This is a genomic window from Paraburkholderia phymatum (assembly GCF_040965635.1).
GTDB classification, from domain to species: Bacteria; Pseudomonadota; Gammaproteobacteria; order Burkholderiales; family Burkholderiaceae; genus Paraburkholderia; species Paraburkholderia phymatum_B.
The window spans coordinates 114,976-216,498 of the sequence record NZ_JBFRCH010000009.1 but is presented as its reverse complement, the minus strand read 5'-3'; the positions used below and the strand labels follow the sequence as shown (position 1 = coordinate 216,498).

The window sequence follows — 101,523 nt, the reverse complement described above, 5'->3', positions numbered from 1 at the left end:
TTGCGGGTGCGCTTCGTCGACAGATCCAGACCAAGACCAAGCTGTGTCATCTCGCCGCTCCTTGAAGTATCCCCATCCCAGGATAGTTCACGCTCACGTCAGTGCCAGGACTTTTGCAGAGATTCCCAGGCAAAGAAACTGTCCACGAAACACGGAAGCGCCGATATATGCCGCCGAGTGCACGCGCCTTTGCTGGCGTGACGTGAACTTCGATGTTGCAACCGCGATACGACGTATAGGAACGGGTGGACATGGTTTTCCTCCCTGCAAAACTCGGCGAGAAGAGGCGAGCCGTGTACGTCGGCTTTACACGTAGCCAACAGATGCCCGCCGCATGAAGGCAGCAAGCGATGTGCCGAATTTCCCTCCCCATTTGCCAGAAGAATCGAATGATGCATCGGCTGGTGAGGCACTCATCAGGTGCGGCCGAGGACGGTGATCGTTTGTGGGAAGTGCCCGGCGCACTAATCGATGTGCCGTCTCCTCTGTGGGCTGTTGAACGGCCAGAAGCGGGACATAAGCGCGCCAGAAGCGTGCCGGAAGCGGGATAAGCGACATAGCCCATTGCGCGTCGGTGCGGCTTTTTCACAACCTTTCCCGCGCGCGCTGCCTTTACAATCCTGCGACAAAACGCGAGAAGAAGATGCGGCGCCGTGATATGCCCCCGTATAGGCAAAGCGCGCCTTCTCGCTGCGGTACAGGCGGACCTCAAAAACAGGCAGATGGCGCACGCGTCGGAGAGTTAGGACATGACACCGGCATGGTTTCAGGTAGTACAGCAGCTCGACTGGCAGAGCACGCTCAGGATCGTCGTCCCGTCGAGTGTCATCGGCTCGGTCGTGGCGATCGGCTGGAACGCGTACAGAGACAGCCGCGACCATCGTCGCGAGCGGCGGGATGCTGCACTGGAGGTCGCGCTCTCGCTGGAGAAATACGCGCGCACCTGTCGCGCGATGATGCACAAGGCGGATTGGGCATCGGACGAAGCGATCCGCACGAATAACAGCCAGCCGGTGAATGGCGTTCATGTGCCCGATTTCACGTATCCCACGATCGAATGGAAGTGGCTGGATCACAGGAACACGTCCCTTCTGCGCGACTTCCCGGCGACAGTCCACTACGCACGTGAGTATGTCGGCTCGACGTGGGAATACGCGCTTGCCTCTGATGTCTGTGACCGTGTGGAATTCGAGTGCGCGAAACTGGCGAAACGGGCGCTCGTGCTGGCGAGCCTGACGCGAAAGAAGCATGGCGCCGCACGGTGGAATCCTGGCGCCGCGGACGCCGATCTTGAACGGGAGCTTGACGAGCTCATCGCCGCAAGAGAAGACCGCCGGAAAACGATTCTTGAGCAGGCGAAGCCGTCGAACACTCCGGCGAGCGCCAACCCGCTGCCGACCGGCCAGGCGTCACCAGGGAGCGTGTGATCGGGAACACTTGCTGGCGTCAGACGGCTGGCAGTCAAACCATCGAGGCAAACGCGCGGCGGACGGCTTTGGAACGACGGAGCCAACGGCCATGAGCGTGGCGGCTTTCGCGGGAAACGCAGTGCCGCTGCGATCTATCGCGCTCGACCGAAAAGCGGTGGAGCGAGACGAGGTCGCGATAGTAGGCCACGCTCGATCCGAACTCCAATCCGCGCAGCGCGCCCCTGAATATTCCCCGTGATCTTCAGGAGGCGTGCCTCGTTCATTCATCTGCGGGTTCGGCTACGTCGTCCAGCCGTTTCATGTTGTCGAGCAGCTTCAGAAGATAGTGCAGCGTATGCGTGACGTCATCGACGGAAAAATCCTCTAGAACCTGCTCGTAGTATTCGTGGATCTTCGGCGTCGCCTGCTGGACCCACAGCCTGCGGCCCGACTCGGTCATCGTGATCAGCCGCGAACGGCGATCGCGCCCGTCCGCGGCACCCGACACGTGCCCATCGCGCTCCATCCGGCTGATCAGCCCGGACAGGTTCTGACGGCTGACCATCAGGTAACGGGCGAGATCGCCCACGCTCATCCCCCCTTCCGCCTCTTCACGCGATAGCGCGCCGAGCACGGCCCACTGTTGTGTCGTCAACCCCTCGGCCGCCACGGCTCTCGTCCCGGTTTTATGCAACATATTTGCGCATTGATAGAGGCGAAAGAATAGTCTGTTGGCCAGTTCGATCTTGACAGACGGTCGGTTTTTTGGGGAATTCGCCAAGGGATTCTCCTAGTATGGCGGTTCTTGTTTTTGATGTTGCACGAAACTAGTATACGTCAATATGCTGACGTATTGCGATGCGACGCAAGGCGCTCGCGGCGTCGCAATAGTATCCCTCGCAACGTGCTGTGCACGATCTGCGACTTCACGATCGCTTCGGAGAAAGCCGTGTTCGCTCAGGCGGGCCCCAAGGTCGGCTCGGTCGATCCGGGGTACGGGACCGCGTTTCTTGCGCGGTTCGTCTTCCATCGGCAAGCCGATCGTGCCGCGACCGTCGCACTGGCCTTCGTGCGCCGACTGGTCGCCGCCCGTGCAGAATGCCTTGTCGCCTGCGCCCGCCAACACGATCACACCGATTTCGCGCGAATAACCTGCCTTGTTGATCGCGTGAATCAGTTCGTCGCAGGCCTGCCGGCGCTTTGCGGCTGAAGGCGCGCGGGTCGCCGTGCTGGACGTCACGGACCCGGCTTTGCCTTCGTCATGTTGTCTGCCCGCAGCATGCCGGGCAAGGCCTCAACGAAGAAATCCGCCTGCAATGCCGCGCCAGCCTGGACGTCGTATTGCGAAAAGTCCCGGACACCAGCCGCCAATAGCACTTCATCATCGAGAAAGAAATTTCCCGAGCACTCCCTGGATGGGCGAGTCAGTATGTAGTGGGCGGCGTCGGCGACTATCTCTGGCTTTCGACACGCGGCAATCATCTCTGCGCCACCAATTTCGTTTCGCACGGCGGCTGTCGCAATCGCGGTTCGCGGCCACAGCGAATTTACAGCGACGCCACGGTCCTTGAACTCGCCCGCTAGCGCGAGTGTGAACAGGCTCATCGTGTACTTGGCGATGGTGTAGGCCGGGAAATCCTTGAACCACTTCGGGTCTGTGACTAGCGGCGGCGACAGTGTAAGGATGTGTGGATTCGGCGAATTGACGAGGTGAGGCAGGCACGCCTGGGCACAGACAAACGTGCCTCTGCCGTTCACGCCATGCATGAGGTCGTATCGCTTGACGGGCGTATCCAGCGTTCCCGTCAGGCGGATGGCACTCGCATTGTTCACCAGTATGTCGATGCCGCCGAACACCTCAACGGCCCGCGCAACTGCGCCCTTTACGCGCTCCTCGTCGCGAATGTCGACGACCAGCGCAAGCGCCTTTCCGCCCGCCGCTTCCACGGCCGCCGCCGCTGTATGTACCGTGCCCTCGAGGCGCGGGTCCGGGTTGGCTGTCTTCGCTGCAATCACAATGTTCGCGCCGTCACGTGCCGCCCGGAGCGCGATGGCAAGTCCGATACCGCGACTGCCGCCTGATATGAATAGTGTCTTGCCGGCGAGGTTCATGTTCGTCTCCTCAATACTCGTACTGACATGATGTTAGGTGCGAAACGCGGCGTTACTACGCGTCAAAACAGCAGGACTGGGATCGTAGTCAACGTGCTCCCAAAGGTCTTGAATCGAGCGGATGCAAATACGAGCGCAACCTTTGGCGTGTTTTCCATAGACGAAGTCACCATGACGAGAGCGGGTGGCGCTTGAACCTGAAGTGAATTTGATCGAGCGTTATCATGAGCGATTCCGCGAGCATCAGAAGCTGGCACGTTAGTGGCAAGTTGGTGGCGTAACCACACTGTCGATATCCCGGCGCAATTCGAAGCGAATAGAACGTGCTTGCACGGCGACGCGGGCCATGCTGGAAAGGAGACGGCATGATGCCCGTAAGCTAGATCTCTACCCGTGCACCAACTTCGAATACACGGTTGGCAGGCAGCCTGAAGAACGCGGCAACATTGCCGACGTTATGCAGCATCACTGCAAATAGGCGTTCGCGCCATAGCGCCATTCCACTGCCCGGCCTCGGCACGACCGTCGCGCGACTCAGGAACCACGAGGTTGCCGACAGCTCGAACGCAGGTCCCTCCGTCGTGCACTCCGTGAGCGCCTTCGGCAGATCGACTTCGTCTTTGAATCCGTAAGTGACTGTCGCCTGATAAAAGCCCGGGCCTAGCGGCTGCAATTTCAAGCGTTCGCTGTCGGGCACCCATGGTATCTCCTTCGTGGTCACCGTCAGGAATACCACGCATTCATGCAGCACCTGATTGTGCTTCAGGTTATTGACGAGCGCATGCGGCACGGCATCCGGGTTGGGCGTCAGGAAAATCGCCGTGCCACCGACACGCAACGGGGCCCGCGCAAGCAGCGATGTCAGATACGGTTTGAGGGGAGTCGCGCCGGCGCGCACGCGCGCTTCAGCCAGCATCATTTCCCAGCCGCGGCCCCAGGTCGCCATGATCGTGAACGCCACCGCGCCGATCACGAGCGGAAACCAGCCGCCCGCAACGATCTTCAACAGGTTTGCGGAGAAGAACATCGCATCGATCACGATGAAGAACACGGTCGCGAACACGCACAGCAGCCAGTTGTAATGCCACGCGTAGCGGACGACGAAGAACGTCAGCAAGGTCGTGATCAGCATGGTGCCCGTGACCGCGATGCCATATGCGGCGCCGAGAGCGGTCGATGAGCCGAAGCCGATCACGGCCGCCACCACTGCGCCGAGCAGTGCCCAGTTGATGCCGGGCACGTAAATCTGGCCGATTTCCTGCTCGGATGTGTGGACCACGTTCATGCGAGGCAGAAGGGACAACTGCATCGCCTGCTTCGTCATCGAGTAGGTGCCGGATATCACTGCCTGCGAGGCGATGACCGTTGCTATCGTCGCGAGGACGATCATCGGGAAGATCGCCCACTGCGGAAACAGGTGATAGAAAGGGCTCTCCAGCGCGCCGGAATGGGCGAGCAAAAGCGCTCCTTGGCCAAGATAGTTGAGCGCGAGCGCTGGAAACACGATGCCGAACCATGTGACGCGAATCGGGCGCTTGCCGAAATGGCCCATGTCCGCGTAGAGCGCTTCGGCGCCGGTCAGGGACAGCACGACGGCGCCGAGCGCGACGAACGCAAGCCAGCGATGATGCAGGCAAAAGCCGAGTCCTTGCAGCGGATTGAGCGCAATCAGAATGACGGGCGCCGCGAATATATTGGCGAGCCCCGCGATGCCGATCACGACAAACCACAACACCATCACCGGACCGAACACGGCGCCGATGCCGCTCGTGCCGTGCTTTTGCATGATGAAGAGTGCAATGAGCGCCGCCAGCGTCACGGGAATCACGAACGTCTTCAGCGTCGGTGCCGCAACCTCGAGACCTTCGACGGCGCTCAATACGGAGATTGCCGGCGTAATCACGCTGTCTCCGAAGAAGAGCGCGGCCCCCATGACGCCTACGATGAGCAGCGCGCGGCGAAGCCGTGGCCGCGTCGAAACGGAAGAAGCCGCCAGCGCGAGCAGCGCCATGATGCCGCCTTCACCGTGGTTGTCTGCGCGCAGGACCAGCACCACGTACTTTAGCGACACGATCACCATCAACGACCAGAAGATCAGCGAGACGATGCCGACGATGTTGAATGCGTTAAGCGGCAGCCCGTTGTTTGAATCAAAGACAGTTGACAGCGTGTAGAGCGGACTCGTGCCGATGTCGCCATAGACGACGCCGAGAGCGGCAAGCGCGAGCGACGGGAGGGCTTTGCGAGTCTCACCGTGCGCGCCGACCTGGTGGACTTCGGGCGCCGTGGGGGCGGAGTGTCCCATGTCTTCCTCCTGATTCTGTTCTGTCGCGTGGCAGTGATACGGCCTGCACAGGGGGCGCGATGCCGCCAGGCACGGTCGTACGTTTCATGATCGTGGGACGATTCGAAATTCGCCAAGGCTTGCTGTTCTGTGGTGCCTTTACGCGCTATGGTTTCAAAAGTATAGGAACTGCGCACAAAAAGCGCGGTGTGGCTGCGGCGATGCTCTTGCTATCGGCGGACGATACGGGTGGATCGCTTGACGGCGCCGGACGTGCACGATCGCCTTGCACGCAGTCGTCGCCCGGTGGAGCCGCTTGGGCTCACGTCAGGCGCAACGTCGTCGTAAGGCGGTGGTTGCCATTTATCGGGCAAACCCGGTCGAACCGGGTGGCCGCATGTCAGCAGCTTTTCCGAAGGGATGGGCAAGGAGACGCATGTGACTGTCGCTAATCCAGCCTTGAGGATTCTCGTCCTCTGTATTGCATGCGCTTGTCTGAGCGCGGTCCGGGCACAGGGCGTCGACGCCGTTCCCGGCTATCACCGCACCGGCGACCGAAGCGGACAATATGTCGTGCCCGGCCTGACTTGGCAAAGCGCGTCGCACCTCCATCGCGACTCCCGCTTCGACGGCAGGGTCGACGGCCATATTTATGCCCAGCCTCTGTACTGGCGTCCGCCCGATTCGGCGGCCGGGCTGGTGATCGCCGCTACGCAGGCGAACGCCGTCTATGCACTCGATGCGGCAACGGGCCATGTCGTCTGGCGTACTGTGCTCGGGCCTCCCGTGCCGCGTTCGGCATTGCCGTGCGGCAACGTCGATCCCGTTGGCATTACGGGCACGCCGGTGATCGATCCTGCCACGGGCACGCTCTACCTCGACGCGCTGGTGGGCCGCCAGGGTGGGCCGGCGCATCTCGTGTATGGCCTGTCCTTGCGCAATGGCTCTGTGCTGCCCGGTTGGCCCGTGGACATCGCGGCCGGCCTGCGCGCACGAGGAATGTCGTTTGATTCGCGCGTGCAGAGCGAACGAGGTGCGCTGGTCATCCTCGACGGCCAGCTCTTCGTACCGTACGGCGGCAATTTCGGTGACTGCGGCGGCTATCACGGCTGGGTGGTCGGCTTGCGACTCGACAGTGCCGGCGTGTCCGGCGTCTGGATGACCCGCGGCGTCAAAGGTGGAATTTGGGCGCCAGGAGGCATCGTCGTGGCCGACAGGTCGCTGTTCGTCGCGACGGGCAATACCGGGGGCGTCGAGAGCTGGGCCGACGGCGAAGCTATCGTCCGGCTTGCCACCGATCTGAAGCGGCCCGCGAGCGGACGCGACACGTTTGCGCCTGCCAACTGGCGTGAGCTGGATGAGAGCGACCTCGATGTGGGCGGCACCAATCCGATGCCGATCGATCTTGGCGGACGTCGGCTGATCGTCGGGCTGGGAAAGGATGGCAAAGCCTATGTGCTGGATCGGGACAATCTGGGCGGCATTGGTGGCGCGCTTGTCGTGCAGCAGGTGTCGAGCCCGGAAATCCGCACGGGACCGGCATCCTACCCGGCGCAGAACGGCGTGTACATCGCATTCCATGGCAGCGGCGTCGCTTGCCCAGCAGGGCAGGACGGAGCGGGCCTGGTCGTGTTGCGGATCGTCGCTGCGTCACGCGGCGGCATCGGCACCGCCTGGTGTGCTCGGGTGGACGGTGCGGGGAGCCCAGTCACCACGACTAGCGACGGCGCCGCGGATCGCATCGTATGGATCGCGGGCGCGGAGGGCGACAACAAGCTGCACGGCTTCCGGGGAGACAACGGCCAGCCTGTGTTTGCCGGCGGTCGGGACGAAGACCGTATTCAAGGCCTGCGGCACTTTGCGACCATCATGGCGGCCGGCAGACGACTCTACATCGCTGGCGACGACAGGATCTACGCGTTCAGCTTCGAACCCTGAGTCTCGATTCGGCCTGTATCAGTTGCGGCGCAAGAAGTGTTCGGCTGAAGCTGCAATGCCGTTCAGTCAACCGACTGAACGGCATTCTTTATGAACGTTCGACAGCGCACCAACGAGTGAGCATTCGTATCAGGAAGTCATATACTGGCTCCGTGCGCTTGGGATATGCGTCGGCATAAGCGTCCGGGCGCGTTCGATGAGCCCAGCGACCAGAAAACAAACGACGCCGTAACCGTATCGCTCAGCCGTTTGCCCGCGCATGTCCTTTCGTCGGATGTGACGACCACGAGGCCTCGTGGTCCGGGTCTTACGGCACCTGCCAGACAGGACGAAGCCATGCTGACCATCGACGACATCCGGGCAGTTCCGCTCTTCTCGACGCTTCCCGACAACGAACTGGAGAGTCTTGCGCACACGTCCGCCGACCTGCATTTGTGCGCGGGCGAATTCGCCGTCCATGAAGGCGGCGAACGCGCGCTCTATGCGGTGCTCTCAGGCAAGATGGAAGTCATCAAGACGTTCGACGGCATCGAGCGCACTTTGGGCTGGCGTCTGCCGGGCACCATCTTCGGCGAAGTGCCGCTTGCGCTGAGTTCGCCGTTTCCGGGCGCGTATCGAGCCGCGGAGCCTTCGCGCGTCATGCGCATGGATGCACAGCGCTATTACGCGCTCGCTGCCGCGTCGCCGGAGGTTGCGTTCAAGATGGGGGCCCTTGCGCGCGAGCGTATCGGCGGCCTTCAGAACCTCTCCGCCGAACCGCCGAAGGCACGCGTGACCATCGTCGGGAATCGCTGGGACGACGCCTGTACCGCGCTGCGCCAGTTCCTCGCACGCAATCAGATCAGCCATGACTGGATGACGCCCGACGCGCCCGAACTGCCGGCGCGCTGGCCCGGCACCGTTCCGTCCGACACGGAGTGCCCCGCGCTGCGGCTCGTCGACGGAACGGTGTTGAGCCGGCCCGCGACGCGCGAGCTTGCACGCTTGCTGGGTTTGCAGACCCAGCCTCGCTTCGCCGAATACGACACGGCGATCATCGGCGGCGGGCCGGCCGGCCTGGCCGCCGCAGTGTACGGCGCATCAGAAGGCCTGCGCACGCTGGTGCTGGAGCGCGAGGCGCCGGGCGGGCAGGCCGGCACATCGTCGCGCATCGAAAACTATCTGGGCTTCCCGAACGGCGTTTCCGGCGACGAGCTCGCAAGCCGCGCGCTACAGCAGGCGAGGCGGCTCGGCGCCGAGATTCTGGTCACGCGGTCCGTCGCGCGAATCGATGCTGAACGACGCGAGATTCACCTCGACGGCGGCGATGTCGTTCGCTCGCAGACGATTATTCTCGCGACGGGGGTGACATGGCGGCGCCTCGCCATCGATGGCTTCGACCGCTTCATTGGCAAGGGAATCTACTACGGCGCGTCGCGCAGCGAAGCGAGCGCAACGCATGGACTAGATGTTCATCTGATCGGCGGTGGCAATTCGGCTGGACAGGCCGCACTCTATTTCGCCAATCACGCGCGCAGGGTGACGCTCGTCGTGCGAGGCGATTCGCTCGAGAAAGGCATGTCGCGCTATCTGATCGAGCAGATTGCCGGCAAGGATAATGTCGCGGTGCAGTTGCGATCGGAGGTCGTCGGGGCACACGGCGATACGTGTCTGAGCGCGATCGACGTGCGCGATGGAACGAGCGCGGAGGCGCGCCGCTGCGACTGTGGCGGCTTGTTCGTTTTCATCGGCGCTGATGCGGAAACGGATTGGTTGCCGGCGGAAATCGCGCGCGACGCACGCGGCTATGTTCTGACAGGTGACGATGTCGTCAAGGCGGGACGCTGGTCCCATAGGCGCGACCCGTACCTGCTCGAATCGAGCGTGCCCGGCGTGTTCGCCTGCGGGGATGTGCGGTTGAGCCCCGTCAAACGCGTCGCTTCGGCGGTCGGCGAGGGGAGTATGGCAATCGCCTTCGCGCACAAGTATCTGCAGTTCGATGCGCGGTAGCGTCGGGGGCGGTGTGGCCGCATCCACACGCTGGCGCGGCGCGTTCACAGGCAGCGCAACCCCGTTCGACATGAAGGGCGGCCGCAAGTGTGCGACGCCCGCTCGTGAACGCGCCGTCGACGGAAGGGTTAGGCCTCGGGCTCGTGGCAAACCACTTCGATGTTGTGCCCGTCCGGACCGGTGACGAAAGCTGCGTAATAGTTCGCGTGGTAGTGCGGGCGCAGACCAGGCGCACCATTGTCTTTGCCGCCCGCCTCCAGAGCCGCGCGATAGAAAGCATCGACCTGCTGGCGATTTCCGGCCGTGAACGCCAGGTGAAGATGCGCCGGCTTCTCGTCGGTCTGGTACAGGCACAATGAAGCCTTGCCTTTTGGGCTAAGCTCGACACCGTACGTCGGCGGCCCCTCCGAGACAACCGCTACGCCGAGTGGCTCGAGTGCCTTGAGGAAGAACGCCTTGCTCGCTGCATAGTCGCTGACTCCGAATTTGACGTGGTCAAACATGACTTCCCCTGAAGTGTGTGAGCCCCGCGCGAGGCCTGACGTAAAGTATCCCGCAGAACCTGCGGGACAAGTTGGACTGCGATATGCAATGGGGCAGAAGTAGCCCAAAGTCGCAGCACATGGTCTGGCTGTTTCCATCGCCCACTTTCCGGCTGCATCTAAAGGAAAACATGAGACGACTGTTCTTCGCTGTGCTCGCAGCCACCTGTTTCGTGACTTGCGCTCGTGCGCAAAGCAAATCGCCCGGCCCGCTCGTCACTCCCTCGGGCGAATTGCAATTCGTGCGCGTCGACCGCGATTTTGTCGGGATGCTCGACAAGGAAATTTTCGATCGCTTCGACGCCAACACGCTCACGCATTTTGATGACATCGGCAACGCAGATCACACCGTCACGCGCATGCTTGTGCAGACCGATTCCGGCCCCGTGCTGTACGACTTTCGCCACCATCCGCCGCTCGTGCAGCGCGCGGGTAAGCGCATGACGGTCAAGCGCGTGTTCTGGCAAGGCGATGAAGTGGTGATGCAAAGCTCGCAGGGCTGGTTCCGGCTCAAAAGCGGCGTGTTGACGAAGCTGCAGTCGTCTACGACGACTTTCCATTGAATGCGCGCGCACCCCGAACATACGCGCGCCAGCGATGACATGCACCGGCTCGCTGCGCAGCACAGTCGAAAAAGGTCGGCGTTGTCGGCGATCTTGCCAAGGTGCTGCGCGGTTGTAGCCGTAGTCGCGATTACGTTTGCAATGCCGGCCCAGGCCAACGCGGACACCGGGCGTACAGCTTCCCGACTGACCGACGATGCCATCGTCAGCGCCTGGCGTACGTTGCGCGCCGTCGATTGCGCCCGCTGCCACGGCAAGGACTATGACGGGCTGGCGGCGCCCTCGATTGTCGAGTATGCGCGCACACAGAACCGCGAGAGGTTTGTCCGGATGGTTCTTGACGGTGAGCCGTCCCGCGGAATGCCCGCATATCGCGGCAACCCCTCGATCGCCGCGCACATTGACGATATTTACCGGTACTTTCTCGGCCGTGCCGACGGCACGATTCCCGCCGACCCGCGGCCTCCGCAGCGTTAGCCAGAGGATCGGCTATTGACGATCGCATCCGGCAGAACCGCGTTACGACCGCCAGGACTTCCTGCTCGCGGGCCGCGCTACGGCGCCGCCTTCGGAAATCTACTACTCCGATATCCCCTGCAAAGCGTTGAAGCGCCACTCGACGAATAGCGGCGAAAGGGCCGGGTTTGTGTCTCAACGTATCTGCGCCGTCGCTTGATACACAGAGATGCAATGGCGGCTGTCGTGGACACATGCCAGATACCTCGGCGATGTCCAATACCTCCATGCCGGCCGCACTGGCTGCGCAACCCGAAAACGCAAACGGGCGTTTGCGTGAGCAGACATTCTATCGAGGTGGACATCATGAAAATCATTCGATCGCTCATCGCTGTTGCTGGCGCCGCTGTGTTTGCTGTTCCGGCGCTGTCGTTCGCACAGTCGAACCAGCCGCTCACTCGCGCCGAAGTTCGCGCGCAGCTCGTTGAACTGCAAAAGGCAGGCTATCACCCCGCCGGCGATGAATCGCAGTACCCCGCAAACATCGAAGCAGCCGAAGCGCGCCTCGATGCGGCGTCATCGTATGGTCCGTCGGCGGCCGGCAGCTCGGCATCGGGCTCTCGTGTGGCGGCTGTCGACGTGGTCGGACTCGACGCGACCTACACGAAGCCGTAACGGCCAGCGCAGGATCGATTCAAAGCACTCGTAGACAAGGAAAACAATCATGTCGGACGAGATCGACACCCGGCGCCGGCGTCTCCTCGGGACCACGCTCGCGGGCATCAGCCTGATGGAACTGGGCCTGAGCGGGATTGCGCATGCGCAGTCGAACAGTACGACGTCGGTGTCGCGCGCCGCTTCGTTCGACACCATCAAGCAGATCGACGCGGGCACGCTGAACATCGGCTATGCGGAGGTTGGGCCGCGAAACGGACCGCCCGTGGTCCTGGTGCACGGCTGGCCGTATGACATCCACAGCTATGCCGAGGTGGCTCCGCTGCTCGCGGCAGCAGGTTATCGCGTGATCGTGCCGTATGTTCGAGGCTACGGCAGCACACGCTTCCTGTCGGCGGATACGCCGCGCAACGGCCAGCAATCGGTGCTCGCCGCCGACATTGTCGCGTTGATGGATGCGTTGAAGATCGACAGGGCGATTCTCGGCGGCTTCGACTGGGGCGCGCGCACCGTGAACATCATTGCCGCGCTGTGGCCGCAACGGGTCAAGGCGATGGTATCGGTGAGCGGCTATCTGATCGGCAGCCAGCAGGCGAATCGCGCGCCGTTGCCGCCGAAGGCCGAACTGGCGTGGTGGTATCAGTTCTATTTCGCCACCGAGCGCGGTTATGCGGGCTACGACGCCAACCGCCGCGACTTCAACAAGCTGATCTGGCGCACGGCGTCGCCGAAATGGAATTTCGACGATGCGACCTACGAGCGCTCGGCTCAATCGTTCGACAATCCGGATCACGTTGCCGTGGTGATCGACAACTACCGTTGGCGTCTCGCGCTGTCGCGTGGCGAGCCGCAATACGACGAACTGGAAAAGCGCCTTGCGGCGGCGCCGACCATTTCGGTGCCGACGATCACGATGGAATGCGACGCGAACGGCGCGCCGCATCCGGAACCCGCAGCCTACGCGAAAAAGTTCACCGGCAAATACGCGCACCGGAATATCGGCGGCGGCATTGGGCACAACCTGCCGCAAGAGGCGCCGAAGGCATTTGCCGACGCCGTCATCGACGTCGCGCGGTTCTGAGCGTGCGGGAGAAGAGGAGCTATCGGATGCGGCGATGGTCGCCAACGATAAAGTCAAAAAAATAAAAAGGTCGAGGAATTACGTGCCCTCAAAAAGGAGGCCGGTCTTGCGACCGGCCGTAAAGCGCTCACATCGGAGACATACACACAGCCGTTCCCATCGTTACGGCAAACTGAATCAGGCTGCAGCTTTCAGACTGCCGTGCGGGTCGATGACGAATTTCTTTGGAACACCCGAATCGAACTCCGCGTAGCCGCTGGGTGCCTGGTCGAGTTCGATGACGGTCACGTTGACGACCTCAGCGATGTTCAATCTGTCCCAAAGAATCGCCTGCATCAGATTCTTGTTGTACTTCATCACCGGGGTCTGGCCGGTGAAGAAAGAGTGCGACTTCGCCCAGCCAAGGCCGAAACGCACCGAGAGGCTACCGTGCTTCGCGGCGGAATCGGCGGCGCCGGGGTCGTCGGTCACATAGAGGCCCGGGATGCCAATCCTGCCCGCAGCGCGTGTGATTTCCATCAGCGAGTTCAGGACAGTGGCAGGTGCCTCGACCTGCGATCCGGAGTGACCATGCCCACGTGCCTCGAATCCAACGCAGTCGATCGCGCAGTCTACTTCTGCTTCGCCAAGCAGACTGGCAATCTGTTCGGCGAGCGAGGCATCTTCCGAAAGGTCGACGGTTTCGAACCCGACTCGTCGAGCGTGTTCGAGCCGTACGGGATTGACGTCGCCGATAATGGTGACGGCCGCGCCAAGGAGTCGCGCGGACGCTGCAGCAGCCAAACCAACAGGGCCTGCGCCAGCCACGTAGACAGTCGAGCCAGGTCCTACTCCAGCAGTCACGGCACCGTGATAGCCGGTCGGCAGAATGTCGGACAGGCACGTGAGGTCGCGAATCTTGGCCATGGCGCGGTCGCGGTCCGGGAACTTGAGCAGATTGAAGTCGGCGTACGGCACCATGACGTATTCCGCCTGACCGCCAATCCAGCCGCCCATGTCGACGTAGCCGTACGCGCCTCCGGCGCGCGCCGGATTGACGTTGAGGCAGACGCCGGTGTTCTGCGACTTGCACATCGGGCAGCGGCCGCATGCCACGTTGAACGGGACCGAGACCAAATCACCCTTCTTCAATGTCGTGACGTCGGTGCCGACTTCAATCACTTCGCCCGTTATCTCGTGACCGAGGACAAGCCCTGCCGGGGCCGTTGTCCTTCCACGAACCATATGTTGGTCCGAGCCGCAGATGTTCGTTGCGACAACACGAAGGATGACGCCATGGTTGGCTTTCCTGCCGGCCGGGTCAACGAGTTCCGGAAAGGCGATGCTCTGCACCTCGACCTTCCCGGGGCCAATATAAACGACGCCACGATTGCCTGACATGCTGTCTCCTGATGTCATGTGTAGATGGAATGCGACTGCGGTCCTACTCGAGGAACGTCACAGCCAGTCGGTCTCGAAGCTGCAATCGGTAAGAGAGACGCAACCGTTCTCCGTGAGCACCACCTGCTGCTCGAGCTTCACGCCCTGAGTACCGCCTTCCGCGCCGATGTAGCTTTCGACGCATACGGTCATGCCCACCTCGAACAGGCCGTCGTAACCCGCGCTCTCCCAATCGACCTGATGCGCAATCGAGGGATATTCGTCGACCATCCCGATGCCGTGGGCAAGACAGCAATATCTGTTTTTGATGAACTGGTCCGGAATCTTCCATGCCTTTTCCGAGAACTCACGGAAGGTCATGCCCGGTCGCAGAACGTCCATATTGAAGTGGACCTGCGTGTAGGCAAGCTCGTACAGCTTGCGCTGCTCGTCCGTTGGGCGACCGTCACCTATCAGCCAGGTGCGCGAAATATCCGAGCAGTAACCGTTCGGCCCAACCATATCCGTATCGAACGCCAGGAGTTCGCCGGCTTGCAACACCCGGCTGGAGCATTCGTGCATCCAGGGATTGGTTCGGTCCCCTGAGGCGAGCAGTCTCGTTTCAATCCACTCGCCGCCGTTTCGGATGTTTTCGTAGTGGAGGTTTGCCCAGATTTCGTTCTCGGTGATTCCCGGACGAAGCTCGCGTCGCATGCGCTCTATTCCCTTTTCGGCCGTGCGCAAAGATTCGCCCATTAGAACCAGCTCGCCGGGTGACTTGATCAAGCGAGCGGTCTCCATCAGGGCCTGCCCGTCCAGCAGCGTAATTCCGTGCTTTTCCAGATACGCCGTGCCGAACGGGTCGAGCCGGTCCACTGCCAACAGACTGTCGCCTGGGGCGTGTTTCCGGAATACGTCGACTATCTCGGCGCCCCACGTTTCGGCGCGGCGCTCGGCTTCATGGCCTGCGTTGAAGAACGTCCAGCTAAGGGCGCCGCGCAACTCGACGTTCAGGTCCAGTCCGTCCCATACGTGCTCGCTGCTGTGAAATTCCCATGCGATGACGCGACCGTCGGCGAAGACCATCACGTATCGTGCGGGATTGCGGCCCGCCCAGACTTGCATGTTCGATGTGTCGGTGGCGTATCGAATGTTCACCGGGTCGTAGAGCAGAATTGCGGGACATTTGTGCTTGCGTAACTGCTCCTGCACACGAGCTAGCCGATATGCTCGAACATCGCGGAGTACGCTTTCCTTTCCGCCGGATTCAACGGCGGTCCCTGCATCGAAGAGCTGGTCATCCGTCATTCTTTGCTGCTCCTGACATTATTGTGAGTGTGAGGTTGCACGAAGTAACGAGCGGCCCAGCCGGTCTGCGCCTGGTGCGCCGCGCAGCACCCGGTGCCGCTTTCAATTGCCAAAAGAGATGCTGGTGACAGTCAAAGCTCCAGCACCAGATCAGATGTCGGATGGCTACAGCAAAGGAGCCGGAAGCCCTTTTGAACCTCTCTGTCGCGAATCCCGCCTTTGTGATTCATGTCGACTGTGCCTTCGAGCACTTTGGTCTTGCATGTGCCGCATATCCCCTGGCTGCAAGACGACGGGATTGCAACGCCGGCCTTTCGTGCGGCGGAGAGTACCGTCTCCGAGGCGCTCATCGTGAATGTCTTTGAAGAGCGCGAAAGCTTCACGGTGAAGGATGCTTGAGCGGCTTCATTCTCCGGTGAAGAGGCTTCCGGCACGACAGCAGCGGCGAAATCGAAGCTTTCCTGGTGGTAGCGCGCCGGGTCGTGCCCACCTTGGTGGAGCAACGCCCGTACTGCGGTCATATAGCCGGCCGGGCCGCAGGTGAACACTTCGCGCTCGGCATAGTCGGGCACCCATTCGGAAAGAAGTTGCAGGCTGAGTCGGCCTGTAGGTCCCGACCAACCCTCTTCATCGCCGATACCTTCACACAGAAAGAATGTTCGAAGCCGGGGAGACAGCTCGGCGAGCCTTTGCAGTTCCTTGCGGAAAACGATATCTGCGGGTGTTCTCGCGCTATGGACGAACACGATGTCCCGGTCGAGCCCAAGGTCGATGCTCGCGCGCGTCATCGACATCAGCGGCGTAACCCCCGAGCCGGCGGACAGATATAACGACTTCGCGGCGGGAGCGGATGTCGGGGTGAAGCTGCCCGATGGACCGTACGCGCGCAACTCGCTTCCGGGCTTCATGTTGTCGTGAAGCCAGTTCGACATGATGCCGCCCGGCACCCGCTTCACAGTGATGGACAACAGAAAGGGGCGCGTAGGCGGAGAAGAAATCGTGTAGCAGCGCTCGACCGATTGGCCTTGCACGTTCGCCGATACCGTCATGAATTGACCCGGTTCGAAACGCACGGGTGATCCATCGCCCACTCGGAATTCAAAGCTTTTGACGTCGTGAGTTTCGTCAACCACACGACAACATGTCAGAGTCTGCTGCTCGCTGCTCGCCCAAAGCTTTCCGCCACTTTCCCATGTGTTGGCATTGGACAATCTATCTTCGGCTTCCGGTGCAGGGGCGAACATTCTCTCTACCGAGTTCATAGCATCAAATCTGTTGGGACACCTTGCGCGCTCACCGGCTGCCTACCAGCGCATGAACTGCTCAACGTGCGTTGTCGAAAATTGCGAAGGGGAGGTGCCATTCAGCACTGCCAGGCTCGAACCTTCTGATATTGCCTCTCTTCGTTTGGACTGCCTTCGCTGTGCCTTGAGTATTGGTGTGCGGTAGGTGAGCGTCAATGCGCTTTATTTTCGCGGCGCTATTACATTAAGTTATGCGTCGCCCACGGGCTCCGCCGGTGCGAACAAGAACGGGTCGACAGCATCTGTACCTGGCGGATTCAATTTACCGAGGTCCTTTGCCTTCGAGAAGTACTCAACCGTTCAGGGGCCGCTTTCTCTGCATTCTTTTTTGGAGACCTTCCAACTGCGCGCTTGAAGTTTCTTCGAGACTTTAGTGGCGAGCCACATGCTGAATCCGGCAAACGACGATTCCGAACCAGACAGCAGCCGCTTGCACTATTGGCTCCTTTTCAGCCCGACAACGAGGAAAAGATATTTCATGTAACGCAGAAATAAGAGGACAAGGCTACCGCCCCACGCGCAGTCACGTAGCGCTGGTGGCAGCAAGTTATCGCTGACTCCGAGGATTTCTTCTCAGTGTCTTCCCTTATTAGACGCATTGTCGTCTTGACCAATACAATTTGTAGACACAAGATAAATGCAACAGGAGTGCACATGAAAGCGAACGTCGTTGAAATCGACCGTGAGGATGGACAGGCCTCTTCCCTGGACCGCAAGGCAGCTTTGGGACAGGCTCTCCGGCACCGCATCCTCAGCATGGAGATGGCACCGGGCGCGTCCTTGGACGAGGTGGCCCTCGCCGAGGAGTTCGGCCTTTCGCGCCCACCCGTGCGCGAGCTGATGCGGCAGATGGCAGCCGAGGGCTATATCGAACTCGAAGCGAATCGCGCAGCACGCGTTGCGTCAATGAACTATGACTCGCTGCGAAACTATTTTCTGGCGGCACCGCTGATTTACGTTGCGACGACCAAGCTGGCAGCAGTGCACGCGACGCAGGCCGAAATCGACGGCCTGAAGCGAATCCAGGAGCGGTTCCGCGCGGCGGTCGAAGGCGGCGGCGTGGATGAGCGAGTTCTGCAGAACGACGAGTTCCACCTTGCAATCGGCAAGATGGCTCACAACCCGTATCTGTTGCCAAGTTTGTGCCGCCTGCTGATTGACCATGCACGGCTCGGCAAGACTTTCTACCAGCCGCGCGATGAGCGAATGGATGCGGAACTCGCGGAAGCGATACAGCAGCACGAGGCAATCATCGATGCCATTCAGCGTCGCGATGCAGACGCGGCCGGCGAAATCGTGCGCGCCCATGTGTACCTGGCGCGGCGAAACATGGCGTCGTACGTGGCACCGGACGGTGTTGATGTGCCGATGAATTTCTAGCATCCGCGAACCGAGTGGTTTGTTCGGTTCCTCATGAAAACCCGTATCAAGAGACTGATATGACTGATTTGCTGTCCAGGAGCGAATATCAACAAATCGCCCGTGAGCTGAAGCTGCCGAGCCAGGTCATCATCGACGGCAAGGCTTGCGGTGCGGCGTCGGGCGAGACGTTCTCGACCTTCAATCCGGCCACGGGCGAGCGTCTCGCTGACGTGCCGGCGTGTTCGAAGGAAGACGTGGACGCGGCCGTGGCTAGTGCCCGTGCAGCATTCGTCGACGGACGCTGGTCCAGGCTGCATCCCGCTTCTCGCAAGCAGGCGATTCTCCGGCTGGCCGACCTCATCGAGAAGAACGCTCTTGAACTCTCGGTCATGGAAAGTCTCGATGCCGGCAAGACCATCTTAGATTGTCAGACGGTCGATGTGCCGGAAACGGTCAACGTGCTGCGCTGGCATGCCGAGGCAATCGACAAGATCTACGACCAGGTTTCTCCGGCATCGGATAGCCACATCTCGATGATCGTGCGCGAGCCAGTCGGCGTCGTCGGCCTGGTATTGCCGTGGAATTTCCCGCTGCTGATGCTCGCATGGAAAATCGGGCCGTCTCTTGCCGCAGGCTGCTCGCTCGTGGTGAAGCCCGCTGAAGAAACGTCGCTCACGACCATGCGGGTCGCTGAGCTCGCGCTCGAGGCAGGCATTCCCCCTGGCGTCTTCAACGTCGTGACAGGTACCGGTCCAGCCGTCGGCGAACCCATCGGCCGTCATCGCGACATCGATATGGTGTCCTTCACCGGTTCGACCGATACCGGACGGCGATTCCTTTCCTATTCGGCCGAAAGCAATCTCAAAGAGATTGTGCTCGAAATGGGTGGAAAAAATCCCTGCATCGTAATGGCCGACACGACCGACCTCGATGCAGTGGCGGGCCACATTGTCAATGGCGCCCTCTGGAACATGGGCGAGAACTGCTCGGCTATTTCGAGGCTCATCGTTCATCGCGACATCAAGGCGCCGCTGCTCGACAAAATCATGAAGCTCGCCGATGAATGGCGCGTCGGTGATCCGCTTGATCCAGCAAACCGGATTGGGCCGCTGGTTTCCCCGCAGCATTACGAGAAGGTGCAGTCATATCTGTCGGAGGATATCAACGTGCTCTATGGCGGCCAGACGAGCGACGGCCGCTACGTTCATCCGACCATTGTCGACGTCGAGAGCAACGACGTGAAGCACGCGCGCGAAGAAATCTTTGGTCCGATTCTGTCGGTCATCACGGTAGACAGCTTGCAGGAAGCGATCGACATCGCGAACGATACCGACTACGGCCTTGCGGCTTCGGTGTTCGCTGGCAATGGAAAGCGAGCACTGCGCGCCGCACGCGCGATTCGGGCGGGCACCGTAACGGTGAATTCGTTTGGCGAAGGTGACATTACCACTCCGTTCGGTGGCTTCAAGCAGTCGGGTTTCGGCGGTCGCGATAACTCCCTGCACGCGCACGACCAGTACACGCAGCTCAAGACCATCTGGCTTGATCTGAATGAAAACGAAATGGGCGAAGAGTAACGACATGAAAGATTTTTTATTTACTGGCATCAACCTGGCCATTAGTACTCCTTTCAACGTGAACGGAAAGCCAGACCACGGTCAACTGGAACAGCTGATCGAGCGGTACCTCGCTGCAGGCATTCGCGGCTTCGTGCTGAGCTCGGGAACGGGCATGCACGTCTACCTTTCGCAGGAGGAGTCGAAGGCGCTCGTGGCGTTTGGCGCGAAGGTCATCAACGGGCGAGCACGCATCATCGCCCAGACGTCCGCACTGCTCGTCGAGGACGTCGTGGAGCGCACCCGTCATGCGGCTGACTGCGGCGCGGACGGTGTCATGGTACTTCCGCCTTTCTTCGAAGGACCGACGGACGACGATGGTGTCTTCGAGTTCTATGCTGCTGTCGCGCGCGCCCGTCTGCCCATCATCGGCTACAACGTGCCGCAAGCTGTCGGCGTCGAAATCACGCCATCGCTTTTGCTTCGCCTATGTGAGATTCCCGAGTTCCTCGCCGTGAAGGACAGCAGCGGTGATCTGGCCAAGCAGGCCGCGCTTGTCCGCACGGGGCTTCCGATGATGAACGGTGCAGACCCGCTCATGCCTTATGCGCTGTATGCGGGCGTGCGTGGTCTCATCTGGGGCGGAGCAAACTTCGCACCGAAGACATGCGTTGAGTTCGTTACGGCGGCACAGGAGCATCGGTGGGACGACGCCAGAGAAATCTGGCGACTGCTCGAGCCCGCCATGTCGCTGATCTGGGAGGGTGACTATGTCCAGTCCGTCTATGCCGCTGCGGAGATGACCGGTTATGGCGCGGGAAATCCGCGTCGACCTCTTTCCCGTCTTTCGGCAAATAAGGCCGACGCGTTGCGCGGCGCGCTCGGTGGCCTGGTTGAGCGCGAAAAGCTCGCCGTTTAAGGACTTGGGCTAACTATCATGTTCGTAGCGAGCAAACTTCCGCAACACCTCGGCCAATCAGGCTGGGTATCCATGCTTCCTCCGAGGACGCCGCGCTCATCGCTCAATGGCACGGTGAATGCCGATATCGCGGTAATCGGTGGCGGCTTCGCGGGGCTGTCAGCGGCAAGGCGTCTTTCACAACTCGACCCTGGCCTGACGGTCGTCATCCTGGAGGCGGGAGAAATTGCGGAAGGCGCTACGGGGCGCAACTCGGGCTTCATTATTGACCTGCCGCACGAGGTTTCCTCAGAAGACTACGGGGGGGCTGAGAGCAATGAGCGGCAACACGATATCAAGGTTCATCGCATCGCGATTGCCCTCGCGCAGGAGTTGGCCAATGAAAAGGGCTGGGGCAAGGATGTCTTCGACCCTTGCGGCAAGTACAACGTCGCGCTGGGGCCGCAGGGCGACAAGCATGTCGTGTCCTACGCGAAGCAGCTGGACAAGGTGAACGAACCGTACACGCTTCTCGATGCGAACGGGATTGCCGCTGTGACGGGAACCAGCTCATTCACTTCGGCGATCTTCACGCCGGGCACCGTCATTATCCAGCCCGCAGCCTATATCAGGGGCCTGGCCGATTCTTTCCGGCACCCTGTGAAGCTTTACGAGAACACGCCTGCCTTGTCGTTCGAGCGACAGGGCACCGCGTGGCAAGTCAAGACGCCGAAAGGTGTCGTGAACGCAGGAAAAATCATCCTCGCGAATAACGGACAGGCGCAAAGCTTCGGTCTCTTCCGTGGGCAGCTTCTGCACGTCTATACCTACGCCTCGATGACGGAGGCGTTCGATCCGAAGCGGCTCGGCGGGCAACGCTCATGGGCGGCGACACCTGCGTTCCCGATGGGCACCACGGTCCGTCGGGTTCAAGGCGACAAGGGAGACCGAATCCTGATTCGCTCACGGTACACCTATAACCCTCGCATGCAGGTGAGCAAAGGCGCGATTGCCCGGGCTGGCCGGGTTCATGACCGTAAGTTCGAGGCACGGTTCCCCATGTTGAAAGGGATGCCGATGGAGTACCGATGGGCGGGTGCCATGGCACTCACATGGAACGGCGTTCCAGCGTTCGGGGAGATAGAGCCCGGCGTCTTCGCGGCAATCGCCTGCAATGGAGTCGGCGCCACGAAGGCGACCGCATCGGGGATAGCCGCCGCCGAAGCCGCATTGGGGCAGGACTCGTGGCTGGTTCAGGTGTTCAGAGGCTTCGAGGCACCGAAGCGACTGCCGCCCCAGCCTTTTCTGACGATAGGCGCAACGGCAAATCTCAGCATGAAGGAATGGTCCGCCGGCCTGGAGTAATCACACTTTACGTCGCAAGACATGAAGCGCTGGTGAGCGACTGAATGATGGAGGAAAAGATGGACTGGATAAACAGATTCCCACATATGCAGGACGAAGCGCTTCTGCACATGAAGCGTTCAATCGATGACGGCTTTCGCGCATTTACGGCGGCATACGGCGACCCCATCGACAACTTCTTCCACCCGCTACAGGAATTCCTGATGGCGGCCGAGCGTTTCATGACCCAGACTCCGTGGCCCGTCATCATGCTGCTCGTGCTGGTCATCGCGTGGGGCGCCAGCAGGAACTGGAAGGTGGTCCTCGGTTGCTTCGTGACGCTTGCCCTCATTGGCTACCTCGACATGTGGCAAGACACGATGCGCACTGTGTCCATGATTTTCGTGTGCACGTTCCTGTCGATTGTCATTGGCTTGCCAATCGGGATTCTGATGGCGAAGTCAGACCGGGTCCGCAAGTGGGTGGACCCCATCCTCGATGTGATGCAAACCATGCCGAGTTTCGTCTATCTGATTCCTGTCGTGATGCTGCTCGGTATCGGACGTGTGCCTGGCCTTATCGCTGTAGTCATCTACGCGATTCCGCCGATGATTCGATTGACCAATCTCGGCATCCGGCTGGTCGACCGCGACATCCTCGAGGCCGCCGATGCATTCGGCTCTTCCGGTTGGCAGCGACTCATCAAGGTCCAGTTGCCACTGGCGCTTCCGACCATCATGGCAGGGGTCAATCAAACCATCATGATGGCTCTGGCGATGGTGGTCGTCGCTGCGATGATTGGCGTTCAGGGTCTCGGACAACCTGTCCTGAAAGCTATCGCGAACCAGTACTTCACGCTCGGCATCTTCAACGGTCTTGCTATCGTGGGTATCGCGGTTATCTTCGACCGCGTCAGTCAGGCATATGGCAAGCGGCTCCAAAAGCATCAGGAGGTGGTCCATGGCTGACATCAAATCCGGCGGCATCCGAATCCAGCATCTGTACAAGATTTTCGGACCCAAGGCCGCATCCCACGTTGAAGCTGTCAAGAACGGTCTGTCCAAGGCTGATTTGCTGAAAGAGACGGGTCACGTACTGGGCCTTAGAGACATCAATCTGGATATCCCGGCTGGTTCCATTCAGGTCATCATGGGCCTCTCAGGTTCGGGCAAGTCGACGCTCATCCGGCACATCAATCGGCTTATCGACCCGACCGCCGGAGAAGTCCTGATTGGTGGAGTGGATGTTTGCAAAATGGGGTTTCGCGACTTGCGCGAATTCCGTCGGCGCCAAACAGCGATGGTGTTTCAGAAGTTTGCGCTGCTTCCCCATCGGAATGTCCTCGACAACGTCGTCTACGGCCTCGAAATCTGCGGCGTGAAGCGCGGCGCATCGGTTGAGACGGCAATGCGCTGGATTGACCGTGTCGGTCTCAAGGGCTTCGAGCAGCGCTTTCCAAACCAGCTGTCGGGCGGCATGCAGCAACGTGTCGGTCTCGCGCGAGCACTTGCCATGGATGCGCCCGTTCTCCTTATGGATGAAGCTTACTCGGCGCTCGACCCGCTCATCCGCATGGACATGCAGACCGTGCTGCTGGACCTCCAGAAGGAAATCAAGAAGACGATAGTGTTCATCACGCACGACCTGGACGAGGCTCTCCGCCTTGGCGACCAGATTGCCATTCTGCGAGACGGCTGCATCGTTCAGCAAGGCACGAAACAGGACATCGTCCTGCGCCCGGCCGACGAGTACGTGACGAATTTCGTGAAGCAGGTGAATCGCGGGCGGGTTGTCTGTGTCGAGTCTGTCATGTCAGCGTTGCGCGGGGGAGTTGCATCGGTTGGAAACCACGTTACGGCGGGCACAACGATCGAGGAAGCGATTTCGATGCTCACGCGCAACCCTGCAATCGAGCAACTGACTGTTGTTGGTGCGGAAAATCATCCGCTCGGCACCGTGAATCTTCATCAGTTGGCCTGTGCCCTGATTACTTCGGAAGATGGTTGCGACGCGGTTCGAATGCCTGCCGAAGACCGCGTTCGCACGGATGCCACGGTTGCTGTTTCCCGCGCGTGAATTCCATCCCCCAATCAATGAGCCGATATGTTTAACCGAGCCGAACACACTCTTGAAGCTGTCGACGCTGAATTGCTCAAGGCGATCAACCAGGAAAACCGTCGCCAGGAAGGTCACATCGAACTGATAGCGTCGGAAAACTACACCTCGCCGGCTGTCATGGCGGCGCAGGGTTCGCAGTTGACCAACAAATATGCCGAAGGCTACCCGGGCAAGCGCTACTACGGTGGCTGCGAGTACGTCGATATCGTCGAGCAGCTCGCCATCGACCGCGTGAAGCAGTTATTCGGCGCCGAAGCCGCGAACGTACAGCCGAACTCTGGTTCGCAGGCCAACCAGGGCGTGTTTTTCGCAATGCTCAAACCGGGTGACACCATCATGGGCATGAGCCTCGCTGAAGGTGGCCACCTGACGCACGGCTCGCCCGTCAACATGTCCGGTAAGTGGTTCAACGTCGTGAGCTACGGACTGAACGAGGCCGAAGACATCGACTATGAAAAGACCGAGGCGCTCGCCAGGGAGCACAAGCCGAAACTCATCATCGCCGGTGCGTCGGCGTTCGCGCTGCGCATCGACTTCGAGCGCCTGTCGAAGATTGCGAAGAGCGTGGGCGCGTATCTCATGGTCGACATGGCGCACTACGCCGGTCTCATCGCCGCAGGCCTATATCCGAATCCCGTGCCGTACGCGGACTTCGTGACAACGACCACGCACAAGAGCCTGCGCGGCCCGCGTGGTGGCGTCATCCTGATGAAGGCCGAGTACGAGAAGCAGATCAATTCCGCGATCTTTCCCGGCATTCAGGGTGGTCCGCTGATGCACGTCATCGCGGCGAAGGCAGTTGCGTTCAAGGAAGCACTATCGCCTGAGTTCAAGACATATCAGCAGGCTGTCGTCGACAACGCGCGCGTACTGGCCGAGACGCTCGTCAAGCGCGGCTTGCGCATCGTTTCCGGTCGCACTGAAAGCCACGTGATGCTTGTGGACTTGCGCGCGAAGAAGATTACGGGAAAGGCGGCGGAAGCGGCACTCGGCGCTGCGCACATCACGGTCAACAAGAACGCGATTCCGAATGACCCGGAGAAGCCATTCGTCACGAGCGGTGTGCGTCTCGGCTCGCCAGCGATGACGACGCGTGGCTTCGGCACGAAGGAGGCTGAACTGGTTGGAAATCTGATCGCCGACGTTCTCGAGAGTCCGGAGGACGTTGGCACGATTGAACGCGTGCGCGCTCAGGTTGCAGACCTGACGAAGCGTTTTCCTGTGTATCTCTAGTGCCGCGTAGCCATATGGGGTAGTCGAAAAGTAAACGCATGGCGGATGCCGCTGAGGATAGCCGGATTTATGGCCGCCGATGCGGTCACTGATGTTGGAAGGTCGCTTCCGATGAGCGACTCGCGGTTGTTGTGAGGCAGGTGATCGAAGAAATCGTAGGTGACTATCGTAATGTGTTAGTTAGTTTTCCGATTCAAACGGAAATCCGAATAGCGCATGGACCAACGTATACCGGGGAAGCTCCGGCAACTTTTTGGGAACCGCAATGAAACTGAAATTTCTAGGGGTGCTTGTCGCGGTTGGGATTATCTGCTCCAGCTCGCAAGCCAACGCCGCTGGTTGTGGGAACGTGACGATCGCGAGCATGAACTGGCAGAGCGCCGAACTCGAAGCCGCCGTCGACAAGGTCATTCTTCAGGACGGCTATGGCTGCTCGGTGAATAGCGTTGTCGGAGACACGGTTCCGACGATTACGTCCATGGTGGACAAGGGGAAGCCTGATATCGTGCCTGAAGGTGCAATCGATCTGTTGCCCGCCGTCGCCAAGCAGGGCATCGATTCGAAGAAGATCATCCTGGCGGGCCACGTCATCCAGGAAGGCGCGGTCTATGGCTGGTACATTCCGAAATACGTCGCCGATGCTCATCCCGAGATCAAAACGATTCCTGATGCCCTGAAGCACCCGGAACTTTTCCCGGACCCGGAAGATCCCGGCAAAGGCGCGATTTATAACGGTCCTCAGGGGTGGGGCGTGACCGTCAACACCGCGCAGCTGTACAAGGCGTTCGGTGCTGAGCAGAAAGGATTCCGGCTCGTCGATACGGGTTCTGCGGCAGGCCTGGACGGTTCTCTGGTAAAAGCGTATGAGCGCAAACAGGGCTGGCTCGGCGTTTACTGGGCTCCGACTTCACTGCTTGGCAAGTACAAGATGGTCAAGCTGAGTGAGGGGGTTCCTATCGACCAGGCAGAGTGGAAACGGTGCACGACGGTCGCCAGCTGCCCCGACCCGAAGCCGACAGGATGGCCGGGTAGCCGACTGTTCACGCTGGTCTCAAAGCCGTTCGCCGACAAGGCAAGCCCGGACGTTTTGAAGTATCTGAACACACGTACGTTCACCACGGCTGACGTTCAGCAGGTGATGGCCTGGATGACCGACAACCAGGCAACAGGTGAAGACGCTGCAAAGCACTTCCTTAAGGAAAAGCCTGAAATCTGGACGAAGTGGGTGACGCCGGCCGCAGCCGAAAAAATCAAGGCGTCGCTGTAAAGTCAAAGCAAGACGGTTTGCTCGCTGGATTAGTTTGGGAAGCGAGCCTCCGGTGGGCGGCGATTGCCGTCCCACCGAAGCCATATCAAGAAGAACTATTCCCTTGATAAGCTCACGATGAAAGCAGTCATGGACAGCGCAAAGGGTTATCGACGACTCATTCCATCGCTAACGGCGCTGGTCGAGTTCGAGGCGGTAGCGAGACTGCGAAGCTTCACGCTCGCTGCTGCCGAGCTTGGCGTTACCCAGGCAGCGGTTAGCCGGCAAGTGAGGCTCCTGGAGGAAATGCTTGGCGTCCGCCTGCTCGACCGGTTGCATCGCACCACCACACTTACAAGCGAAGGCGAGGCCCTGTATGCGGTCGTTGCCGAGGCGATGGGAAAAATCGCGGGTGTTTTTGATCGCCTGTCGACCGGTATCGAAGACGAGGAACTTGTACTTGCAACGACCGCAGCGTTCTCGCATTTCCGCTTGATGTCCAGCCTCGCGAGGCTCAAGCGTCTTCAGCCGACCCTGCGCATTCGCCTTACCACGACCATGTTCACGGCGGACCTTCGCCACAACGAAGTCGATGCGGCGGTCCGTTGGGGCAACGGGCGGTGGAGCGATGGCACATCACACCTTCTTTTCGGCGAGCAGGTGTTTCCGGTATGCTCGCCAGCCTGGAAAGACGAGTTCGGTGCCCCCGCGTCCCTGGAAGAACTCGCGAACATGACGCTCATCGCATATGACCCGACGTCCGAAGGATGGCTGACCTGGGAGGAATGGTTCCGGGCCGTGGGCGCGTGTCCAACGAAACTCAAATACGGTGTGCGTACCTGTCTTTATACGGATGCAGTTCAGGCGGCCCGGCTTGGACAGGGGGTTGCGCTTGGCTTTGGTAGTCTGCTGCACGAACACCTCGCGTCAGGCGAACTCGTGCGTCTGACGAGCGCTTCCATTACGCTGAACGACGCCTACTATCTGGTCGTGCCACACGGCAAGGCCATGTCCCCGACGATTCAAGCGCTGATCGAAACGTTGAGAAACGCAGTCGGGATCTCCTGAGAAGCTATTTTCCGGACGGTCGGTGCACCGCGCTTGAACGTCTCGGCGGAGGCGCTGCGCGACAAGCTTTGCGCCGCGTTCGGACGCTCCCATTCCTAGTACGGCTTGATATCCCCTCGCCGCGTTCGAACGCGCCCTTGGCCCCGGCCGGCCGGCGTTTGCTGGACATGCCCGACCTATAATTTAAAGTAATACTTCCGCGAAAATAAAGCGCATTGACGCCGTTTTTAGGTAATCCAATACTCAGGGGTAACGCGGGAACATCCGAAGTCCCGATATCCCTAAACGTTGGAGAAAGACGATGTCTGAGTTCGTGTTGAAGCCCCTTGGTGAACTCGTTCGAAGCCGCGAGCCTGGGTGCGGATTGCCCGGAGAGGTTTTTAGCCGACAGGATGTATTTGAAACCGACGTCGACATTTTTTTCCACAAGCACTGGATTATGGTCGGTGTGACGGCGGACGTTCCGGAGCCAGGTGATGTTTCCGTGGTCGATATCGGCAAGGCGTCCGTCATCATCGTGCGCGATGACGACGAGAACGTTCGCGCATATCGCAATGTGTGCCGCCATCGTGGCGCGCGCCTGAAAGAAGCCGGAAAGTCGACGGTCGGCGTGCTCGTATGCCCGTATCACCAGTGGACGTACGACCTTGACGGCAGCTTGCGGCACACCAAGCACATGGGGAAGGACTTCGATGCCACCTGTCGCAGTCTGCGGCCAGTGCATCTCAAGGTTGTCGGTACGCATGTGTTCGTGTGTTTCGCAGAAGAGCCGCCGGCCGACATTGCGAAGCTCGAAGAAACGATGACTCCGCGCTTTGCCCCTTACGAATTGCAGAATACGAAGATTGCGTTCGAGTCGGAGATTATCGAAGACGGCAACTGGAAGCTCGTGATGGAGAACAACCGTGAGTGCTACCACTGCGAAGCGGGGCACCCGGAGCTGAAAATGTCGTTTATTCCCGAGTCCACCAGTTCGAGTTCGGACGGGATGGATGAGGTGTCGCTGAAAGCCTTCGACGAATATAACAAGCTCACTGCTGACAGCCAGAAAGATTGGGAAAGCGAGGGATTGCTTTGCACAGCGGTCGAAGAACTCAGCGGAGACGTCGCCACGCATTTCCGCACCCAGCGACTGGTCATTGCGGGCCATGGGGAGTCGCAGACGATAGACACCAAGGTCGCGTCGCGGAAACTGCTGGGTGATCTCAGTCGCCGTGACCTTGGTGACACACATATGTGGACGCACAACTCGTGGACGCATGTGATGAGTGACCACGCGATGATTTCCTACATCATCCCGCTCACTCCGGAAAAGACACTTGTTCGAACGAAGTGGCTGGTCCACGCCGACGCGGTGGAAGGCGTGGACTATGACCTCACGAAACTGACCGAGGTATGGGTCGCCACGAACGCCCAGGATGCAAGTCTCGTCGCCATCAATCACCGTGGTGCGAAGGACCCGGGATACATTCCCGGCCCGTACTCGCCGTCTACCGAAAACTATGTCGACCAGTTTGTAGATTGGTATGCCGGGCGTCTGAAAGCACACGGAATCTAACTCGCCAGACGCGCTTGAACAAGCGGACACTTCCTGTGTCCGCTTGTCGTACGATCCCTCAGCGCACAGGTACTTGCCCACGTGCGAAAGCATGTGCTTCACGAAGGACGGGCTTGCTCCGTCCTTTGTTGTCTCTTTACGACTAGAAGAGCCATGAGACTTTCAACGGTTGCTTTCGTTCTCCTGGGCCTCCTCGGGGGCATGAATCTCGTTTACATGAAATGGGCCACGGAACTCATCAGCCCGATTCAGGTGGCCTTCTTGCGCGTCCTTTTCGGCTTCCTCCCGTTGGCGCTTGCAGCCTGGCATCAACGCGCAATCACGCGCGACCAACTGCGCCTGCTGCCTCATTTTCTGATTATGGCGGCTGGCGCAACGGCCTTTTACTTTGTCGCTATCATCAAAGGGACCGCAATGGTTCCGTTGGGCATTGCAGGCGTTCTTGGCGGCTCGATTGCACTTTTTACTGCGATCTTTTCCCTACTCCTTTTGCGGACCGAAAAGCTAACCTTGATTATGGCTGCGGCTGTCATGCTTGGCTTTTTGGGCATTGTCCTTATCGCTCGTCCATGGGAGAGCGGAAGCGGCGCGATTAGCGCTATAGGAGTTCTGTGGTTGCTGGCGAGCGCGTGCGTCTTGGGACTTTCATACATCTACGTTCGCGTTTTCTTGTCTCCCGCCAACTTGCCGCCCCTCGCCTTGACCACATGGCAAATGGGGTTGGCGCTGCTCATTCTGTCGTTCTGCACGGATTTTACAGGGATGGACCGATTGCTCCTGGACTGGCGCGCGACTGCCGGTGTAATCGTGGGCCTTGGTTTTCTGGGAACTGGTGTGGCCTTCCTTATCTACTACTACCTGCTCGATGAGCTAGGTGCCGTCGCATCGTCAAGTGCTAACTACCTTGCTCCTGCCGTAGCCCTGTTGATAGGCTGGGCTCTCGGCGAGCGATTTGGGCTGCTGGAACTGGTCGCCATCGCGCTGGTTTTTGCCAGCATTGCCTTGGTTCAGATTGAGCAACAGCGGACAGTGTGTCTCCCTGCGTCCAGTAGCTGAGGCCTGGTCGAAATAGGCGCCTCCGCTGCGATGCAGTTCGGCCGATCTTCGAATCCGTTCGGGCAATACTCGACCGAGTGACAGCGGGGGAAGTTCGTCGACGTCGACAGATCCGACGCTGATCGACGCCATCGCCGTGTCATTGCATCCCACGCCTGTGTTACTACCACGCCGCCGACGCTTCGGCCGTCGTCCTCGAACTGACGCGGGTTCTCGCGGTTGCGCGTTGGACACCGCGACAACATAAGGCAAACATCAGTTCCAGTGGCATGTCGTTCGAGCAGTGACCGTTGCCCATTCTCTGCAGGTATCGCCTTCGGTGCTTGACGCGGCAAGGCGTGCACAAGACTCCAAGCCCGACGGGTAAGTATTTGCCCGTAGAACAAAAGAGCGAGATTCGACGGAAAATGACTTCCGAGACATTTTTGTGCGGAACAGTGGGCCGAATCGCGAGCCTTGTGAACGAATGTTCAGAAATGCCCGATCTGATGATTTGCGATGCCGGCTCGAACGTGGTGACATTCCTCTGATCGACTCACTGTCATGAAAACACTCCTTTCCCTCATCGCGGCGTCCGCGTTATGTATTACCCCGCTCATCGCCGGCGCACAGCAAACCGTTCGAATCGGCGTGTCGGCGCCGCTCACTGGCCTGGGCGCGTCCAATGGCAAGGACATCGAAAACGGCGTGCGTCTGGCAGTTGAAGAGGCGAACGCGCAACACAACAACATCGGCGGACAGCCGGTACAGTTTGAACTCGCATCCGTCGATGATCAGGGCGATCCGCGCATTGGCGTTCAGGTCGCGCAGAAGCTGGTCGACGATGGCGTCGTGGCCGTGGTCGGCTATTACAACTCGGGTGTGGCGCTTCCTTCCTCGCCGATTTTCGCGCGCGCGGGCATTCCGTTGATCGATCCGGCGGCGACGAATCCGGCGATCACGCGCCAGGGCTTGAACAACGTGTTCCGCATCATTGCGACCGACACACAGAACTCCGGCAACGCGGGCACGTATGCGGTGAAGGTCACGAAAGCGAAGCGGATCGCGGTGATGGACGACCGGACCGCCTTCGGACAGGGAGCGGTCGAAGAATTCAAGAAGGCCGTGCGAGCGGCCGGTGGCCAGATCGTGTCCGAGGAATATACCAACGACAAAGCCGTCGAGTTCAATGCGCAACTGACGAATATAAAGGCGGCCAACGCCGACCTTCTGTACTTTGGCGGGCTCGATGGCCAGGCGGGCCTGATCGTCAAGCGCATGAAGCAGCTTGGCTTGCGCGCGCAGTTCGTCGGCAGCGGCGGCATTGCTGACAGCGTCTTCATCGGTTCGGCGGGAAACGCGGCCGAAGGGGCGATGGCCTGGGAATACGGCCGGCCCGTCGATTCATTGCCCGAAGGCCGTGCGTTTGCGGACAAGTTCAAGAAGCGCTTCGGCGCGGATACGCTGACCTATGCGCCGTTCGCTTACGACTGTGCGTGGCTCGCCATCACCGCCATGAAACAGGCGAATTCCGTGAAGCCTGCTGTGTTTATGCAAACGCTCCGCACGATTCAATACAACGGCATCACTGGACGTATCTCGTTCGATAAATACGGCGATCTGAACAATCCGACATCGACGCTTTATCAGGTCAAGTCGATGAAATGGCAACCGGTGACGACCATCGGTGCGGAGAAGTGAGGGACGTCGCCGTTTGTCGGATTGAATGAACTGGTGGACTTCGAACGCTCGGTCGCAGAAACGGTATCGGATAGCGATTGCGATGAAGTCCGGGCGCGGCGACCTGACTGCGGACCGGCTTTCTCCTGAACGTCGATCCGCGTACAAGCTCATCAGGAACGCTTATACATAGGACAAGCAGTGCCTGGAGTATCGTTTTCCCCGCTTCAACTCGGCTATGTTGATCATGGGCTTTGCATGTGCGTCTGGAAGCGCTAACGCTAGATCGGGAAGAGGGAATGATGGAAAACGAAAGCGCGATCGCTCGCGGTCAGTCGGCGGTGATGGTCGTAACGCCACATACCGGGACATTGGTTCCGCCGGATCTGCTTGCCCATCCTGCCTGGGAAGCCGTCAATGGTCGACTATCGGACCCGGGAGGAAAGGCGCTTGGTGCCGTTGCGCGGAAACGCGGGATCACATGCATATCCGCCGCACTTCACCCGTGCGTAATTGACCTGAACGTTGCGCTGAACAATACCGCCTTGTCCCATCGATTGAACCGGCTGGGCCTTTGCCGTACACACACGTCGAGAGGAGAAGCGCTCTACTTGCCAGGAGCCGAACCCAGCGATGCGGATGTGCAGCGTCGGGTCGAGGAGCACTGGAAGCCGTTCCATGCGTCGATTCTGGCGGAACTGAGCCGGCTTCGCGAAACGCACGATAACGTGTTGATGCTGGTCTCACATGCGTGCGCTTGGCTGTCTCCGTATCGGACGCAGCCGGGCGGGGCTGATTGCAACTTCAGCACCAACCACGGTGCGTCCTGCGACAGAGCGATCGTCAGCGCGATGACCCATGCGGCGCAGGCACTGGAACGCTCATGGGTCGTCAACGGGAAGGTGGCCGACGCGTTCACTGCGCAGCGCTATGGTCGACGGGAGTGTGGTGTTCACGTCATCGAACTGGAAGTGGCAGGTCGGTGGCGCAGAGAACTCGAGCTTGCGCAGAGCGACGCGCGCGGTGACGCTGAATCCGATGCGCTTATGGTGGAGATTCTGTGCGCCGCTGAGCGCGCACTTGACGGCGTGGCCGCGCCAGGTGTTCCCGCCGACCTGTTTCGCGATTTTCACGACGCGTGTCTGGATTAGTTTTGCAGTATCGGCGGCAACACGGCTCTGAGGCTGAGGCGCGGTTCGAAGAAAACGCCATCGATTTACTGCTCGTCCGGGATGTAGACTTCTTCCGGTTGCAACGCCAGTGCCTTGGCGATGTCTCGCGAGACCTGCTTTTCGAAGGCGCGCTTGAGCAGGTCATAGAGATCGGCAGGCAGATGTCCCAGTTCGTTCTCGCGATGGGCGAGGAAGAACGACCTGCTTAAAGGGTGATATGGCCGTCCTTGCCGGGAAAACATGGTGAGCGGCACGACGCGGATTTCCGGCAGGTAGTGGCGCGATTGCCATAAGCACAACGGCGTCGTGAGCGCGAACCCGAGTCCGGCGGCAACCAGGCTCAGCATGGGATCTGTCGCGTCGAACTCGCACGTGCGATCGATATCTTCGCCATGTGACGCAAGGTAGGCGTCGACATGTTGACCAATCACAGAGCGCGAGCTGTATCGGATGAACTGAAGGTGACGGCTCAGTTCCGCGAGAGTTGTGATCCGATCGATTTCAAAGCTCTTGGGCAAGACGGCGACGTATGGCTCCGTGAAAAGCTTCTGGCGCTTGATGCCCGGGGCGTTTGAGAAGCTTGTCGTCGTCACCGCCATATCGACCTGGCGGGCCTCCAGTTGTGCGTCCAGGGTCGGCGTGATTCCGGACCACAATCTGATCTGATGCGATGTGCCGGACAGGGCCTTGATGATGATCGGGCCGATGGTCGCAGCGAATGAATCGACGCAGCCAAGACGAACGACGACACGCTTTGCGCGAGTGACGTTCCGCACGCTCTCGACCATCTGATCGGCGCCCTGCAGCAGAACGGTAGCGTGTTCGAACAGACGTTGCCCGGCGGCCGTCGGTCTTGCAGGCCGGGTGGTGCGGTCAAGAAGGCTCGTGTCCAATATCGATTCCAGCGCCTTTATGCGAAGGGAGACACCCGCCTGGGAAATGGCAAGCCGATTGGCAGCATCGGAAATAGATCCGGCTTCGACAACTGCAACCCAACTCGCAAGGAGCCCCCAATCCGGGAACTGCTCGGGAGCACTCTCTTTCACGATCGCCATGACGTTATCTGCCTGCTAGAAATCTTTCGTCCTTCGCCCGACTGGCTTGCGCCCGTCAGTTTCAGCGTGTGTCGATGCACAAGACCCGATGTGGCACGCACTTTCATCACGGCCCATGCGTCCTCCATGAAATCAGTGGTTGGTGCCGGCGTAGCACATCATGCTCGTCTTCCACCCACGATTAGTCGCGTGGTCGATGACACCGTGAAAAACGCCGAGCACTTCACTGATGCTCATTGTTCCGGCGACGCGGTGTTCGATCCACAACCCGTGCACCAGCGCCATTGCCTGCATTGCGTAGATTGTCGCCATCGTCTGATCGCAACCGGCTTTGCGCAGGTCCCATATGAAGTTGGACCGCAGTCGACGCGAGAAGGCGGTGCAAAGCCGTTGCACGTCCTTGTCGTATGCCGACGAACTCCACATGTGCGGCCATACGTTTGCGGCACCCGGACTCATCACTTCGTCACTGAAGCACATGTCCGCCGTGAATTTCATGCGTTCGACGGGATCGACAATGCCGCGACGTCCCGCCGTGAGCTGTTCGCGCACTCTTCGAATCATATAGACGAACGTCTTATAGACGAGGTTGCTCTTGTTCTCGAAGTGATGATGCACGAGGCCGACGGAAACGCCGGCGTGCTCGCTGACCTTCCTGATCGTAAGGTGTTCGAGCCCAACGTGGCCTACGACTTCGAGCGTCGAGTCGATCAGTCGATAGCGCATTCCTTCGTACTGAATGGGGTCGTCTTTCCGGCTATCAATCTCAGCGGCCCGCGACTTCTGTTCTTGCATTTCCCGATTCCACAGTTGATTGAGTAGCGCTTCGCGACGTGCCCCAGCGGACAGGGCGGCGACGAGGGCAGACGTCGACCAAATCTGAACATATGTTCATCCCATGTCAGGTACGTCGATGCCCTCGTGCCCGCATTCATATTGAACAATTGTTCACGAAAATAGCGCGCATTCAAGCAGGTGAAAACCCTGAGAAGTATCGACTCTACCGCGTTTTCCCCTATGACACCGACGCAAAAATGATTTTTGATTGAAGGAAGTTCGGATATATAGTTCTCGAAACAGTATTTGTACTGAACGTATGTTCAGCATGAAAGGCGGGCTGGCGGGAGGGGCTGCACCCCGTCGACGAATATGACGCACACTGTATGCTTATTTTGCTGAACCGTTGATCAATATGTTCGAGGCCCAACTGCCTGCACTCGCTGCGACCGTTTGCGCGGAAACAGGCAATCGGCATCGGCCGAACACGGGCAAAGGTCGGGGGCATTCGCGCCGCGGCTGAATGCAGTGAGCGGCCAGGACACGGAGAGCGGCGTGAGGGTCGCGTTCGACGAGGGTACTGCCCGACATGATTTTGGGCAGCGAGTGGGTTCGCTTCAGGTCGGGGCCGTCAACGACCAGAGTGAATCACGCATCGGTGTATAGAAGCTGACGACACCTGTCGTGCAGTCGTTGAGGCGAGATGCTTTTCATAACGACGGGCGAAACCAAAGCATAACGTTTGATTGAACAGTAAGACCGATTTTCTTTAAAGACTACTCTCGGCAGTGAGGTAAAGCGTTGAGGAGTGACACGGCCAAAAGAGGTGTCGCTTTTAGTCGATAACCGCAGGCCCTGCGCTTCCCCGTAGTCCGTCCCAATTGCTTTTTCGTAAAAGGAGTTAGCGTGATCTCAGGCCCACAATTCCCGTTGCCGGCAAACGAAACCGAAGTGAGTTTCCGTTCCGGCACCGCTGCTGCGGCAGAGCTTTCCAAAGCACTGGAGCAACGAGAAGTAGTCGACATTCCGACGGTGATCGGTGGTAAGCGCTACTACTCGAACGACACCGTCGAAGTGCGTGCACCGCACGACACGCAGCGCGTACTCGCGCGCATTCATCGTCCGACGGAAAGCCAGATCGCCGAAGCGATCAAGAGTTCGGGATCTGTCGCGAAGGACTGGGCGAGCCTGACGCATGCAAGCCGCGCGACGATCCTTCATCGGGCCGCCGACATTGTGGCGACGCGTTCGCGCATGCGCATCAATGCGGCCACGATGCTCGGGCAAAGCAAGACGATCGATCAGGCCGAGCCTGACAGCGCATGCGAATTGATCGATTTCCTGCGCTTTAACGCATACAACGCTCAACGCGTGTATGCGGAGCAGCCGATGTCGGTTCCCACTGCTGTCAATCGCGCGGACTGGCGCCCGCTGGAAGGTTTCGTCTACGCGGTTTCGCCTTTCAATTTCACGGCGATCGGCGCGAACCTCACGACGGCACCGGCCATCATGGGCAATACGGTTCTCTGGAAGCCGTCGGAGAAGTCGGCACTCGCGAACTGGATCTTCTACGAAGCGCTCGAAGAAGCTGGGCTGCCGCCGGGTGTGATCAACTTCGTCCCCGGCGATGCCGAGTTGACCACGCGTGTCGCTCTGTCTTCGCCGGATTTGGCAGGCATTCACTTTACCGGATCGTCGGCTGTGTTCCAGTCGCTCTGGAAGGGCGTTGCATCGAAAGTGGAAAGCTTCCGCACCATTCCGCGACTCGTCGGCGAGACGGGCGGAAAGGACTTCGTTCTGGCGCACCCATCGGCGAATGCATCGGAAATCGCAATCGCATTGATCCGTGGTGCGTTCGAGTATCAAGGCCAGAAATGCAGCGCTGCGTCACGCGCCTATATCCCGCGCAGTCTCTGGGCGGCCGTGAGTCAGGAAATGCGTGACCGTCTCGCGCAGTTGAAAGTCGGCGATGTCGCGCAGTCCGATACCTTCATGGGCGCTGTGATCTCCCAGGCCTCGCACCAGAAATTGAGCCGGGCGCTGGCAGCGGCCAGAGAAGATGCGAGCGTCAAGATCGTGTCAGGCGGGAAGACGTGGTCGGAGCCGGGCTATTTCGTCGAGCCGACGGTATTGGAAGTGAGCGACCCGAAGCACGCGCTGATGAAAGAAGAACTCTTCGGTCCCGTTCTTTCAGTGTTCGTTTATGACGATGCGAACTGGGAAGAGACGCTGCAACTGATCGATTCGACCAGCCCCTATGCGTTGACGGGTTCGATCTTCTGCACCGACCGCTTCGCCCTGCATCGCGCAGAGCAGGTTCTGATCAACGCCGCGGGCAACCTCTATCTGAATGACAAGCCGACGGGCGCGATGATCGGCCAGCAACCGTTCGGCGGCGGTCGCGCGAGCGGAACGAACGACAAGGCAGGCTCCTACCTCAACCTTCTGCGCTGGGCATCCCCGCGCGTGGTCAAGGAAACGTATCTGCCCCCGCGCGACTGGCAGTTCGGCGCTTAAACCTGATTCCGGCTTCTCCTGAGGAAATGTCATGTCTACCATTGTCTCTTTCAAGAATGTTCAGAAGACGTACGACGGCGAGACGCTCGTCGTCAAAAATCTCAACCTCGAGATCCAGGAGGGTGAGTTCTTGACGATGCTCGGGCCGTCGGGCTCTGGAAAGACAACGTGTCTCATGATGCTAGCGGGCTTCGAGACCGCAACGCATGGCGAAATCCTGCTTCAGGGGAAGCCGATCAACCGTATTCCGCCGGAGCGCCGCAACATCGGCATGGTGTTCCAGAGCTACGCGCTCTTTCCGCACAAGTCAGTGGCGGAGAACCTCGCCTTTCCATTGAAGGTGCGGAAAGTATCGAAGGATGAGATCGCGCGAAAGGTGAAGCGCGCGCTCAACATGGTGAACATGGAAAAGTTCGCCAATCGCATGCCGGCCCAGCTGTCGGGCGGGCAGCAGCAACGGATCGCTGTCGCGCGGGCGCTCGTGTTCGAACCTGCGCTCGTGCTGATGGACGAGCCGCTCGGCGCGCTCGACAAGCAGCTTCGCGAGCAGATGCAATACGAGATCAAGCAGATTCATGAGCAGAGCGGTTTGACCGTCGTGTATGTCACTCACGATCAGGGCGAGGCGATGACCATGTCCGACCGGATTGCTGTCTTCAACAACGGCATCATCCAGCAGCTCGCGCCGCCGCCTGCACTGTATGAAAACCCTGAGAATGCGTTTGTCGCGCGGTTTATCGGCGAGAGCAATGAACTGCTTGGAACGGTCGCGTCCGTGGATCGCGAGCGCTGTACGGTCAAGCTGGAAAGCGGACAGAACATCCAGGCATTCGCCGGCCCGAGTGTTCGCGGGACTGGCTCCGCGAGCATCTCCTTGCGACCGGAAAGGGTGACGGTCGGCGATCTGGCAAAGAACTGCGACAACGTCTTTCAGGGCGGTGTCAAGGATCTCATCTACTACGGCGATCATCTTCGCGTGGTCATGCAGGTGTGCGGGAGAAACGACTTCATCGTGAAGCTGCCGAACAACGGCGTCGCGCGTCAGCTGCGTATTGGTGATTCAGTGCACGTCGGGTGGATGGCGGAATGCTGCCGCGCGTTGCAGTAACTGACTGAACACCGCGTAACGAACCGACATGACGCACGCGGAAACCAAAGGAAAAAATTAGTAGAACTAGTGGAGACGAAGGAGAACCACGTGCCGCAGGGCGCCGGCTTTTCCTGGTTTCATCGGATGGCGATTGCAGGCCCATCCGGGTACGAAAGTTTGGTGTTGAATTGACGAGGAGGACGCGGCGCTAGCCGCTGGACGATGATGATACTTCCCCACGATATGGCCGTGCCCGCGGACCAGTCACCTCAAATGACTGTGAAGGACTCGAAAAGTCTCAAGGCAAAGCTCCGCAGCGCTGAACGCACCGAGCGCGTGAAGGCTTTCCTTCTGGTAGCTCCGCTGCTGATCTTCCTCCTTGTCACCTTCCTTGTTCCCATCGGAAGTCTGCTGATGAAGAGCTTCCGGGACCCGACGCTTTCCCAGGAGATGCCGCACGCATCCGCGCTGCTTCGGGAATGGGACCCGAGCGGAGACAAGCTGCCAGGGGAGCAGGTGTATGACGCATTCGCCCATGATCTCCTTGCGGCAAAGGGAAGCGAGGGCGTGAGCCGGATCGCGTCGCGACTGAACTACGACGAAGCCGGAATGCGAAGCCTGCTCATGAAGACGGCTCGTCGTCTGGGCGATGAGGGCACGGGATCATGGCATCAGCGCCTCACCGCGATCGACGCGCGCTGGGATGACATCGCTGCATGGTCCACGCTCAAATACGCTTCGTCGCCATGGACGTTGGGCTACTACCTGAAGGCATTCGATTTCAAACGCGACAGTCATGGTGCGATCGTGCGCCAGAGCGAGAGCGAACGGCTCTACGTCGATGTTTTCGTTCGGACTGCATGGGTGAGCATTGCGGTCAGCGCGCTCTGTTTGCTGTTCGGATACCCGGTTGCGTTTTTCCTTGCCAACATACCGGCACGCTACAGCAACCTGTTCATGATCATGGTTCTGTTGCCCTTCTGGACGTCGATCCTGGTGCGGACGACCGCCTGGGTGGTCGTGCTGCAGAGTAACGGGGTGATCAACGATGTGCTCAAGCACCTCGGCTTGACGGACCACGGATTACCGCTGATCTACAACCGTTTCGGCGTATTGGTTGCGATGACGCACATTCTGCTGCCGTACGCGATCCTGTCGCTCTATTCGGTGATGAAGGGCGTCCCGAACATCTACATGAAGGCGGCACGTTCGCTTGGCGCGGGTCCGATCCACTCGTTCTTCCAGGCGTATTTCCCGCAGACGCTTCCGGGTGTCGGAGCGGCAGGGATGCTGACGTTCATTCTCGCCGTCGGCTACTACATCACGCCGGCGATCGTCGGCGGCCCGGACGATCAGCTGGCCAGCTACTACATCGCAAATCATGTCAACAACACCTTGAACTGGGGCCTGGCAAGCGCGCTGGCTTCCATTCTGCTCGCAGGGGTGCTGCTGATTTATGGCGTGTTTGTCCGCATGACGGGCGGCGCCGGCGTCAAGTTGGGGTGATCGAAATGTTCAGTTTTCCCGCATATGTAACGATCTGGGGACGTCTGGGACGATGGGCGCATGTGATCCTGTCGGTGGCAGTACTTGTGTTTCTGATTTCCCCGATCCTGGTCGTGATGCCGCTGTCGTTCAACTCGCAGCCGTACTTCACCTATCCGATGCCAGGCGTCAGCCTGCGCTGGTACCAGGACTTCCTGAATAGTCCGGAATGGATGCTGGCGCTGAAAAATACGCTGATCGTGGGCGTTGTTTCGACGCTGCTCGCAACCTCGCTCGGCGTGATGGCTTCCCTCGGGTTGACTCATCCGCGCCTGAGGGGAAGGGCGCTCATTACGGGCATTCTTGTTTCGCCGATGATCGTTCCGTTGATCATTACGGCAGTCGGCGTGTACTTTGCCTTCAGTCCCTTCGGCCTTGTCAACAGCCTGACGGGTCTGATCCTCGCGCACGCCGCGCTTGGCGTGCCGTTTGTCGTCGTCACCGTGACGGCGACGCTCGCAGGCTTCAACGAAACGCTGTCACGGGCAGGCCGCAGCCTGGGTGCCTCGCCGCTGCGCGTTTTCATGCAGGTGAAGCTTCCCATCATTGCCCCTGGCGTGATCTCGGGCGCGCTGTTCGCGTTTGCAACCTCATTCGATGAGATTGTCGTCGCCCTTTTCCTGACGGGCACCGACCAGCGAACGGTACCGCGTCAAATGTGGGCAGGTATCCGTGAGCAGCTCAGTCCCACCATCCTGGCCGTGGCAAGCGTACTCGTCGTCATCTCGACGCTGCTGCTCATCACGCTCGAACTACTGCGGCGCAGAACCGAGCGTCTGCGCGGAACGGCCAATCAGTTCTGATCAATCGGTCAACAAACAAGCATTCACCAGGTAACCTCATCATGCTGTCGGATATCCAATCGATGCAAAGCGGCACGGCAGACCTTAAAACACTGCGTCAGCGTATTCGCGACGCCTCATCGCTTGCCGAGGAGGTCGTCGTGTGGGGGCTGATCGAAGAGGCGCGCATGGACGCGCCGACGCTCGCCAGGGCGCAGGCTCTTGCCGCGCGGCTCGCCCAGGGCGTGCGTGACGCGCGTATCAACGCGGGCGGCGTCGATCTCTTGACGCAGGAGTTCTCGCTCGACAGTCGCGAGGGCATCGCGCTGATGTGCCTCGCCGAAGCGATGCTTCGGATTCCCGACACGGAGACCCGCAACCAGCTTATCCGCGACAAGATCGTCGACGCGGACTGGAGCGCGCATATCGGCAAATCCCCGTCGCTGTTCGTCAACGCGACGGCTTGGGGTCTGCTTTTCACCGGCAAGCTCCTGAAGCAACCGGACGAGAACGCGCTCGCGGAAGCGCTGTCGCGCGTCGTTCGCAAGGGTGGGGAGGCGGTCGTGCGCGCCGGCGTCGCGTACGCGATGCGGATGCTTGGCAAGCAGTTCGTCACGGGGCAGACGATTGAAGAAGCGATCGGCGTGGCCAAGGGACGCGAGGCTGGCGGATACCGGTACACCTATGACATGCTTGGCGAAGCGGCGCTCACGGATGAGGATGCGCAGGCCTATTTCGAGTCGTACCGCCATGCCATTGAAGCGATCGGGAAGGAAGCGAAGGGCCAGGGACCCATCGACGGGCCGGGCGTTTCGGTCAAGATCTCGGGCCTGCATCCGCGATACGAGCTGGCGCAACGCGACAGGGTATTGGACGAGATGTATCCGCGACTGCTGCAACTCGCACAGATCGCGAAGCAGTACGGCATTGGCTTCCACCTTGACCAGGAGGAGTCGGCGCGATTCGACCTGACCCTGGAGATGCTGGAGCGTCTGTGCGCCGAGCCGAGTTTGAAAGGCTGGAATGGTATCGGTATTTCGTTGCAGGCGTATCAGAAGCGCGGCAGGGCGGTGGCGGACTGGATCATCGCGCTCGCTCGCGCCAACGGGCGACGGATCAATATCCGTCTCGTCAAGGGCGCTTACTGGGATACAGAAATCAAGCTCGCGCAGGATGCCGGCGCGGTGGGCTACCCGGTATTCACGCGCAAAGTGCATTCGGATGTCAGCTACATCGCGTGCGCGAAGGCTCTGCTCGATGCGCCGGACGCCATCTTCCCGCAGTTTGCATCGCATAACGCGTTCACAGTCGCGGCAGTGCATACGCTTGCCGGGGACAAGGACTACGAGTTCCAGTGTCTGCATGGCATGGGCGAGACCGTATACGACCAGGTCGTGGGCGCTGCCAAGCTGAACCGTCCGTGCCGCATCTACGCGCCCGTGGGGCCGCACGCGACGTTGCTTGCTTACCTCGTCCGCCGTCTGCTGGAGAACGGCGCGAACTCTTCGTTCGTGAACCAGATCGTCGACCCCGCCGTCAGCATTGCCGACATCGTCGAAGACCCCGTCGCAAAGGCAGCGAGAACGGGCGGTAAGCCGCATGCCGGCATTGCATCGCCACGCAATCTGTTGCCGGGCCGTGTCAACGCGGCAGCGCTGAACTTTTCCGGGGCACCGGAGTTCGAGCGAGCGGTGGCGGAAATCCGGGCGAACCGCGTGAATGCGCATTCGTTGATCGCGGGAGCAGGAGATGTCAAATCCGAATCGACTGCCGTGGTCTATAGCGCGGGCGATCTCGCCGAGGCTATTGGTAGTTTCGCAAGCTGCAAGGTAAGCAGTGTGGGAGCGGCTCTGGACGCTGCAGGTCAGGCCGCTTCCACGTGGGGCCTCAGAACGGCGGCCAGCCGCGCCGAAGTTCTGGAACGGGTTGCGAGCGATCTGGAAGCTAACGCGTCGCGAATTGGTGCACTGTTGTCGCTTGAAAATGGAGCAACGCTTTCGGAGGCTGCGGAAGAGGTCCGAACCGCCGTCAATCTGTGCCGGTTGTACGCGTTCCAGCTGACGAGTGACAGGGCCTTGTCAGACGCGCAGCCGCTGGGAACCGTCATCAGTCTCACGCCTTTCGAGTGTCCGCTCAGCTCGTTCGTCGGGCATGTATCGGCTGCCCTCGCGGCCGGCAACGCTGTTATTGCGAAGCCGTCGTCGGACGCTTCGCTGATCGCGTTCGAAGCCACCCGGGTCTTCCACGGCGCGGACGTTCCTCACGACGTGCTTCAGCTCGCGTTTGGTGATGGCGCGACGGTTGGTAAAGCGCTCATATCCGATCAACGCGCGGCCGCAGTTCTTTTCGCGGGTTCGCGTGAGGTGGCCCGTTCTATCGCCGTGCAACTCTCTGCTTCCGCGCAGCCGGCAAAATTGATCGCCACCTACGGCTCCGTCAACTCGATGATCGTCGACAGTTCGGCTCTGCCCGAGCAGGTCATCTCGGACGCTATCGTCTCCGCGTTCAGATCGGCGGGACAGGCGGCATCGTCGCTACGCATCCTGTGCTTGCAGGACTCGACGGCAGACAAGGTGCTGCGCATGCTCAACGGCATGCTCAGCGAGCGCAACACGGGCGACCCGCTGAGCGGTGCGACAGACATCGGGCCGATGGCCTCGCGCAAGGCGCGCGATGGCGCCGAGACATACATCGAGCAGCTCAAGCGTCGCGGCTTCCGGATTACCCGGGGCAAGCTGGGCGCGGGCACCGGCAATGGAAATTTCGTTGCGCCCGCGATCGCGGATATTGGCGATATCGGATCGCTTGCCGCAATCGATCCGTCGGTAACGGGACCCATCCTGCACGTCGTACGCTACGAAACCGGCAACATGGAAGCGCTCATCAAGGCGTTGAACGGATTGGGCAGTGGCGTGCAGGGCCTGCACACGCGCATCAACGAAGCGGCGGGTACGCTGCTGTCGTTGTCGGAGGCGAGCAGTATCTGCGTCAATCGGGCGATGCTGGATGCCTTCCCGGGTATGCAACCCATGGGCGGTAACGGAGCGTCGGGGACGGGCTCGATGATTGCCGGTCCGCTGACGCTGATCGGCCTCACCCGTTCGACTGCGAAAGCGTACGCAGCGGACGTGGGACCGTTCGCCCCATCGCAGGCGGCCGTGAGCGACAAGTATTTCGAGTTTCCGGTCGCTTCGGCAGAGGGCCGCTTCATTGCCCGGATGATCGCGCAGACTCAGGCACGGGCCGACTCCAGGCAACGCGTCGAGGCGATCGCCAACACATCCGCCGCACGGCGTCTCAGTGGCGACGCACAAGCGCGGCTTGCGCGGTACAAGGCGCAGCTTCTTCGCCTCGCGGATAGCTTCCGGCCTCTGAGCTTGCCGGCCCTCACAGGCGAGGAGAACACCGTCGAGCTACTGCCTCGCGGACAGGCCTTCTGTGCCGCGGACTCCGTCGAGGCGTTGCTGGTTCAGGCAACGGCCGCGTGTGCGTTAGGCAATGAAGTGCTGCTGCTGAAATCGTCGGTTGCGGATGAAATTGCAGCCGCTCTCGGTACCGGTTGCCGTGTCGTCGACGCCGCGGATGCTGCTCGGGTTCTCGATGCCGAGGTACCCGGCGTTCGCCCGCATGTGGTCCTCGCGACGGCTGACCAGCGAGGCGTGGGCAATCTGCGGCGCATGGCGGCACAGCAGATGATCGGCATCGCAGTGACGCACGACGACGGCACCTACGACTGGACGCAACTGGTTCGCGAGCGCATCACGACCGTCAATGCGAGCGCTGCGGGCGGCAACACGCAGCTAATGGTGATGAGCGAGGACGTGGTCTAGGCGGGAAGCGGGGCGGTTGCAAGCCGCCTCGCCAGATGTGCGGCCGATAGCTTATCCGGCCGCATCGCTTATCCCAGCCGTTTTCAGGCTTTGCATGCCTTTACGTCTCGTCAGTCGTGTTGTCGCTGATGGCGATGCACTGACGGACAAGCGAAGCGAGCGTCTCGCACTTGAGCCGATCAACGTGGCCGTGAGGGCGTTGAACAGGAACAGGTCAGCAGGTTCGACTACCGGCGGCGACGCTCAAATGATCCGGTATCAGGAGATTCTGCTGTGCAAGAAGCGATGTTCACTTTCGATCAAGGGCGGATTCCGCTCCTGATTTCCATTCCGCATCTGGGCACGGAGATTCCGGCCGCGATCGCGGCGCAGATGACGGACGCGGCTCGTGCTGTCGCCGATACGGACTGGCATCTCGACCGCCTTTACAGCTTTGCGAAATCGGCTGGCGCTTCCGTCCTGGGCGCCCGCTTCTCGCGCTATGTCATCGACCTCAACAGGCCGCCGGGTGGTGAAAGCCTGTACCCGGGGCAGACGACGACGGGCCTTTGTCCGACGGAAACGTTTCGCGGTGAACCGCTGTATCTGGAAGGAAAGGCGCCGGACCAGGACGAAGTGCAAAGGCGTCTCGAACGATACTGGCGGCCGTACCATGACAAGCTGCGCGCTGAACTGGAGACGATGAAGCAGCAATTCGGGCAAGCGCTGCTGTGGGAAGCCCACTCGATCGCCAGCGTTCTGCCGCGACTGTTCGAGGGCAAGCTTCCTGACCTGAACATCGGCACGAACGCCGGCGCCAGCTGTGATGCCAGCATTCTGGAAGCAATCTCATCAGAACTGGTCAACGGACAGCCGTTCACATGGGTCGCGAATGGCCGGTTCAAGGGTGGCTATATCACGCGGGCATTCGGTCAGCCGTCGAACGGTATCCACGCGGTGCAGCTCGAGATGTGCCAGTCGACCTATATGGATGAAGATGCACCGTTCGGTTATCGGCAGGATCTTGCTGAACGGACTCAACCTGTGATCGAGCGCATGATGTCCGCGGCCGCTGCCGCGACATTGAAACTCCGCGCAGCAACTTCCTGATCACAAGCAACCAGAATATGCGCCCGTCAGGGTTGAGGGCTTCGAGCACGACGGCTATCGGTTCCTGGGAGCTTTATCTCCAGACTTTAGCCATACGATACTTTCGACTCCCGCTTAAGGCTCCCGCGTAAAAAAGGCCGGTGCCGCGTACTTCATGCGGTGTCGGCCAGTTACCCAAGGAGATGGTGAAATCGTGCGGCGCTGATGTTGCCGCGTTACAGCGACTGCGTGATCTGCGGAACAGCTTCGAACAGATCGGCGACGAGGCCGTAGTCGGCAACGCCGAAAATCGGCGCTTCAGCGTCCTTGTTGACTGCGACGATGATCTTCGAATCCTTCATGCCCGCCAGATGCTGGATGGCCCCGGAAATTCCGACGGCCACATAGAGTTCCGGCGCCACGATCTTCCCCGTCTGACCGACCTGCAGATCGTTGGCCGCATAGCCCGAATCCACCGCGGCGCGCGACGCGCCGATCGCAGCACCCAGCTTTTCAGCGAGCGGATCGAGGATCGCAAAGTTCTCGGCACTGCCGAGGCCTCGTCCGCCCGATACCACGACGCGCGCAGCCGTCAGATCCGGACGGTCGCTTTTCGCGATCTCGCGACGAACGAATGTCGACAGGCCGGTGTCTGCCGCCGCCGTCACTTCGGTGATGCTGGCGCTTCCGCCTTCCGCGGGGGCTGCATCGAACGCGGTGGTGCGGATCGTCGCGACCTTCACGGTATCTCTCGTCTGCACGGTCGCGATGGCGTTGCCCGCATAGATGGGTCGCTGGAACGTGTCGGGTGCATCGATCGCGATCACATCCGAAATCTGTGACGCGTCGAGCTTCGCAGCGACGCGCGGCGCCGTGTTCTTGCCGGCCGCAGTCGCGGGAAAGAAGACGTGCGTATAGTCGCGCGCCAGTCCGACGATCTGCGCAGCGACGTTCTCGGCCAGTCCGTCGGCGAGATGAGGCGCATCGATGAAGATGACCTTCTCGACACCCGCAATCCGGGTTGCGGCTTCGGCTGCGGGACGGGCATCGCTGCCCGCGACCAGGACATGCACGCCGCCCGCAATTTTCCGTGCTGCCGACACGGTATGCAGCGTCGAGCTTTTCACCTGAGCGTTGTCGTGTTCCGCAATAACAAGCGTCGTCATTTAAATCACCTTTGCTTCGGATTTGAGTTTCTGCACCAGCGTTGCGACGTCGGGGACGATCACGCCGGCCTTGCGCGCCGCAGGCTCGACCACTTTGAGCGTCTTGAGGCGAGGGGAGGGATCGACTCCCAGGTCGGCGGGCTTCAGGGTGTCGATCGGCTTCTTCTTCGCCTTCATGATGTTGGGCAGCGTCACGTACCGCGGCTCGTTCAGACGCAGGTCCGTCGTGACGATTGCCGGAAGACGGATCGTAATCACTTCAAGCCCGCCATCCACTTCACGCGTGACGGTCGCCGAACCGTCGCCGATTTCGATGTTGCTGGCAAACGTTGCCTGAGGCCAGTCGAGCAGCGCCGCGAGCAGCTGGCCGGTCTGGCCCGCGTCGTCGTCGATCGCCTGTTTGCCGAGGATGACGAGCTGCGGCTGTTCCTTGTCGATGACGGCTTTGAGCAGCTTGGCGACCGCCAAAGGCTGCAGTTCGGCATCCGTCTCGACGAGCACACCACGGTCTGCACCGATAGCCAGAGCAGTGCGAAGCGTTTCCTGGCATTGCGGCACGCCGCACGACACGGCGACCACTTCCGTAGCCTTCCCTGCTTCCTTAAGGCGCGTCGCCGCTTCCGTGGCAATCTCGTCGAACGGATTCATCGACATTTTCACGTTGCCGATATCGACACCACTTTGATCGGCCTTCACGCGCACCTTCACGTTGTAGTCAACGACGCGCTTTACTGCAGTCAGTACCTTCATTTCATGTTCCTCAAGTTCAGACGGTCGCCCGTTCAATGATCACGAGCTGTGGGATGGGACCAAAGCCTCCATCTTTTCCGCCGACCGGGTCGGGGCTGATCCGAACCGGATGTTCCAGATGTTGAAAGACAGCAAACTGGTCTACGGCGATCCGGTGCTGTGCTGCCTCCTTCGAATCTGCGGCGTGGCATGCACGACCCGCCGCCAGCACGATGGCCGTGGCACTCGCGGGGATGGTCACGGGATCTGTGAGGGCACGCACTGTCGGCCGGCAGGTGTGCCTTCTGCACATGACGTTGAGCGCGGTCACAGGCCCGTCTATCAACGAAGCGTCCCATGCGATGCCGCCGTCATATTCGGCTACTGCGAACGGCGTAAGCCTCGTCGTCACGCTGCCCGCGCGCAACACGACCCCGTTGCCCCGCAGAATGACGGATAACCGCGTCATGCCTTCGAACGTCGAATACGGACCGTCGCGTTCGACCTCTGCAATGCTCACGCGCCAGTCGGTTCCCTCCGCAGCCAGGGTTCTCGTTACGCCCTTGCCGTTGCGCCATTTCCCGGAAGGTATTGAGGCGATATCGCGCACTTGCATCGGGGACATCGGCTGGTCCTCAGGAAACGGCGCCCAGACCATACTTGCCCGTCAACAGCTCGCCCGTTGCAAAGCGTTCGATGGAATACGGCTTGAGCGATACATCTGTCTGCATACCGAGCGCCTCCTGAGCGAGCACGCGTCCCACCGTGGGCGACAGCTTGAAGCCGTGACCCGAGAAGCCGTAGCCGACGATGAGACCTTCGATTCCGGGCAGCTTGCCGAGAACGGGGTTCCAGTCGGGCGTGACGTCGTAGACGCCCGTCCACGAGGAAGCGATGCCCGCCGTTTCGTACTCGGGGAAGCGCTCGGCGACCTGGGCGCCGACGTCGACGATGTAGTCCATCGGAATGTCGCCCTGCTCGGTGTCGGCCGCGTTCAGCTTCTCGCCGACAACGCCTTCGCTGACCAGCATCTGGCTGCCGCCGTAGCTGCGGTAGTAGAGCATGCCCGGGGATGCCAGGTCCTTGAAGACGGGCATCTTGAACGTGTACTTCGCCGCTTCGCATTCGAGCGCGAGCACGGCATGGCGCTCCGGCATGATCGGAAGCTCACGGTCGGTCCAGCCCGCAAGCTCGGGTGTCCAGATGTTCTGCGTGCTGATTACCGTGGACGTGCTGAAGTCGCCGATGCTCGTCGATACGCCGACGACCTTGCCGTTCTCGAACAGAATCTTGTTGACGTTGACGTTTTCCTTGATCGTCACGCCGCCGCGGCGTGCGGCGCGTGCAAAGCTCGTTGCGACGAGGTATGCATCCGCGAACCCGGCTTCCGGCTCATAGCCGATAAGCGCTGCGTCGTCGAACCGGGCGATTGGCATCAGTTCTCTCGCTTGTTGCTGGTTCAGCAGTTCGAGCGGAATGCCTTGCTCTTTCTGCTGATTCAGCGAGGCGCGCAGAGGCTCGAGCTTGTCACCTTCGCTCGCGACGATCATGTAGCCGCACTTCACCAGACCGCACGACGCCTCTTCATCGCCCAGGTAGGACGGGAAGTTGTTGAAGACTTCCCACGATTTTCTCGCCAGTTCGACGTTTTCCTTGACGGAGTAGTGAGTGCGCAGGATGCCGGACGACTGTGAGGTCGTTCCGGCGCCGATCAATCCGCGATCCAGTACCAGAACGTTCTTCGCCCCGAGTCTGGAGAGCTGGAAAGCCACAGAGCTGCCGATAACGCCGGCGCCAATTACAACCACATCGAAATTGTTCACGGTTTGCGTCCTTCATTGAGCAAGGTGTGAGTCAAGTGTGCGACTAGAAATAATTTCGCGCGGCAATATAAGCACGCTCTATTTTCAATTTAAGTGTCGCGAGGGCGGGTTTAGTGGAATGTTGCAGCTGCGGACGACCAGGATGTCTTACCCCAACGCAAAATCCTGGATGCTTCGACTTTGCTGGGCTTCAAGATTTGCGCAGTAGAAGAACTCGAAAACCAATGGTGCGGTTTCCGGGAACGTTCGCTGAAGAGTCGGCGTAATGGTGTCCCGGGCGATCGAAAGGGCTTCACGCGAGACGGTTTCGGCTATGGTCGGCCGTTCGGAGCGCCGGGTCAGAATGAACATGTCACGGTGACCGAGCCGCATGTTGGGCAGGGGAACCACCGTTGTGCTCCCGAGTCGGGCGCGATACCGATAGAGGCATAGCGGAGTGGTTATCGCGCAGCCGAACCCGGCGTCGACGAGGCTCAGGAGTGCTTCCGTGCTGTCGAGTTCATATCGCTTCGGCGCGTACACGCCTATCTGACGCATGAAGCGCTCAATCTGCGCTCCGATTCGCGAGCCGGTGCTGTAACGTAGAAGAGGGAGTTCGCGCACGATCCGTTCGAGCTGACGATGATCCGCGAATTTCTTCGGAGCAACTGCTACGAACTGCTCGGATAACAGGGGCCGTGCTTCGATTTCTTCTATGTTCGCCGCTGCGTCGCTGCAAATCGCCAGGTCCAGCTCACCAGCAGACAGTCTGGCATTGAGCGTGTGACTGGCGCCCGACGAAATGGACAATTCGCTGACTTGTGGACCTAACAACTGGACCAGACGCGGTCCGAAGATCGCGGCGAACGAATCGACGCAGCCAATTCGCAGGCTTCGGGCTTGATTGCCGGCAGCTGAGCGCACATGCGATGCGACTGCGTGCGCGTGTTCAAGGAGTCCCGTCGCGTTCGAGAACAGGATCTTGCCGGCAGCGTTCGGCCTGACCGGCCGACACTCCCTGTCGAATAGCGCGACCCCCTGTTCTCGCTCCAGTGATGCGATCAATTGACTGACTGCGCTCTGCGTGACACCGAGGACCTTTGCGGCCTTGGTCATGGATCGCGTTTCGCAGACTGCCACGAATGCCTGAAGTGCATGGAGGTCCACTCCAACGGTCTCAGTTCGCATATCCACCTCCATCTTGGGTGAATGGTGCCGCGAGACTGACCGGGCCGAGCTAATTCAAACGATTCTTGAGACCAGCATAAGCGGCCGTTATGTCTTGCACCTGGCAAATTCGTCTGTTCTACGATCCGCCTCCGTTGATCGTCGATACGCGATCAGAACCCAGGTGCGGGCAACGTCCCTACGGGGATGTCCTTCTCCCGATGCTCACAAGTGTTTTTGAATATGAACGCGCAAAGTCTGCTCGAACAATTCGGTCCGCGAGAAGCAATGGAATATGACGTCGTCATTGTCGGCGGCGGGCCGGCGGGCCTTGCCGCCGCGATCAGGCTCAAGCAGCGTGCCGCTGAAATCGGCGTCTGCGTACTCGAAAAGGGCTCTGAAATCGGGGCGCACATCCTCTCGGGCGCGGTGATGGACCCGCGCGCGTTGAATGAACTGATGCCGGACTGGAAGGAAAAAGGGGCACCTCTGGAGGTTGAAGTGACGGAAGACCGCTTCCTGTTCCTCTCCGAAACGGGCGCCAGGGCCGTGCCGAACTGGGCGCTCCCCGACAACTTCAAGAATCACGGCAACTACGTGATCAGCCTCGCGAACGTGACGCGCTGGCTGGGTCAGCAGGCCGAAGCGCTGGGCGTCGAGATCTTCCCGGGCTTTGCAGCGGCGGAAGTGCTGTACAACGACGACGGCTCCGTCAAGGGCGTGGCAACGGGCAACCTGGGCATCGGCAAGGACGGCGAGCCGACGGAAAACTTCCAGCTCGGCATGGAACTGCACGCGAAGTACACGCTGTTCTGCGAGGGCGCGCGCGGGCATCTCGCGCGTCAACTGTCGGACAAATTCAAACTGCGTGACGGCGCCGATCCGCAGGTGTACGGCATCGGCATCAAGGAACTGTGGGAAATCGATCCCGCGAAGCACAAGCCGGGGCTGGTGATCCACACCGCCGGCTGGCCGCTCGATACGCAGACGTACGGCGGCTCGTTCCTCTATCACATCGACAACAACCAGGTGATGGTGGGCTTTGTCGTCGGTCTCGGCTATTCGAATCCATACCTGTCGCCGTTCGAGGAATTCCAGCGCTACAAGACGCATCCGGAAATCCGCAAGTTTCTCGAAGGCGGCAAGCGCGTGTCGTACGGTGCGCGCGCGATCACGGCAGGCGGGCTGATGTCGCTGCCGAAGCTCGTGTTTCCGGGCGGCGCGCTGGTCGGCGACGACGCGGGCTTTCTGAACGCCTCGCGGATCAAGGGCTCGCACGCGGCGATCAAGACGGGCATGCTCGCCGCCGATGCCGCATTCGATGCGGTTCAATCCGGCCGTCAGTCGGATGAACTGGCCGCCTATCCCGAGTCGTTCAAGACCTCGTGGCTGCACACCGAGTTGCACAAAGCACGCAACTTCAAGCAGTGGATGAGCAAGGGCCTGTACCTCGGCACGCTGATGGTCGGCATCGAACAGAAGCTGCTGGGCGGCAACGTGCCGTGGACGCTGCATCACCAGCACTGGGATCACGAGATGCTGAAGCCGGCGTCGCAGTGCAAGCCGATCGACTATCCGAAACCTGATGGCAAGCTCACATTCGACCGGCTGTCGTCGGTGTTCATCTCGAACACGAATCACGAAGAGAACCAGCCCGCGCATCTGACGCTGAAAGACCCGTCGGTGCCTATCAAGGTGAATCTGCAAACCTACGCAGGTCCGGAAGCGCGCTTCTGCCCGGCAGGTGTCTACGAATTCGTGAAAGACGAAGCAAACGGAGACCGCCTGCAAATCAATGCGCAGAACTGCGTGCATTGCAAGACGTGCGACATCAAGGACCCGACGCAGAACATCGTGTGGGTCACGCCAGAGGGAGGTGGCGGCCCTAACTACCCCAACATGTAGACGGCGCGCGAACTGTACGCGTTTAACTGAGGGGAGCTGACGTCGCTGCTTTGGACATGTTCATCTTCCAGATCTGTCTGGTCGCGTCGTCGATCATCCCGTGGAAGATGCCGATGACCTCGCTGAGCGTTACGCTCGCCGCAACGCGATGCTCGATCCAGAGCCCATGAACGAGCGCAAGCGCTTGAATGGCATGGATTCGTGCCATCGTGTGATCGCACCCGGCCTGCCGCAGATCGAAGATGAAGTTGGATCGCAAGCGCTTCGAAAATGCAGCGCAAAGTCGCTGTACTTCCGGATCGTGAGCTGACGAACTCCACATGTGGGGCCAAACGTTGGCCGCACCTGGGCTCATCACCTCATCGCTGAAGCACATGTCCGCCGTAAACTTCATCCGCTCGACGGGATCTTCGATGCCCCGCCGGCCGCTCGTCAACTGATCGCGCACCCTGCGAATCATATGTTCGAACGTTTTGTAGACGAGGCTCTTCTTGTTTTCAAAGTGATGGTGAACAAGACCGACCGACACGCTTGCATGTTCGCTGACCCGTCGGATTGTCAAGTTCTCGAGACCGACATCACCGACGACCGCCAGCGTCGCATCGATAAGCCTCAGCCGCATTCCCTCATAGGGACCCGGACCTTCCCTCCGGTCATCCTTCGCAGCGGCTGACGTCGTCGTTGTTTGCATGGCTCCCTCGTCTGTTCTGTGCATCCGCCGTCCAGGCGAACCGCGTAAGTGCGCCAGTTTACCCTGAACGTCCATTGAAGCCTGATTCGCCCAATCCGTCGTGAAGCGTTGGCGGCTCGCTTCGCGGACTGGTTTACCTTGGCTATTAAGCTGAACGAGCGTTCATCGTCTCGGAGTGTTTCCGAAGCACTGCCATTGAACGATCGTTCATAGTATTGACCGTTGGAGCGTAGGTGAATACCCGTGTTTCCGCCGAAAACGGGCGTTTATAGGGGAAATAAGTTTGAAAAATTATTTTTGACGTCCAAAAATCGCGTATATAGTGAACGGCAAGTCAGTGAGATTGAACGTATGTTCAGCGTAAGGCTGCCTAATGCTAGTGATTTGACGGCGTTTGGGCTGGTCGATGGTTCAGCTTTTGGCGCCGCGGTCGCTCATCGATTGCGTAGTGCGTAGTCGAAGCTCACCGACACTTAACGTCAAAATGTTTGCAGGTTCGGGGCAGAGTGGCGCCGAACTTGCAAAGTCCGCCGATGCGCAGTGCCACGGGACACAACGTAATAAGTAGTAGACCTCATTAGTCATCGAGGGCAGAAAGAGAGTCCGGCTTGAGCGGTTGATCAGACAAACGGCAGCGGCAAAGTATGCCCATCGTCGTGATGCCTGGTTATTTCTGCTTCGCGATACGACGAGGTAATAGTTGAAGTTGGCAGGTCACATCAGGAGTGTTTTTCTTTTTAACCGAGACGATTGGCTTCACCGTGCCACTAGACGTCAATAGGAAGGACAAGAGCATGAAACTGGAAATCAAGCATTCAGCGAAGGTTGCGTTGCTGGTCGCGACGGCGGCTGTGAGTGTCACTGCTAGCGCGGCTGATATCGTATTTGCGAGCTGGGGCGGCTCTTACCAGGACGCCCAGATCGCAACCGCAGTGAAGCCATTTGCGGCAAAGGCTGGCACTAATGTGAAGAGTGACGTCTACAACGGCGGCATCGCGCAGATTCGCAGCCAGGTTCAAACCAACAACGTGACCTGGGACGTAGTCGACATCCAGATGGCCGATGCTATCCGGGCGTGCGATGAAGGCCTGCTGGAAAAGGTCAATGTCGCCGCGCTGCCGGCCGCCAAAAACGGAACGCCCGCAAAATCGGATTTCCTGCCCGGCGGTGTCACGGACTGCATGGTCGGCAACGTAGCGTGGTCGACTGTCATTACCTATAACAAGGAAGCCTTCAAGAACGGCGAGCCGAAGACCGTTGCGGACTTTTTCGATCTGAAGAAATTTCCCGGCAAGCGGGGCCTGCGGAAATCACCCGAAGCGGCTCTTGAATGGGCGCTGCTCGCTGATGGCGTAAAGCCGGCTGACGTGTACAAGGTGCTGGCTACACCGGCGGGCGTCACCCGCGCGTTCAAGAAACTGGATACGATCAAGTCCTCGATCGTCTGGTGGGAAGCGGGTGCTCAGCCGCCTCAGCTCCTGGCCGACCGCGAGGTCTCGATGACGAGCGCTTACTGCAACCGCATCTGGACCGCCATTGCTCAGGACAAGAAGCCGTTCGGATTCGTGTGGGATGGGGAAGTGAAAAACATCGAGGGCCTCGCGGTCGTGAAAGGTACCAGGAACCTGAAGGTCGCCCAGGACTTCCTTAACTTCTCGACATCGACGGAACAGCTCGCGAAGCTTGGTTCTGCGACTGCATTGGGACCGATGCGCAAATCGTCGATCTCGATGGTCGATCCTTCAGTCAGTCCGTATCTGCCGACCAACCCGGCAAACGAGAAGACAGCAGTCGACGTCGACGTAGCCTTCTGGGCTGACCATTCCGACGACCTGAATCAGAAGTTCGCAGTGTGGCTCGGCACCAGGTAACTGGTCACGCGGGAGGGCACGCTCACGGCAGAGAGGTCGTCCCCCGTTTGCGGTGAGTGCAGTTGAGCATGGCGCCTTTCTGTTCCCGGGTGCGGGGAGCGTCGCAGACAGTTCTGCGGCGCTCTTTGCGTTCTACTGCCGTTGTCAAGGTTTCGCGTGCGGCGCCAATGCTTCCGTCGTGTGTGACAGTTCAGACAAGAAGGCACCACAACGCGAGAAATGGCGACGTACGAGAGCGCATCGCGTGCAGCAGGTTTGGCGTGTTGTAGATGCCGCCGCCTGGACCCGGATCGATCCATTCGCCATCGCCCTGCCGGAACTCGCCGGGACTCAGCAGTACGTACGCCTCCTGTGGCGGGTGGCTGTGATCGGGATAGCGGGTGTTGGGAAGCATGATCGTGATGCCAAGCTGAACGTCGCTTCGGCTTTCGGCTCCGCCAGGTCCGCAAACGAAGCCATTCGCGTGTCGTTCGACGTAGCCTTGACTACCGTTGATGCCGGAGGTTCTTCGGCGCCACCCGAGAAGTGGCTCAACCGACTTGAGCGCCTTGGCAATGTCACTGAACCTCGCATCTGCAGAAAGCGTCATTAGCGATGCGTCGAGCCATTCACAGGCCGGATAGCGTGTACCCAATCTCTGTCCATCGTCCGACGGGACCTCTAGTCTTGCGAATACCGCTTCGGCCATCTTGCGGGCCTCGACGGAAAGTCGATCTGATGCAAAGTGCTTTCGGGCGATATGGATGAATTCGTTCACAACGTCGGGGCGGGTCGTCATGATTACCTCGCGATTGAATGCAGTGCAATAGCCAAAGGGTAAATGTGGCGAGTCCGATGATGATCCGCAGCATCGGCTCTGCCCGTTACCTAAGCGGCGCTTATGATCAGTACAACACGGGCCAAATCAGGCGGAGCGCCTGTTCGACCGGAGTATGTTGACTGTTGGGTTGGTGGGGGACACGTGATCCGGAGTTCCCGATCAGGCGCGCCTCGGAACGCTGCAGTGCCGGGATATGACCAGAATGGGTCCGGTGAGTATCCGGCAAGACTGACGAGCGACGGCGCTTCCACTGCACGCGGCGGCACCTCGCGCGATGTGGAGCGACATCATTATTTGGCAACGATGTACGAAACGGGAAGATCATGACTTTCAAACGCACTTTCCACGCCGTCGAGACTCACTCCGGTGAGCCGATGCGCGTGATTACGGGCGGTGTTCCGCACATTCCGGGCAACACCGTCTATGAGCAGATGAAGTGGCTCGAAGAAAACGATGACCAGATCCGCATGCTGATGCTGCGGGAACCGCGCGGCTATCCGCCGCTGTGCTGCAACCTGGTGGTGCCGGCGAAACATCCGGATGCAGCGGCGGGCTACATCATCATGGAGCAGGTCGAGTATCCGGTGATGAGCGGCGGCAACACGATCTCGGTTGCAACTGTGCTTCTGGAAACCGGCATGATTCCGATGCAGGAGCCCTTCACGGAGTTTCAGCTGGAAGCGCCGGCAGGGTTGATCGGTATCAGGGCAGAGTGCAGCAACGGAAAGGTCACGTCGGTTACGTTCCGGAATGTGCCGGCATTTGCGGCCCACATCGAGAAGGTCATCGACGTGCCGCATCTCGGCAAGGTCACGGTGGATGTGGGCTGGGGCGGCATGTTCTATGTCATCGCCGATGTGCGGCAGTTCAAGGGCCTCGAGCTTAAGCCGGCGCATGGTCGTGAAATCACCAGGGTCTCCGCGCTGATCCTGAAGGCGGCCCAGGAGCAGTTGCCCGTCGCGCATCCGCACTATCCTGGATACGGCATCACGATCGCGCAACTGTCCGGCCCGACCGACAATCCGAACGCGGACTGGAAGAACGCTGTCACGGTTGCAAGCGGGGAGATCGACTTTGATAACCCGGCAACATGGACGGGCGCTATCGACCGCTGCCCTTGCGGAACGGGCACATCGGCGAAGATGGCCACGCTTCATGCGAAGGGTCAGCTGGATCTGAACCAGCCTTTCCGGCATGAGGGCGTGTTGGGAACGGTATTCACGGGCAACCTCATCGAGCAAACCAACATCGGTGACATCAAGGCCGTCGTGCCAACGATCTCTGGCCGTTCGTGGATCTATGGCTACAACACCTATGTGCTTGACCCTGATGATCCGTTCGTCAACGGCTTCACGCTGGGCGACATCTGGGCCTGACGCACCGCGGTCATGATGGACCGTCTATTGGTCTATTGGAGGGCGTCCGCATGCATGTGGGCGATACGAGTGCAGTGAAACGGCTCGGCTCGTCCACCGCTTGCATTTGGGTAATTGAGACTATGAGATATGAAAGTGAAGTAGCGCGGCAAATAGCGTACGAGGCGATCGCGACGGCCGGCGCAAATGAGGCGATCGCTCATTCGCTCACCGAGGCTGTGATATCGGCCGAGCTTGCCGGCAGTAAGGCAGTTGGCTTTGCGCACCTTCCGGACTATCTGGACGGTTTTGTGAAGGGCAGAATTGCTGTGAACGCCGAGCCGCAGGTCACGTTTCCGGCCCAGGCGGCCGTGCGGGTTGACGCGCAGCGTGGAATCGCACAGCTCGCATACGATCGCGTCTTCGATGAGGTCGTCGAAAGGGCGAAGACATACGGCGTCGTCGCGCTCGCCATTTCCAACAGCTTCACAGTCGGTGAGCTTGGCTACTACACGCGGCGGCTTGCGGAAGCAGGTCTTGTTGCGTTGGGTACGTGCAATGCAACAGCACAGATGACCACGCTCGAAAGCGGAAAGGCTATCTACGGCACCAATCCCGTGTCTTTCGCTGCGCCAGTGGCGAACGGTCGGCATCTCGTCATCGACCAGGCGTCGAGTGCCACTGCGTTCGTCAATGTTCGAAGGGCCGCCGAAGCCGGAGAGACCTTACCTGAGGGCTGGGCGGTAGACGAACAGGGCGAGCCCACCACCGACGCGACAGCGGCCGTCAAGGGGCTGTTGCTGGCATTTGGTGGCGCCCGGGGAGCCAACATCGCGATGATGATGGAGATTCTCGCGGCGGGCATGACCGGGGCCAACTGGTCAATGGACGCGCCTCATTACGCAGAAGGGAGCGAGACGCCCGGAGTCGGGCTCTTTCTCGTGGCCTTGAAGGCCGACGTCTTTGCGGAAGGCTTCGAAGCCCGCGTCGCCGCGCAGATCGACAGACTGGCGCAAGCGGGTGTCCGCATTCCAGGTAGCCACATCAAGGTGCGCGAGATCGATGTCCCGGACGACGTCATGGAGAGGGTGCGTTCGTTTGGACGCGCCATCAGGTAGATGACGCAGACCTGGTAGCGAGTGTGCCGCGACCGGCTGGCGTCAGGTGCTGTTCGACCTGACGCCAGCAGGCGGTCAGATGCCTTGTTCCTTCAGTTTCGCGTCATACCACCGGCAGAACTGGTCGAGCGCCGCCTCCGTGTAGTTCGAGTAGGGTCCTGGGACGTAAGCAGGGTCCTGGGTGCCACTGTGCGTGCCTTGCACGAGGTCGGCATCCTGCTGGTTGGTCGCCAGCCACACTTCAGTGAGGGTCTTAACGTCGTAATCGACGCCCTCCACGGCGTCTTCGTGAACGAGCCATTTCGTGCGAACGAGCGTCTTGTCCGGTGCGATCGGAAGAATGAAAGCGACAATCGAATGGTCACTCATCACATGGGTCCACGAATTGTGGCCCCACATATGAACGTCACCGAGATCGCGGCGCGTGAGGTCTCCCATCAGCTTGGTGCTCGCCACCTTGGTACTCATGGTTTGCGATTCGTTGCTTCCGGCGATCACGAGGCGCTGAGTGCGGAAGTTCGTATGAACGCTTTCGTCGAGCGACTCGAAGACCGAGCAGACATAACCTTCGCTTTCCCAGTTCTCCTTGTTTGCCGCGTTGCGCGCCACGTAGGCGTGATACGAAGCGATCTCTTCCTCCCCGAGACCGTCCGGACAGAAGCCGAAATCTTCAGGCAGGAACGAGTTGGTCAACTCCGGGTGAGTTCCTTCGCAGTGGTAGCACTCGCGATTGTTTTCCATCACCAGCTTCCAGTTGCCATTCTCGATGAGCTCGGACTCGAAAGCGATCTTCGTGCGCTGCATCTGATGCGGCGCGAAGCGGGGCGTCATGACTTCTTCGAGCTTCGCGATGTCGGCGGGGGGATCGTCGGACAGACACACGAAGATATGCGCGCCGACCACCTTCGTGTGAACCGGGATCAGGCTCCGACATTTCGCGTCGAAGTCCTTGCCCATGTGCGAGGTGTGCTTAAGGCTGCCATCGAGGTCGTAGGTCCACTGGTGATAAGGACAGACCAGCATGCCGACGCTCGTCTTGCCGGGCTCCTTCATGATGCGCGATCCGCGATGACGGCAGACGTTCCGGTACGTACGGATGTTCTCGTCGTCGTCGCGAACGATCATGATCGATGCCTTGCCGATCTCGACGGTCGACACGTCACCGGGCTCGGGTACGTCGGCTGTTACGCCGACGAGAATCCAGAGCTTGTTGAAGAAAACATCAAGATCGTTTTCGAAGACGTCTTGACGGCTGAAAATTTCGCCGGGGAATCCGCAGCCGGGCACCCGGCTGTCCAGCAGTTCACGATGGGTTTTGACGGGGATGACAGACACGTTTTTGCTCCAATCACGTTGTATTTCAGCGGGACGTAGGCATAAAGCCTCAATGCCAGTATTGAAGTGCCAATCTGGAGCGTCAACGGCCTTTATTGTGCTGCCGGTATTACTCTATGTTATGCGAAGCTTTACGCTCCCAAGGCGGCGGGCATGCGCGATCGGCGGCGGCTTCACCATCGCCGGAATGCCCGCGCGCCGATCGGGGCGCGAGGCGCGAGAACCGCTCTCGCGGTTTGGGGAACCGGCGCCGGTTGGCTCAATTCGCTGTGGGGAAAACCCTGGCACTCTCGCGAGATGTGCGAGGTTTGCGCTTCATTATTCAAGCAGAGACAGTCAGAGATGAAAATTACAAGAGGTCCAAAGGGATACCGACGGATCATTCCGTCAATGACCGCACTTGTCGAATTCGAGGCAGTTGCGCGTCTCTCGAGCTTCACGAACGCGGCAGCGGAACTCGGCGTGAGTCAAGCCGCAGTGAGCCGGCAGGTCAGGTTCCTTGAAGAGACGCTCGACGTAAAGCTCTTCCACCGGTTGCATCGGTCGATATCGCTCACCGTCGAGGGCGAATCGCTTTACCTCGTCGTCGCCGAGTCGATGCAGAAGATCGCGGGTGTCTTCGATCGTCTGTCTACGGGGATCGAGCAGCAGGAACTGGTTCTTGCGTCCACGGCCGCCTTCTCTCAGCTTCGACTTCTGCCGCGCCTGGCAAATCTGAAGAAGCTACAGCCGCGGTTGAAGCTGCGGTTGACGACCCAGATGTTCACGGCTGATCTGCGGCACAACGAGGTGGATGTGGCCGTCAGGTTCGGTGATGGCACGTGGCGAGACGGTTCGTCGACGTTGCTCTTCGATGAAGAGGTCTTCCCCGTGTGTTCGCCGCGTTGGCTGCGGGAAAACGCGGTGCCTCAGTCCCTTGAAGAGCTGGCACAACTTCCACTGGTCGAATCAGATTCCACATCCGAGGGATGGATGGGATGGGATGAGTGGTTCGCGTCTGTGGGACACCGTCCGCCAAAGCTCAACTATGCGCTCCGGTGCAGCATTTACACCGACGCCGTGCAGGCAGCCCGGTACGGCCAGGGCATTGCGCTCGGCTGGGGGCGGCTGGTCCACGATCTCCTGGTATCAGGCGAGTTGGTGAGGCTGGAGACTGCTACCTGCAAGATGCGGGACGGGTATTACATCGTGGTGCCACACGGCAGATCGATCACTTCATCCATCACTGGACTCATCGAATGGTTGAACGAAGATCCGTCTGCGATCTGACGCGTTATGCGTGACACTGAACAACCACGCAAGTACGGCACAACTGCAATAACTTGAAGTAATGCGAGGGAAAAAAATTGAGTGCGCTCTAACTAAACGATCACTATGATGTGCATGCGCCGGGTTGCCTGGACAGACCAGCGCCTGGAAATTTTGGCCGCTAATGGAATTAGGCGGACGTCTACTCGAGGAAAACGATGAAAGGCTATTGGCTCATTTTAGGCGAAGATGTTAAAGATCCCGATGCGCAGAAGCGATATGGCGAGCTGTGGGCACCCATCGCCGCAAAGTACGATGCGAAGGTTAGGGTCCTTGATACGCATGCCGTGCTTAAAGAGACTCGAACGACCACGAGAGTGGTCATTGTCGAGTTTCCATCCTATGAACAGGCGAGGGCGTGCTACGCCGACTCGGCCTATCAGGAGGCGGCGAAATTTGCATTACAGGCGTCGAAACGGGAGTTGCTGGTTCTGCAGGGCGAGTTGAGCTAGATGAGTTTGCATCATGACGGCTGCGCCTTCGTCGGCATCGTGTCGCGACGAAGGCGCATGCACTGCAGATGCAACATGGCGGTTAAATTACCGTGTCGCGAGCGAGATGTGATAGCTTGGATCGCACGTCCTTCCACTCTTCGGCGTCGGGTAAGGCGGAATGCCGGGTCGTGATAACTGGCCACTCTTTGGCGAGCGAAGCGTTGAGTGCGATGAAAGCGTGCTGCTCGCCTCCCACGATCTCCTCGGCCGGCGCGATGGCATCGACCGGGCACTCGGGGGCGCAGACGCCGCAATCGATGCATTCGTCCGGATCGATGACGAGAAAGTTCGGACCTTCTCGGAAGCAGTCGGTGGGACAGACCTCGACACAGTCTGTATAGCGGCACTGGATGCAGCTCTCGGTTACAACGTACGTCATTTCTCCTCCGGGGCGTGAAATGAATCGGACTGTGGCCCGTGTAGGCGGGCCGCCGCCTTTCCGAAATTACGCTTCAATCGCGAGTGGCTCCGACGTCCCTGATGTCGCGCCCGGCACATATCGGCCCGTTTGTCTCGAGACAAGCTGCAGGGTTTTGTGCGGTGCGTCCGCGTCGGTTTCGAAGAAGAACTTCTTTTCTCCGAATGCAGGAAAGAGATCATGGAGCCACGTCGCATTCGGATCGAACTTCGCATAGAACGGACGACGGACCCACTCAGGCTTCCGCGCTTGCAGGAACTGCAGTGCGAACACCTTTTCGCCAGCGATCTCGACGATGCCGTCTATCACGACCTTGCCCGGAAACGCGCTCATCGAAGGTCCGCGAACCGTGCGAGCCAGACCTGATACGGAACTGTAGGCGGACTGGAAGATCTCGTATGCCCGGGCGAGCGGCAACTGGAAGTAGTGGCTCGGGCCCGTATCCCGCTCGACAAACATGTAGTAGGGAATGGCGCCTAGCCGTACGCCCGTCGTCCAAAGTTCTACCCAGCCCTTCGGATCTTCGTTGATATGGCGGATCAGTGGGGCCTGCATGCGCAGCGTCGCACCCGTCGATACGATTCGCTTCACAGCCCGCTGTGCGATAGCGGTTCGAAGCTCGGCCGGGTGATTGTAATGGCCCATGATCGCCATGTTTTTACCGGCGGCGACGACCTTCTCGAACAACCGCAGCAGTTCATCCGAATCCTTGTCCGTCACGAAGCGCTGAGGCCAATAGGCAACGGATTTCGTGCCGATACGGATATTCTGGATGTGCGCGAGCTCGGGGACGAGCAGGGGCTCGATATAACCAGCGAGCGAACGAGTGTTCATGATGAGCGGGTCGCCCCCGGTGATCAGCACGTCGGTAACTTCGGGGTGCAGCTTGAGATACTCGACCAGTTCGCTCGATTCGCGCGCATCGAATTTCAGATCGTCCATTCCGACGAACTGTGGCCAGCGGAAACAGAACGTGCAGTATGCGTGACACGTCTGCCCGGCACTGGGAAAGAAGAGGACCGTCTCCCTGTATTTGTGCTGCAGACCACTCACGGGCTGGCCGTTCATAAAAGGCACGTTGTGCGTCATCTGGCCGGCGGGATGGGGATTCATCGCCAGCCGGATGCCACGAACTGCATCGTCGATGGCGGCATCATCCTTTTTCACCAGTACGAGATCTCTCAGGTTCGAGTAGTCGGATGGAGAAAGCATGTCCTGATGCGGAAACGTCAGACGGTAAATCGGATCGTCGGGGACATTGTTCCAGTCGATCAGCTCGTCCATCACGTACTGGTTGGTTCGGAACGGCATGACCCGGGAGACAACCTGTATGGCTTCGCGAAGTTCTTCCGGAAGCAGCTGCCATTGAGGCGCCTGGCTGATCGTCTGACGGGTATAGGGCTTGAACTTTGCTGGAAGCGAATCGGAAGTCATGAAGCATCCTCTGTAAAGTGGAGTGTCATATAACTAGGAATGCAAAACAATTATGGTATTCGCGCGCCAGATGATATGGCCCAGAAGCGAGCGCTACGGCCTTGCCTCAGTCATCGCAATGACCAGCGCGTTAGTGAGGGCAATGGAGGCCGGGCACTTCCCGTATGTCATAGAAACCATTGTTACCTCATGGTCGACGGCCAGCAAACGATATAAACTCGCAACGTTGTGCGTTTGAGGAATGAACGTGAGGCGAAGAATCCCGAGTATCGAAGCGCTGATCGCTTTTGAGGCAGCGGCGCGCCATCTGAGCTTCACACGCAGCGCCGATGAGCTGGCTTTGACACAGAGCGCAGTCGGTCGGCAGGTGGCGAGCCTGGAGGACTATCTGGGCGTACCGCTTTTTAACCGTGTGAAGAAGAGACTCAGCTTGACGGAGATAGGTGAGGTGTATGCGAGGCAGGTCCGCGAAGATCTTGACCGGATAGAGCGGAATGCTCTGGCTGCAATGGCGCATCGGAACGCAGGCGGGATTCTTGAGCTTGCCGTCATTCCGACGTTCGCGACGCGGTGGCTGATTCCGCGGCTTCCACAGTTCTACGCGGAGCATGAACACGTTACCGTCAATCTGACGACACGGGCCGAACCATTCCTGTTCACGGACACACCGTTTGACGCAGCTATTCACTTTGGCGACCCCGTGTGGCCTGGGTCCATAGCGACCTATCTCTTCGGTGAAGAGATGACGCCTGTTTGCAGTCCTCGGCTATTGCAGGGAAGAAACTCGCTCGAGCCTCAGGACGTCACGAAGTTTACGTTGCTTCACCAGTCAGCGAGACCGGATGCATGGCGGCAATGGCTCGCGCAGGCAGGCATTGCTGATGACGTCGACTGTATGCGAGGGCAGCGTTATGAACTGTTCTCGATGCTCGTCGAAGCGGCGCGTGCCGGACTGGGCATTGCACTTGTTCCCCGGTTCTTTGTATCGCACGAGGTGGCGACGGGCGAGTTGGTGCTACCGTTCAGCATGTCCCTGCAGAGCGAAAAGGGATACTACTTTGTCTATCCCGAGGCCAAGCAAAATTCGCCGCAACTGCAGGCATTCGCTCAATGGCTGCTTGCGGAAGCCGGCCGCTATGCCGAACGCAAGGACTGACGACGATTGTCCACGCGATGGTATCGCCACGGATTGCCCGCTGCTGTATCACGCGCGACTACTTCTCGATCGCGACATCCGGTATCACACGGTGTGCATCAGTGCGTCTTCTTTTAGCCTGCAGTGTCCGCTGGAAAAATCAAACCGCGGTTAAGCTCATCATTTGGCTTGCTGATATTAGGCGGATGTCGCGGGTTCTTCGGCATGATGAGAAGAGACGAAGCCATCAAGCAAGCCGGTTTCCTTTTCCTTGTACGAAAGGGCGCGGGCTTTGACATGGTGAGCTAATCGCTCGCAGGCCCTTGGGGCGCGAGCGCAATGATGTTTGATCGCAGCGGTGATTCCATGCATATCCAGCAAGGTGTTCCTACTTCCGACGTGACCGCCGGGAAATACCCCACATATCAACTTGGTTCGGGCTGGAACGCGATGCTGCCCGCGCGTCCGAAGAGTTCTCGAACGAGCATTCGGCGGTTCGGCACGATTGTGATCGGCGGAGGATACACGGGCCTTGCTGCCGCACGCCGCATCGCAGAGATGCAGCCAAACCAACCGGTGTTGGTGCTTGAAGCCTCGACCATCGGCGAAGGCTCATCCGGGCGGAATTCGGGTTTCGTCATCAATCTGCCACACAACACCAAGATGGGCGGCCACACCAGCCCGCTGGAAGTTGCTCGCAAGCAGATTCGTTTGTATGACGCTGGTTTGCACTGGCTAGAGCAGCTTGTTCGCGAACATCGTATCGACTGTCGCTGGAACCCGGTCGGGAAGTTCCATGCCGCAGCAAGCGACGCAGGCGTTCAGAATCTCAGTGCATCGTTGGCTCAGTACCGCGAATGGGGTGTGAACTTCGAAGAGTACGATCGCGATGCGCTGCATGAAAAGCTCGGCACCAGCTACTACCGTTACGGATTTCATTCGCCCAATAACGTTTTCGTCCAGCCTGCCGCACTGATCCGAGGGCTGGCTGACAGTCAGCCCGCAAACGTCGTTCTGATCGAGAGCGAACCCGTCATAGCGCTAAGCGAGTCGTCTCCGTTCCGGATCACCACCACCGAGGCGGAATACACAGCGGATCGCGTCATACTGGCCAACAACGGATTCGCAAAAGCGTTAGGCATACTGCGCGACAGACTGATAACGATCTTCACCTATGCGGCTGTCACTCCCAGGCTGCCCGAGTCCGAGCTGAAGAAGCTCGGCGATACTCAGGAGTGGGGCGTCATACCGGCAAATCGTCTTGGCACGACATTGCGTCGTGTCCGGGATGGGCGATTCATGGTGCGCAGTGCCTACTCATACGAGCGGGAGCAGTCGCCGTCCGATACGCTGGCTCAACTGACGAATTGCTACCAGCGCCGCTATCCGAATATGAAGTCCCATGATTTCGAGTATGTGTGGGGAGGGACGACGGCACTCACTCGCAATGGCGCCACGTTCTTTGGGCAATTGCGCCCTGGCCTGTTCGCGTCGCTGGGGTGCAATGGCGCTGGAGTGCTGAAAGGCACCACATACGGCAAGTTGGTTGGTGAGATGGCCATGGGTGCCCAGTCTTCGCAACTGTCCGACGCTCTTAGTCTGGAAGGACCGAGCTGGCTACCTCCGGAGCCGATAAGACGCATTGGCGTCGTTTCATCGATCAAGTATCAGGCCGTACTCGCCGGTCCTGAACGCTAGTCTTTCACCGCTCAATATCACTCGAGGAGGAGTGAAGATGCCCGAAATCAAACGCAGCCATATAGGGAAGCGGCTGTCGGAGGTCGCCATCCATCAGGGAACGATCTACCTTGCAGGTCAGGTGCCCGAAGACATCACTCAGGATATGGCCGGTCAGACGCGTCAGGTGTTGGCGTCAATAGATGCGCTGCTTGCAGAACACGGATCGGACAAGTCGCGCATCCTGTCGTGCCAGATCTTCTTGTCCGACATGTCACAGGCTGCGGCGATGAACGAAGTGTGGGACGCATGGGTGACGCCAGGGCACACGCCGCCTCGCGCCACTGTGGGGGCTACTTTGGCACAGCGGGAGAAGTTGATCGAAGTCGTGATCGTGGCCGCTGCCTAGTTTCACATGTCTGGCTGTCGTGTCGGGCCGATATGCGGCTCGGCGCATTCCGCACTCGGAATACGGTGCGTTGGTAATGACGCGCGGTCTTATGCTCGTTGTACGCCGATTGATTCATGGCCTGACCTGGCCAACGGTCCGCATAGATGCGACACATACGGGGACGCCGTAGGGGTTGCTGGCGGGCGTAGCGATGATAACCCGCGCCTTATCACGGTAACCATGCCTGGACGCGGCTGTGAGGGTGAGGTGAGAGGGCGGGCGGCATTTGGCGGACGTTCGGCCATGCCGTCATTCGAGAATATGTCTTTCAGGCGGCTACACATCCTATTCCTGAAATTCGCACTTCGGCGGTGGCGAGTGACCGATCGCCGTTTCGGACGATGATGGGAGGACCACGTCAACGACAGCTTAGAGGGTGCAACGATCATCCTCGCCAACGTGCTAGCCGGCCTTTGATGCTTCCGGTGAGAGCGCATTATTCACATCGCGCGATTCCGAACACGCCTGTCATTTTGTCCGAAATCTACCTGGCACCTGCGAAGATCGTCGATTACACTATTTTTGCTATGCGACCTTAATGCGTGGCTGTCTCACGAAGTCACAATTGTGCGGACTTTCGTGCCCCCTCCTTCTGCACGTGTCCGCTGACACCGAGCGAAAAATAATCTCGGTGAAGCTTCTCGCCATTCCATTCATTACGTTTGGCCAACGGCCGGGTTTTCTCAACCTCGTAATCGGCAACACGCGGCCGCGCAGATGGGTCCTTGTTCTCTTGTCGCTTGCTCCGCTAACAGCGCGGCAGCCAGGCATCACTGCGGCCATTGAATTCATTTGTTTGAATTGGGCACCTAATCCAGCCGGGAAATAGGCCCCTGCGCGCTGTGATGTTAAGCGCCTGATTCGGTGACAAGGAGATGGACATGAAGATCAAGCATTTAAGCATTTTGTCCGTTACAGCATTTGCACTTCTCTCGCTCAGTGGTACCGCGCAGGCCGACGGCCTTTGCTCGAACTCAACGCTAAGGGGACCGTTTGGATTTATCGGTCACGGAGAGATACTTGGATTGATAGGAGCCGACGGTAAGGTGCATCCGTACGCCGCCGCGTCGATCCTCGATGACGTCGCCCTCGTGACGTTCGACGGAATGGGCCATTTTTCACGCACCGACTTCGGCGTTATCGGCGGTTTGCCAAAAGGGGGGAAGACGACATTCAATCCGGTCCAGCACGGCGTCTACTCGGTAAACTCCGATTGCACCGGCACCATGAAAATCATCTATGACGCCGGCGGACCCGTGCCGGCCGGCGTCGAGACTGATCTGAACATCGTCGTCGCTGCCGACGGGACGCTCATTGAATCCGTTGTCTACAGGGCGGTTACCGTGTCAGGCTCTAGCGCGGACGGCCAGGCAGTGTGTCCGCCGAATTGCGAGCAAGGTGTGCAGGAAAGCTTTGAGGGGAAAAAGGTCGTGGTCTACGGCTTCCGCGAGTCGAGTCACTGATGGATTCACGCTCGCGATGATGCATGTCAGGAGAGTAGTTGAGCACCAGAGCGAGTGCAGGTTTTCGCCCTTTAATGCCTGCGCCTTCAGCGAGATGATTGTGTCACCTCCCTGATCTCCTGGTGTACGGACGTCGCCGGTGCTCGTGATGCTGGCGGACATTGAAACCTCCAACATGATCACCGCTGCTCAGGGAGCGAGCGTCGATCGACATGATCGCCAGCGTAAGCGCGTAGTTTGAGCCGGAGCGGACGTTCGAACGTCCGAACGTCCGCGTACCCGTCTGGTTGAACGTCTCTTGCTGGCCGACAGGACCACCTCGACGAACATGCTGCAGAGCTGCCATGGGAATCATCAATGGTAGCTCTGCGACGAACTGTTCGAACGCGTACTCCCTGCCAATTATTGCCGCTCATCCATTTCAAAAAGTCGTTGTTCGAACGACTGATCCCACTCCGAAATCTGCCACATGCCGTATCAGAGCATGTCGTCCAACCTGGTCGCGGACTAACGATCGTTAAACGGACATCACGTATAGGTAGGAGGACGAATTAATTGGCGATTTCGATGACCGATTCGGTGCACTGCTTCCATTCGGGCAAGGTGGTCAAATCGTCCCGGACAAATTTCAGCGGCCGCGATTAAAACAACACCGCATCGCTCGCCACGTTGCGGGGCCATCGTTGGCTGAAGACCTATCTCTTTGTATTCCCGTTGAACAAATTTCAAATTTAACGGGGCCATAACAGCGGAGCATGTTCATATTCCGCGCAGATAGTCGTCCATAAGGACCATTCCTTGCGAAATATCCCTCTTTTGTCTGTTTCGTTGGGTAGCGAACGGTCCATGCCTCGTACCCCGGATAACTTGACTACACGCAAAAGGGGGAGGCGGCCAACGGTGAGGCATCACTGACGCCGCCTGAAAGTTGAGAACGGGTCGACCACGATCCAGATAAAGTAATAAGGAATGCAAAAGTATGAAAAATAATCGGGGATGCAGAGAGCGGGCACCGCTGAAAATTATCGGGATGCTGGCAGTCGGTCTGCACGCGGCAGCGGTGATGGCGAACGCGCCTGTCGCCGGACACGCGCCAGATGCCTTATCAAATGGCGCAGATCTGGCGTTCCTGGATGGCATTGATTTGCCTACAAGCGGAACTGACACGCTCACTGGAATTGCACAGCCGCTCACAGGTGGGACGCGCGCCACGGGAGGCGGCTCTGGACTAGCGGGCGGCACAGGACTGGGCGCGAGCAACGGCGCAGGTTCCGGCGGCGGTGGAAATACGGGTGTCGCGACGAGCGGTGCAGCCAGCAACGGCACGGGCGTCGGAAGTTCGGGTATCGGAGGCGGGACGGGCGGCGCTGGCGGGGCCGGCGTGGGAGTCGGCAGCTCGGGAGCTGCACACAGTGGATCGGGCGACGCCGCAACAGCCGGTGCGGGCGTGGGAGGCACTGCTGCTGGGAGTACAGGCGGCGGGAGCGCTGGTACCGGAAGCACGGGAGCCACAACCGGAGGCGCGGGGAGCGTCGGACAAGGCGCGGGTGGCCAAGGTAGCGGCAGCCAGGGCAACAGTGGCCCCGGCGGCCAGGGGAGCGCTGGCCACGGCAGCGGTGGCCAAGGTGGCAGCGGCGCGGGCAACGGCGGTTCGGGTACCGGCGGCCAGGGTGGCGGCGGTGCGGGCAACGGCGGTTCGGGTAGCGGTGGCCAGGGTGGCAGCGGAGCGGGTAACGGCGGTTCGGGCAGCGGTGGCCAGGGTGGCGGCGGCGCGGGCAACGGCGGTTCGGGCAGCGGTGGCCAGGGTGGCGGCGGCGCGGGCAACGGCGGTTCGGGTAGCGGCGGCCAGGGTGGTGGCGGCGCGGGTAACGGCGGTTCGGGCAGCGGCGGCCATGGTGGCAGCGGCGCGGGTAATGGCGGTTCGGGTAATGGCAGTTCGGGTAGCGGCGGCCATGGTGGCAGCGGCGCGGGTAACGGCGGTTCGGGTAGCGGCGGCCAGGGTGGCAGCGGCGCGGGTAACGGCGGTTCGGGCAGCGGCGGCCATGGTGGCAGCGGCGCGGGTAACGGCGGTTCGGGTAGCGGCGGCCAGGGTGGCAGCGGCTCGGGCAACGGCGGCCAAGGCAGCAGCGGCGCGGGTAACGGCGGTTCGGGCAACGGCGGCCACGGAAGCGGCGGTCCGGGTGGCTCGGGCAACGGCGGCCAGGGTGGCAGCGGCGGGGGAAACGGCGGTTCGGGCAACGGCGGCCATGGAAGCGGCGGCCAAGGTGGCGGTGGTCAGGGTAACGGCGGACACGGCAACGGTGGTCAGGGCAACGGCGGCCACGGAAGCGGCGGTCCGGGTGGATCGGGCAGCGGTGGCCAGGGTGGCAGCGGTTCGGGCAACGGCGGCCAGGGTGGTGGTGGTCAGGGCAACGGCGGCCAGGGTGGTGGTGGTCAGGGCAACGGCGGCCACGGCAGCGGCGGGCCGGGTAGCGGAGGCCAGGGCGCCGGTGGTCACGGTGGTTACGGCAATGGGGCGAATGGCGGTCATGGCGGCGGCAACGGTGGAGGCGGTTCGCACTAGAAACCACCACTCCAACCAACTAGCCCACCGCCGTCCGAAAGCGATTGATATCACGGATTGCAGCCGCCGACATCGTGCAATGGCACGGACATGCAGGTCGACTGCGCGGTCTTTTTTGCTTCAGGCCTGGTTTATTGTGGCGTCCTTTCCTCTTTATTGTGGAGGAACAATCAGATGCGGCGAATGTTTTTAAACAATAAAGCAGAGAAACATAGAATATAGGAATTACGCTTGGATCCGAAAATCAAACACTTGTCCGATGCGGCCAACTTGCTAATTTCTTCGTGTTCAGCGAAATAATGTGCCAGTTGCAAGGGTAAATGTTAGTTTGGTTTCGTCCTTGACGCGGCAACTTGCGTAGGCGCGCTCGTTAACGCGGGCCGCGATATCGTGGTTGAGGTAGTACGCTTTCTAACAAATCGAAGTCGCGTGCGCGAGACCAGGCGAAAGCATCCGGCGCAGAATTCCGCAATTGCGTTCTTGTTGCCTCAGGATGTCTCTCAAGGAGCGCTAACACCCTCCTGCGCGTATCTTCGGCCGTCCCTGGAAAGGTGGTAGCGTGCTTTCGATTTCTCAGCCGCAGAAGCTGAGTATTGAGCCACCTCTGGTCGTTTACGTGCAACCAATGCCACGCATGCTGATGCGCCTCTTTGAATTTCGTTCGAGTTGGTGTGTCGGTGCCGTTTAGATAGGTCAAGCAAACAGCCCGACAACGTTTCTTCTGATTCTCGAATGTTTTTCGACACGCTGCTTTGTTGGTTGCCGGTGACCGCGGTCCAGTTTGCTCGCGACCCTTCTTTCGTACAGTCGTTGCGTATGCTTCGAACCATGGAAGCAGATCATAAATCCGACTGCTCCGATCTATACGGAATCGCGGCCTGCAAATAGCTTTCCATGTACGCTTTCCCATTGCCAGTTCATTCGCAAAAATTGACAGGCATTGCGCATTCCGCATTCGCAAGCGCGAATACCAATTCAGCATGCTTGCATTCTGGCAATGCAAAGGGTTGTAAACTAACCGGTCTCCATGGCGATGTGGAGCGATCTCGTGCTGTATCAGCGAAGGCCGCTGCAGACAAGTTCAGATTTACGTTGCAAGTCCCGAAGGCGCGTGTTGCATATGGGCGATGTGCTGCATAACCAACAGATAAAGAACTGGCTCCGTCACAAGATGCGTACCGCGCAAAGTACGCAAAACTATCTCTTTCGATGACCCGATCGAAAACGATTTCCGAATTTCGCAGGATGCGCTCGCATTGCTGCTTCGCTATTCGTCTGGAGCGATTCGACCAGCACGCGAGGTCTTTGCCCAGCGACTGCAATTGCCCATCTATATCGTCCAGCGTGATCGTCCCATACTGCACGGGGGTCGCGCTTGCCGAACATGTTGTGATTGATATCGCGAAGCATCAGGACCTTCTTCATATGCGACTCCCGAAAGTTCAATCCAGCGGCACGGTGAGCCTGTCAATCACAGCGCGCGTCTGGGGGCGCACGCCGCGCCACCATGCGAACGCTTCCGCTGCCTGCTCGACCAGCATGCCCACACCGTCTGCGATGCCGCGCACGCCAGCATTGCGCGCGAGCCGCAGGAATGGGGTGAGACGCTTGCCGTAGGCGAGTTCATAGGCCGTGCCTTCGGGACTGAAGACAGTCGGCGGCACGGGAGGCAGGTCGCCGGTGAGACTTGCGGAGGTCGCGTTGACCACCAGATCGAAGCGTCCCAACGTATCGAGATCGCCGTAGGCGCACGCGCGCACTGAGCCACGCGCGCCAGCATCTGCGATCAGCGCGTTGGCTTTGGCGATGTCCCGGTTCGCGATGACGAATTCGGCGGGATGCGCCGCGAGAAACGGCAGCAGTGCGCCACGGGCCGCGCCGCCAGCGCCGAGCATCAGCACGCGTTGGCCTTCGAGCGGCACGCCCAGGTTCGCCTCGATATCGCGTACGAGTCCGATCCCGTCGAAGTTCTCGGCGACGATACGACCGTCCTCGAACTTCAGTGCGTTGGCCGCGCCCGCCAGCGACGCCCGTTCGCTGCGCTCATCGGCCATCGAAAAGGCTTCGAGCTTGAAGGGTGCGGTGACATTCATCCCTTTGCCGCCCGACACACCGAACGCGCGCACGACTTCGGCGAACGCGCCTTCCCGTTCGAGCGGACCAACGATTGCCGTATAGGTCATGTCCTGTTTCGTCGCTTCGGCGAAAAGGCCGTGAATCAGCGGAGATTTCGTGTGTCCGATCGGGTTGCCGATCACTGCATACTGGTCTGTCATCGTTGTCTCACTTCGAATAAAGAACGCCTTCCGTCTGCATCGCGTCGATCTCTGCGACAGAGAAGCCGAGCGATTGCGCGACGTCTGCATTGTGCTGACCGAGATCGGGCGCGACTTCGCGGATCGTCGTATCGCATTCGGAGAAGCGGAACGGCAGATTGGGCAGGCGCAGCGTCCCGTAGCGCGGATGCTGCTGTTCGATCACCATCCCGCGTGCCTGTATCTGCGGATCGGCCAGCACCTCGTCGATGCGCTGTACCTTTGCGCACGGCACGTCGATGCTATCCAGCAGGCTCAGAATCTCCGCGACCGGGCGCGCGGCAACCCACGGCTGCACGACGGACAGAATCTCCGTGCGATGCGTGTTGCGGCCCACGCTGTCGTGGAATCGCGTGTCGGCGCCGAAGCCTGCCGGACCGCCGTTCGATTCGACGAGCGCAGCGAAGCGCTTCCACGCGTCGTCGACCTGAGCGGCGATCACCAGGTCGCCATCGGCGGCGCGGAAGACGCCGTAGAGCGTCGACGTGGGCATGTCGTGTCCCGTCTGCTCCGGCAGAACGCCTCGCAACGTGTAGCACTGCACCGCGTATTCGTGCATCGATACCAGCGTGTCGTACAAAGCCATGTCGATATGCTGGCCTCGTCCGCTCTTTGCTCGCGCCAGCAGCGCCGCGTTGATGGCCGCCACCGCGTGGATGCCCGTGTACATGTCGCCGAGTGAGATGCGCAGCAGAGGCGGCGGCTCGCCAGGCGTGCCGACCATCTGCATGATGCCGCTCTTCGCCTCCGCGATCAGACCGAAGCCGGCACGATGCGCGTCCGGTCCCGTGTGACCGTAAGCGGAGATCGAACAGTAGACGAGGCCCGGATTACGCTGCGACAACTCGGCGTAGCCGAGACCCAGCTTTTCCAGTGCGCCCGGCCGGTAGTTCTCGACGAACACATCGGCCGAATCGCACAGACGCCGCATGAACTCCATTCCGCGCGGGTCTTTCATGTCGACGCTGACGCCGCGCTTGCCCATATTGAGTTGCAGGAAATAGCCGCTTTGCTGATCATCGAGCACGGTGGCATGCTGGCGTCCGGCGTCGCCGCTGCCGGGACGTTCGACCTTGATGACTTCGGCGCCCAGCGCCGCGAGGCATCGGCCGACATAAGGACCGGCAAGAAAATGGCTGTAATCGACAACGCGAATGCCTTCGAGAGGACGGGCTTGCATCAGAACGCTCCCGGCCGGCGCGGCACCATCAGGCGATGCTCGCCGCGTTGAACCACCTGCCCATCCTGATTGACCAGTTCCGAAGGCAACACGACGATGCCCCAGCCCGGACGGCTCTTGCTCGGCCGCATCGCGCCCACGCGGAACTTCACGTGCAGCACGTCGTTGACCTTGATCGGCAGCAGAAAGTCCCACGTCCAGCCGAGCGACATGCCCGGCAGAAAGCGATAGTCGCTTTGCGTCTTCAGGCCATCGGCGATCGACAGACCGAACAGTCCGTGCGCGACGATGCTGCCGAAGTGGCTCGCGTTGGCGTAGTCTTCATCGACGTGCACGGGCGTATGGTCGCCGGTGAGATCGGCGTACGCGCAGATGCGCTCCTTCGTCACGATGTATTGCGAGCTGATGCACTCGTCGCCTTCCGTCGCATCGTCCCAGTATTTCTCGACAATCGTCATGCTCATGTCTCCGCACGCGGGTTGATCTTCAGCGCCTGTGCGACACACGACGCGGGCTTTGCCTGAATCAGTTCGACGGCGAGGCCATCCGGCAGGCGCAGCCAGTTGCGTCCCTGCGGCATTTCGCTGACGCCGTACGCTTTGGCCGCGATAAGTGCGGCTTCCAGGTCTTCGCACATCACGCCCAGGTGGGCGAGCCGGCCCTCGGGGCCGTCATGCAGCGGGGCATGGATGAACTGCAGGCCGCCGAGCGTCCAGTACTGCCGCGGCGCTTCGGGCGTGCCGTCGACCTCGCGCGTCGTCATGCCGAGGACGTCTTCGAAAAAGCGGATGTGCCATTGGATGTCCTTCACCCAGATCGCGACATGCTCCAGATAGGCTTTGGTCCCGTTCATGCCCCGGCCTCCATGCGTTGACGGTCGCTCATCGCGCGTTCGATGCCCTTGATGCAGGCGACGAGCGTTGCGTTGACGGGAGTCGGTACGCCGAGCCGTTGTCCCCAGCGCACGACCGAGCCGTTGATGAAATCGATCTCCGTGACGGAGCCTTTTTCGAGGCTTTGCAGCATCGAGGTCTTGAACGCGGAGGGCAATCCTTCGGCGGCGAGCGTCCAGGCCTGCTCGGGGTCCATCACTGACAGCGTCACGTCGGCGGCCTGTGCAACTGCGATCGCCTCGCCGACAGCCGCGAGCGCGGTCGCTTTTAACAGCGGCTCGTCATAGAGCTGTCCGTAAGTGAGGCTCGTGATCCCCGTCAGCGCGCCCGTCGCGACGTTGATGAGCAGCTTGTCCCACATCGTGCCGACGATGTTGTCGCTGACCATGGTGAGCAGCCCTGCGCTGTTGAATGCATCGGCGATGGCCTGCGCGCGCGACGTGATGCGGCCGCCGAGTTCGCCGATGTAGGTTGCTTTGCCCTTTAGGCCGGCTTCGATATGACCCGGCCCGCGCAGCACGCCGCCGACGTAGGTCTTCCCCGCCAGCACGCGCTCACGGCCGACGATGTCGGCGAGCACGTCTTCGTGCCCGAGGCCGTTCTGCAACGACAGCACCAGCGTTTCAGGCCCGACCAGAGCGAGCGCGCCGCGCATGGCCGCGTCGGTGTGGAACGACTTGACCAGCACGACGACGAGCTCAACGGCGCCGATTTCGGCGGCCTCGGTAGCGGCGCGTACCGTGACGCGCCGGGAACCGGCGTCGTCGTCGACCTGCAGGCCATTGCGGCGCATCGCTTCGACGTGCGCAGGCGAGCGGTCCAGCAGCCAGGTCTCGTGACCGCCTTCCGTGAGCGCTGCGCCAATCGCACAGCCCAGCGCGCCGGCACCCAGAATTGCAATTTTCATCGGCATCTCCTGTCGGCCAGCGTTATCACTTCAGCGATTACGCTGGCCCCATACAACGTTGACGTGTAGATGCACGATAGAAGTTGCTGCTCATGCTGACAATGCAATGACTACAATGACGTCATTGCGAGAGACAATAATCCCCGACCCACCATGCTGCCGACCGAACTGCCCGACCTGAAGCTGCTTCAGCTCTTCGACCTTCTCTACGACACTCGCAGCGTGACTCGCGTCGCGGAGCAGCTCGGGCAGAGTCAGCCGACGATCAGCATCTGGCTCGCGCGATTGCGCGAGTGTCTGCAGGACCCGTTGTTCATCCGTACGCCCGGAGGCATGGCGCCGACGCCTCAGGCCGACGCGCTGATCGGGCCTTGCCGGGAAATTCTCGAATCGCTACGTCGTTTCGTCGCGTGGGAGATTGCGTTTGATCCCGCGACTGCGCAGCGGCGCTTTCGCATCTGCATGACCGACGCGAGCCACATCACATTGCTGCCGAGGCTGCTTGCGCATGTCCGTGCGCAGGCGCCGGGCATCCGGCTTGAGGCGGCGGGAATCGACGGCAATACCGAGCGCGCATTGGAGTCCGGTGAGGCGGACCTGGCGATCGGCTATGTGCCCTGGCTAGGCGGCGGCATTTACCAGCAGCAGCTTTATCAGCAGGATTGGGTGTGCCTGACCAATCGCCATCACCCGAGGGTGCGCGCGCGGCTTGGGGCGAAGCAATATCGCACGGAAGGACATGTCGTCATCGAATCGGGTACGGGCGCGCAACTGCTCGAACAGGCACTTGCGCGCGAGCGCATCGAACGTGATGTCGTGCTGGAGTTGCCTGGTTTCTTGGGGCTGGGGACGATCATCCAGACGACCGACCTGATTGCCACGTTGCCGCGTCACATTGGCGAAACGCTGGCGCAAGCGAATGGTCTCGCTGTCCATGCGTGTCCCGTTCCGGTGGAAGGGTTTGCCGTGCGGCAGCACTGGCATGCGCGGTATCACCACGAAGCGGGAAACGGGTGGCTGCGTGGCGTGGTGATGCAGTTGTTCGGCCGTTCGCGCTGAGCGTGGCGCTTTCAATCGACCTCATCAAAGGCCACGGCAGTTCGACGCCGTTACCCCCTGGCATCCGAAGACAGCGCACAGTCGGGAAATCGCGAGACACACTGGGCGGACATTGCGGAAAGGTAATGCCACGACGCCCGTGGGTAAGCGTCTCATGACAGACATAGGTGACTTTCGCGCGCGCTTTGACTCGCGTCGTGGCATTTCGCCGTCGCGAGTGAATTCGAATCGGCGGCAGGTCGCGTTGCTGGCGCCCGGAGAAACCCCTGGAACGTTCGATAATCGCGCGCGCATGCGCAATGATCGAACGCGCGCGCGCCTGTCGCCCTTGTGTCGCGTCGTGGCACGGGACTACTCTGCGATCCATCAGGCGACACGGTTAGTCGCCGTCCCACATAAACCGGAGACAACATGAAGGCAGCCACGGACCACGAGCCTCACGGCAGGCATCAGTCGGCGAAAGCCGCAGCGAGCGGCTGGATCGGCTCGGCGCTCGAATACTACGACTTCTTCATCTACGCCACCGCGTCCGCGCTGATCTTTCCGCAGATCTTTTTCCCGAAGGGTAACGCGACGACCGCCATCGTCGCGTCTCTGGCGACCTACGGTGTGGGTTATGTCGCGCGGCCGATCGGCGCCTTCGTACTGGGGCACCTCGGCGATACGCATGGACGCAAGAACGTGTTGCTGTGGTGCATGTTCCTCATGGGATTTTCGACGATCGGTGTGGGCCTGCTGCCGACCTATGATCAGGTCGGCCTGCTCGCGCCCGTGCTGCTGGTGCTCCTGCGCCTGCTTCAGGGCTTTGCCGTGGCCGGCGAGATTTCCGGCGCCAGCTCCATGATCCTGGAGCATGCGCCGTTCGGCCGGCGCGGCTTCTTCTCCAGCTTCACGCTGCAAGGCGTGCAGGCGGGGCAGATCCTGGCGGCGGCTGTGTTCCTGCCGCTCGCGCACTACATGCCCGCCGAGCAGTTCAACGTGTGGGGCTGGCGCATTCCCTTCCTGCTGAGTTTCGTGGTCATCATCGCGGGCTGGATCATTCGCCGCAAGGTCGACGAGACGCCTGCCTTCACCGAAGAAGGCCAACGTCAGGCGCGCCCTCGCTCGCCGGTTATCGATGCGTTCAAATCCAGCACGCCGAACATGCTGCGCGTCGTGTGCATGGCGCTGATGAACGTGATCCCCGTGGTGGCGACCATCTTCGGTGCGGCCTACGCAGTGCAGCCCGCCTACGGTATCGGCTTCGCCAAGGATGTCTATCTGTGGATACCCGTCGTGGGCAACATCGTTGCCGTGGCGGTGATTCCGTATGTCGGCAATCTCTCCGACAGGATCGGCCGCAAGCCGCCGATCATCATCGGTTCGCTGCTGTCGGGCCTGCTCGCCTTCGCTTACCTGTACGCGATCAGCATCCATAACGTGCCGTTCGCGTTCGTGATGTCGCTGCTGATGTGGGGCGTGGTCTACCAAGGTTACAACGCCGTGTTCCCGAGCTTCTATCCCGAACTGTTCCCGACCCGCACGCGTGTTTCAGCGATGTCGATCGCGCAAAACATTGGCACGGCTATCACCGCGATGCTGCCGGCGCTCTTCACGGCCGTCGCGCCGCCGGGAGCGACCAACGTCTGGTTCACGGTGGGCGCGCTCGCGTTCGGCATCACGGTCATCGCCGCGCTGGCCGCGTTCAGCGCCCGCGAGACGTACCGAGTGCATATGAACGAACTGGGCCAGCCCGACGCGCATGCCGTGGACAAGGCCGAGTACGACCGCCTGCGGGCAATGGCCTTCACCGCGCGTGCCTGACCGTCCTCTCAGAGAGCAGATACCAGCCATGATTTCCGGAAAGACGACCCTCATTGCGCACGTCGGGTACCCGACTGAGAGCTTCAAGTCCCCGATGATCTACAACCCCTGGTTCGAGCAGAAAGGCATCGACGCGGTGGTCGTTCCGATGGGCGTCAAGATCGAGGACTATGAGCAGAGCTTCGCGTCGATCTTCCACTTCACGAACCTGCGCGGCGCGCTCATCACCATGCCGCACAAGGTGACAACGGTTGGGCTCGTCGATGAAGTGACAGCCGCCGTGCACATCGCTGGCGCGTGCAACGCGGTGCTCAAACGTCCCGATGGCACGCTGCTGGGCGACCAGTTCGACGGTGCGGGTTTCGTGCGCGGTGTGTTGCGCAAGGGCCGGCAGTTGGAGGGGGCGCGCGTGCTGGTGTCGGGTTCGGGCGGTGTCGGTTCGGCGATTGCCGCGTCACTGGCGGCGGCGGGCGTCGGCGAACTGGCGCTGTACGACGCGCGTCCCGAATCCGCCGATGGACTCGCGCAACGTTTGCGCGAGCACTATCCGGTACTGAAGGTCAGCACCGGCTCGAACGATCCGGATGGCTTCGAGGTCGTGGTGAATGCGACACCGCTCGGCATGAAGGCCGATGATCCGTTGCCCTTCGATGTCGCGCGCATTGCGCCAGGCTGCTTTGTCGGCGAGGTCGTGATGAAGTCGGAGTACACGCCATTCCTGCGTGCAGCGCGCGAGAAGGGCTGCGAAGTGCAGGTGGGCACCGACATGCTGTTCGAAATGATTCCAGCGTATCTGGAGTTCTTCGGCTTTGGCAGCGCCACTGCCGAAGAACTGCGGTGCACCGCGACCATCGCGTACTGAGTCACCGTGATACCGGGTTTTTCGATGAATGCTTCGTATGGCGGCCGCAGCTTTGGCGAAATCGTCGCGATGGTTGGCCGCGTGAAGAATCTGCTTCGGGACATGCCTGCATGAGCCGCCGCGGCCCGCTGAGTTTTGCATTGCTTCTCCCGTTCCTGCTGGCTGCGCAGCCAGTCGCGACCGACAGTTATCTGCCCGCGCTGCCTGCGATCGCGACGGCACTCGGTTCAGCCAGCACCAGCCTCACGGTGTTCGCGCTCGCGTTCGGCATGGGGCAGTTGCCGATGGGCAGCCTGGCCGACCGCTATGGGCGTCGGCCGACGCTGCTCGCGGGGCTTGCGGGATACGCCGTCGCTGCCCTGGCCGGTGCGCTCGCGCCGAGTGCGTCGATGCTGACGGCGGCGCGCGCGTTCCAGGGGCTGGCGATGGCGGCCATTCTCGTGTGCGCGCGCGCTGCCGTGCGGGACCTGTATCCCGCCAGCGAAGGGCCGCATGTGATGGCTCGCGGACTCACGGGGCTGGGCGCGACTGCACTGACTGCGCCGATCGTCGGCGCCTATATTGCGCAGCACGTTGGCTGGCGCTGGGTGCTCGCGGTCATGTGCCTGTACGCGCTCGCGCTGTGCGTGGCATGCTGGCGCGGCTTCGAGGAAACCGTTCACCGCACGGACGTGGTGCAGACGCCAGCCGGCGGCGTCCGCGAGATCTTCGAAAGTCCCGAATTCCGCGCGTGGGCGCTGCTGGCTGCCGTCACCTACAGCGGCATGTTCTGCTTTCTGTTGCTTTCGCCGATGGTCTATATCGGGTACATCGGCCTGTCGCCCGAGCTATATGGCTGGATACCCGCTGGCGGCTCGCTCGTTTACATGCTGAGCACGATGGGTTGCCGGCGTCTGCTGTATCGCCACGGCGTGTTGCGGACGGTGCGCCAGGGGGCCGTGCTAAGCCTTTCGGGGGCGATCATCCAGGGGCTCGGCTGCTGGCTGCTGCCCGGCAGCGCGTGGCCGCTGCTGCTGGGTCACGCGGTGTATTGCCTGGGACATGGCATCCACCAGCCCTGCGGGCAGGCGGGCGCAGTGGGTGGCCTGCCGCACCTCGCGGGACGTGCGGTGTCGTGGTCCGGCTTCATCATGATGTGCGCCGCTTTCTGCGCGGGACAGACCGCGTCGGCCTTCGTCGATCCGCATTACCGGCTTGGCGCATGGCCTATGGTCGTGCCGATGCTTGTCGCCGGATCGGCGCTGATGGCCATCGCGTTCGCCTGGTTGCCGACGATCGAGCATCCTGGCTGGTTGAGTTCGCGGTCTGCGGCTGTTCCAGTCAGGTCGGAGTAGGCGCAGGCCGACATGTATCTTTTGCTTCGTGATGCTAACTGCGTCGAAACGACGATCGGTCGCGAGCAATGAAAAATCAGGATGCCGCCCGCAAACCATCGCTCGTGCGCATACTGTCGAGCGAATCAAATAGTGCGTAGTTGTTCACGCGGCATATCGAACGCGCTTTTCCTTGAAAAGGCCGCGGATCACGTGGGGCTCTTTTTGCCGGCGTTGCGGGTGACGGCGAACACCCCCGATCATCTTCAGCTTTACTGGCGGGTCAATTCTTGCTGAGCGCATTGCTCCTCACATCCACCTGATTTCCTGATCTTCAGTGCGGATCCGGGTGCCCTCGAACGGTCGTCTCGTTTGACGGCGACAGCTGCCGTACAGGTGATGACGGGATCCATTCCGAAGTGGGTCGCGGGCCGCCCGTCCAGGCATTGCCCGCCCTCAATGGACCCACACTACCGGCCGCGATCGGCGCCCGCGTCAGACCGTGTCACGACGTCCTACGGTCGGCCAGTCACGCGCTGCACCATCGCGTAGAGCACCGACATCTGCAAGCCGCTCTTGAGTGCGTAGTTCGGGTCGTATTGATTGGAGTAGCCCCACCAGTCGAAGCATGCATTCGGGTTGGTCGGCCCCGGCGCAGACGACGCGATCGTGTCGGGATACACGACCACCAGTTTGTTCGTGTCGGCCCATTCGTTGATGCCGGCCTCGGTGACCCAGCGGTTCCCGATTAGTGACGCCTCCTGTAGACAGCCGTGGAGCGCGAGCACGAATCCGCACCTGTCTCCTTGCGCGCAGGCTTTGGGAATAAAAACGCTGCCTGTCGAGCTCATCGAAAGTTTGGAGGATGCCCCGAACTCCGTCTGGTCGAATGAGGATAAGGTACCCGACAGCTTTCCATTGTTGCGGGGTTTCAATGGGCCGAGGAACATGGTCAGCCACGTTTCTACTGAATCGTAGACTGCGCCATTTGCCGAGCAGCGCACCATGTAGGGGCTCCCAAGCGTGCCGCATGCAAGTTCGCCGTCAGGCGATTCCCAGCCGTGCTCGGCGGGATACGCATTATCGAAATGAACATTGGCCCCATAGTGTCGGTATTCCGAGTCGAGGTCGGCCATCTCAAGCGGATTGACGACCTCGTCTTGCGTGCCGGACCAGAGGTAGACCGGCTGTCCACCAAGATTCGTCGCCGGGTCGATGGTGCCGAGTGACGATTGCGCGTCCAGGTACGCCTCGGAGGCCGTCAGCGTGCTGTTGTACGACGCCTGATTCGTCGGAAGCGTCAAGCCGCCGCAGTTTGCCAAAGCTGTCGCGGCTCCTCCGGCGCCGGCACACCAATACACCCCGCCAGCGTAAACGGCGGCCCCCTTGAAGGTCGAGGAGTGGGCAACATGCATCTGCACTGCCGCGAAACCGCCTGACGAGATACCGGCGACGAAGACCTTCGTCGGGTCAATCTGATAGCGCTGAAGCTTTATGATTCTGGAAGAGTTCGCGGGGGCGGCTAACGCCTTTGCCGATGTTCCCAAAGCACCGGTATCCGTCCCGGCCGAATCGCCACCACCGCCGCATCCGGCAAGGCCGATCATTAACACTACTGCCAGCGCTAACCGCAGCCCCAAAGCCTTCGCCATCATTGTCGTCTCCTCGTCGGAGCAAAATAAATTGGCAACGTCGCTCCGTCAGTCGAACTGCCCGCCGTTTCGCCTTCCGCCAGAACCTCGCTAACACAAGTCATCGACAAAGCGCGAACAGACATTTACTGCGTAAGTTGCGCCCGACGATATTCCGGCATTGCAAAAATCGCTCCCGCGACAAGAGCAATCCTAAGCCTTATGCGAGGCGCTAAAAACGGTCCAGTCGGAGATTTACGAATGACCAATTTGCCCCCGGTTGGACGCGCTAAGCCATGACCTCACAGGAAGATTGGCCGCTAATGCTGTTTCGCACCTGCGAATTGCCAAGGGTGGCAAAGTCTTGCTGTAGGCGGATCAGCACCGTGAGACCGTCAGAAATCGCGCCAAAAGTACGTTTTCCCGATCTTCGCGGCGCTTTCCCGCAGCGGCCCGTCGCGCGCGCTAACTCATGATCGGCGTCATCGCAGTTTCGATCCGGGACGCCTGGTTCCGGGTAATCATGCTGCCGAGCGCATGACTGAAGCGCGGTTCCTGCACACCGGAAATGACGTACTGCCACCTGTACGCGGCGAGCAAACCTGCATGAACGGACTCTTTTTCGACCATCGGCAGAGACCGTCCGCAGACCATTGCAAAGTAGTCGGCGTCAGCGCGAGCCTGCGTTTGCAGCATGCCGTCGACGGCGGCGACCAGTTCGATCAGATCGTCGACTGCCTTGTCGCGCTCTTCTGGCGAAAGTCGGGCGTCTTCGCGTTGCCATTCGAGTTCGTCGAGGATTGCGTGCTGTGATTCCTCGCGCCAATGGTAGAGAAAGACGTCCTTCCACAGTTCGGATGAGTTCGAGTCGCCGTCGATGCTGCCGCGATAGTGCGCGAGCACGAAGAGCTCGATGTGACAGGTCAGCGCGAGTACAGCCCAGGTGGATTTCGAAAGGACAAACGAGGCCACGCTGTTGGCTTCCGGCAAGAACGCATAGCCGGCCGGCATGCCTTCGGCGCACATGCGTTCGATGCGGCGAAACAATTTCTGATGTTTGATTTCTTCATCGCTGAACCGGACGAGCGCTTCGAGGGCGTTCTGGTCGCCAAGGCGGTACGGTCCGCTCATCTCCAGTACCTTGGCCGCGATGAAGCGTTCGACGAGGCCGAACATGTTTGCATACGTGCGGCCCTGAATCTGACTGAGCATGCGCTGTTCGTCGGGGCCAAGAAAGACGAGCGAATCGACCTTCGATAACGCGTCCGGCAAAAATTTCCTCGTGAAATCGAAAGATCGGCCGCGAATCACGTCGCGGTCGATGTCCCAGCGGACGCGTTTCGAAGCAGCAATACACTTTGCGTAGCGGTTGGCGTCGAGCTCGTTTACATCAGTGGTGATTTCCATTGAAACATCTCCTTCAATTGCGATTCATCGATACTCACCGTGCCGATGCCATCGGGATGTCCCATTCGAATGTGTCAGCCATCTTGGCCGAGCCGCATCGCCACGATCCAACTATCGTTGCCGGACGTCATCGGACCGTGAACAGCGCGCCGGGCCGCGTAAAATCGCCGTTAAAAAAATCGAATGAAGAAGGACGGGCCCGCGCAAAGTCCAGGCGAGATGCGTGAATGTCGTGCGCCGCGAAGTAAACTGTTTGTAGGCAACGCTTCGTCTTTCGCATGTTATGACCCGGCTTACGATCGAAGTCCTTGGAGGCTTGCATATCCGCCTTGCTGGGGAGCGTTTGCCGCTGGACTTTCCAACGAAGAAGAGCAAGGCGATCCTGGCCTACCTCGCCTTGTCGCCGGGCATGCTGCGTTCGCGCGAGCAACTGGCAAGCGTGTTCTGGGAGCGCAGCGCGGAGGAGCAGGCGAGAGCGAGCTTGCGGCAGACGCTGTCGAGCCTGCGCCGGATGTTGTCGCACGCCGCGCCGCTGTTGAAGACGGAGCCGGACGCAATATGGCTCGACGCTCATCTTGTCGAAGTCGACGCGTTGCAATTCACGCACTTCTCGGGCGAGCGGTCTGCCGATTCACTGGCAAAGGCGGTCGCACTCTATCGGGGCGCGCTGCTCGATGGCTTTGGTCTGCGCGAAGAGCCGTTCGAAAAGTGGATGACCGTCGAGCGCCGCTGGTTTCATGAGCGCGCAGTGGAAGTGTTCGCCGAACTCGTCAGCCTTTATGAGCAATCCGGTGCATCCGGCCACGCAATAGCGGCGGCAAGCAGAATACTGGCATTGGACCCATTGTTGGAGTGGGCGCACGCGGCGCTCATGAGGCTGTATGCGAGCGCGGGGCGTCGGGATGCTGCCATGCGTCAATATCAGGAATGCGTCCGCGTGCTCAATGCCGAACTCGGCATGGTTCCCACGGAAGGGACCCAACGTCTCGCTGCCGACATCCAGCAGGACGGGTACAGCGTTCCCGCTGTGTCACGCGTAATTGCGGGGGGACAGGCCGGGCTGCCTGATGCGGCGTCGCGCGAAGCGCATGAAGCCGGCAATGCAGCGATATCGCCGGCGGAACGCAAACAGTTGAGCGTGCTCTGCACGCGCGTGCGCGAGCCGACTGGCGACACGGACCCCGAGTTCGCATTGGAGCGGGTCGACGCTGTGCTGAAAACAATGGTCGACGCCGTCCACCGGTTTGGCGGTCTCACGGCGCAGCTTCGAAGCGATGGAGTGACGGCGCTGTTCGGGGCGCCAGTGTCGCAGGAGGACCACGCGGTGCGGGCGTGCTATGCCGCGCTCGCGATGCGCGAATCGACGTCGACGGTCGTCGGACGGCCTCTCGACGTGCGGATTGGCATCCATTCGGGCGACGCAGTCGTGCGGACGATCGGGAGCGACCGGGCGCAGCACTACGACGCGCTAGGCGCCGTACCGCAACTGGCGAACCTGATCGATTCCGTCCTGTCCGTCGATGAGATCGGCGTGAGCGCCGACACTGTGCGGCGCGCCGAAGGATTCATCGAACTCGCGGATCGTCGCGCCCGAGTGCTTCCAGGCGCGGCGCAGTCCGTCGAGATTTTCATACTGCGCGCCAGGTCCGGGCTGCGGCTTCGTTGGGACGCCCGCGCGGCACGCGGTCTTTCGCGGTTTGTCGGCCGCGATACGGAAATGGCCAGTTTGCACGGGCTGCTCGAGCGTGCCGCACGCGGCGCAGGGCAGGTGTGCGCGATCGTCGGGGAAGCCGGGGTGGGCAAGTCCCGTCTCGTGCACGAGTTCATCAGCGCTGCACGCGCGTCAGGATGGACGACGCTCGAAACGGGTACGAGTTCGCACGACAATAGCGCAATCTACCTTCCAGTCGCCGGGCTGCTGCGGACGTGGTTCGGCATCGGCGAGCGCGACACGCTGGCTGAAGCGGCTGACAGGCTGCGCCAGGGCATCGGGGCCGTCGACCCGGAACTCGCGGTGATGCGTCCCGCGCTGGCTGCGCTGCTGGACTTGCCGGCCGACGATCCGCAGTGGGAGATGGCGAGTCCGCCGCAAAAGCGCAAGCGCACGCTCGAAGCCATAGCTTCTCTCGTGATCCGTGCAAGCGAGAACCATCCGCTGGTCGTCGTCGTCGAGGACCTGCACTGGAACGACGATGGCACGCAAGCTGTGCTCGATCATCTCGTCGATTGCATTGGTGCCGCGCGCGTGTTGCTGCTCGTCACTCATCGGCCCGAATACCGGCACGCGTGGTTCGGGAAGAGCTATTTCTCGCAGCTTCATGTGGACAGTCTTGCCGCCGAAAGCGCGGACCTGCTGCTGCGTTCGCTGCTCGGCGACGACGTCGGGGTATTGGCGCTTCGCAGACGGCTGATCGAGCGCACGGGCCGCACGCCACTCTTCCTCGAAGAGTCGGTCCGCGCACTGATCGATGCGGGTGCGCTGGTCGGTCAGACGGGTGCCTACCAGATGGTTCGAACCATCGACACGTTCGAGATCCCATCGACCGTGCATGCCGTCCTTGCATCGCGGATCGATCGACTGTCCGCGCAGCAAAAGGCCTTGCTGCAGATGGCGGCTGTGATCGGGCAGGAGTTCGCGGTCGATCTTCTGCACCCGGTGGCCCAACTCGAACGCGAACGGCTACTCGATCTGCTGGGCGAGTTGCAGGCGGCCGAATTCCTCTATCAGACGCGCTTGCTGCCGCATCAGCAGTACACGTTCAAGCACGCGCTTACGCATCGTGTCGCTTATGCGAGCGTGCTCAAAGAGCGGAGGCGATCGGTGCATGTGCAACTCGTGGAGGTGATCGAGCGGCTTCATGCGCAACGTCTCGACGAGCATGTCGAGCGCCTCGCGCATCACGCGCTTGCGGGCGAGCTGTGGGAGAAGGCTGTTGACTATCTGTACCGCTCGGCGTGCAAGGCGCTTCAGCGATCCGCGTATAAGCAGGCGCTCGAGTACCTGAACCGGGGACTCGACATCATCCGGACGTTACCTCGTACGCCGGCATTGCTCAGGCATGAACTCGATTATCAAAAGGTGCTGGGCGTGACGATGATGGCGGCAAAGGGCTGGGCCGCCAAAGAAGTGCTTGACGCGTATACGCAGGCCCGTTTGCTATGCGAGGAGCTAGGTGACGAGAGCGAGTTGTTTACCCTACTGCGAGGCGAAGGACAATACCGGATGATCCGGGGGGAATCGGAAATCGCCCGTGAACTCGGCAACCGATGCGCCGCGCTAACGGCGGACTCGCGCGACCACGCGATGCACATAGAAACACATCATCTGTTCTGGACGAACAGCTTTTTCATGGGGGAATACGCGGCGGCCGGGTTCCATTGTGCAAAGGGAATTGCACTTTACGAGCGCGAGCGGGATCATGCGCTGACATTCAAGTACTCCGGGCATGATCCGGGCGTGTGCTGCCGGTGCTTCACCGCGCTCGTGCAGTGCCTGCGCGGCTACCCGGACAAGTCGCTGTCGATTTCGGACGAGACACTCGAACTCGCACGCGAACTCGACCATCCGCTGACGACGGCTCTCGCGTACTGGACGCGCAGCTTCGCGCACATCCTGCGCGGCGAGCCGGAATTGGCGCGGCAGTGGGCAGCACGGGAGATCGCGGTGTGCGAGGAATACGCGTTGCCCTTGCTGCTGTCACAGGGGACATTTCAGCTGGGCTGGACATTGGCGCAATCCGGCGACCTCGACGAAGGCATCGAACGGATGCGTGAGGGCATTGCGGCAATCAGCGCAACAGGTGCGGAAATGGGCTTGCCGTACTTCAACGCGCTGCTTGGTGAAGCGCTTGGCCGAGCGGGCAAACGGGAGGCGGGGCTCGTCGAGATCGACCGGGCGCTCGCGGCTGTTGAAGAGCATGGCGGGCGTTTTCAGCTCTCCGAGATGCTGCGGCTCAAAGGCGAATTGCTCGCCGCCCAGGGGAGTGCGCGATGCGAAGAAGGGCTCGCGTTCATCCGCGAAGCGGTCGTGGTTGCACAAAGACAGGGCGCATGCTTTCCGGGTCTTCGCGCTGCGATCAGCCTTGCACGCCAGTTGGTATCAACGGGCGACCTCGACATTGCCTGTGCCGTGCTGCAGCCTGCCTGTGAGGCCATGAGTGAGGGAAGCGGACTAATCGATGTGCGTGCGGCGCGGGCACTGCTCGCTGCACTCAGGAACCGGTAGTAGTGCGATCGGTCGTTTCTCTCGCTACGAACCACTCCGCAATGACGACGATAAAGCGTTGACTGACCGGATGACGGCTATCGCTGCGAAGAAGCGCCTCCATGGCTAGACGGCGTTGTCATGTTGGCAAGGGCAGTCGGGTTGAGACGACCAGATGACAAAGACCTAATCGCTCTACCACGGTCACTGGTTCCCTGCGGCGGTCATTAGCTGCGCGGTGCGTTGGTACTTCCTGTTTCAGTTGAGCCTGCGCGACATCGAAGAGTTGCTGTTCGTGACAGCGCCCGGTGGGGTTATTACTGAGCGTCAACGCTTGCATCGCTATCTTATAATCGTTCGCCAGATGTTACGCATTAGACGTTCACAATATGAACGCGTTCTGTGCGGGCAGATTGAGACATCAAGCAATCCGGACACTGATTGAGTTGTGCGCAGTAGTAGTCGCTGAGATCGGTGCCCCATATTCGATATGCAGGGTATTGCAAGGACGACAGGTACATCGTCAACGGCCAGAAAACCTGGACGTCATCTGCACAGTGGGCGAACTAGATCTTCTGCCTGGTTCGTACGGGTCCCGATGCAAATCTGCAAAGGGCATTTCGCTGCTGTTGATCTCGATGGATATCTTTGGATAACTGGAGGAGATTTGAGAAAGTTGAAAACAACATTCAATCGGGACTACTACGGCGGCGGTTTGATGCTCCTGCTCGGTCTGATCGTCGTCATGATCGGCCGCACTTACGAAATCGGAAGCATGAGATCGATGGGTCCTGGGTTTGTCCCGGTTGCATTGGGGGCCATTTTAGCAATTCTTGGCATTTCTATTGCTGCGGGGGCAAAACGTGAATCGGCTGAGACTAATGAAGCCGAATCGCAACCCGAATTCACCGCAGAATGGCGCGGTTGGATTTGCATCATCCTGAGCGTTGTTGCTTTCGTGGTGCTCGGCGGATTCTTTGGTTTTATCCCAGCAGTCTTCGCAGTCGTTTTTATCTCTGCCTTGGGTGATCGGGAAAACACAATCGGACGCGTGCTTCTCCTGTCGGCGGGGACGACGATATTTGGCGTCATCGTGTTCTGGTGGCTCTTGAAGATTCAACTGCCGCTTTTTACGTGGGGCCACTAATAAAATGATCGAACAATCAGTAATGGATTTATGGCACGGCTTCGGGGTCGCCTTCGAATGGCATAACTTGATCTGGTCATTCTTCGGTGTTTTGGTCGGTAACCTTATCGGTGTGCTTCCCGGTATGGGTGCGCTGTCGGCCATATCGATGCTGCTGCCGCTTACTTACGTCATGTCGCCGGTCTCGGCAATTCTCATGCTTTCCGGCATCTTCTACGGTTCACAATATGGCGGTGCAATCGGTGCCATTCTGCTCAACCTGCCGTGCCATCCGCCGCACGCGGTGACCTGTCTGGATGGGTATCCACTGACGAGGAAAGGCAAGGGCGGAACAGCGCTCGGCATTACGATGATTTCGTCGTTCTTCGCCGCCTCGTTCGGTATCCTGGTGATGATTTTCGCCTCGCCGGTGCTGGTCAAGATCGCGTTTAAGTTCGGTCCCGCCGAACTGTTTGCGATCATGCTGGTGGGACTTATCGCCGGGGGCACGATGTCCCGTGGGGCACCGTTGAAGGGAGTGGCGATGACCGTCTTGGGCCTGATCTTTGGCCTGGTGGGCACAGACGTCAACTCCGGTGTGCAGCGCTTTACCTTCGGTTTGCCGGATCTGGCCGACAACATCGAACTGGTCGCCTTGGCGCTTGGTCTGTTCGGCGTGGCTGAATTCATGCTCAACGTGAACAAGATGGACGTTGTCGGTTCCAACATGGAGGTCTCCATGAAGGAAATGCGACCGACCAAGGCTGAGTTGAAGCAGGCATTCTGGCCGATGGTTCGTGGCACGCTGGTGGGGACGGTATTCGGGGCAATGCCGGGCACGGGCCCAACGATTACGACTTTCCTTTCCTACGCATTGGAAAAGAAAATATCGAGAAATCCCGAATCGTTCGGTCACGGCAATATCGCAGGGGTGGCAAGCCCGGAAGCTTCCTCGCACTCGAAGACCCAGGTCGATTTTATTCCGACGATGTCGTTGGGTATTCCGGGTGACGCGGTGATGGCTCTGATCTTGGGCGCTCTGCTGATTCAAGGTATTCAGCCGGGTCCTCAACTGATTACCGAGCACCCTGATCTGTTTTGGGGTCTCATTGCGTCGTTCTGGATCGGTAACGTCCTCCTGATTCTCCTGAACGTACCGATGATCGGCGTATGGGTGAAGCTGCTGCGGGTGCCGTACAAATATCTGTTCCCGTTGGCGATGTTCTTCATTTGCGTCGGCGTCTATACGACCCATAACAGCCTGTTCCAAGTCGGTGAAGTCGCCGTATTCGGGGTCATGGGGGCAATTCTGATTGCCTTGAAGTTTCCCGTCAGTCCGATTCTGTTGGGTTACGTTTTAGGACCGATGATCGAAGAGAATTTCCGCCGGGCAATGCTGATCTCGGATGGTGCTCTGTCGATTTTCGTGGCAACCCCAATCAGTGCGGTGTTCATGGCCATATCCGCGTTGTTGATCGTCTTGCAACTCTATTTTTGGGTTCGCAGGAAGATTCGGAATCGTCAATCTGCTGCCGCTGCTGCATAAACAGCAATTCGTGAGCATCTGATTTCAGCGATATCCGAATGGGATGTTGTCGCTCAGGCAATATCCCAACGGTACGGAGATTGACCATCAGGCATAGGCGCAGGCCGCTGATATCGGTGGGTTGTCGCTCCTGGTGCCGGAAGAAATTGACGGCCTGAATCGGGGATTGAAGCACGCCGCTGTCTGTGCCGAAGAGGCGGGGAGGCGAGTATGGGCAGGCCCTCTGACGGCATCGGGCTTCTTTCCGATTACGGGCACGAAACAGCATTGTTTCAACGGCGGAACGGGCAAGCAGGGTCAAAAACCTGTCCCCGGCCTGCCGTGGGGAAATCGCGATTCCTGGCTCCGAGCATCACGTCATCACGGATTAGTCGCTGGCGTTGATTGAGGCCATTCGCGCGTTGCTGTAGGCAGCCCTACATGGAAAAAAAGCCCGGTAGATTTATGTCTACCGGGCTTTGCTTTTGGAGGTACTCCTGGCAGATCACTCGATCTGGAGCGCGACCGCCGTGGCCTCGCCGCCAGCCAGGCACATGCTGGCGATACCGCGTTTCAGTTGGCGTTCACGCAGTGCATGCAGCAATGTGACCAGAATACGTGCGCCGGAGGCACCGATCGGATGGCCCAGGGCGCAGGCACCGCCGTTCACGTTGACCTTGTAGTGCGGAAGATCGAGGCTCTTCATCGTTGCCATGGCTACGACTGCGAAGGCTTCGTTGATCTCGAACAGATCGACGTCGGCCAGGTTCCAGCCGGTCTTTTCCGACAGGAGGCGCAGAGCGCCCGTAGGAGCGGTCGGGAACAGATGCGGCTGGTGCGAGTGTGTCGCGTGGCTCACGATCGTCGCGAGCGGCTGGAGGCCGCGTTTCTCGGCCTCGGAACGACGCATCAGCAGCAGTGCTGCCGCGCCATCGGAAATCGACGACGAATTCGCTGCCGTAACCGTACCATCGGTACGAAACGCCGGTCTGAGCCCCGGGATCTTGTCCAGGCGTGCTTTGCCAGGCTGCTCATCGATCGAGACGACCTTCTGTGCCTTACCAACGTTGACCTCGACGGGAGTGATTTCTGCTTCAAACTTGCCATTGGCGATGGCCTGCTGTGCACGGGTCAGCGATTCGATCGCGAACGCGTCTTGGGCTTCGCGGGTGAACTCGAATGCCGATGCACAGTCTTCGGCGAACGTGCCCATCAGACGGCCCTTGTCGTAGGCGTCTTCAAGGCCATCGAGGAACATGTGATCGAGCACCTGGCCATGGCCCATGCGCATGCCCGGCCGGGCCTTCGGGAGCAGGTAGGGCGCGTTGCTCATGCTTTCCATGCCGCCGGCGACCATGACGTTGCCTGAGCCTGCCAGAAGAAGGTCGTGGGCCAGCATGACAGCCTTCATGCCGGAGCCACACATCTTGTTGACGGTCGTGGCACCCGTCGAGACGGCAAGGCCTGCCGTCAGGGTAGCTTGACGGGCGGGAGCCTGACCCAAGCCTGCCGGAAGCACACAGCCCATGAACACTTCATCGACCTGATCTGCGGCCAGTCCAGCGCGTTCAACCGATGCACGAATCGCGGCGCCGCCGAGTTCCGTCGTCGTCACGGATGCGAAGACACCCTGGAAGCCGCCCATGGGGGTACGGGCCGCACTGACGATTACAACCGGATCAGCATTCATCATCTTGGATTCCTTGTCTGGATTAGCGTGCTGCCATACGAACGGCACCGTCGAGACGGATCACTTCGCCATTCAGCATCATGTTTTCGAGGACATGACAAACGAGTGAAGCGAATTCCTCCGGCTCACCGAATCGCGGAGGGAACGGAACGTTTGACGCCAGAGAGGCCTGCACTTCGGCGCTCATGCCGGACACCATCGGCGTTTTGAATATGCCAGGGGCGATCGTCATCACGCGGATGCCAAAGCGGGCAAGCTCACGTGCGATCGGCAGCGTCATACCGACGATGCCGCTCTTGGATGCTGCATAAGCTGCCTGTCCGATCTGGCCGTCAAATGCCGCGATAGAGGCCGTGTTGATGATCACGCCACGCTCACCACCTTCCAGCGGTTTCTGCTTCGACATCGCGTCCGCGGCAAGACGGATCATGTTGAACGAGCCGATCAGATTGACGGCGATCGTGCGCGAGAACTTTTCGAGGTCATGCGGACCTTCGCGACCCACGACGCGGGCACCGAGTTCGATACCGGCACAGTTCACCAGTGCATCGATGCGACCCAACGTCGAACTTGTGGCTGCGATTGCTGCGTGGCATTGGACGTCATTCGTGACATCGACGACGGCGAAAGCAGCATTGGCACCCAATTCGTTCGCAAATGCGGCGAGCGGCTCTTCGCGGACATCCAGGAGCATTACCTTGCCGCCCTTGGCGACTACCGTGCGTGCCACTGCGGCACCCAAGCCCGACGCACCGCCGGTGATGACAAAAACGCTATTGGGAATATTCATGATTATTGTGCTTCGGGAAGACAAAGACTTTTAGGAAGAAGGGCACACCCCGCCAGGAATATGCTCCTCTGTACAGCAATCGATTGCCTACTCGGGCTGAATGCCCGCGTCCGTCACGACCTTGCCCCACTTCGCGTATTCGGTGTGGATAACCTGGTCGAAGGCCTGCGGGGTCGCACTCGGATTCGGCTCATAGCCCAGGGACTGGAGTTTCTTCGCGACGTCCGGTTGTGCGAGAACCTGCGCGAGTTGGTTGTTCAGAGCAGCCACGATTTGCGGGGGCGTGCCCTTCGGAGCGACGAGGCCGAGCCAACCAGCCGCTTCGTAGCCGGGCACGCCAGCTTCTGCAACGGTCGGAACGTTCGGGAGCAAGGAAGAGCGCTTGCTGTCCAGCACGGCGACCGGTACCAGCTTGCCGCCCTGGATGCTGCCGAGTTGTGCTCCGATCGTGTCGACCATCAGAGTCACGCGGCCCGCCATCACGTCAATAGCCGCGGGGGCACCGCCGCGATAGGAAACGACACCGATATCGACACCGGCTTTCGCGTTGAAGAGACGCTGTGCCAGTTCGAACGCCTTTGCACCTTGACCCGACTTGATCCGGCCGGGCTGTGCCTTCGCTTGCGAAACGATGTTCTTGACGGTGGGGTCCTTGAACTCCGGCGAGGACAGCATGACCATCGGGGCTTTCGCAATCATGCCGATCGGGGCAAACGAGTTGAGCGGATCATACGGGACGTTCTTTTGCAGGTGTGGGCCGGTAACCATCGTGCCTGAGACCGATACACCGATCACGTAGCCATCGGGAGTCGCATTCGCGACATATGCCATCCCGAGCATGCCGCCGGCTCCCGGTTTGTTTTCGACGATGAAGTTCTGCTTATCGAGTTGGCTGAGGCCACTGGCGATCAGACGGCCGACAATATCCGATGCGCCGCCCGGCGTATAACCGACGATCACATGGACCGGGTGCGACGGATAGTTTTCTGCATGGGCACCCGTCGAAAAGGCGACGAGAGCGCCAAGAACGACGGTTGCTGCTTTGGAGAAGGGGTACATTAGTATTGCTCCTGGTTTATTTCAGGTTTTGCCTAGCCTGTTTCACTCTTCGTTAATCAAGCCAAGGAAAACATCATAGAAAAGAACGCGCACACGCCCTACGTTCTTTTACCCGGTGATTTTAATTCGTCGCACGCAGGTTGATCGTCTTCGACAATCGCTCGATAACTGCGTAATCACGGTCGGCCTGTTGTCCGAGATCTTCCGGAGTGCCACCGGCCGGGGCAACCCCGAGGGCAGACAGCTTCGCGATGACGTCGGGATCATGAAGCATGGCGTTGAGCGTCTCGTTTACCTTCTCGACGACTGGACGGGGCGTGCCCTTCGTCGTGTACACGCAGTACCACGGCGCCATTTCGTAGTTCGGGAAACCCGACTCCATCATCGTCGGCAGATTCGGTAGCAGGGGCGAGCGGTTACGCGAGGTAACCGCCAACGCCTTGAGCTTCCCGCTCTTGATGAACTCGATACCGCCGGAGATCTGGTCGATTACGAAATCGACCCGGCCGCCCATCAGATCGACCAGCATCGGGGCCGCACCACGGTACGGCACGTGGATTGCCTTGGCATGCGCCTGTTGAACGAACAGTTCGCCCGAGATGTGCCCGCTGGCACCCAAGCCAGGGCTACCGAACTTCATCTTGCCGGGATTTTTGCGCAGCAATTCGGCCAGGTCTTGCACCGTGTTGACGGGCAGATCCGGACGCACCATTACGACATTCGGAATATCTGCCAATTTGATAACGGGAATGAGGTTCTTCGGATCGTACGGCAGGTTCGGATACGTGAACTGGTTAGTCACGACCGTGCCAATGGATGCGATCAGCAGGTTGTAGCCGTCCGGTTTGGCCCTCGCTACTTGACCCATGCCGATAATACCGGTGGCGCCCGGCACGTTATTGACGATTGCCTGGGCACCGAGGCGTTGGGTCAGCTGCTGCGCAACCGCGCGACCGAGAATATCGGTCGTACCGCCGGCAGGGAAGGGCACCATCACTTGAATCGGTTGCGAGGGCCACCTATCGTCATTCGCTTGGGCAAACTTCGGGGCGGTCATGGCGAGACCACACAGGGCCACCGCTGCTGCGAATTGTCTGCGGTTCATTTTCATAAAAAACGTCTCCTTTTTATAAGACATTGGGCCACGGCAAACACCGTGGCCCAGGTTATCGCGTTATACGGCTGCGTCGAGACAGAACCGACGACGAACAACCTGCGATTCGTCGTTGCCATCACGCTTGCCCAAGATCCAGCCTTCCTTCGGTTGCAGCGCCATGACCTTCACTTCATCGAGACGCTTCCAGTCCTGGATCAGCGTACGCTCCGAGATCTTCCACTCGCCGTCACGCCGCTCGAAGCGGTCGAGATAGCGCGACGACGTGAACACATCGACGTACGAACCTTCTGCGCCCGATGCACCGCCGGTGAACTGTGCAATCTGAGCCTTCGCTTCCGGTGGATATTGCTGGATCGTTCGCACATACGTTTCGACGATCGCCACGTCTTCGCTGGCGAAATCGATCAGCATGTTGCCGATGAAGTGGCTGCTGAACGGAATGGCCTTGTGACGTTCGATGACCCAATCAACGAGGCCTTCGACCGGGCCAATATACGGACCGTGGCTGTCGGTTGCCCCGTCGTGGAAGACGGCGAGCATGCCCTGTCGGTCGAGTCGGTCCACCGCGTGACACCACTGAGCCATCACGTGCTGGATGATCATCCGGTCAACGAGGCGGGCCGCGGAAAAGGCTTCGTTCTGCGACATTTCTATTTGTCTCCTTCCATGAATCCCGTTATTACCCCCACCACGTCGCGATATCTTTCGCGAGCGCAGTGCCCTGTTCATAACCTGCTTGAGCCGCAGGTCCACGACGTGCTGGATCGAGCACGTTGTTGCCGAATGCCAGAAGCGATGCAGTGTCAGGCGCAATAACTCGCACACTTGCACCCCGCGCTTCGATTGCAGCGACTTCTGCACGCAAATGGCCGCTGACGGGGTTGCCATCGGAGTAGCCGAGAGGTGCAAGCACCAGAACTCGGCGCGATGCTTCCGCCACCCAGGCATTAGTCATCGAAGCAATACCGCCGTCCATGTAATACGCGTCTTCGATCGGAACGGGAGGCCATACTCCTGGCACTGCACAACTTGCTGCCACTGCATCGATGAGTGCGCAACCACTTGCCGAATCGAATACACGTGGCACGCCGCTGTCGGTATCAACAGCGATCAGACGCAGCGTTCGATCCGGCCATTCAGTGCTTGACAGGCGGGAGGCAATGATCGCGCGACGGACTTCCACTGTGGGTGTTTCACTTCGTCGTGCGAACTTGCCGATACGTTTGCGAGCGGCAACCAGATCACCGTTCACCTTTTCCATCAGCTTGCAATTGGCAGCATCCGCTTCTTCCTGCGAATACGGCCGAAACTGCTCCCCGGAATCGGGCGTCGGATACCGCTGATGCATGAACATATCGAAAACTTCGGAGCCACACGCGATTTGCGTCGCGATGACGGAACCTGCCGAGGTACCGACCAGCACGTCAGCATTCGATATCCGGGTACCCGTCTTTTCGAGACCATAGACGATGCCGGCGGACCACGCGATACCAACGACGCCCCCACCACCGAAGACAGCCGCTCTGTTAAGAGTGCTTTTCATCAGATGATGCCCGTCTGCCTGAGTTGCTCACGCTCGCTCTCGCGCATGCCCAGAAGATCGCCGTACACGTCGGCATTGTGCTGGCCGATCGTCGGTGCCGGATCGATCGGCTTTTGAGGAGCACCCGGAATACGCGGAACAACGCCCGCCATACGTACTGGTCCGATTCGTGGATTCTCGACGGGCACGATGGTCTCGCGAGCCTGGTAGTGCGGGTCCTTCATGATGTCGTCGATGCTGAGAATGAACGCGTAGGCGCACTTCGCTTCATCGAGTTTTGCGGTGAGTTCCGGCACCGGCAGCGACTTGATCCAGTCACCGACGAGATTGTTCAGTTCGTCGATATGTTGCCAACGCAACGGGTGAGTCTTGAAACGCGGATCTTCGAGCATGTCCGGACGTTCCATCGCCACACACAGACGCTGGAAACCAGCCTCAGCGGAGCAGGTGAGAATCACGAAGCGACCGTCACTGGTCTCGAAGTGTTCGCCCGGAGCCGCAGCGAAGTGCTTGTTACCACGCGGCTTGCGCACGACGCCCAATCGATCGTATTCGGGCACCAGCACTTCGGTGAAGCGAATAACGGATTCGTACATTGCCAGGTCGATTTCCTGGCCCGGGCCGCCTAGTACGTCGCGATTGTAGAGCGCCATCATCAGGCTAAACGCGCCCAGGATCGCGGTCTGATAGTCCGCCGTCGAGGTGCCGATACGGACGGGCGGGCGGTCCGGATAACCGGTGATGCCCATCAGACCGCCGAATGCCAGAGCAATGCGGTCGTAACCTGCACGTTCCGAGTACGGGCCGGTCTGGCCGAAGCCCGACACGCGCAGCATGATCAGCTTCGGGTTGTGCTTCTTCAGGGTCTCGAAATTGCAGTTCCACTTTTCGAGTGTGCCGGGACGGAAGTTTTCGACCACCGCGTCGGCTTCCTTGACGAGGCGATACAGGATTTCCTGGCCTTCTTTTTCGCGCAGGTTGAGCGTGATCGAACGCTTGTTGCGGTTCTCGACTTCCCAATACAGGCATTCGCCTTCGACGAAGGGGCCGAGATCGCGAACCGTGTCACCACGCTCCGGGACCTCGACCTTGATGACGTCGGCACCGAAGTCGCCGAACAGCGTGCACGCCACCGGGCCCGCGACCATCGTACCCAGGTCGAGGATACGAAGACCGCTCAGCATGTACGGGCCTGGCTGACGTTGAGTCGTCGCGATCATTTACGCTTCCTCCGTTTCGGCGACCGCGGTCTTGAACGCGTAGTCGGAGAAATCCGCACGGCGCGTCATGTGCCAGTAGTCGTCGTTACGGAACGGCGTAGTGGCGATGATGCGGCCATGGCCGTTGCGATACCAATTGGTCATGCCGGTGTGCGACCAGATCATGCGGCTGTGAGCTTCCTGAACGCGAACGTTGAATTCATCGTGGCGTTGCTTGTCCACTTCGAATTCGAAACGCAGATCCTTGCCTGCACGTTCCATTGCCTGACGCATGATGTTCAGGACATAGCTGACTTGCGTTTCCAGCAGGGCGACAACCGAACCGCCGTGGCCGAGCGCCGTGTTCGGGCCTGCCAGCATGAAGAAGTTCGGGAAGCCCGGTGCTGCAACGCCGAGATATGCTTCGGCACCCTTGTCAGCCCACACTTCCCGGATGCTACGGCCGCCACGACCGACGAGGTTGAACGACGCGAGCATGTTGATTGCATCGAAACCAGTTGCGACGATGAGGATATCGACTTCATGTGCATTACCGTTGCTGTCGATCACCTTGTTGCCTTGCACTTCGACGACGCCGCCTTGGACCAGCGAGACGTTCGGACGCGTCATGGTGCGGTACCAGCCGTTGTCCATCAGCATGCGCTTGCCGAACGGCGGGTAGTCGGGCACGCAAGCGTCGAGAAGGTCTTGACGGTCGCCGAGCTGTTCCTTGATGTAGTCGATGAAGTAGGTGCGATGACGCTCGTTCGTCTTGTTGATCGAACGCTCCGGATGCGGCCATTGCGGGTCGATCTGCAACGAACCGTGGATGCGGTCGTTGAAGATGTAGGCCAGACGCTGGCGATACCATTCCTGATAAAACGGAACATGAGCCAACATGAAGCGCTTGTCTTGCGGGACAGGTTTACGGAATTGCTCGAACGGTGCGGCCCACTGCCTCGAACGCTGGAATACGGTCAGATGGCCGCAGCGGGGAGCGATTTCCGGCACGATCTGCATCGACGTCGCGCCGGTGCCGATCACGGCAACACGCTTGCCTTCCAGTTTGATGTTTTCCGGCCATTGTGTCGTGTGGAAGGCCAGACCTTCGAACTTGTCCAAGCCGGGGATGTCTGGCATCTTTGGCACGTTCAGCAGGCCGACTGCGCTGATCAGGACGTCCGCTTCGAGGCTGTAGTTTTCGCCCTTGCTCGAAACATCAACGGTCCAACGCATCGACTTTTCGTCGTAGCGTGCTGCTTCGACGCGCGATTCGAAACGGATGTGCTCACGCAAGTTGAAGCGGTCAGCAACGCCTTCAAAGTACGTCTGGATTTCTTGCTGCAACGCGAAGTACTTCGACCAGTCGCCCTTGGCGAAAGAGTACGAATAGATGTGATTCGGTGTATCGACGCCGCAACCCGGATAATGGTTTTCGTACCACGTGCCGCCTACTTCGTTGTTCTTTTCGATCACGGTGAACGGAATGCCAGCGCCCTGGAGACGGATCGCTGCGCACAAACCGGCGACACCGGCGCCGATGATGACGACCTTGAAGTCTTCAGGCACGTCGAAGCGGCCTTTCTGGTCGATGACCATGTCTTCGTCGAGGCCGAGCCACGCGCTGATCATCGGGCCGTACGATGCCGGAATCGCTTCGCCGACGCCGAGTTGCAGCATCTGGACCAGCGTATCCCAATCGGGACCCGCGAGCTTGACCTGACCATCAACCTTCCACTTCAGCAACGCGTTCCACGCAGCTTCGCGAATTTCGGCTTGAAGTTCTTCCGGCAGGCCGCCCGAGTCGTTTTCGTCCAAGCCGCGAATGCGCGAACACTGATAGCGCTCGTCGAGCCACTTGCGGTCGCCCGTCAGATGGATCAGGACCATCAGGAGCGTCGGGAGATTTGCCGCCGGCAGAGCTTGGCGAAGACCTTCCGTCCACTCCTGATCCGAAAGCGTAGCTACTTGATGGGGATTGTGTGCCATGTGAAAGTCGTAGGGGGTGGTTGAGTAAGAAACTATTCCATCGCGAACGAAAAACGTTCACAATGAGAACCATCACAAACGTTCGTACTGTGAACGTGACTAGGGGAAACCATGACGGATGCACTACTGACTGATAAACCATCCGCGGTACAGGGAACGCAATCTGTTTCGCGTGCACTGGATTTGCTTCGCCGTGTTGCAGGCCTGCATCCGGACGGCGCCACGGTCACGGATCTAGCCAAGGCGGCAGAGATCGACCGCATCACCGCAAATCGATTATTGAAAACGCTCGAACTCTCGGGTTTTGTCGAACGAGGTGACGGCAGCAAGAGGTATCGGCTTGGCATGCAAGCCATGCAGATCGGTTTGGCATCCATGAAGCGGGCGCCGCTGCTCGAAGCGTGCCGACCCATGATGAAACGACTGGCCCATATCACTGAGGACACGGTGTTTCTGGTTGTGCGCAATGGCGACTACGCACATTGCCTGCACTATGAGGAAGGGCGTTCGCCAGTGCGAACCTTGGTGCTTCAGGTGGGCGGCATGCGTGTGCTAGGCGTAGGATCTGCCGGCGTTACGCTCCTGTCGCGGGAGGACGATGCTTCGATCGAGGCCATATACAGGAGGCATGAAGAGGAATTCAGGCCCTCCGGACTGACGTTGCCCCGACTACGCGATCTTGTCGAAAAGACGCGGAAACAGGGATTCTCGGCCACAGACGGGCTCGTACACGAAGGCGTGTCAGGTGTGGGCGTAAGCTTTGACGTCGGAGAGGACGGATACGCGGCGATCTCGGTTGCTGCCTTGTCGAGCAAGATGAACTATGAGCACAAGATGTGGGTTACCCGGACGGTTGCCACGGAACTACGGGCCGCCGGATTTACTCCTTCAGCGAAGTTGACCGAATAGGATGCGCCTACCAACCTGATCAGGCGTTCGCGCATTAAACGATACCGCTCGCGCGGTATCGTTCTCTCGAGGGCTGCGACTAGCGAACGTGTGGCCTCGATCGGCGGGACGGAAAGGCACGTGGCGCTGGCGTGACGCTCGCCTCA

General features: G+C 60.0%; 80 protein-coding genes and 4 pseudogenes (1 of these 84 only partly in view). 47 read left to right on the top strand and 37 right to left on the bottom strand.

What is annotated here, in order from left to right:
* Positions 1-839 precede the first annotated feature (839 nt).
* Positions 840-1,427, top strand: a complete 588-nt coding sequence (locus AB4Y32_RS18920; protein WP_368722796.1) for a hypothetical protein — start codon at positions 840-842, stop codon at positions 1,425-1,427.
* A gap of 262 nt (positions 1,428-1,689) precedes the next feature.
* Here the strand turns inward: AB4Y32_RS18920 and AB4Y32_RS18915 are convergent, their stop codons facing one another.
* Entirely contained in the window at positions 1,690-2,106 is a 417-nt protein-coding gene (locus AB4Y32_RS18915) for a MarR family transcriptional regulator (protein WP_087733071.1), read from the bottom strand.
* A 117-nt stretch (positions 2,107-2,223) separates the two neighbouring features.
* On the opposite strand from AB4Y32_RS18915, the pseudogene AB4Y32_RS40695 reads away from it, so the two are divergent.
* A pseudogene (locus AB4Y32_RS40695) lies at positions 2,224-2,412 on the top strand (hypothetical protein); the annotation flags it as partial.
* An 18-nt stretch (positions 2,413-2,430) separates the two neighbouring features.
* Here AB4Y32_RS40695 and AB4Y32_RS18905 read toward each other — a convergent pair.
* From AB4Y32_RS18905 to AB4Y32_RS18895, 3 genes and pseudogenes are all read right to left on the bottom strand, one after another.
* Positions 2,431-2,613: pseudogene (locus tag AB4Y32_RS18905) on the bottom strand (enoyl-CoA hydratase-related protein); the annotation flags it as partial.
* Between the two features lie 32 nt (positions 2,614-2,645).
* Positions 2,646-3,521 (bottom strand): SDR family oxidoreductase, encoded by an 876-nt coding sequence (locus tag AB4Y32_RS18900; RefSeq protein ID WP_368722795.1) that lies wholly within the window; start codon positions 3,519-3,521, stop codon positions 2,646-2,648.
* Between the two features lie 379 nt (positions 3,522-3,900).
* Positions 3,901-5,826 carry a potassium transporter Kup gene (locus AB4Y32_RS18895; protein WP_368722794.1) on the bottom strand — a complete coding sequence of 642 codons (1,926 nt, stop codon included), beginning with the start codon at positions 5,824-5,826 and terminating at the stop codon, positions 3,901-3,903.
* A gap of 417 nt (positions 5,827-6,243) precedes the next feature.
* Between AB4Y32_RS18895 and AB4Y32_RS18890 the strand changes: the two genes are divergently transcribed.
* Positions 6,244-7,743, top strand: a complete 1,500-nt coding sequence (locus tag AB4Y32_RS18890; RefSeq protein ID WP_368722793.1) for a hypothetical protein — start codon at positions 6,244-6,246, stop codon at positions 7,741-7,743.
* A gap of 336 nt (positions 7,744-8,079) precedes the next feature.
* Complete coding sequence (locus AB4Y32_RS18885; protein ID WP_368722792.1) at positions 8,080-9,732, top strand: FAD-dependent oxidoreductase; 1,653 nt, start codon at positions 8,080-8,082, stop codon at positions 9,730-9,732.
* 128 nt (positions 9,733-9,860) lie between these two features.
* Here AB4Y32_RS18885 and AB4Y32_RS18880 read toward each other — a convergent pair whose 3' ends face one another.
* Positions 9,861-10,235 (bottom strand): VOC family protein, encoded by a 375-nt coding sequence (locus tag AB4Y32_RS18880; RefSeq protein WP_368722791.1) that lies wholly within the window; start codon positions 10,233-10,235, stop codon positions 9,861-9,863.
* 170 nt (positions 10,236-10,405) lie between these two features.
* Between AB4Y32_RS18880 and AB4Y32_RS18875 the strand changes: the two genes are divergently transcribed.
* From AB4Y32_RS18875 to AB4Y32_RS18860, 4 genes are all read left to right on the top strand, one after another.
* Complete coding sequence (locus AB4Y32_RS18875; RefSeq protein WP_368722790.1) at positions 10,406-10,837, top strand: hypothetical protein; 432 nt, start codon at positions 10,406-10,408, stop codon at positions 10,835-10,837.
* 141 nt (positions 10,838-10,978) lie between these two features.
* On the top strand, positions 10,979-11,314 hold the full coding sequence (locus AB4Y32_RS18870) for a cytochrome c (protein ID WP_368722789.1): 336 nt from the start codon (positions 10,979-10,981) through the stop codon (positions 11,312-11,314).
* A 345-nt stretch (positions 11,315-11,659) separates the two neighbouring features.
* On the top strand, positions 11,660-11,968 hold the full coding sequence (locus AB4Y32_RS18865; RefSeq protein ID WP_368722788.1) for a DUF4148 domain-containing protein: 309 nt from the start codon (positions 11,660-11,662) through the stop codon (positions 11,966-11,968).
* Positions 11,969-12,017: 49 nt separating this feature from the next.
* Entirely contained in the window at positions 12,018-13,049 is a 1,032-nt protein-coding gene (locus AB4Y32_RS18860; RefSeq protein ID WP_368722787.1) for an alpha/beta fold hydrolase, read from the top strand.
* 177 nt (positions 13,050-13,226) lie between these two features.
* On the opposite strand, the gene fdhA is transcribed toward AB4Y32_RS18860, so the two are convergent.
* The 3 genes from fdhA to AB4Y32_RS18845 all read right to left on the bottom strand — a co-directional run bounded on the left by fdhA (position 13,227) and on the right by AB4Y32_RS18845 (position 16,978).
* Positions 13,227-14,429 (bottom strand): formaldehyde dehydrogenase, glutathione-independent, encoded by a 1,203-nt coding sequence (fdhA, locus tag AB4Y32_RS18855; protein WP_368722786.1) that lies wholly within the window; start codon positions 14,427-14,429, stop codon positions 13,227-13,229.
* 57 nt (positions 14,430-14,486) lie between these two features.
* The gene (locus AB4Y32_RS18850) at positions 14,487-15,716 is read right to left on the bottom strand and encodes a M24 family metallopeptidase (protein WP_368722785.1); all 1,230 of its coding nucleotides are present in this window, start codon (positions 15,714-15,716) and stop codon (positions 14,487-14,489) included.
* Positions 15,717-15,847: 131 nt separating this feature from the next.
* A complete protein-coding gene (locus tag AB4Y32_RS18845) occupies positions 15,848-16,978 on the bottom strand; it encodes a 2Fe-2S iron-sulfur cluster-binding protein (RefSeq protein WP_368722784.1) in 1,131 nt (376 codons plus the stop codon).
* A gap of 696 nt (positions 16,979-17,674) precedes the next feature.
* Between AB4Y32_RS18845 and AB4Y32_RS18840 the strand changes: the two genes are divergently transcribed.
* The 13 genes from AB4Y32_RS18840 to AB4Y32_RS18780 all read left to right on the top strand — a co-directional run bounded on the left by AB4Y32_RS18840 (position 17,675) and on the right by AB4Y32_RS18780 (position 33,269).
* Positions 17,675-18,400: a GntR family transcriptional regulator gene (locus AB4Y32_RS18840; RefSeq protein ID WP_368722783.1), complete on the top strand. Its 726-nt coding sequence runs from the start codon at positions 17,675-17,677 to the stop codon at positions 18,398-18,400.
* A gap of 59 nt (positions 18,401-18,459) precedes the next feature.
* Positions 18,460-19,959 carry an aldehyde dehydrogenase gene (locus AB4Y32_RS18835; protein WP_368722782.1) on the top strand — a complete coding sequence of 500 codons (1,500 nt, stop codon included), beginning with the start codon at positions 18,460-18,462 and terminating at the stop codon, positions 19,957-19,959.
* On the top strand, positions 19,934-20,857 hold the full coding sequence (locus AB4Y32_RS18830; RefSeq protein ID WP_368722781.1) for a dihydrodipicolinate synthase family protein: 924 nt from the start codon (positions 19,934-19,936) through the stop codon (positions 20,855-20,857). The genes AB4Y32_RS18835 and AB4Y32_RS18830 overlap by 26 nt, the downstream gene beginning before the upstream one ends.
* Positions 20,858-20,875: 18 nt before the next feature.
* Entirely contained in the window at positions 20,876-22,201 is a 1,326-nt protein-coding gene (locus tag AB4Y32_RS18825; protein WP_368722780.1) for an NAD(P)/FAD-dependent oxidoreductase, read from the top strand.
* Positions 22,202-22,260: 59 nt separating this feature from the next.
* Positions 22,261-23,148, top strand: coding sequence for an ABC transporter permease (locus AB4Y32_RS18820; protein WP_368722779.1), 888 nt, complete (start codon positions 22,261-22,263; stop codon positions 23,146-23,148).
* Entirely contained in the window at positions 23,141-24,256 is a 1,116-nt protein-coding gene (locus AB4Y32_RS18815) for a glycine betaine/L-proline ABC transporter ATP-binding protein (protein WP_368722778.1), read from the top strand. The genes AB4Y32_RS18820 and AB4Y32_RS18815 overlap by 8 nt, the downstream gene beginning before the upstream one ends.
* Positions 24,257-24,283: 27 nt before the next feature.
* On the top strand, positions 24,284-25,531 hold the full coding sequence (gene glyA, locus AB4Y32_RS18810) for a serine hydroxymethyltransferase (RefSeq protein WP_368722777.1): 1,248 nt from the start codon (positions 24,284-24,286) through the stop codon (positions 25,529-25,531).
* A 265-nt stretch (positions 25,532-25,796) separates the two neighbouring features.
* Positions 25,797-26,798: a glycine betaine ABC transporter substrate-binding protein gene (locus AB4Y32_RS18805; protein ID WP_368722776.1), complete on the top strand. Its 1,002-nt coding sequence runs from the start codon at positions 25,797-25,799 to the stop codon at positions 26,796-26,798.
* A 129-nt stretch (positions 26,799-26,927) separates the two neighbouring features.
* Positions 26,928-27,845 (top strand): LysR substrate-binding domain-containing protein, encoded by a 918-nt coding sequence (locus tag AB4Y32_RS18800; protein ID WP_368722775.1) that lies wholly within the window; start codon positions 26,928-26,930, stop codon positions 27,843-27,845.
* A gap of 301 nt (positions 27,846-28,146) precedes the next feature.
* Positions 28,147-29,403 carry an aromatic ring-hydroxylating oxygenase subunit alpha gene (locus AB4Y32_RS18795; protein ID WP_368722774.1) on the top strand — a complete coding sequence of 419 codons (1,257 nt, stop codon included), beginning with the start codon at positions 28,147-28,149 and terminating at the stop codon, positions 29,401-29,403.
* Positions 29,404-29,556: 153 nt separating this feature from the next.
* Entirely contained in the window at positions 29,557-30,459 is a 903-nt protein-coding gene (locus AB4Y32_RS18790) for a DMT family transporter (RefSeq protein ID WP_368722773.1), read from the top strand.
* A gap of 543 nt (positions 30,460-31,002) precedes the next feature.
* Positions 31,003-32,139, top strand: coding sequence for a branched-chain amino acid ABC transporter substrate-binding protein (locus tag AB4Y32_RS18785; RefSeq protein WP_368722772.1), 1,137 nt, complete (start codon positions 31,003-31,005; stop codon positions 32,137-32,139).
* A gap of 278 nt (positions 32,140-32,417) precedes the next feature.
* Positions 32,418-33,269 (top strand): N-formylglutamate amidohydrolase, encoded by an 852-nt coding sequence (locus AB4Y32_RS18780; RefSeq protein ID WP_368722771.1) that lies wholly within the window; start codon positions 32,418-32,420, stop codon positions 33,267-33,269.
* Between the two features lie 65 nt (positions 33,270-33,334).
* Here AB4Y32_RS18780 and AB4Y32_RS18775 read toward each other — a convergent pair whose 3' ends face one another.
* Complete coding sequence (locus AB4Y32_RS18775) at positions 33,335-34,345, bottom strand: LysR family transcriptional regulator (protein ID WP_368722770.1); 1,011 nt, start codon at positions 34,343-34,345, stop codon at positions 33,335-33,337.
* 132 nt (positions 34,346-34,477) lie between these two features.
* On the bottom strand, positions 34,478-35,140 hold the full coding sequence (locus AB4Y32_RS18770; protein ID WP_368722769.1) for a TetR family transcriptional regulator C-terminal domain-containing protein: 663 nt from the start codon (positions 35,138-35,140) through the stop codon (positions 34,478-34,480).
* An 888-nt stretch (positions 35,141-36,028) separates the two neighbouring features.
* Between AB4Y32_RS18770 and pruA the strand changes: the two genes are divergently transcribed.
* The 6 genes from pruA (at position 36,029) to hutG (ending at position 45,975) form a co-directional block, all read left to right on the top strand.
* Positions 36,029-37,639 carry an L-glutamate gamma-semialdehyde dehydrogenase gene (pruA, locus tag AB4Y32_RS18765; protein ID WP_368722768.1) on the top strand — a complete coding sequence of 537 codons (1,611 nt, stop codon included), beginning with the start codon at positions 36,029-36,031 and terminating at the stop codon, positions 37,637-37,639.
* 31 nt (positions 37,640-37,670) lie between these two features.
* Entirely contained in the window at positions 37,671-38,747 is a 1,077-nt protein-coding gene (locus AB4Y32_RS18760) for an ABC transporter ATP-binding protein (RefSeq protein ID WP_368722767.1), read from the top strand.
* A 225-nt stretch (positions 38,748-38,972) separates the two neighbouring features.
* A complete protein-coding gene (locus tag AB4Y32_RS18755) occupies positions 38,973-40,235 on the top strand; it encodes an ABC transporter permease (protein WP_368722766.1) in 1,263 nt (420 codons plus the stop codon).
* Between the two features lie 5 nt (positions 40,236-40,240).
* Positions 40,241-41,077 (top strand): ABC transporter permease, encoded by an 837-nt coding sequence (locus tag AB4Y32_RS18750; RefSeq protein WP_368722765.1) that lies wholly within the window; start codon positions 40,241-40,243, stop codon positions 41,075-41,077.
* A 41-nt stretch (positions 41,078-41,118) separates the two neighbouring features.
* Positions 41,119-44,886 carry a bifunctional proline dehydrogenase/L-glutamate gamma-semialdehyde dehydrogenase PutA gene (gene putA, locus AB4Y32_RS18745; RefSeq protein ID WP_368722764.1) on the top strand — a complete coding sequence of 1,256 codons (3,768 nt, stop codon included), beginning with the start codon at positions 41,119-41,121 and terminating at the stop codon, positions 44,884-44,886.
* Positions 44,887-45,171: 285 nt separating this feature from the next.
* On the top strand, positions 45,172-45,975 hold the full coding sequence (hutG, locus tag AB4Y32_RS18740; protein WP_368722763.1) for an N-formylglutamate deformylase: 804 nt from the start codon (positions 45,172-45,174) through the stop codon (positions 45,973-45,975).
* Positions 45,976-46,190: 215 nt separating this feature from the next.
* Here the strand turns inward: hutG and AB4Y32_RS18735 are convergent, their stop codons facing one another.
* From AB4Y32_RS18735 to AB4Y32_RS18715, 5 genes are all read right to left on the bottom strand, one after another.
* Positions 46,191-47,120 carry an electron transfer flavoprotein subunit alpha/FixB family protein gene (locus AB4Y32_RS18735; protein ID WP_368722762.1) on the bottom strand — a complete coding sequence of 310 codons (930 nt, stop codon included), beginning with the start codon at positions 47,118-47,120 and terminating at the stop codon, positions 46,191-46,193.
* Positions 47,121-47,870, bottom strand: a complete 750-nt coding sequence (locus tag AB4Y32_RS18730; RefSeq protein ID WP_368722761.1) for an electron transfer flavoprotein subunit beta/FixA family protein — start codon at positions 47,868-47,870, stop codon at positions 47,121-47,123.
* Between the two features lie 16 nt (positions 47,871-47,886).
* Positions 47,887-48,474 carry a HutD family protein gene (locus AB4Y32_RS18725; RefSeq protein ID WP_368722760.1) on the bottom strand — a complete coding sequence of 196 codons (588 nt, stop codon included), beginning with the start codon at positions 48,472-48,474 and terminating at the stop codon, positions 47,887-47,889.
* Positions 48,475-48,484: 10 nt separating this feature from the next.
* The gene (locus AB4Y32_RS18720; RefSeq protein ID WP_368722759.1) at positions 48,485-49,672 is read right to left on the bottom strand and encodes an NAD(P)/FAD-dependent oxidoreductase; all 1,188 of its coding nucleotides are present in this window, start codon (positions 49,670-49,672) and stop codon (positions 48,485-48,487) included.
* A 147-nt stretch (positions 49,673-49,819) separates the two neighbouring features.
* Entirely contained in the window at positions 49,820-50,839 is a 1,020-nt protein-coding gene (locus AB4Y32_RS18715) for a LysR family transcriptional regulator (protein WP_368722758.1), read from the bottom strand.
* 222 nt (positions 50,840-51,061) lie between these two features.
* Here AB4Y32_RS18715 and AB4Y32_RS18710 point away from each other — a divergent pair, with 222 nt between their 5' ends.
* The gene (locus AB4Y32_RS18710; RefSeq protein WP_368722757.1) at positions 51,062-52,723 is read left to right on the top strand and encodes an electron transfer flavoprotein-ubiquinone oxidoreductase; all 1,662 of its coding nucleotides are present in this window, start codon (positions 51,062-51,064) and stop codon (positions 52,721-52,723) included.
* A gap of 22 nt (positions 52,724-52,745) precedes the next feature.
* Here AB4Y32_RS18710 and betI read toward each other — a convergent pair whose 3' ends face one another.
* The gene (gene betI / locus AB4Y32_RS18705) at positions 52,746-53,414 is read right to left on the bottom strand and encodes a transcriptional regulator BetI (RefSeq protein ID WP_368722756.1); all 669 of its coding nucleotides are present in this window, start codon (positions 53,412-53,414) and stop codon (positions 52,746-52,748) included.
* A gap of 794 nt (positions 53,415-54,208) precedes the next feature.
* Here betI and AB4Y32_RS18700 point away from each other — a divergent pair.
* A complete protein-coding gene (locus AB4Y32_RS18700) occupies positions 54,209-55,285 on the top strand; it encodes an ABC transporter substrate-binding protein (RefSeq protein ID WP_368722755.1) in 1,077 nt (358 codons plus the stop codon).
* Positions 55,286-55,475: 190 nt separating this feature from the next.
* On the opposite strand, the gene AB4Y32_RS18695 is transcribed toward AB4Y32_RS18700, so the two are convergent.
* On the bottom strand, positions 55,476-56,063 hold the full coding sequence (locus tag AB4Y32_RS18695) for a dimethylsulfonioproprionate lyase family protein (protein WP_368722754.1): 588 nt from the start codon (positions 56,061-56,063) through the stop codon (positions 55,476-55,478).
* 365 nt (positions 56,064-56,428) lie between these two features.
* On the opposite strand from AB4Y32_RS18695, the gene AB4Y32_RS18690 reads away from it, so the two are divergent.
* Together AB4Y32_RS18690 and AB4Y32_RS18685 are read left to right on the top strand one after the other, a co-directional pair.
* The gene (locus AB4Y32_RS18690; RefSeq protein WP_368722753.1) at positions 56,429-57,481 is read left to right on the top strand and encodes a proline racemase family protein; all 1,053 of its coding nucleotides are present in this window, start codon (positions 56,429-56,431) and stop codon (positions 57,479-57,481) included.
* Positions 57,482-57,531: 50 nt separating this feature from the next.
* Positions 57,532-58,578 carry an Ldh family oxidoreductase gene (locus tag AB4Y32_RS18685; protein WP_368722752.1) on the top strand — a complete coding sequence of 349 codons (1,047 nt, stop codon included), beginning with the start codon at positions 57,532-57,534 and terminating at the stop codon, positions 58,576-58,578.
* Between the two features lie 75 nt (positions 58,579-58,653).
* On the opposite strand, the gene AB4Y32_RS18680 is transcribed toward AB4Y32_RS18685, so the two are convergent.
* Positions 58,654-59,913 carry an aromatic ring-hydroxylating oxygenase subunit alpha gene (locus tag AB4Y32_RS18680; RefSeq protein WP_368722751.1) on the bottom strand — a complete coding sequence of 420 codons (1,260 nt, stop codon included), beginning with the start codon at positions 59,911-59,913 and terminating at the stop codon, positions 58,654-58,656.
* Between the two features lie 390 nt (positions 59,914-60,303).
* On the opposite strand from AB4Y32_RS18680, the gene AB4Y32_RS18675 reads away from it, so the two are divergent.
* Entirely contained in the window at positions 60,304-61,182 is an 879-nt protein-coding gene (locus tag AB4Y32_RS18675) for a LysR substrate-binding domain-containing protein (protein ID WP_368722750.1), read from the top strand.
* A 197-nt stretch (positions 61,183-61,379) separates the two neighbouring features.
* Positions 61,380-61,673 carry a DUF1330 domain-containing protein gene (locus AB4Y32_RS18670; RefSeq protein WP_368722749.1) on the top strand — a complete coding sequence of 98 codons (294 nt, stop codon included), beginning with the start codon at positions 61,380-61,382 and terminating at the stop codon, positions 61,671-61,673.
* Positions 61,674-61,755: 82 nt separating this feature from the next.
* On the opposite strand, the gene fdxA is transcribed toward AB4Y32_RS18670, so the two are convergent.
* Both fdxA and AB4Y32_RS18660 read right to left on the bottom strand, forming a co-directional pair.
* Complete coding sequence (gene fdxA, locus AB4Y32_RS18665; RefSeq protein ID WP_368722748.1) at positions 61,756-62,094, bottom strand: ferredoxin FdxA; 339 nt, start codon at positions 62,092-62,094, stop codon at positions 61,756-61,758.
* A gap of 66 nt (positions 62,095-62,160) precedes the next feature.
* Positions 62,161-63,567: a KamA family radical SAM protein gene (locus tag AB4Y32_RS18660; RefSeq protein ID WP_368722747.1), complete on the bottom strand. Its 1,407-nt coding sequence runs from the start codon at positions 63,565-63,567 to the stop codon at positions 62,161-62,163.
* Between the two features lie 247 nt (positions 63,568-63,814).
* On the opposite strand from AB4Y32_RS18660, the gene gcvA reads away from it, so the two are divergent.
* The 5 genes from gcvA (at position 63,815) to AB4Y32_RS18635 (ending at position 70,856) form a co-directional block, all read left to right on the top strand.
* On the top strand, positions 63,815-64,723 hold the full coding sequence (gene gcvA / locus AB4Y32_RS18655; protein WP_368722746.1) for a transcriptional regulator GcvA: 909 nt from the start codon (positions 63,815-63,817) through the stop codon (positions 64,721-64,723).
* Between the two features lie 345 nt (positions 64,724-65,068).
* Complete coding sequence (locus tag AB4Y32_RS18650; RefSeq protein WP_368722809.1) at positions 65,069-66,400, top strand: NAD(P)/FAD-dependent oxidoreductase; 1,332 nt, start codon at positions 65,069-65,071, stop codon at positions 66,398-66,400.
* 37 nt (positions 66,401-66,437) lie between these two features.
* Positions 66,438-66,788: a RidA family protein gene (locus AB4Y32_RS18645; RefSeq protein WP_368722745.1), complete on the top strand. Its 351-nt coding sequence runs from the start codon at positions 66,438-66,440 to the stop codon at positions 66,786-66,788.
* Between the two features lie 923 nt (positions 66,789-67,711).
* A complete protein-coding gene (locus tag AB4Y32_RS18640) occupies positions 67,712-68,293 on the top strand; it encodes a hypothetical protein (RefSeq protein ID WP_368722744.1) in 582 nt (193 codons plus the stop codon).
* A gap of 1,144 nt (positions 68,294-69,437) precedes the next feature.
* Positions 69,438-70,856: a hypothetical protein gene (locus tag AB4Y32_RS18635; RefSeq protein ID WP_368722743.1), complete on the top strand. Its 1,419-nt coding sequence runs from the start codon at positions 69,438-69,440 to the stop codon at positions 70,854-70,856.
* Positions 70,857-72,095: 1,239 nt separating this feature from the next.
* Here the strand turns inward: AB4Y32_RS18635 and AB4Y32_RS18630 are convergent.
* The 6 genes and pseudogenes from AB4Y32_RS18630 to AB4Y32_RS18605 form a co-directional block, all read right to left on the bottom strand.
* Positions 72,096-72,281 (bottom strand): annotated as a pseudogene (locus AB4Y32_RS18630) (type II 3-dehydroquinate dehydratase); the annotation flags it as partial.
* Positions 72,282-72,298: 17 nt separating this feature from the next.
* Complete coding sequence (aroE, locus tag AB4Y32_RS18625) at positions 72,299-73,132, bottom strand: shikimate dehydrogenase (RefSeq protein WP_368722742.1); 834 nt, start codon at positions 73,130-73,132, stop codon at positions 72,299-72,301.
* A gap of 7 nt (positions 73,133-73,139) precedes the next feature.
* Entirely contained in the window at positions 73,140-74,351 is a 1,212-nt protein-coding gene (locus AB4Y32_RS18620) for a CaiB/BaiF CoA transferase family protein (protein ID WP_368722741.1), read from the bottom strand.
* Positions 74,351-74,809 carry a MaoC family dehydratase gene (locus AB4Y32_RS18615; RefSeq protein WP_368722808.1) on the bottom strand — a complete coding sequence of 153 codons (459 nt, stop codon included), beginning with the start codon at positions 74,807-74,809 and terminating at the stop codon, positions 74,351-74,353. Before AB4Y32_RS18615 ends, AB4Y32_RS18620 begins: the two co-directional genes overlap by 1 nt.
* A gap of 2 nt (positions 74,810-74,811) precedes the next feature.
* Complete coding sequence (locus AB4Y32_RS18610) at positions 74,812-75,204, bottom strand: VOC family protein (protein WP_368722740.1); 393 nt, start codon at positions 75,202-75,204, stop codon at positions 74,812-74,814.
* Positions 75,201-76,151: a ketopantoate reductase family protein gene (locus tag AB4Y32_RS18605; RefSeq protein ID WP_368722739.1), complete on the bottom strand. Its 951-nt coding sequence runs from the start codon at positions 76,149-76,151 to the stop codon at positions 75,201-75,203. The genes AB4Y32_RS18610 and AB4Y32_RS18605 overlap by 4 nt, the downstream gene beginning before the upstream one ends.
* 153 nt (positions 76,152-76,304) lie before the next feature.
* On the opposite strand from AB4Y32_RS18605, the gene AB4Y32_RS18600 reads away from it, so the two are divergent.
* The 4 genes from AB4Y32_RS18600 to AB4Y32_RS18585 all read left to right on the top strand — a co-directional run bounded on the left by AB4Y32_RS18600 (position 76,305) and on the right by AB4Y32_RS18585 (position 81,209).
* The gene (locus AB4Y32_RS18600; protein WP_368722738.1) at positions 76,305-77,210 is read left to right on the top strand and encodes a LysR family transcriptional regulator; all 906 of its coding nucleotides are present in this window, start codon (positions 76,305-76,307) and stop codon (positions 77,208-77,210) included.
* A 411-nt stretch (positions 77,211-77,621) separates the two neighbouring features.
* On the top strand, positions 77,622-79,013 hold the full coding sequence (locus AB4Y32_RS18595) for an MFS transporter (RefSeq protein ID WP_368722737.1): 1,392 nt from the start codon (positions 77,622-77,624) through the stop codon (positions 79,011-79,013).
* 28 nt (positions 79,014-79,041) lie between these two features.
* On the top strand, positions 79,042-79,875 hold the full coding sequence (locus AB4Y32_RS18590) for a shikimate dehydrogenase (protein ID WP_368722736.1): 834 nt from the start codon (positions 79,042-79,044) through the stop codon (positions 79,873-79,875).
* Positions 79,876-79,985: 110 nt separating this feature from the next.
* Complete coding sequence (locus AB4Y32_RS18585; RefSeq protein WP_368722735.1) at positions 79,986-81,209, top strand: MFS transporter; 1,224 nt, start codon at positions 79,986-79,988, stop codon at positions 81,207-81,209.
* A gap of 494 nt (positions 81,210-81,703) precedes the next feature.
* Here AB4Y32_RS18585 and AB4Y32_RS18580 read toward each other — a convergent pair whose 3' ends face one another.
* Positions 81,704-82,843: an extracellular catalytic domain type 2 short-chain-length polyhydroxyalkanoate depolymerase gene (locus AB4Y32_RS18580; protein WP_368722734.1), complete on the bottom strand. Its 1,140-nt coding sequence runs from the start codon at positions 82,841-82,843 to the stop codon at positions 81,704-81,706.
* Positions 82,844-83,284: 441 nt separating this feature from the next.
* Positions 83,285-84,226 (bottom strand): hypothetical protein, encoded by a 942-nt coding sequence (locus AB4Y32_RS18575; protein WP_368722733.1) that lies wholly within the window; start codon positions 84,224-84,226, stop codon positions 83,285-83,287.
* A gap of 283 nt (positions 84,227-84,509) precedes the next feature.
* Between AB4Y32_RS18575 and AB4Y32_RS18570 the strand changes: the two genes are divergently transcribed.
* From AB4Y32_RS18570 to AB4Y32_RS18550, 4 genes and pseudogenes are all read left to right on the top strand, one after another.
* On the top strand, positions 84,510-88,451 hold the full coding sequence (locus AB4Y32_RS18570) for an AAA family ATPase (RefSeq protein WP_368722732.1): 3,942 nt from the start codon (positions 84,510-84,512) through the stop codon (positions 88,449-88,451).
* Between the two features lie 483 nt (positions 88,452-88,934).
* Positions 88,935-89,071: pseudogene (locus AB4Y32_RS18560) on the top strand (pimeloyl-CoA dehydrogenase large subunit); the annotation flags it as partial.
* Positions 89,072-89,148: 77 nt separating this feature from the next.
* Complete coding sequence (locus AB4Y32_RS18555; protein WP_368722807.1) at positions 89,149-89,577, top strand: tripartite tricarboxylate transporter TctB family protein; 429 nt, start codon at positions 89,149-89,151, stop codon at positions 89,575-89,577.
* A 4-nt stretch (positions 89,578-89,581) separates the two neighbouring features.
* A complete protein-coding gene (locus AB4Y32_RS18550; protein ID WP_368722731.1) occupies positions 89,582-91,102 on the top strand; it encodes a tripartite tricarboxylate transporter permease in 1,521 nt (506 codons plus the stop codon).
* A gap of 484 nt (positions 91,103-91,586) precedes the next feature.
* Here the strand turns inward: AB4Y32_RS18550 and AB4Y32_RS18545 are convergent, their stop codons facing one another.
* The 8 genes from AB4Y32_RS18545 to AB4Y32_RS18510 all read right to left on the bottom strand — a co-directional run bounded on the left by AB4Y32_RS18545 (position 91,587) and on the right by AB4Y32_RS18510 (position 100,369).
* Positions 91,587-92,774: an acetyl-CoA C-acyltransferase gene (locus tag AB4Y32_RS18545; protein ID WP_368722730.1), complete on the bottom strand. Its 1,188-nt coding sequence runs from the start codon at positions 92,772-92,774 to the stop codon at positions 91,587-91,589.
* 19 nt (positions 92,775-92,793) lie between these two features.
* Positions 92,794-93,561 carry a 3-hydroxyacyl-CoA dehydrogenase gene (locus tag AB4Y32_RS18540; RefSeq protein ID WP_368722729.1) on the bottom strand — a complete coding sequence of 256 codons (768 nt, stop codon included), beginning with the start codon at positions 93,559-93,561 and terminating at the stop codon, positions 92,794-92,796.
* An 87-nt stretch (positions 93,562-93,648) separates the two neighbouring features.
* On the bottom strand, positions 93,649-94,620 hold the full coding sequence (locus tag AB4Y32_RS18535) for a Bug family tripartite tricarboxylate transporter substrate binding protein (RefSeq protein ID WP_368722728.1): 972 nt from the start codon (positions 94,618-94,620) through the stop codon (positions 93,649-93,651).
* A 121-nt stretch (positions 94,621-94,741) separates the two neighbouring features.
* A complete protein-coding gene (locus AB4Y32_RS18530) occupies positions 94,742-95,731 on the bottom strand; it encodes a Bug family tripartite tricarboxylate transporter substrate binding protein (RefSeq protein ID WP_368722727.1) in 990 nt (329 codons plus the stop codon).
* Between the two features lie 63 nt (positions 95,732-95,794).
* The gene (locus AB4Y32_RS18525) at positions 95,795-96,385 is read right to left on the bottom strand and encodes a nuclear transport factor 2 family protein (RefSeq protein ID WP_368722726.1); all 591 of its coding nucleotides are present in this window, start codon (positions 96,383-96,385) and stop codon (positions 95,795-95,797) included.
* A 31-nt stretch (positions 96,386-96,416) separates the two neighbouring features.
* The gene (locus AB4Y32_RS18520) at positions 96,417-97,280 is read right to left on the bottom strand and encodes a patatin-like phospholipase family protein (protein WP_368722725.1); all 864 of its coding nucleotides are present in this window, start codon (positions 97,278-97,280) and stop codon (positions 96,417-96,419) included.
* Entirely contained in the window at positions 97,280-98,500 is a 1,221-nt protein-coding gene (locus tag AB4Y32_RS18515) for a CaiB/BaiF CoA transferase family protein (protein WP_368722724.1), read from the bottom strand. Before AB4Y32_RS18515 ends, AB4Y32_RS18520 begins: the two co-directional genes overlap by 1 nt.
* Complete coding sequence (locus tag AB4Y32_RS18510; RefSeq protein WP_368722723.1) at positions 98,501-100,369, bottom strand: flavin-containing monooxygenase; 1,869 nt, start codon at positions 100,367-100,369, stop codon at positions 98,501-98,503.
* A 210-nt stretch (positions 100,370-100,579) separates the two neighbouring features.
* On the opposite strand from AB4Y32_RS18510, the gene AB4Y32_RS18505 reads away from it, so the two are divergent.
* A complete protein-coding gene (locus tag AB4Y32_RS18505; RefSeq protein ID WP_368722722.1) occupies positions 100,580-101,377 on the top strand; it encodes an IclR family transcriptional regulator in 798 nt (265 codons plus the stop codon).
* 143 nt (positions 101,378-101,520) lie between these two features.
* Here AB4Y32_RS18505 and AB4Y32_RS18500 read toward each other — a convergent pair whose 3' ends face one another.
* A protein-coding gene (locus tag AB4Y32_RS18500; protein WP_368722721.1) for an adenylate/guanylate cyclase domain-containing protein crosses the window boundary here: on the bottom strand, positions 101,521-101,523 show its 3' end. It continues 3,279 nt past the right edge of the window; the window shows 3 of its 3,282 coding nt (coding positions 3,280-3,282); its start codon lies off the right edge, out of view; its stop codon occupies positions 101,521-101,523.

Excerpts from the sequence above, each read along its gene's own strand:
- AB4Y32_RS18915 (WP_087733071.1), bottom strand. The coding sequence starts at position 2,106 with ATGTTGCATAAAACCGGGACGAGAGCCGTGGCGGCCGAGGGGTTGACG.
- AB4Y32_RS18900 (WP_368722795.1), bottom strand. The coding sequence starts at position 3,521 with ATGAACCTCGCCGGCAAGACACTATTCATATCAGGCGGCAGTCGCGGT.
- AB4Y32_RS18895 (WP_368722794.1), bottom strand. The coding sequence starts at position 5,826 with ATGGGACACTCCGCCCCCACGGCGCCCGAAGTCCACCAGGTCGGCGCG.
- AB4Y32_RS18885 (WP_368722792.1), top strand. The coding sequence starts at position 8,080 with ATGCTGACCATCGACGACATCCGGGCAGTTCCGCTCTTCTCGACGCTT.
- AB4Y32_RS18880 (WP_368722791.1), bottom strand. The coding sequence starts at position 10,235 with ATGTTTGACCACGTCAAATTCGGAGTCAGCGACTATGCAGCGAGCAAG.
- AB4Y32_RS18875 (WP_368722790.1), top strand. The coding sequence starts at position 10,406 with ATGAGACGACTGTTCTTCGCTGTGCTCGCAGCCACCTGTTTCGTGACT.
- AB4Y32_RS18870 (WP_368722789.1), top strand. The coding sequence starts at position 10,979 with ATGCCGGCCCAGGCCAACGCGGACACCGGGCGTACAGCTTCCCGACTG.
- AB4Y32_RS18865 (WP_368722788.1), top strand. The coding sequence starts at position 11,660 with ATGAAAATCATTCGATCGCTCATCGCTGTTGCTGGCGCCGCTGTGTTT.
- AB4Y32_RS18860 (WP_368722787.1), top strand. The coding sequence starts at position 12,018 with ATGTCGGACGAGATCGACACCCGGCGCCGGCGTCTCCTCGGGACCACG.
- fdhA (WP_368722786.1), bottom strand. The coding sequence starts at position 14,429 with ATGTCAGGCAATCGTGGCGTCGTTTATATTGGCCCCGGGAAGGTCGAG.
- AB4Y32_RS18850 (WP_368722785.1), bottom strand. The coding sequence starts at position 15,716 with ATGACGGATGACCAGCTCTTCGATGCAGGGACCGCCGTTGAATCCGGC.
- AB4Y32_RS18845 (WP_368722784.1), bottom strand. The coding sequence starts at position 16,978 with ATGAACTCGGTAGAGAGAATGTTCGCCCCTGCACCGGAAGCCGAAGAT.
- AB4Y32_RS18840 (WP_368722783.1), top strand. The coding sequence starts at position 17,675 with ATGAAAGCGAACGTCGTTGAAATCGACCGTGAGGATGGACAGGCCTCT.
- AB4Y32_RS18835 (WP_368722782.1), top strand. The coding sequence starts at position 18,460 with ATGACTGATTTGCTGTCCAGGAGCGAATATCAACAAATCGCCCGTGAG.
- AB4Y32_RS18830 (WP_368722781.1), top strand. The coding sequence starts at position 19,934 with ATGAAAACGAAATGGGCGAAGAGTAACGACATGAAAGATTTTTTATTT.
- AB4Y32_RS18825 (WP_368722780.1), top strand. The coding sequence starts at position 20,876 with ATGTTCGTAGCGAGCAAACTTCCGCAACACCTCGGCCAATCAGGCTGG.
- AB4Y32_RS18820 (WP_368722779.1), top strand. The coding sequence starts at position 22,261 with ATGGACTGGATAAACAGATTCCCACATATGCAGGACGAAGCGCTTCTG.
- AB4Y32_RS18815 (WP_368722778.1), top strand. The coding sequence starts at position 23,141 with ATGGCTGACATCAAATCCGGCGGCATCCGAATCCAGCATCTGTACAAG.
- glyA (WP_368722777.1), top strand. The coding sequence starts at position 24,284 with ATGTTTAACCGAGCCGAACACACTCTTGAAGCTGTCGACGCTGAATTG.
- AB4Y32_RS18805 (WP_368722776.1), top strand. The coding sequence starts at position 25,797 with ATGAAACTGAAATTTCTAGGGGTGCTTGTCGCGGTTGGGATTATCTGC.
- AB4Y32_RS18800 (WP_368722775.1), top strand. The coding sequence starts at position 26,928 with ATGGACAGCGCAAAGGGTTATCGACGACTCATTCCATCGCTAACGGCG.
- AB4Y32_RS18795 (WP_368722774.1), top strand. The coding sequence starts at position 28,147 with ATGTCTGAGTTCGTGTTGAAGCCCCTTGGTGAACTCGTTCGAAGCCGC.
- AB4Y32_RS18790 (WP_368722773.1), top strand. The coding sequence starts at position 29,557 with ATGAGACTTTCAACGGTTGCTTTCGTTCTCCTGGGCCTCCTCGGGGGC.
- AB4Y32_RS18785 (WP_368722772.1), top strand. The coding sequence starts at position 31,003 with ATGAAAACACTCCTTTCCCTCATCGCGGCGTCCGCGTTATGTATTACC.
- AB4Y32_RS18780 (WP_368722771.1), top strand. The coding sequence starts at position 32,418 with ATGATGGAAAACGAAAGCGCGATCGCTCGCGGTCAGTCGGCGGTGATG.
- AB4Y32_RS18775 (WP_368722770.1), bottom strand. The coding sequence starts at position 34,345 with ATGGCGATCGTGAAAGAGAGTGCTCCCGAGCAGTTCCCGGATTGGGGG.
- AB4Y32_RS18770 (WP_368722769.1), bottom strand. The coding sequence starts at position 35,140 with ATGCAAGAACAGAAGTCGCGGGCCGCTGAGATTGATAGCCGGAAAGAC.
- AB4Y32_RS18760 (WP_368722767.1), top strand. The coding sequence starts at position 37,671 with ATGTCTACCATTGTCTCTTTCAAGAATGTTCAGAAGACGTACGACGGC.
- AB4Y32_RS18755 (WP_368722766.1), top strand. The coding sequence starts at position 38,973 with ATGGCCGTGCCCGCGGACCAGTCACCTCAAATGACTGTGAAGGACTCG.
- AB4Y32_RS18750 (WP_368722765.1), top strand. The coding sequence starts at position 40,241 with ATGTTCAGTTTTCCCGCATATGTAACGATCTGGGGACGTCTGGGACGA.
- putA (WP_368722764.1), top strand. The coding sequence starts at position 41,119 with ATGCTGTCGGATATCCAATCGATGCAAAGCGGCACGGCAGACCTTAAA.
- hutG (WP_368722763.1), top strand. The coding sequence starts at position 45,172 with ATGTTCACTTTCGATCAAGGGCGGATTCCGCTCCTGATTTCCATTCCG.
- AB4Y32_RS18735 (WP_368722762.1), bottom strand. The coding sequence starts at position 47,120 with ATGACGACGCTTGTTATTGCGGAACACGACAACGCTCAGGTGAAAAGC.
- AB4Y32_RS18730 (WP_368722761.1), bottom strand. The coding sequence starts at position 47,870 with ATGAAGGTACTGACTGCAGTAAAGCGCGTCGTTGACTACAACGTGAAG.
- AB4Y32_RS18725 (WP_368722760.1), bottom strand. The coding sequence starts at position 48,474 with ATGTCCCCGATGCAAGTGCGCGATATCGCCTCAATACCTTCCGGGAAA.
- AB4Y32_RS18715 (WP_368722758.1), bottom strand. The coding sequence starts at position 50,839 with ATGCGAACTGAGACCGTTGGAGTGGACCTCCATGCACTTCAGGCATTC.
- AB4Y32_RS18710 (WP_368722757.1), top strand. The coding sequence starts at position 51,062 with ATGAACGCGCAAAGTCTGCTCGAACAATTCGGTCCGCGAGAAGCAATG.
- betI (WP_368722756.1), bottom strand. The coding sequence starts at position 53,414 with ATGCAAACAACGACGACGTCAGCCGCTGCGAAGGATGACCGGAGGGAA.
- AB4Y32_RS18700 (WP_368722755.1), top strand. The coding sequence starts at position 54,209 with ATGAAACTGGAAATCAAGCATTCAGCGAAGGTTGCGTTGCTGGTCGCG.
- AB4Y32_RS18695 (WP_368722754.1), bottom strand. The coding sequence starts at position 56,063 with ATGACGACCCGCCCCGACGTTGTGAACGAATTCATCCATATCGCCCGA.
- AB4Y32_RS18690 (WP_368722753.1), top strand. The coding sequence starts at position 56,429 with ATGACTTTCAAACGCACTTTCCACGCCGTCGAGACTCACTCCGGTGAG.
- AB4Y32_RS18685 (WP_368722752.1), top strand. The coding sequence starts at position 57,532 with ATGCATGTGGGCGATACGAGTGCAGTGAAACGGCTCGGCTCGTCCACC.
- AB4Y32_RS18675 (WP_368722750.1), top strand. The coding sequence starts at position 60,304 with ATGACCGCACTTGTCGAATTCGAGGCAGTTGCGCGTCTCTCGAGCTTC.
- AB4Y32_RS18670 (WP_368722749.1), top strand. The coding sequence starts at position 61,380 with ATGAAAGGCTATTGGCTCATTTTAGGCGAAGATGTTAAAGATCCCGAT.
- fdxA (WP_368722748.1), bottom strand. The coding sequence starts at position 62,094 with ATGACGTACGTTGTAACCGAGAGCTGCATCCAGTGCCGCTATACAGAC.
- AB4Y32_RS18660 (WP_368722747.1), bottom strand. The coding sequence starts at position 63,567 with ATGACTTCCGATTCGCTTCCAGCAAAGTTCAAGCCCTATACCCGTCAG.
- AB4Y32_RS18650 (WP_368722809.1), top strand. The coding sequence starts at position 65,069 with ATGCATATCCAGCAAGGTGTTCCTACTTCCGACGTGACCGCCGGGAAA.
- AB4Y32_RS18645 (WP_368722745.1), top strand. The coding sequence starts at position 66,438 with ATGCCCGAAATCAAACGCAGCCATATAGGGAAGCGGCTGTCGGAGGTC.
- AB4Y32_RS18640 (WP_368722744.1), top strand. The coding sequence starts at position 67,712 with ATGAAGATCAAGCATTTAAGCATTTTGTCCGTTACAGCATTTGCACTT.
- aroE (WP_368722742.1), bottom strand. The coding sequence starts at position 73,132 with ATGACAGACCAGTATGCAGTGATCGGCAACCCGATCGGACACACGAAA.
- AB4Y32_RS18620 (WP_368722741.1), bottom strand. The coding sequence starts at position 74,351 with ATGCAAGCCCGTCCTCTCGAAGGCATTCGCGTTGTCGATTACAGCCAT.
- AB4Y32_RS18615 (WP_368722808.1), bottom strand. The coding sequence starts at position 74,809 with ATGACGATTGTCGAGAAATACTGGGACGATGCGACGGAAGGCGACGAG.
- AB4Y32_RS18610 (WP_368722740.1), bottom strand. The coding sequence starts at position 75,204 with ATGAACGGGACCAAAGCCTATCTGGAGCATGTCGCGATCTGGGTGAAG.
- AB4Y32_RS18605 (WP_368722739.1), bottom strand. The coding sequence starts at position 76,151 with ATGAAAATTGCAATTCTGGGTGCCGGCGCGCTGGGCTGTGCGATTGGC.
- AB4Y32_RS18600 (WP_368722738.1), top strand. The coding sequence starts at position 76,305 with ATGCTGCCGACCGAACTGCCCGACCTGAAGCTGCTTCAGCTCTTCGAC.
- AB4Y32_RS18595 (WP_368722737.1), top strand. The coding sequence starts at position 77,622 with ATGAAGGCAGCCACGGACCACGAGCCTCACGGCAGGCATCAGTCGGCG.
- AB4Y32_RS18590 (WP_368722736.1), top strand. The coding sequence starts at position 79,042 with ATGATTTCCGGAAAGACGACCCTCATTGCGCACGTCGGGTACCCGACT.
- AB4Y32_RS18585 (WP_368722735.1), top strand. The coding sequence starts at position 79,986 with ATGAGCCGCCGCGGCCCGCTGAGTTTTGCATTGCTTCTCCCGTTCCTG.
- AB4Y32_RS18580 (WP_368722734.1), bottom strand. The coding sequence starts at position 82,843 with ATGATGGCGAAGGCTTTGGGGCTGCGGTTAGCGCTGGCAGTAGTGTTA.
- AB4Y32_RS18575 (WP_368722733.1), bottom strand. The coding sequence starts at position 84,226 with ATGGAAATCACCACTGATGTAAACGAGCTCGACGCCAACCGCTACGCA.
- AB4Y32_RS18570 (WP_368722732.1), top strand. The coding sequence starts at position 84,510 with ATGACCCGGCTTACGATCGAAGTCCTTGGAGGCTTGCATATCCGCCTT.
- AB4Y32_RS18555 (WP_368722807.1), top strand. The coding sequence starts at position 89,149 with ATGCTCCTGCTCGGTCTGATCGTCGTCATGATCGGCCGCACTTACGAA.
- AB4Y32_RS18550 (WP_368722731.1), top strand. The coding sequence starts at position 89,582 with ATGATCGAACAATCAGTAATGGATTTATGGCACGGCTTCGGGGTCGCC.
- AB4Y32_RS18545 (WP_368722730.1), bottom strand. The coding sequence starts at position 92,774 with ATGATGAATGCTGATCCGGTTGTAATCGTCAGTGCGGCCCGTACCCCC.
- AB4Y32_RS18540 (WP_368722729.1), bottom strand. The coding sequence starts at position 93,561 with ATGAATATTCCCAATAGCGTTTTTGTCATCACCGGCGGTGCGTCGGGC.
- AB4Y32_RS18535 (WP_368722728.1), bottom strand. The coding sequence starts at position 94,620 with ATGTACCCCTTCTCCAAAGCAGCAACCGTCGTTCTTGGCGCTCTCGTC.
- AB4Y32_RS18530 (WP_368722727.1), bottom strand. The coding sequence starts at position 95,731 with ATGAAAATGAACCGCAGACAATTCGCAGCAGCGGTGGCCCTGTGTGGT.
- AB4Y32_RS18525 (WP_368722726.1), bottom strand. The coding sequence starts at position 96,385 with ATGTCGCAGAACGAAGCCTTTTCCGCGGCCCGCCTCGTTGACCGGATG.
- AB4Y32_RS18520 (WP_368722725.1), bottom strand. The coding sequence starts at position 97,280 with ATGAAAAGCACTCTTAACAGAGCGGCTGTCTTCGGTGGTGGGGGCGTC.
- AB4Y32_RS18515 (WP_368722724.1), bottom strand. The coding sequence starts at position 98,500 with ATGATCGCGACGACTCAACGTCAGCCAGGCCCGTACATGCTGAGCGGT.
- AB4Y32_RS18510 (WP_368722723.1), bottom strand. The coding sequence starts at position 100,369 with ATGGTCCTGATCCATCTGACGGGCGACCGCAAGTGGCTCGACGAGCGC.
- AB4Y32_RS18505 (WP_368722722.1), top strand. The coding sequence starts at position 100,580 with ATGACGGATGCACTACTGACTGATAAACCATCCGCGGTACAGGGAACG.